Below are 115,343 nucleotides of genomic sequence, written 5' to 3'. Positions count from 1 at the left end.
CAAAATGGTTACAGCAGCCGGTGTCTCCTCTGGTATTGATATGGCACTCCAGTTAATAGCTTGGGAATTGGGAGAAGACATGAGTAAAGGAGTCCAGCTGATTTTGGAATACGATCCTCAGCCTCCGTTTGACACGGGTTCACCCAAGAAAGCTCCTGCTAAATTGGTAGAACAAATAAGAGGCATGTTACAGGAGTTTGCAAAACAGGAGCCCAATAGCTAGGCTTAATAGGTTTGTATTTTTATTTACAATGGCCCCTATTTCAACTAATATGGTTTACACATAGTAAAGGGTTACATAGTGTAAATGGTTGGAGGGGGTTACAAACATGAGCAGCTTACCTAAGTCTGCTACATTTCCACTTTTCATTCTGATGCTGAATTTGTTTATTGCATCATTACGGTTGGTGCAATTATAGGCATCGTTGTGCAGATATGGCTGCTCGATTATCTCATCAAGAGACTTGGAGAGATGAGGCTAATACGTCTCTCTTTGATCATGACAGCCATCGCTTTATTGTTAATGTTACTTAAGATCAATTTAGGTTATTTGCTGGCGGTATCGGCACTGTTTTTTGCTTTTAATGCCTTCCTAAGGCCAACTGTAAGTACAATGATCGCGAACTCAGCTGGTGATCGTCAAGGATATGCCGCCGGATTGAATACGACGTATACTAGCCTAGGCAATATATTGGGGCCTATTTTAGCGGGTTTGTTGTTTGACAAGCACATTCATATTCCTTATATTTTTGGTGCACTTATTCTTGCATCTGCCCTTTTCTTAACCTTACAAAAACCAAAAAATGAGAAACGGATGGTTGCTAATGACTGAGAACTGGCACCAGAATTTGAAAAACAAAAATCGGGAAGAGCTCATTGCTGCTGCGAAGGAACTTTTTATGAAGCAAAGCTTTCTCAAAGTTAATGTTAAGGATGTATGCAACGTGGCTGGTGTAAGTCGGGTCACATTCTATAAGCACTTTCAGTCCATGAACGAACTGATCTTTGAGGTTCAGATGGAAATCCTGGAGAGCATGACCGAATTTGTTAGAAGGGCGCCTTCAGCCGAAATGAGCGGTAAGAAGATGCTTACTTCGATGCTTGATGCATGGATTGATTACGCTTGGCAACATCCGGAATACATCAAGTTTATTCTTTTATTCGATCTGCATTACGAAGCTTATGGTTCAAATCAAGAACTCAAAGAACAGTACAAAAATTTTGTTAGCAGGGGAAAGGAACGACATTTCCTGATGGATGCTCTGGAAGCTGGATTCCAAGATGGATCATTGAAGTCTGATACGGAACCCTTAAAGACCGCTCATTTTATCTTCACGTCTATGATGGGTATACTCCAGAAAATGAGTCTGACGTCCAAGGACGATTGGAATAACGAACTTGAGGATATACAAATTGCTAACCGATTTGTGGGAATGTTGATTCAGTATTTAAGTCCAGAAAGCGGTAAATCCCCAACCTTTTAGGCAGAAGTCGCCTGTCATATTCCAGAGGATTTCAGATCGTCTGATGGAGTGAAATAGAAGTACATGGCTCAGTCTGTTAAACTGTGAAAATAGAGCGGTTGCAGATACGTTGTCGTGTTAGCCTTATCTATTTTGTGGAGGTGCGGGGATGAACGGAAGTCTGTTTGAGCCACGGCTGCGTGACGGGGATTATATTCCCCGTTTTTTTGCTTACTATTACAAGCAATGGCATGACTATACCATGTCTTACCACGATCATCATTCTACCGAAATTATGTACATGATTTCCGGCTTTTGCAGGGTGGATGTACAAACGGGAGAGAATGTGGAAGAAAGCATCACGCTGCGTAAAGGCGAGTTTATTATGCTAGACGCAGGTGTACCGCATCGACTGGTGGTGGAAGGAGAACAACCGTGCCGGATGCTAAATGTAGAGTTTGGTTTTTCGGAGGGAGTGAGGGTAGGGCCGTCTATCCGACAAATGGCAGCAGAGGAGCAGGAGGTCACGACGCTCATGTCACGTCCGTTCCCGTATTTGGTACTATCGGACCCGGAAGAAGTATATTATGCGCTGAAAAGTCTCGTGCTGGAGCTAGACCAACGAAAAGAACAGCCGGGTGCAATGGCAGAGATGCTTTTTATGCAATTGCTAGTACGAATTGCACGTCTACGGGAAGAGGCAGAGCGCAGCAACACGCAGCAAACGGATATGTACATCAAACGATGCATTGAATTTCTCCATCTGAACTATGATCGAGATATTGTGGTTAAGGACATGGCGGCAGCCGTGAATCTGCACCCAGGTTATTTGCACCGTATTTTCAAAAAACATACTGGGCTAACGCTCACCGCGTATTTAACGATGCTGCGAATGGACAAGGCCCGTATGCTTCTTCAGCAAACGGACATCCCCATTCAAGAAATTGCCGATTATGTAGGCGTGGCCAGCAGGCAGTATTTTCATATGTTGTTCAAAAAGCACACAGGCAAGACGCCTGTAGAATACCGCTCAGCTGTGGAGCGCAATGTGAGGAACTATGCGGAGGAGGATGGGAGCTGATAATAAGAAGCCTCTGAACCATTACCGATTTAAGGTCGGTGTGACTCAGAGGGCGTGGCTAAAGTTGGGTCATTTCCCAAGCCACATATTTTCCATCTGTTCAAGTGATCTCCCCTTGGTTTCGGGAACCTTGCGCCATAAAAAGACTACGACGAACAACGAGATGGCTCCGAATAACCAGAAAGTATTGGACGGGCCGGCTGAACTCAGCAGAGGAGGGAATGCCTGCGATACCAGATAATCGCCGGCCCACAATGCCATCGAAGCGATGGCTACCGCTTTGCCGCGAATGCGGTTCGGAAAGATTTCCGAGATCATAACCCATACGATCGGCCCAAGCGATATAGCATAGGAGGCCACGTAGATCAATATCATGATGAGTATGAGCGGTCCGGTGGTCAAACCCATTTTGAATGCGGCGCCAATAATAACCAAACAGCAGGTCATCAATGAGGTGCCGATGATCAGCAGGACTTTTCGTCCCGCTTTGTCGATCAGCCATACGGATACGATGGTGAACAACACATTGATCAACCCGATCCAAATGGTCTGGGTCAAAGAAGCGTCCGTACCGAGTCCCATTCCTTTAAAGATAACCGGCGCGTAATACAAAATGGCATTAATGCCGGTAATATGCTGCATAATGGCGAGCATAACACCGATAAAGAGAGCGACCCGAATACCGGGAGCGAACAATTGCTTCAATGAGTCGTTCTCATTTTTGAATGATTCCTTGATATCAAGCACTTCCTGCTTAGCGGCTTCTTCACCGTGAATTTTCAGCAAAATCGGCAGCGCTTCATAAGGCCGATTTTGTTTAATAAGCCATCGCGGGCTTTCGGGTATGAAGAGCATCAAGAGCATAAAGATCAGTCCGGGAACGGCTCCCACTCCGAACATCCAGCGCCAGGCTGTTGAGACACCCCAGGCTTCATCCCCCATGCTGACGATCCACGAATTCTGAAAATAAACCAGGAAAATCCCTGTTACGATCGCCAACTGATTTAAAGCAACCAAACGACCTCGGTATTTGGCGGGAGCGATCTCCGCGTTGTACACCGGACAAACGGTGGAAGTGATTCCTATGCCAATGCCGCCGATCATGCGAAAGATAACATACCCGGTGAACGTGTCTTGAAGCGCAGAGCAGATCGAGCCGACGACGAATAAAAATCCGGCGGCCAGTAATACCTTTTTTCTGCCGATCTTTTCACTCATGTAGCCGGAGAGAGCTGCTCCGGTGACACTCCCGACAATCAGACTTGAAACGGCCCAACCAACCTGAAATTCGCTCAGCGAAAAACGCTGCTGTAGGAATTCGACTGCTCCCGAAACAACCGCGATATCAAAACCGAACAGGATGCCTCCGAGCGCAGCTACGATGGATACCAACGTCACAAAAAGCATATTGGGTTTTTCTGATTGAAGCGCTTTCTGTTGAGCGCTTTCATTATTGATGATTACTGCCATATGATCATCTCCCCTCCAGATCTCTGGAACCTCATTCCGTTCTTCGAGGAGAAGTATAACATGCGCTTATAAAAGAAAGGCCGGTTATCGTCTTCAATAAACGGACCTTTTCATGCACGATTTTGGCTTCGGTTCCCGAATCGGAGATAGAGGGGCTGAACCTAGCATTACCTTGTCATTCGAGCTTAAAAAAATCCATGCCGATAGTCGGCATGGATGAATCTCACTATTTTTGGCCTTTAAACTCAGTGGGAGGAACGCCCGTTATCTTTTTAAAGACGCGGCTAAAATAGTTCGGGTCCTTATAACCCACTTCAAAGCTGATTTCCTTAAGAGTAAGGTTGCCAGCCTTAATCAGAGAGATGGCTTTATCAATCCGTAGCCGGGTTACAAAGTCGATAAATGTTTCTCCGTATTCCTGTTTGAAAATTTTGCTGAAGTAGTGAGGATTCAAATGGACAAAATCAGCCACTTCTTCCAGCGAAAGATCATCGTTGAACCGTTCCTCGATATACATTTTCGCCCTACCCAGCATAGTCAGTGTTTGAACCTCTCGCTGTTCGCGTATCCGTTGCAGTGCTGACATGACGTACGTCTGCTGAAGCATTCCATTCTCCGCTTTGACGGCAAGCAAAGAAGCGTTTCCAGCCTCTGATGACTTCAGTTCGTCAAAGTGGCAGTAACCTCCATCCCGTTTGCGTAGGGTGGAGGCAAAAACGGCTTCGAAATAGGACTTGCGAAGTCCTTCCTCGCCGCTATGCAGCGATCCGATTCCAATGGCTGTCTTTATACCAAGTTGCTGCTGGGCAAGCTCGGAAAGCTGCTGAACGAGGTGTTTAACCAACTGGCGCCAGTCGTTTTCGCTGGTGGCAGGCGGCTTGCGTAAAAAAGTGGCTACATGATGGTCGATCAAAGAGCTTACAATGGCATTCGGGCCATGCGTTTTTACATAGCTTCGGAAATGATCGTAAATTTTCTTTTTATCCTGCTCGTCCGTATATCCGTCAAAGGCGGCAATGATGGCGCTTCCCTGATCAAGAGGAAAGTCCAGCCATTCTGATAGCTGGGAAGCGCTCGAATCCACGGTCTGGTCGACCATAAGCATTAAAGCCAGCTCATTTTCTGCGAGCGGCATTAACTGTGAGATTTTATGCCTAAGCTCCAATTCTTCCGTACGTGCCCGCTTCTCGCACTCAATTTCTTCAATCAGTCGTTTCAAAGTGCCGATGATGAGTTCTCGCTTTGCCGGCTTCAGAATATATTCTTTTACGCCCAAAGAGAGCGCCTTCTGGGCATAGGCAAAATAATCGTAGGCAGTGACGAGCACGAATCGGGTATCGGAAAGCCGCTCCTTTAATTCACGAAGCGCTTCAAGCCCGTCAATTCCGGGCATATTGATATCCAGAATGGCAATATGGGGACGGTGCTCTTCCGCGCATTCAATCGCCATGCGGCCGTTGCCAGCATGAATAAACCGGAATATCCCCGGCATCGCCCGTTCCACTGTCAATTCCAGTCCTTCCCTCTCCAAAGCCTCGTCATCCGCGATCAACAACCGATACATCAGTTCGCTCACTCTCCTTCTTGACTGGAATTCGTATGGTTATGGTAGTACCTCGTCCGATATTGCTATTGATTTCAACCATTTCTTCTTCATTTCCGTAGAACAAGTGCAGCCGCCTAAACACATTTTGCATTCCAAGTCCTGTTGAACTGCCGCTTTCGGCTTCGCCTTTAAGACGGAGTACGGACAGTCGGGTTTCCTCCGTCATGCCCTTTCCGTTGTCCGAAATTTCAATTTGTACATCTTCGTTCGCTCTCGACAGCGTTAATACGATAATGGCTCCGCTTTCCATATCTTCCACACCATGAAGAAAAGCGTTTTCAATAAATGGCTGGATCGTCAGGGCCGGAATTTGCTGCTGAAGTACGGAAGCGTCAAAGTGAAGATCAAAGCGAATCCTGTCCCGGAAGCGCGCCTGCTGGATGGTTACGTATTCGCGGATATGATCCAGTTCCTCCTGGAGAGTTACGGGTTTGTCCAGCTTCTGCAGGCTGTACCGTAGCAGATTGGACAGCGAAACGATCAGGTCGCTGGTTTTCTCCGCCCCTTCCAGGATCGCCAGCTTGGAGAGCACATTTAAGGTATTAAATAAAAAGTGCGGGTTAATTTGATTTTGCAGAGCCAGAAGCTCCAGTTCCTTCACAAGCCGCCGCATTTCCAGGCTCTGTTTATCCTTCTCGATAAGGATGCTCAAATCGGTGGACATTTGCGAAATGGCGTCCGACAGTACGCCTAGCTCGTCATCCCGTCGCGGTTGGGGCCTAATATTCAGATCACCTGTGGCGATTCGTTTCGCCAGTCCGACAAGTCTGCCGACAGGGCCAGTAATACTGCGCGAGACCCAGATTGCAAGCAAAACCCCCATCAGCGCGTTCATGCCGAACAACGCCACTCCCCATCCGTTCATTCGCTCATTCTTGTTCCGGATGTTCTCAATGATTGGCCGGTAATAAGCCAGTTCAGCATCGATCAGTTGCTGACCCTCCTCATGAATATAGCTGACGGTTTTTTCCGCTTCAATATAATGTTCAAAAGCCGATTGAGGATCTTGTGCCTTTGCATCCAGAACTGCGGCTTGTTTCTGTTCAAGAAATGTGGCCAACAGATTCATGTAGTCCTCTTCGGCGAAAGAAGGGTCGGTCGAGTCGGAGACTTCCTGAATTCTGCCTTTTAACTGCATCAATTGGTATTCTGTCGGGCCCTGCACAGCCTTATCGCCTCTTGGATTAAGCAGATAGGCATATAGGAGCTTTAAGTTGCTCTCCGCCGATTCGGAGGTTTGCTCAATGAGGAGAATTCGGCCAAGCATTTCATCGTAGCTCTGTTGTACGACCTTTCCGCTTTGGAATACAAAATAAGCGATGATATTGGCGAACACAACTAGAAGAGGGATGAACAGAAGCAGCTTCGTTCTGATCGTCATCGTCTGTCATCTCCGGTCATGTTGTCGGGAGTGTCCGCATGCATCTCATATATCCTGGTGTATGTTAATTCCTGGGGGGCATTCCCCTTTAGATAATCATTCAGCAATTTTATGGCCTTAGCCCCCATTTCCTCTGGCTGTTGAACAATGGTCAGTTCAATTTTGCAATCTCTGATGGCTTCCAACGTCTCGGCCATATCGTCAAAAGCGAAAATCTGCAAACTCCGCGCGCCGCGCCGCTCCGAGGCTTCCAGAATGCCAAGGCCGTCCAGCGCACTGAATCCGACCATGTAGCGGATCTGAGGATACCGGGTGAGCATGTTCTGAGCTTGCTGTGCTGCCTGAAGCCGTGAAATATTTGAGGAGCGAATCTCCACAATGCGGAGCTTGGGATAGCGACCGATCACGGAACGAAATCCAGCAAGCCTGAGTCGCTGATTCTCGACACGCTCGCTACTGATCATAACTCCGATGTCGCCACGCTCTCTAGAGGCTTTCGCTAACAGCGCGCCCATCCGTTTTCCTGCTCCTTCGTTATCCGTTCCTACGTAAGCTAGTCTACGGGAGCCTGGTTCATCCGTATCGATCGTGATGACGGGGATGCCAAGTCCGGCTGCTTTGTCGATTAATCGGCGATACTCTGGATCATTTATCCCTTGAACCAGAATTGCATCCGCCTTACTGGCGATCGCTTTATCCAGCAGTTTGACCTGCTCGGACGGATTAATGCGGTCCGGCCCGATATAATCGAGCCGCATACCGTACTGTTCCGCTTCCTTTCGGGCTCCTTGTTCGATTGACCGCCAGTAATAATTATCCAACTCCTGTGATATCAGTACGACTTTTGTATCGGAAACCCCGTCTTTTGGAGAAACCGTCTTCAATAACTCTTCAAATTGGTGAATTTGAAAAGAAGACAGAGTGAACTGAAAGAGCAGCCAGGCAAATAGCAGGAAGACGGGGATAAGGATAAATGTCCATTTACGGTTTGACATGTATTGCTCCTTTGTCAATATTTAGAGACTTAACTCATTATACAGCAACAAAAGAAGCGTAGGCAGCTATCGTCAACGGCAAGCAGTATTTATTGATGCGAAAGTTAGGATTTTTGACACCTAAATACGAAACTGGTCATGATTTTGATAACGCTTTCTATGGGCCTATTGCTACAATGACGGTATATACCCATTCTAATTACCGGAGGTTGAATGCCGTGTCATTTAAAGTAGCGTTTATTGGAGCAGGAAGCATCGGTTTTACCCGTGGAATTTTACGAGATCTGTTATCGGTACCGGAATTTAACGATATTGAAGTGGCTTTTACGGACATCAGTCAGCACAATTTGGATATGGTCACTGAGCTGTGCCAACGGGATATTCGGGAGAACGGTTTATCGATACAAATACAGTCCTCTACGGACCGAAAGATAGCTTTAAAGGATGCCAAATACGTCATTTGTACGATCCGGGTTGGCGGTCTTGAAGCCTTTGCGACCGATGTGGATATTCCGCTGAAATATGGCGTGGATCAATGCGTGGGCGATACCCTGTGTGCAGGAGGGATTATGTACGGACAGCGTGGTATTGCTGAAATGCTGGCCATCTGCAAGGATATCCGCGAGCTAAGTGCACCGGATGTATTGCTGCTGAACTATTCGAACCCCATGGCGATGATGACGTGGGCCTGCAATAAATACAGCGGTGTGCGTACAATCGGTCTATGCCACGGCGTCCAGCATGGGCATCACCAAATTGCCGAGGTGTATGGTCTGGAGAAGCAGGATGTGGACATTGTGTGTGCCGGAATCAATCACCAGACGTGGTACATTCAGGCGTCACATGAAGGCAAGGATCTGACAGCTGGACTGCTGGAGGCTTTTGAAAAACATCCTGAATATAGCCGCACCGAAAAGGTACGCATCGACATGCTTCGTCGTTTTGGCTATTACAGCACAGAGTCGAATGGTCATCTAAGTGAATATGTACCTTGGTACCGGAAGCGTCCGAATGAAATTCTGGACTGGATTGATCTAGGCAGCTGGATCAACGGAGAAACAGGCGGTTATCTGCGTGTATGTACAGAAGGACGTAATTGGTTTGAAACAGATTTCCCTAACTGGATGAAAGAAGATCCATTGGAGTACAAGGCGGAAAATCGCGGTGAAGAGCATGGTTCATACATTATCGAAGGTCTGGAAACCGGACGTGTATACCGGGGGCATTTTAATGTCGTTAATAACGGTGTGATTTCCAATTTGCCGGACGATGCGATTATTGAAGCGCCTGGATACGTGGATCGGAATGGTATCTCCATGCCACATGTAGGAGACCTTCCGCTCGGTCTTGCTGCCGTCTGCAATGTAAGTATTTCCGTCCAGCGTTTGGCTGTTGAAGCGGCTGTACACGGAGATGATAAGCTGCTGCGGCAAGCGTTTATGATGGATCCGCTAGTGGGCGCGGTGTGTAATCCGAAAGAAATTTGGCAGATGGTTGATGAGATGCTGGTGGCGCAGGAAGCATGGTTGCCGCAATATGGAGCAGCGATTGCCGAGGCGCGTCAACGTCTGGCTGTAGATGATCTGATTCCAACCCGACCCTATGAGGGAGCAGCACGACTTAAGGTGAAGACGGTTGAAGAAATGCAACTGGATCGGGATGCCGCCAATAAAAATGCAGGGCAATCCGACAAAGGCAAGGATCGCGAAAAAGTGTAGAACAATAATAGCAGAGATTGACTTCACTACAATAAAAAGGTGTTTTCATGGTCATGAGGGCCTGAAAGCACCTTTTTGCTGTCGATAGATATGACGATTTGGCATAGTTGGCGTGCTGAAGTTTATCATTGTCGATTTAGGCTGACGGAAATTAAAGAATACGGTCTTACTTTTTATGAATTTGCTCTTTTGCCGTCGATCCTAAATCTCCCGAAAGCTTGTTATAGCAGGGATGTTCAACAAATGAAGAAACCGACTTCAGAAAAAGAGGGGCCGCGATGAACCACTAGGGTGGCAATTCATATGCCTAATTAATAATGTAGTCCTTAATTTATTCAATTTACAGCAGATTTCCAGCTCACTATAATCTAACATAGGAGGTGACAAAAAGGGGAAAATGTGAGCGCATGAACAAATAGAAAGCGTTTACCTTTTGCAACTATGAACGCCGCTTTTTTTGGAGAGAGTAGGCGTAACTCACAATTAATCATGTAACAATCAGGTGCCGACATAGGAAGATTCAACAAAATCTACGGAAAGATAGGTGAAGCAATTGAAAACAAAGCAAGTGCTTCGTAAAAGCATGAAGTATGCTTTTGCGCTATCACTCGTCGCAAGCAGCTTTCTACCAGGTGCAGGATTTACGGATAAAATACATGCAGAATCCCATGTGGACAATCCTTACCAAGGAGCGACAAAGTATATTAGCCCTGATTATGCGGCTAGTGTCGACACATCGATTGCCAAAATTACGGATGCCAATCTGAAAGCAAAAATGCAAACGGTCAAAACATTCCCGACAGCCGTATGGCTTGATCGTATCGCTGCTATTAACGGCGGTGGAGGCAAGCTTGGCCTGGAAGCGCATTTGGACCAAGTATTGGCGCAAAAGAAAGGCAGCACACCGATTACGGCGGAATTTATTGTGTATGATCTGCCCGGACGGGATTGTCACGCCTTGGCTTCCAATGGTGAATTGCCGCTGACCCAGGCAGGTCTGGAAACCTATAAAAAGGATTATATTGACAAAATTGCTTCTATTTTTGCAAATCCCAAATATAAGGATATTCGTATCGTAGCGATCATTGAACCAGACAGTTTGCCAAATCTGGTAACTAATCTGGATGATCCGAAATGTGCACAAGCCAAGTCTACAGGAATCTATGAAGCTGGCGTGAAGTACACAATGAATAAGCTGAACGAGATTCCGAATGTGTACAAATACGTAGATATCGGTCACTCTGGTTGGTTAGGTTGGGATAACAACCGTTCAGCAACGGTATCCCTGTTTACAACCATTTTCAAAGACACTAGCAAAGGTCTGTCCAGTGTAGATGGCTTTATCACGAATACAGCCAACACTTCACCGCTGACAGAACCTAATTTGCCTGATCCAAATCTGAATATCGGCGGACAACCGATCAAATCGTCCAAGTACTATGAATGGAATCCTAATTTCGATGAATCGGATTTCGCAGAGTCATTGCATAGAGATTTTGTCAGCGCAGGCTGGCCGAGCTCACTCGGTATGTTAATTGATACAGGCCGTAACGGATGGGGCGGACCTAACCGTCCGACTTCCGCAGTCGGCAATGATATTAACTCCTATGTAAACTCAGGCCGTGTTGACAAACGCTCGCACCGTGGTAACTGGTGTAATAACAGCGGAGCAGGTATGGGAACGCCGCCACAAACGGCTCCAGCTGGCCATATCGATGCCTATGTCTGGGCGAAACCTCCGGGTGATTCCGATGGTTCCAGCTCACTCATTCCGAACGATGAGGGTAAAGGCTTTGACCGTATGTGTGATCCTACCTATACAACCAAGGATGGCACATTAACAGATGCTTTGCCGAATGCACCTATTTCAGGAGCATGGTTCCATGATCAGTTTGTGATGCTGGTACAAAATGCGTACCCTGCAATCGTGCCTTCCACTGGTGGTGTGGACCCAGCGCCTACAGCTCCAGCTGTACCGTCAGGCTTAAAGGCTGTTGTGGGTAATGCTCAAGTAACGCTGACTTGGAATGCGTCTACGGGTGCCGATAGCTACACAGTCAAACGTGCCACTAGCGAAGCAGGCCCTTTTACAGCCGTTGCGCCTCTTGTAACGGAAAGAGAGTACACAGATAAGGGACTGACGAACGGAACAACTTACTTCTATGTTGTAAGTGCTACGAATGCGAAAGGAACAAGTAAGGATTCTGCAACGGTAAGTGCTGAACCAAAAGGTACACCGACAGATCCGACGGACCCTACAGATCCTACAGAACCAGCGGGAGATCTGGTTGTAATGTATCGGGCCGGGGACACTGATCCAGCGAATAACGCAGTCAAGCCTTTCTTTAACTTGAAAAATAAAGGAACAACACCTGTGAAGCTGAGTGAGCTGAAAATTCGTTACTATTTCACGAAAGATGGCAGCCAGGAGCTGCAATCTGCAGTAGACTATGCGCAAGTAGGTAATGATAACGTGCTGCGTACCTTTACTGACAACTATATTGAAATTGGTTTCAGTCCTGCTGCCGGTACGCTTGCTGCCGGAGCGCAAACAGGTGATATTCAGATCCGCATCAACAAAAGCGACTGGTCTAATCTGGACGAATCCAATGACTACTCCTTCGATCCAACCAAAACCTCTTATGCAGAATGGAACAAAGCAACGTTGTTCCACAATGATAAGCTGGTGTGGGGAATCGAGCCTTAGGATTTGGTCAGAACATGTGCCCTTGAATGATTGAAAAGTATTAAAAGAAGGTTACGGCATAACTGTCGTAGCCTTTTTTACGTCTTCGAATAAAGAATTTGATGACCAAGGGAATAAGCATTGAAATTGTGTATAATGAAAAAAAAGAATGCTGTTCTACTGTGGAGGGTCATCATGAGCAAAAAGTTAATCTTAGATGTAGATACTGGCATTGACGACGCGCTTGCTATTGCGTACGCGGTCCATTCGCCGGAATTGGAGCTACTCGGTATTACAACCACCTTTGGTAATATCTCGGTGGAGGAGGCAACACGTAACTCACTGATTCTGCTGGAAAAACTGGGGGAAGAGGCTCCGGTCGTGTCTGGCGCTCACAAGCCGTATACTCGTGAGCTGTTCAAACCTTATTCCCGGCATATTCACGGCGAAGACGGTATTGGCAATCAGTTGAAAGGAGCACCCTCCCGTCAGGCTGCGTCTGGGGATGCCGCTGATTTTATAATCGGACAGGCTCGTCGCTATGAAGGCAAACTTACCCTGGTAGCTGTGGGACCGCTGACCAATCTTGCGATTGCATTGGATCGCTGTCCCGAATTACCCCAATTGCTTGACCGCCTGATCATCATGGGCGGTGCGGTCACAGTGAAAGGGAATGTAACTCCGACGGCTGAAGCGAATATTTACGCCGATCCAGAAGCCGCAGCCTATGTGCTGGGAGCGGGCTTTCCGCTTACGCTCGTTGGGCTGGACGTCACGATGCAAACACTGCTTCCACAGCAGGATGTGGACAAATGGCGTGAGCAAGGGACCGAGCTGGGTGCGTTTATGGCAGATATGACAGACTTTTATATGGAAGCTTATCGCAACTTCAGACCTGGTATTGCAGGCTGTGCTTTGCATGATCCACTGGCTGTAGGATTAGCGATAGATTCCAGCTTTGTGGAGACGCGTCCAATGCACATTGCCGTTGAGGTGGGCGATTCCACCGAGGTTGGTCGCACCCGTGAGGTGCAAAATGAGAACGAAGCTCAAGCACTGACTACGGTTGACGTGGCACTTAAAGTCGATGCGGAGCGATTTTTGCGTCATTTTCTTAGCCGGGTGGTATAAATTAGCCGGGTGGTATAAAAAAATAATTCAAAGATTGCCGATGAATCTGCATCGGCAATCTTTTGTGCATACATGTTTTAAGGGCTTTCATCTAGAGGTGGACTCACCGCTATAAAAATACCATATAATGTTATAATAGAGTTAGATAAAACTGCCAGACTACAGAGGAGGAGATTGATTGTGTTTTCTGCTGCTCGACGACTACCTTTGCTGGAACATATGTATAATCATGCCCCGACAGGAATCGTGATTTTGTCGAGGGAAGGGAAGTGCCTGTACGTCAATCCCGCCTTTTGCAAAATGGTCGGATATGAGCAGGAGGAATTACTGGATATCCGATATTACCATCTCTTGTATAATGAGGCTCAGGATCAGCAAGGGCTGAGGGAGGCTTACGCAGGTTGGCTTAAGGCTACAGATCAAGTCTATAAGACAGAGCTGCGTTTGAAACATAAACGGGGAACAACCGTCTGGCTAGCGCTGGAATTAACCATATTTGACGATGAGGCTACCGAGCAATCTTATTTGATTGCGTATGCTATGGATATCACGGAGAAAAAGGACATGGCGCAGGTGCTTTCGGACAATGAGGATTTGTACATGTTGATTACCGAAAATACGCCGGATGTCATCTCTTACAGCACGGCAGACGGCATACTCCAATATATTTCTCCTTCGGTAGAAAAACTCCTTGGCTACACGAAGCAGGAAATGATTGGGAAAAAACGGCTGCAATTTTACCATGTCGAGGATGCCGATTACATGCGTGTACATGGAATGTTCAAGGAAACAGGCATCATGAAGCGGCGTGTCCGTCATAAGGACGGGCACTATTTGTGGCTGGAAGTATCATTCCGCGTTATTCGAGATGAACAGGGCAAAATCAAGCGGGTTCTGTCCATTGGTCGGAATATCACAGAGAGACAAAAGAGCGAGGAGAACCTGGCAAAAGCTCAACAGTTGGCGATGTTCGGCTCCTGGGACTGGGATCTGGTCAACAATGTTATGCATTTTTCTAAGGAATTTCGCAGCATTTTTGGCTATCTCGTCAAGCCGGTTGAAACAAGTATTGACGCCTTCATGAAGGCGGTTCATCCCGAAGATACAGAACGGATGAAACAGATTATCAACAATGTTATTTTAAAGGGAATTCACGAAGAAACCTTTTACCGGATTGTATTGCCCAATGGGGAACAGAAGGTACTGCGTTCGATCTGGGAAGCTGAGATGGACGAGCAGGCAGGCAAGCCTGTTCAAGTAGTCGGGATGATACAGGATGTTACAGAGCACCGGAAAATCGAGCAGCGTCTTCGTGAAAGTGAAAATCGTTATAAGTCACTATTCCAGCATAATCCGCTTGGGATATGCGCCATGGATATGGAAGGTCATATTTTGAGTGTGAATCCAAGTTTGGAGCAGCTTACGGGTTATACGAAGGATGAGCTGATCGGAGCTGAAATACTTGTAATGGCTTCCTCTGAGGAACAGGACAAAATCAAGCGTCATATGGAACTGGCCAGGCAGGGGGAGACACAAACCTATGAATCGGAATTCATACATAAGGAGGGGGAGCGTCTATTCATTAAGATGACGAATATCCCGATTTTCGTACAAGAGGAAATTGTAGGCTGCTACGGGATTATAGAAAACGTTACCCCTCTTAAAAACTACATTGCTCAAATTGAAAAGCTCAGCAACGAGCATTCGCTTATTTTGAATGCCGTATCCGAAGGAATTGTGGGTTTAAGTAACGAAGGACATGTCCGCTTTATGAACCCGGCAGCTATCGAGATGTTCGGCGTAGGATCGGCTAATCCGCTGAACGACGCATGCATAGATATCATTCGCCATGCAGACCAGATTGGCAGCCATTTTCCGGACGAACAGTCCTCTATTCTTCAAGCGATTCGAAGCGGAGCTTCTTATCAGGCAGAGGAAGCAGTATTTTGGAAAAAAGGCGGGTCCAGCTTTCTGGCCTCCTATCGAATCAGTCCTTTGATGGATAATGGCGAGCGAAAAGGGGCTGTGATGGTTTTTGTAGACAGGACGAATGAAAAGGAGATCATTCGGGCCAAGGAGTCTGCCGAACGCGCTGATCGGGCCAAGTCAGAGTTTCTCTCTGTGATGAGTCATGAGCTTCGTACACCGATGAACGGCATTATAGGCATGGCAGGGTTACTGGCAGATACTGAATTGGATGAGGAGCAGCGTAGCTATATAGACATTATTACCAGCAGCAGCGGTGCTTTAATGCAGATATTGAATGAGATACTGGATTTGAGCAAAATCGAAGCTGGCAAAATGTCTTTGCTGCACGAGTCCTTTGTGCTAGATGATGTGGTCGGCAGTGTGGCTGACCTATTCATGACGCAGGCTATGGAAAAAGGCATTGAGCTGGAATGGCATGTGGATCAGGAAATGCCGGGAATGCTGGTCGGTGATCATGTGCGTATTCGACAGGTGCTGGTGAATTTGGTGAGCAATGCGATCAAATTTACGGAGCGAGGGCGTGTAAATATCTTTGTGGAGAGAAAGGCTTACAGCCGTCGTAAAAATAGATGCCTGATTGAGTTCAGTGTAACGGATACTGGAATCGGTATTCCAGCAGACCGCCAGCATCTATTGTTTCAGCCTTTTTCCCAACTTCATCCGGCACTGAACCGAAAATATGGAGGGACAGGACTGGGATTGTCCATCTGTAAAAACTTGGTTAAGCTGATGGGGGGTTCCATTGGTGTGGATAGCGATGAGGCTAGAGGAGCGACGTTCCGGTTCCAGCTGGATCTTAAGCTGCCAGAAGGTTCAACGCTTGCGAATATAAGCCGTGATGAACCTTATGAGTCAAGGGAAGGCTAAAAAGCGATAACCGTGATGCATGATGCATCACGGTTATTTTTGTAAGGAATACCCAAAGAAAAGATTGACAAACTGTTCTAACTGTACTATTAATAATAGTACAGTTAGAACAGTTCAGTATATACAAGTGAATCAGAATAAGTCTTGAAAGGAGGAAGTCCATGTTCGAGCTGGATATCCGCAGCCGCAAGCCGATCTACGAACAGCTTATGGACAGGGTAAAGGAAATGATCGTGTACGGATCACTTCAGCCGGATGAGCAATTGCCTTCCGTACGGACATTGTCCGCTCAGCTAACGGTGAATCCGAATACGATTCAGAAGGCGTATCGAGAGTTGGAACGAGAAGGATACATTTATTCCGTTCAAGGTAAAGGCAGCTTTGTCACGCCTACCCAGCAGCAACCGCAACAAATAAAGCGGGATGAGATTCGGGCGGCGTTGTTAAAACAGATGATTGTAGCCGTCCATTTCGGTTTTACACAGCAGGAAGTGGACGACATATACGTGGAAGCTATGCAAACAAAGGAAAGGGGGATGTCCCTTGATTGAATTAAGGGAAGTCACAAAGACATTTACAGAAGAAAAAGCTGTTGATCAGCTAGCCCTTACGGTAAAGAAGGGCTCCATTTTTGGACTGCTGGGCTCGAACGGAGCTGGGAAAACGACCTTGCTCAAAATCATTGCCGGGATTTACCGACCCGATGCTGGCAAGGTGTTAATCGGTGGACAGCCGGTATATGAGCAGCCTGAAGTCAAGCAGCACATTCTGTTTTTGCCGGATGCCCCCTATTTCTTCCCACAAGCGACAATTCGTCAGATGGCCCGGTTTTACCGCTCTATTTATCCAAGTTGGAGTGAAGAACGCTACACACAGCTTACAGGTATTTTTAAGCTGGACCCGAAGCGCAAACTTCACCGATTTTCCAAAGGGATGAAGCGCCAAGCCGCTTTTTTGCTTGCCTTGAGCTGTATGCCTGAGCTGCTGGTTTTGGATGAACCCATTGATGGTCTGGACCCCGTGATGCGTAGAATGATCAAAAATCTCTTGTTCCAAGAAACCGCTGCACGTGAGATGACCGTCGTAATTTCATCTCATAATTTGCGTGAGATTGAAGACATGTGTGATCATGTGGGCATTATGCACCAAGGACGGATGCTGTTGGAAAAAGAGGTCGACGACCTCAAATCTGATACGCATAAGGTGCAGGTTGCTTTTCGGGACAGCATGCATGAGGAAGCTGTCTGTGGCCAACTTTCGGTCGTACATAAGGAGCGGAGGGGCAGTGTTCTGCTGCTTATTATCCGGGGTGAGCGAGAGCGGATTGCAGAGACAATTGAAGCGTATGAGCCGCATGTATTCGATTTGTTGCCGCTGACGCTTGAGGAAATTTTCATTTATGAAATGGAGGACGCAGGTTATGACATCCAACCGATTCTTCTGTAGCGGCGGCGTAATTCGCCAAAGCCTGAGACAGCATGGCTGGATCGGTCTATTGTACTTGGTAGGATTGCTGTTTACAGTACTGCTGCCATTGTTTATGAGCATTGGTGATGAACAACCACGAGTGGTTTTAAAAAGCTTGTTTGATAACACAAGCTCAGGTAATGAATTGCAAAAATTAATCTTAACGACCGTACCCGTGCTGGCAGGTGTGATGCTGCTTCGTTTTGTTCAGCGACAGGGGTCATCCGATTTGTATCACAGCCTACCTTTGCGTAGAGAGCATTTATTAACATCACATTTCATTAGCGGTCTTATTCTTTTACTTGTACCTGTATGGCTGACTGCGGGAGTAACTGCTTGGGTTAACACGTCAGTCGAACTGCCTTATATTTTTCATATCCATGATATTGGATCGTGGGCTCTGGTCGTATCCGTCCTTACGATTTTCCTGTTTACTTTTACTGTGTTTGTAGGGATTTGTGTGGGACAATCGTTGCTACAGATCGTAGTAGTGTATGTTTTGCTGCTATTGCCTCAGTTTCTATCCATGATGATAGGGCGTTTTCTGGAACGTAATTTATACGGTTATGTGCAAGTGCGAGAAACCATTGTTCAATATATTAACGGCTCGGAGTTTCGCAGCAGTAATAATGTCTGGGATAACTTATCGCCGTTTGTACGCATTATGGACAATTTGCCGCAGCGCGCCTTTTCCTACATGGAGCTACTTGCCTATTTAGGTATCTCTCTGTTGTTTGTTGCCTTGAGTTATGGTTTGTATCGTAAACGCTTGGTCGAGAAGGCGACTCAGGCCATGGCGTTTTCTTTCTTTCAACCTTTGTTCAAGGCAGGGGTTATACTATGCGCCATGCTTGTAATAGGCGATTATTTTTATAATGCAGGTACAAGAGGAGCAGCAAATTGGTCGATTTTTGGGTATGCACTTGGAGCTGTTCTAGGCTATATCGTTGTAGAGATGGTCGTCCGCAAGACGTGGCAAATTGTGCGTGTTCGAGCTTTGGTGGAAATGGTCGTGTACGGTGTGATCATGGGGCTGGTACTATATATCCCGATATCAGGTTGGTTGGGTTATGAGGGGCGGATTCCAACAGCACACTCCGTAGAAAAAGTTTATGTCGGGCAAGAGGAGCCTCTAGGGGGAAATGCAGAAAAAGAAGCTTATTACTCCCAAGACAGGGCCTATATCGCCTCTGTGCTGAATTTACATCGTGAACTCGTACGTGCACATGCAGCTGGCGAGAAAACATTGTCCAAAAACCTGGCCGTCGAAAGGGCAGTCATAATCTACCGCTTGGATGATGGTTCCACCATGACTCGCCGCTATACATTCCCGGAGAAGCCTTTCCGGACAGAACTGACTAAAGTGATGGAAGCAGAGCCTTATAAAACGGTAAGATACGAGCTGGATAAGCTGCAAGGAAAAGCAGAGACAATTAATATCCAATCCGTAGATGATAATGAAAGACGAGTGGTTTTAACCAATCCAAAAGAAACTCGTGAATTTGAAGATATACTCAGAGAAGAAGTATTAAATATGAGTTATAGCGAAATGCAATCAGAGGAATATCCATTGGGAAGTATCTCTATTATAAACAAAGAGTCATCCTTTACCAATAACGAACCGAGCTGGCATCGTGAATTTTCATTTGAATGGCCGGCTTCCTATCACAAGCTTACAGGTTGGCTAGAGCAAAAGGGGTATGCGGATAAGGTGATCATTGATTCCAAGGATATTTTTTCGATACGGGCTGTTCCTATTATTGCTGAAGAGCTTGAACCTTATCAACCCAATCAGTATATTGAAGACTATAAGCTATTTAAAAGCATCCAACAGAAGCATAAAGCAATAACGATTGAAGATCCGAAGCTCTGGAGCACTGTACTGGAAAAGCGCAGACCCTATAGCTATACTCCAAATATGGCGAAAGGCACTTACCTGGTTCAGGTCAAGATCAAACCTTTATTTAGTTCAGACCCCCATACACGCTATTGCTATTTTACTCCGAACGATATGACACCGGAGCTTGCAAAGGCTTTACCAGCAATTCCTTAAGCCCACGATATGGCTATACAGGATGACAATTCCCCTCCGTTTGGCGATGCCGGGTTCGATCTTGTGCTGAATAAGCATGAGTCATTTTCGCCAACGGAGGTACGACGTATTTTGCACTTGTTTACTATTTAAAAGCCATTGAATGGCAGATTGCAGACTTTCAGCCAGAGAAATATATAGAACAGCTGTATGGTCTGTATTTGGATATCCAACGTGATGGGTACTGGGACGTGAAGTAGCACCGTTTTTTGATCCATGCCAGAGCGATATAAAGAAGATTCGATACCAAAAAGGCCTTTCCCGTGGGGAGGCCTTTTTTGCCATACGCAGCTTGAGTGCCGCCTCCTCATTCGGGTGATCGGTTAAGGACATTTTTATCCTCCTCTCGTATACTAATCTTTACCATAATTGTACAATGAAGAAGCAATGGTTTACAGTCTCATTTCATTCATTAGATATAGGGGGATGTACATGTCTGATCCAAAGAGAGTTATAACCAAGCCGGAAAAGGATGAGTCTGTGCGGATAGCATGGTTTTGGCCATGGCTGGGCGGTACGTTTATGTTTGGATTGTTTTCAGTCATGTTTAATGTAGTTTGGAGTATGGTTGTGGCACCCCAAGTGCAGCTTCTGCTGAGGCATGAAGGTGTCACAGATACAACTGTGTTTGTAATACTACTTCTATATGCATGGATTATCGGTCTCATTTTTGCAGCTTATGGTGCCTTGAGTGCGCGTATGTCTAGCATGGGCAAGCTTTCGCTGATGCTGACTGGGCTATTGTCATTATTATGTGGGCTGTGGTTGTGGATTGTAGGAATACAAGGGTCTGGTGGCCAACCTGCTGAAGTGGGAGGGGCGTGGGAGCTCTTTTCACTCTATCACGCTTGGGCGGAGCCTGTGTTGGAGGTATTGGGGCCATATACACAGCATGGTGAAGTTTGGTTTCTACTGGCAGCATTGCTGCCGATAGCTGGCATGGTAGTAGGAGTTGGGGTGAATCGTTATCCAGCGCTAACCGACAAGAATGGTAAGGTGGATCATAGATGGCAATGGATTGTTGCCGCGATATCTGCTGCGCTCGTCATTGTGCTAACGATTACACTGATGCTTCCTCAACGCCCGTACATTGCAGAGAGGGATTTTCCGGTAGTAGACGGGGCTACGGCGGCCATTCCTTTTGCACAGGATATGCTGCATGAACTGACTGGAATGAGCAAGGCGCGAGCGGCGCACGAGCTGAGATTCAACACGACCCATCAGGCATATGTCAATTTGATCGAAAAGAAGGCGGATCTGATCCTGGTGGCCGGTCCTTCCGATGAGGAACTGCGTCTGGCAAAAAGCCGGGGAATTCAAATGAAGCTCACACCCATTGGGTGGGATGCATTTATTTTTCTCGTACATCAAGACAATCCAGTCAAGGGACTTTCTTCGGAGCAGGTTCGTCGTATATATGAAGGATCTATTCGTAACTGGAGTGAAGTAGGGGGAAAGCATCAGCCGATCGTTGCTTATCAGCGGGAGGAGAATTCAGGAAGTCAAACATATATGCAAAAGAAAGTGATGAAAGGTCATGACATGGCTGAACCTCCTCGGGAACTCCGAATTGGTATAATGGGTGAAATGATTAATGCAGTTGCTGATTTTAACAAGGATCACAATGCGCTCGGTTATTCATTTTATTATTTCGCAAATGTGATGCATAATCGTCAAGAGGTCAAATTTTTATCTATTGATGGAGTGAAGCCCGACAAAGAACACATTCGTTCGAAACAATATCCATTCACAGCTCAACTGTTCGTGGTCACACGGGAAGGCGAGAAACCAAGCCCTTCGATGCAACGATTACTCGAATGGCTGCAAAGCGAAGAAGGAACCCGGGCCATCGAAAAGGGTGGCTTTGTTCCTGTAAACTCGTAATCCTGTAACGATGATTTGCATACAGTCACCGTATATTCACCTTAAGAGTGAAACGAAGACAGCAGGGTAATACATAGAATATGCTTTGCTGTGAATACAATACCCGCACAGCATGTATATCACCAACATAAGGGGATGAACGAAAATGAAGAAAAAAACATCGGTCTGGGTGCTTTTGCTCGCCGTAGCCATAGTGACAGCGGGGTGTGAAACAGGCTCGCAAACAGGACAAACAGCTCAAAATGAGCAAAAGGGTGTCACCTCGGCACAAGCGAATGGTTCAGGAACCACTGTAGATACACCGAAAACAGGAGGACAAGCAACCACAGACACTACGATAGCGAAGGTCCGCATGGACAATATTACCGCGCTGCGTTTGATCGACGGCCAATCCGGCTGGATCGGCGGAAATGGCTGGATTGCCCGTACGGACGCGGTTGCATCCGGTTCAGTCGGATCGACGTGGAATGTGCAATATCAGGGTCAAGGTACGGTTCAGCAGATTTTTGCCTTGAACGGGCAGCAGGCTTGGGCTGTTATGGCAGACAGCGGATCGCTGCTGGCCACTCGCGATGGCGGCAAACGCTGGGAGGTTGTCGGGACTGTACCTGAGCAAGGGCAAGCGGGCTTTTTACACTTTGTATCATCCAAGGAAGGGTTCAGTGGCAACCAATATACGAAGGATGGCGGGCAAAGCTGGTCTTCGCTCCCCGTGCCTGGCCACTTGGTAGGACAGCCATATTACCATGATCAGCGAAACGGCTGGGCAGTTACGCAGGACACAGACCGTTCGTTTCAGATTTTACACACGGTTAACGGGGGCCAAAAGTGGACTACTGTCATGTCACGGACAACGGAGGCGCCTCTAAATGGAGCCATTATTCGTTCGGTAGAACGTGGCAACGCATGGATCGAGCTGGTTGGCGATACGGGGATGAATCAGACGTCGTATTCGCTTTGGCATACTGCCGATAGTGGACAAAGCTGGCGTGCTGTGTTGGCGAATGCCACCGCTGGCGGCGGTCCGGCACCAGGTATTAGCCAGCAAGACAACCAGGTTCCCAAAAATGAAGGGGCTGCACCAGGTATGCTCTATGCGGTTAATAGCAGTACCGCATGGATGGGCGGTTACTGCGCACCGTGCGACAAGCCCAATACCATCGGCTGGACGACTGACGGCGGCAAGACGTGGAACAATGGCAAGCAAGGCTTTGACGGTTATGGTGGTCAGCAAATCGGGATGGCAAATGCCAAGGAAGGCTGGGCTATTTTCTCGGATTCAGAGCAAGCCCCAGTCATGTATACCACCTCGGATGGTGGACAGCATTGGATGCAGAGCCATGTATTTGACAAGCCTGTGGCATCAGGTTCCTAAGGAGGGAATGCATATGAGCCAACATAAGAAAAGTGTGATTACCTGGACTGACGGTCGTGAAGTGCCGCTAATCGGGCAGGGCACGTGGCATATGGGTGAAAAAGCATCACTCCGCCAGAAAGAAGTGCGCGCGCTTCAACTTGGCTTAGAGCTGGGCATGACGCTGGTGGACACGGCTGAAATGTATGCGGAGGGCGGCGCAGAAGAGATCGTCGGAGAGGCCATTCGGGGTCGCCGGGATGATGTCTATCTTGTTAGCAAGGCGTATCCTCATCATGCGGACCGTCAAGGACTGGCTCAAGCGTGCGAGGCGAGCCTTACCCGAATGGGAACGGAGTACGTGGACATGTATTTGTTGCATTGGCGTGGGAATATTCCGCTGGAAGAGACGATACAAGGTATGGAAAAACTGCGTGAGCAGGGCAAAATCCGCAGCTGGGGAGTGTCCAATCTGGACAAGTCCGACATGGAGGAGCTATGGAGCCTAAGTGGAGGCGAAGCCTGCGCTGTCAACCAAGTGCTGTATCACGCAGCTTCGCGGGGCATCGAATATGATCTGCTACCTTGGAGCCGTACGCATGGGGTGCCTGTGATGGCCTATTGCCCGATTGCCCAAGGTGGCCGCCTGCGACGGGGGCTGTTGGAGCATCCTGTTATGGTAGACATTGCTGCCAGCCACGGGGTAACTCCATCCCAAGTTGCGCTCGCTTGGGTCATACGGGACGGTGATGTCTGGGCAATTCCGAAGGCGGTGCAGGAATCGCATGTACGAGAAAATGCAGCGGCAGCAAGTATTCGGCTCACTCCTGAACAACTTCAACAAATAGACGAAGTTTTTCCTCCGCCAACGCGGAAGCAGCCGCTGGATATGGTTTGAGGAAGGAGGAGCCCATGACAGAGCGAGAGACAGAACTGCATGAGGTAGATGATCATCTGGATTATGGATTATCCGTTGTATTCATCGGCTTTAATCCCAGCTTGAAATCAGGCGAGGTAGGACATCATTATGCGAATCCGCGCAACCGATTTTGGCGCATACTGGAGGGAGCAGGCTTGACACCTCGCTTGTACGATCCATCGGAAGATCGGGAGCTGCTGAAGCTGGGCTTCGGCTTTACGAACATTGTTTCCCGTCCCACGAGGGGAGTAGAGGATATTTCACGCGAGGAATACGCCGAAGGACGTCTGAAGCTATACGAGAAGCTAAAGGAATACCGCCCGAAGGTTGCTTGCTTTGTCGGCAAAGGCGTGTACACCGAATACAGTAAAAAATCCAAAGTAAATTGGGGATTTCAGCCTGAACCGCTCATTCCCGAGATGCATGAATTTGTGGCACCTTCGTCTAGCGGACTGGTGCGCATGTCGTTGGAAGAAATCACAGATATTTATCGCCATCTCCAAACGTTCCTTTCGTCAGAGATCGTCTGAAATGCAGTAAGTACGGTGGATACAGCTAGCACAAAAAGAACCACACGCTTCAGTCCCTGCTGGGAAGAGCGTGTGGTTCTTTGAGCTTATTGTAAGGCTTTTGCCTGCCATGCCTGTTCTACGGGAACATAAGGATATCCCAGATCACGTGCGACCGCTTCATAGGTAATATGTCCGTTCAGGACATTGGTGCCGCTAAGCAGTGGCTTGCTTCTGCGAAGCGCCTCCTGCACACCCAAATCTGCGAGCTGGAGAGCAAAGGGGAGCGTTGCGTTCGTCAGAGCGAGCGTCGAGGTTTGCGGTACCGCGCCCGGCATGTTTGCTACCGCATAGTGAATGACGCCATGCTTCACATAGGTAGGCTGATCGTGTGTCGTGATGTGGTCAATCGTCTCGACTATGCCGCCCTGGTCGATGGCCACATCCACAATCACAGAGCCGGGCTGCATCGTCTGTACCATGGCTTCCGTTACGAGCCGCGGAGCTTTGGCACCAGTGATCAGGACAGCACCGATCAGCAAATCACTTTGCGCCACGGCTTCAGCAATGTTGGACGGGGTGGACACCAGCGTATGGAGCTGATTGCCAAAAATATCGTCCAGTTGGCGCAGTCTTTGCAGGCTCAGGTCGATCAGTGTCACATCTGCCCCAAGACCGATGGCGACCTTGGCAGCATTGGTCCCGACCACCCCTCCGCCAATAATGGTCACTTTACCGCGTTTCACCCCCGGCACACCTGCCAGCAGAATGCCTTTGCCACCCTTTGGTTTTTCCAGCAGTTGTGCTCCAATTTGTACAGCCATTCGACCGGCAACCTCACTCATCGGAGTAAGCAGCGGGAGGCTGCCTTCAACATCTAGCGTCTCATAGGAAATGGCGGTTACGCCGTTGTCTGTTAAAGCGCGGGCCAGTGCTGGCTCGGCAGCCAAATGTAGATAGGTGAATAAAATCAATCCTGGTCGAAAATATACGTATTCAGAGGAGAGCGGCTCTTTTACCTTGATAATCAGATCCGCCTGGGACCACACGTCCGCAGCTTGCTGCACAAGAGTCGCACCCGCAGTGGCATATTCTCCATCCGTAAAGCCGCTTTCAACACCTGCATGGCTTTCCACAAATACGTGATGTCCGTGTTGAATCAATTGAGCTGCACCTGCTGGCGTTAGAGCGACACGATTTTCATTGTTTTTAATCTCTTTCGGAACCCCAATTTTCATTTCATTCACCTCTCCTAAAAATAATTGTTAAGAAAATTACACTATCATTTTTGCGCAGCCCTGCCGATTAGTTACATGGACCCAAGCCGATAAATGCAATTCATGTTAGATTAGGTACAGTTTACAAGGGGTGAAGCTCCTTGACATCATACATTTTGTCGGATTATCTGACTTAAAGGCTCGACTTTTTGATGAATATATGTCATATAAAATGACATAAAGACATAAGCATAAGGAGAATGCCGATGAACGGTAAAAAAACATTTACCATTGCGGATGTGCTGGAACGTCCCGTTTTCCGGCGGGCGAAGCTGGCGGCGGGGGAACAGGGCGTACATCGCCTTGTGGGTTGGGTCCATGTGCTAGAAATCACAAATGTTTCTCCGTTTGTGAGCCGTCATGACTTGATTTTGACGACCGGCCTGTGGCTCACCCGGAAGGGGGAAGAGCGTGCCGAGTATATGGAGCAACTGATCCGCTCGGAAGCCGCGGGATTGTGTGTGGAGCTGGGCACGAGCATTCATGAAATCCCCTCTGAAATTTTGGAGTTGGCGGAACGACAACACTTCCCGGTCATCGTATTTGAGCAGCCAGTACGTTTTGTTGAAATTACACAAGATATTCATTCCCTACTTATTAACCGACATCATGAACTTCTAAAAGATCTGGAGCGATTTTCACGTCAGCTTCAGCAGGAAACCCTGCGCAGCACTGATATGAACGCCCTCTTGCGTGTGCTTCATGACTATGCAGCCCGGCAGGTCATCTACATGTCTTCCATTGAAACCAATCGATTCGTACCTTCCGTCCAGCCGGATCTAGCGGACCGTATTGCAGGTTTTTATGCCAATGAAGTGGAATCTAGTATGACCGCCGATCGGGAGGGGCATCTGCTGTTTCACCTGAATGAGTCCACTGCCGTCTTGTTCCAGCCCGTTGTATGCTTCGGTCAGGTGTTTTCTGCAGTAGGTTTGGTACTGCATAGTGAAATGCCGACGGAAGAAATGTCGCTGCTACTCGATTACACTGCCAAGGCAGCCGCTACATTGGTGCTGAGAACACAGTTTCTTGAAGACAGATTGCTGCGTAATCAAAATGAATTGATTCAGGATGTGCTGAGCGGGCAGCTTCCCAGTGAAGAACAGGCTCAGACCCGGATGGGCCTGCGATTGTTATCGAAGGGGCAGTATTTATTTTGGGCAGGGGTCATTGAGGTAGAACATCAGGACAAGGATGCCAGTCAGGTACGCAAGGAATCCATCAATCAGGATGTGCTAGTGCTGCTTCGTTCATTGTTGAAAAAAGAAACGTTGCACAACCTGCTGATGATGAAGGGAAGTCAATGCTACATCCTTTGTGCCAAGGAGGAATTAACACTGCGTTCCGCAGCGCAAATGAAAAAAGTGCTTGCCCATACTGTTCAATATATTCAGAATTATGCCGCAGGACAGCTTGATAAGGTGCGCATTCATGCAGGCTTTGGTAAGGTAAGGCATCGCATGACGGGGACGGATCGCAGTTTTGAAGAGGCATATGAGGTCATTGAAGTGGCACGAAGCGTCCCAGTTATGAAGGATCGGTTGTTTTACGATAGCATCGGAATCTATCAGTTGTTGAAGGCGGTGCCCCGCATTCCTTTTCTACAAGAGTTCGTAGAGGACCATTTGGGCGAGCTGATTGCGCATGATCGTGAGCACCATATGCAGCTTCTGGATACACTGGATGCCTATTTTCAATCCCATGGCTCCAAGCGTGATACCGCCGGAATTTTGTACATTCACAGACAGACCCTTTATAATCGGCTGGATAAAATTAATGAAATCATAGAGGGAAATCTGGCAGACCCTGACAAACGTCGTTGCCTGGAGATGGCACTACTGGCTTACCGGATGCTTCAGGCTGAAAATTGATCCTAAATAACTAGTTCTATTTTCCATTCTACTCATTTACAATGCGTGTTAACACTGAGATAATAGAAGAGATTACGGAAATATATTGAAAGGGGATTAATATGAATATAAAAAAATGGATCGCCGTCCCTCTTATTTTGTTAATGGTAGCTTTGACAGGTTGCCAGGCAGTAGGCGGATTTGATGTAAGTAAAAATTTATTGGGAACACTTGATGTGAAATCCCAGCAGACAACGGAGAAAATCTCTCTTAAATTGACTCCAAAAGAAGGAATCACGCAAGGAGATAAAGAAATCGTAGATTTGATTAATTCGATTTCTGTCACTGTGGATGAAGCCAAGGTACAATCAGAGGAACTTGCTTCTGCCAAAGGTACATTGCACATCGATAAGTATAATTTGCCGTTTGAACTTGCATTAGACCGCCAAGGTTTGGCTATTCAACTGGAAGGTGCCAAAAAACCTTATTACATATCTTTGAACTCGCAAGAGAGTTTGAGCGGTCTGCCTGCTGGATTTGATCCATATGTATATTCCAAAGACGTGAGAGAACTGACGAAAACAGCCGCTGCACTTATGCTCAAGCATGCGCCTAACCCTTCGACCATTTCTGCAACGTCTGTAACCGAGGAAGTATACGGTGAAAAAGACAAAGTGAAACTGACCCATCTGCATGCTGAACTTCGTGGTGATGAGCTGGTAACATTGGTAAAACCGTTCCTGGCGAATCTGGCGAAGGACGAAGCAGGCTTGAAAGAGCTGATCGGGCAAGCCATTGATATGACTAAAACGATCGCTTCCGGCATGAATATTGAAGGTAGTGATAAAGTAACAGCAGAACTGAGTGCTAACAAAGAAAAAATGGTCAATGAGGCTTATACCGAAGTTAAAAAGTATTTGGACCTGGCCGTTGATCAGTATGATGTAGGAGTTAGCGCCATGTATGCACAGTCCCCTGAAATCAAAACGGTTCTGAGTGCTAACACGGTTCTGAAAAGCGACATGTATTTTGATGAAAAAGGAAATGTTCGCAAAGCGGCGACAGACCTGACGGTTGCTTTGCCAGATGTGGACGGTCTTCCGGTGAAGTCCTTCACAATTCTGACCGAAACTCAATCCTGGAACGTCAATGGTAGTGTGACGGCTGATAAAGTGGATATTTCTAACGGTGTTATTGATTTGAATAAACAAGCTGAATTAACTCCGGGAGCAACGCTGCGCAATTTTGAAGCGAATTCTCCGATCTACAACATTTTAAAAAATGATTTGGAAATTACAAAAGTAGAAACCATTTTCGATCCTAAAGACGATTACTACGTCTTGGAGAATCGTGGTGGTACTGCCTTTATTCCATTGCGTGAACTGACGAGCGAACTGAACTCCGAGTTAAAATGGGATGCAGCTGCCAAACAGACTACTGTAATTGATGATATTACAGGTAAGACGATTAAGCTGAAAAGTGGCTCCAAACAGGCTGTATTGGAAGGAAGCACATTGACGCTGCCACAAGCTCCATATACGGATGAATATGGTACATTGTATGTTCCTTTCAAATCAGTTGCCGAGGCGCTTGGCGCCACAGTAACTCGTAATAATGATGGGGAATATGTACTGAAACGCGACTAAAAAGAAATTCAAGGAACCGGCCCAATTAGGGGCTGGTTCTTTTTTTGTTATATTGGTAAAATGCTCAGTAAAGCGATTAAAATAAGCGCTTACAAATTTTAAAAGTGCCATACTTTCATACAGGGAAAATTGAGATAATGATAGTATCATTCCAGCATAGGAAAACACATACAATTAGGGGGATATACGATGAAAGATATGGAACTATTGAATTCCAGAGAGGGACAAATGGTGCTTGCCCGAATGTACGGTCAACAGCAAATCTCTGAGCAAACGACTCGATATGAATCCCTTATACAGGCGTATCGGGAGCATTTTGGTGTAGGGGATATTGAACTGTTTAGTGCTCCGGGGCGCTGCGAAATTGGTGGGAATCATACAGACCACAATCACGGGAAGGTGCTGGCAGGCAGTATTACACTCGATACCATCGCTGCAGCTTCTAAAGTGGAGGAGTCTGTAATTACATTCTTTTCTGAAGGCTACAAGACGAAGTACGTCATCGATTTAACCGACTTGTCGCCAAAACCGGAGGATGACAGTACGATGCTGCTGATCCGTGGCATTGCCGCTGGTCTACTTGAATTCGGATACCGTATCGGGGGATTCCAAGCTTATATATCAAGCAATGTGTTCTCTGCTTCAGGTTTAAGCTCTTCCGCTTCTTTTGAAATGTTGATATGTACGATATTAAATCATTTTTATAACGAGGGAGCGTTAGATGCTGTTGCTAAATCCAAAATTGGCCAGTATGCGGAAAATGGCTATTGGAACAAGCCGTCGGGGCTGCTCGATCAGATGGCTTGCGCGTATGGTGGCTTGATTTCCATTGACTTTGAAAATCCCAAGGAACCGATCATAAATCCTGTTCATTGGAATTTTGAACAAAACGGATATTCCCTCGTTATTGTAAATACAGGTGGAAATCATGCTGATTTAACGGACGATTATGCGGCGGTGCCCAACGAAATGTTTGCAGTGGCTCAGTCTTTAGACGCTTCGGTTTGCCGTGACTTATTGCCGGAGGATCTATATGCCAACCTTAAAATGGTCAGGGAAAAAGCAGGAGACCGTGCAGTACTGCGGGCGTTGCATTTTTTTGAAGAAAATAGACGCGTGGATGAACAGGTGAAATCACTGGAGGAGGGACGCTTTACTGATTTCCTGAGGCTCGTTACCGAATCTGGTAATTCCTCATGGAAATGGCTCCAAAACGTATATAGAAGTGGGATTGCGCGGGAACAAGACGTATCGGTTGCACTGGCTTTAACCGAAATGTATTTAAAGTCAATAGATAACAGCGCATGCAGAGTACATGGTGGTGGCTTTGCTGGTGTCATCTTGACGATTCTTCCGAATGATCATGTGGATGATTATAAGGAGTGGATCAGCGGAATGCTGGGAACTCCGGTACTTGTTGTCAACGTCCGTGAGGACGGTGCCGTTAATGTTAGTGATTTGATACATGTTGAACGGACTCATTGCGAGTCTACAAACTAGTCAGTCAGTAGAAGACTTTAACCCATGGGTTAAAGTCTTCGTCCTTTTTATCGCCGATACAGCTTAGGTTTGCGTTATAATAAAGAGATGATAGTTTTAATGAAGGAGGGCCTGTCATGGCTATATACCCGTCCTGGTCCTATTCGCAATCGAGGGCTCAAACGTTCGATGAATGCTTACGCAAATACTATTATCATTATTACGGCTCGCATAATGGCTGGAATTCGGCACAGGGCACTGAAGAGCAAGTTACGTTGTATCGGCTCAAGCAACTGAGCAACTTATATATTTTATTCGGGAATATCACGCATCAAATGTGTGAATCAGTCATACGTGGATGGATGGAAAAAGGGGCTATCCCGCGCACAGCATACCTCGAGACAGCTATGAAGAACATGTTGAATAACAGCTACAAGGAATCGCTACACCGTGAGCTATGGCTACAAGATCCGAAAAATCGCGTCATGCTGGCGGAGGTTTATTACGACGACGAGGTGCTTCCGGAACGGATCGCCCTTATTAAGGAGCGACAGCACGCGGTGATACACAATTTGTACCGTACTGCGGTTTGGCGTGAACTGCAACAGGGAAAGGCCCGAATTGTAGAAGTGGAGAAGTGGGATACGATGCTCCTTCATGAGACGAAAGTGTATGTCAAAATGGATTTGCTCTACCGTAGAGACAATGGAGACATGGTCATCGTGGATTGGAAAACAGGCAAGGAAGGCGATTTTTCCGACCAACTTTTTTTGTATGCTTCCTATGTGCAGGAGCACTATCAGCTTCCTTTAGAAAAGATTGAGGTACGTGTGGAGTATTTGATGACAGGAGAGCATGAGGTATATCGTCCCGCGCAAGAGGATATCGACAAGGTAGTTGGCAATGTCGGACGATACATCGAGGAAATGAAGTCCTGTCTCGATGACGATTACTATAATCGCCCCAAGCCCGAGTCTTTCTTCACTCCGATGCCTTCACGCAGAGCGTGCGGAGGCTGTAATTTTCGTGAGGTGTGTAAGTACCGAGCGGTGTGAGGGGAATAGAGTAAAAGAAAGACACTCCTTTTAATTAAAATGGGTGTCTTTCTTTTACTCTATTGAGTTAATGTCCAATTTATATTAAAAATCCTGCATATATTACAAATAGAATTAGTAGTCTTTTAAGACTGGAATTTAACTGTAATATCTGAATATAGGAGGTTTCATTTAAATGGCCATTCTGTCAACTGGACCTATTAATAATAGTGCTGTCAGTGGTATAAGACCCACTCAAGAGGTGACGATCAAAATCGAAAACCAGGATTCTGTCAATTTTTCGACTCTAATGATAGAAGGCTATATATTAAACGGATCGAGAACGTCATATGTACTTGAGTCTTTCTCAGTCGCTCCGAATCAAGTCATTACTAAAAATTATTTTGCAAATTTTGATGCATATTCATTCGTTTTTACAACGGGAAGTGTTGCCGCAAGTCAGACTGAAATTTCCGTTTGGGGAAAAAATGCAGCTGGAGAGTTGGTTACGGCTCATCGGCTTGTATCATCTGAGCTGTTAGGGGCTGGGGCAGAGTCCGGCCCCCTATCAATCAATCGCATTTTTGTAGCCAATTTTGATAGTAATGATGTTTCTGTGATTGATGGATCGACCAATGAGGTGATCGTGTCCATTCCTGTTGGCATTAATCCCGCGGGAGTAGGGGTTAATCCATTAATCAACCGAATCTATGTAGGAAATTTGAACAGTGATGACGTTTCCGTAATTGATGGATTAACCGATACGGTGATTGCTACCGTTCCTACTGGAGATGGAGCAAGCTCAATTGGGGTCAATACTGCAACCAATGCTATATATGTAGCAAATTTTAATGATAGCACAGTTTCCGTAATTAACGGTTTGACCAATACAGTAATTGCTACCATTATTCCTGTCGGAGGTCTGTCTCTTCCAACGGGGATAGGTGTCAATTCATTAACCAATCGCATTTATGTAGCAAATTTTAATTTTGATGTCGTTACGGTCATTGATGGAGCAACAAATACTGTGATTACCCAGATTCCAGTTGGGGTGAATCCATTTAGAATAGGTGTCAATTCACAAACTAATCGTATTTATGTGTCAAATTTCACGGGTAACAGCGTTTCTGTAATTGATGGAGTAACGAATACGGTGATTGCTACCGTACCAGTTGGGACGACTCCAGGTGAAGTGGGGATTAATCTCTCTACAAATGCTATATATGTAGCAAATCGCGATACGGATAATGTTTCCATAATTAGTGGGTTGACGAATACAGTGCTTGCTACGATCCCGGTCGGGAATAATCCGAATGGAGTAGGTGTCAATCCAATAACTAATCGTATCTATGTAACAAATCAGGATGATAACAACGTTTCCGTAATTGATGGAGTCACCCAAACTACGATTACTACCATCCCGGTGGGAGCTCGTCCATTCGCAGTAGGAGTAAATCCTTGAATTAGAAAGGGGTCTTGGGAAGAACTCAACCTAGGAGCCGAAGAAGGAGTATTAGTGATAGCCCGTGTGACGACGGGCTTTTTACTTGCGACTACAGATAGCAAGGTGAACAGAAATGTATATCATAATGCAAATCTGTAATTCTTCTATATTTTGAAACCGCTTTATAATTTAGAAGATGCGAGGTATGATAAGGGTATTATTGGAAAATGCGAAGGAGGAAGTTAGGAAGATGACGAGTACAGAACATGCACGTATTCTTTTTCAGGGAGATTCTATAACAGACGGAGGAAGGGGACGAAATGAGGACGCGAACCATTGGCTGGGTCAGAGCTATGTGTATCTGATCGCAGGTGCGTTGGGGAGCCGTTTGACTACCACGCAGCCAGAATTTGTGAACCGGGGAATTTCGGGGGATCGAGTTTCGGATTTGTATGCACGCTGGAATGAGGACACGTTTAGCCTGAAGCCGGACCTGCTCAGTATTCTAATCGGAGTGAACGACGCCTGGCGGATCGTGGAGCAGGAGCCGTCCGGGGTGACGGACCGATTTGAACGAGCCTATCGCCACCTTCTGGAAGAAACGCGTGAAGTGATGCCCGATATCGGGCTGGTGTTGTGTGAACCGTTTATTTTGAAAACGGGAGCTACCGAGGCGCGATGGGACATTTGGCAAGAAAAAATAACGGGATACCAGCGTATTGTATGTCAGCTTGCAGACGAATATGGGGCCGTATTTGTGCCGCTCCAGAGCATGTTGAACGAAGCCGCTACCCAGGCGGACGCCTCCTATTGGCTGCATGACGGGGTCCATCCGACAGCGGTTGGGCATCAGTTGATAGCTGATCAATGGATAGATATCGTGCAAAAGAGCCCGCTGGCGATTCGTTAACAGGGTCATACATAGTCTACTCCTTGTCATTTTTGGGTAATACACGATTATGGACATCATTACTTATGTTATGGTTCCATCCAAAAATGAACGTTAAAGGGGGTGCTTCTTGCTTCGTCATGAACGGAGCAAGAGAGGGCTATGGAAACGATAAATATCATTCTGGTTATATTGCTTATCGCATTAACTGCGTTTTTTGTGGCCTCGGAGTATTCCATTATTCGTGTGCGGGTATCTCGCATCAATCAATTGGCCTCTGAAGGCAACAAAAATGCGAAAGCCGTTAAAAACATTCTGTCTCGGCTGGACGAGTATTTATCTGCTTGTCAGCTCGGAACCACATTAACCTCAATGGCGCTAGGCTGGCTAGGGGAATCTACTGTTGAACATCTGCTACACCCCCTGTTTGTATTGGCTCATATTCCGGCAGGCCTGACGGGAGTGCTCTCCTTTTTGCTGGCTTTTTTGATCTTGACCTATTTTGAGGTGGTCATTGGGGAGCTGGTACCGAAAACATTCGCCATACAGATTGCTGAACCCATGGCATTGTTTTTTGCCCGTCCGATCACGATATTTTATAAAATGACCTATCCCCTGAATTGGGTGCTCAGTCGTTCATCGCGTGTCATTACGGGTCTCTTCGGGCTCAAAAAGGTATCTGAAGAAGATGCAGCACTCAGTGAAGCCGAGCTTCGTTTGGCGTTATCTGAAGGGTTTCGTAGTGGTGAAATTACACCGACAGAATATCGATATCTGAACAATGTATTTGATTTTGACGACCGTGCGGCGCAGGAAATTATGGTACCGCGCATCCATATCCGTTCCATCTCCCACCAGGCAACAGTGGCCGAGTTTATGGAGCTGATCGAGGACAAAGTTTATAATTTTCTACCTGTAGCTGAACATGGAGACCGGGATCGTATTATCGGGATGATTCGCGTCAAGGAAGCCCTGCATGATTTGGCACGTGGGCATAGCACAGGGAATACGACGATGGCTTCTTATATTCACCCGGTGCTTCAGGTTATCGAGACGGTTCAGGCTCGGGATCTGCTGATTCAGATGCAAAAACGACGCATTCCAGTAGCGGTGCTTGTGGACGAATATGGTGGAACATCTGGACTTGTCACACTGGAGGACATTATGGAGGAAATTGTTGGAGACATTCCTTCCTATACCGACACCGAAACCCCCGCAGCGTTAACTCCACTCCTTACAAAAACAGATGATCATCGTTACATACTCAAATCACAGGCGCTCATTCATGAGGTCAATCGGCGCTTGGAGACGGATATTGAGGCCGGGGACGTATATACGATTGGCGGATGGATGCTTTCAGAGCGTTTTGATATCCAGCAAGGAGAAAAGCTGACCATCGGTTTATGGGAGTTTACCGTACTGGAAAAAAACAGTCACCAAATAGACACAATTGAAGCGATTAAGAAAGCAGTTGTTGAACAGAAAAATGACAATGATTTTTAATAATGGAAATTGACTTTGTCGGTAACAGCTCGCTTAAGATGTGACGAATGGCCTGTAAAGCTTGTGATAGCGCGATTCGTCCGTTTTAAGATGCAAGCTGCTACCTGGTAACATATTGTTTTTTGTAATTAGGATAGGGGACTTAAGACTCTGTATCTTTATGCTCATAAATATATCTGTCTGTGAAAAATTCTACTAGAAATGTAGCAATTTTATGGTAAAATGGAATCAAATTTGAGTTTTTTGGGGTGGGCTACAGTACATGAAGATGTCACTAGGTACGAAAATGGTTACTGCATTTGTCTCAATTTCTGCAATAACCTATGGAACAAGCGCTTTTTTTATTTTTGTACTCAAGGACTGGCTTGCTCAAGGTACACAAGAATGGGTGTACACTTCGATCATTCTGTTATTGGGTGTCCTGTGGAGTGGCATTTTGGGCTGGTTGATCTCAAAATTACTCACACGGCCAATTGTTAGGTTGGCAAAGGCGGCAGAGGAAGCTTCGGCGGGGAATCTGTCTGTTGTAATTCCTGAACGTCGTTCGGAGGATGAAATCAAAGTTCTGTATGATGCATTTCGGCATATGATGCTGAACATTAAAGATATGTTCAATGAGATCTCGTACAGCACCAGAACAACTTCGCAAAGTGCGGAAAATCTGAGCTTGGCTATTGTGCAGGCTACCACACAAATTGAGTCCATGTCTTCGGTGGTAGAAGATATTTTGAATGGCGTGGAGCAGCAAAAGCAAGCATCTGCCCAATCTATTAAAACAGCAGACCGAATGCTGGGCGATTTTAAAATGATGCGTAGCAAATCGGGGCATATGCTGGAACTGTCAGGCCATATGGAGCATTCAGTAGATTCGACGCAGACTGTATTTTCATCCCTGATGGATGGAATGGGAGAGCTGACAGCATCACATGGTCGTTCGCAGCAGGTAATTGCACGACTGGAAAAAGAAGCTTCCCAAATTGAAGCGATTACAAGCACCGTGAAGGATATTGCTGAACAGACCCATCTGCTGGCGTTGAATGCTTCCATAGAAGCGGCGCGTGCGGGAGAAGAAGGGAACGGGTTTGCGGTAGTGGCTCACCAAATTCGCGCACTTGCCGCCCAAAGTACGGAGTCTGTGCAGCAAATAAATGCCATCGTTAGCCGTGTCCAGTCACAAATCGTAGAGACAGTGCAGTTGATGCATCAGCAAACGTCATTGGTCAGTGCTGAGGCAGAACGGACAAGCTCTGTGGATCAGACGCTGAACCGTTTGAACGCTATTGTACGTGAATTTGTCGAGAGCATCCGATTAATGGAAGAAGCCGTGACGGAGCAGACGAATCGGGTAGATCAAACCTTTGAGCAGATCCATCGTATTCAGCAAATGTCAGGGGCCTTCTCTGAAGGAGCTCATAAAATTTATAAGGCTGCTCATGAGGAGACAGCAATTATGCAGGAAATTTCGTCTTCTTCCGAGGATTTGAAAGTGCTTACGAATAAACTCATGATGAAAACACGTGGAATGCAACTATAACAGAAACCATCATGTGAGGCATGATATATACAAACAAAATATAGCCGCTATACACCGGAAAACGCAGCAAAATGGTTCCCCGGTGTGTAGTGGCTATTTTTTAATTTCAAAAAACTCACATTGTTTTCTGGGGTGGTAAGCCAGATCACTGACGCTGGATTGCACGACAATGGTTTGATCGTCAAAACGGATTATGATTCCGCCAGAGCCAATCAATTGGTCATCCTGAAATACCCGGACACGCAGATGACGTTCCAGTGCCTCGCTGAAATCCTGATCTGTAATTAATCGGCGATTAATGGCCATGAGGGTTCTCCTTTGAATATAATATCTTTTATCATAAAGGTAAGGTATGGAACAAGCAAGAAACACGGCTAGAACATAATCGGCTATTGGGTATAAAATAGAATGCAACGAAGAGAGAAAGAGATCAAAGGGGGCTAGCTATGGATAGGTCGTGGTCAGGGCCTTGGTTCGATGCCAACGCGCCAGAAGGGTTCGAGGCTTTTACTCCGTCACATGGGTTGGCTATATTGGGACTCATTGTATGCGCTTTGATGCTGTGGCTGACTCGGGGATGGATTCGGTCGAGCAAGCCTATAAGCGAGGGAATTCGCTGGTTGTTAATTACAGTCCTCATTCTGTCAGAGGTGACTCTGAATATTTGGTATGTGATGCAGCATATTTGGGATGTCCAGACCTCATTGCCATTAGAACTGTGCAGTGTGACACTGCTGCTGTCTATCCTGATGCTCATTTTTCGAAGCCGCTGGTTATATCCGATCATCCTTTTTGCCGGAATTGGAGGGGCGCTTCAAGCCGTACTCACGCCTAATTTGGCATACGCATTTCCGCATTATCGTTTTATCCATTTTTTCATAGCTCATAGTGCTATTATTTTGGCAGCCTTGTATATGACCTGGATAGAAGGACTCCGACCGACGTGGAAGAGTGTGGGAGGAGTGATGCTTTTTCTGAATGGCCTGGCGCTGAAGGTGTGGATCGTAGACGATGCTCTCGGAGCTAACTACATGTTTCTGACCGGAAAGCCGTCAACACCGTCGATATTAGATTTTTTAGGGCCATATCCTCTGTATATTGTGGCAGAAGAGGCCATTGCGCTCCTGTTCTTTTCTCTTCTGATGCTGTTGTTCGAGGTGCTTCCGGGAGGCAGGCTGTATGTCCGCTCACGTAAAGGAGCTGTGCATAGTGCTGACAGGTCGACATAAAGTCGTTGTAAAGCCATACAAAAGCAGCCTATTCCACAAGTATATGACTAGGGATAAGGCTGCTTAGAAGCCTAAACAGTTGTACGAATGGGTATAACGTTCCCCATTCTAATACTTAACGCAGTAGTGATTCTGCTCCGTCTACATAAATTTCCGTACCCGATACATGAGATGACTCGTCTGAGGCGAGAAACAGGACCAGATTGGCAACCTGCTCTGGCTCACCAGGGGCATCCTCTAGCGGATGCTCTCCGCCCTTCGGAAATTCGACTGGAATTTGTACCTTCTTCAAGTCTTCCGAAGGGTACGTGTTATCGTCAATTTGCGTGTCGATAGCTCCCGGGCATATCGCGTTGACCCGAATTTTGTAACGTGCCAGCTCCAGCGCTGCCATTTTCATAAAAGCAACCTGAGCTGCCTTGGTGGAGGCGTAGGCTGAGAATCCAATACCCGAAAAGGTTCGATTACCGTTGATGGAGCTGGTAATGATAATGCTGCCACCGCGTTCTTTCAGGTAAGGGACGGCATATTTAACGGTAGCAAAGGTGCCGCGAAGATTAATGTTCATCGTGCGGTCCCATTCCTCCAGTTCCAGTGTCTCGATAGGGGCCATGGTGCCGTTAATGCCTGCGTTGGCGAACACAATATCCAGCTTTCCGTACGTTTCCACGACTTTAGCGAACCCCTGCTGAATCATATCCGGCTTGGATATATCACATTCCAGTACAAGCGCCTCGCCGCCAGCCTGCTCGATGATTGCTTTGGTCTCCTCTGCATGCTTGGGTGTCCGATCCAGCATGACCACCTTGGCGCCTTGTTCTGCAAAACGGATCGCGGTCGCCTTGCCAATTCCTGAACCTCCACCACTGACCACTGCTATCTTTCCTTGCAATCTCTGCTCTGCCATTGACTATTCCTCCCATTCCGTTCATAAACTAAACCTGACTCGTTATTCCATACCTCTGGACGTTGATGGTGAAACAGTCACAGCTGGATTTTATCCCATTTGCGAAATATGGTAACATAGGCGAACCAGCAGGAACTTGTAGCAAAAATATATAGCAGGAACAAGTATGGAGAAGACCGAGTGACGGAGGTGGATCGAATTGAGCTATAACGCAAATGACCGACCCGAATCGACAGACGCTATAGCACTGACCGGAAAAATGAAACCGTGGGCACTGAGCGGCCCCAGTATTCAAATCGATCCGTTGTTTCCCTATTACGCCAACCGTTCGCGGGACAGTATAGCAGATGAGATCGCCCTTGCGGGCTACCAGACCGTTCATTATTTTGTCGTGCGTGAAAATGAAGTGGATGGAGCGCTTGTTGCTGCTTTTCAACGCAGAGGCATAGCGGTGTGGGCAATGGTGCTAGGTAACGGCTCTTTTGGCGTGTCCCAGCTACCGCCAGAGTGGAAAGAATGGCGTATGGAGCTGCTGCGCGAACCGAACGACGGATTTCAGCGGCTTTCGCATTTTGCCCAGGAGTATGTGGAATGGAAAAAGAACGCCGCTGCCCGGCTCGTCACCGACATTCCGTTCGACGGGTTCGAGGTGGCGGAGCCTTATTTCCCCGAATGGAACGGGCTGCGCAGTGGAGTGTACGGGGATATTGGACCGCATGCACAGCGTGTCTTTCGCGAGCGCAGTGGTGAGAACCTTCCGGATTTCCGCGACAAGCATGCGCGGAATTACTACCGGAAGGTTCCGAACCTGTACGCGCAGTGGGTTGATCTGCGTGTGGACGCCGTGAACGGCCTGATCAGCGAGCTGGTGAACGGCGCAGGCGGTGTGCGTGATGTCCGGCCGGACATCTGCGTGGCGACATGGTCGCTTGCTGTGAGCGGGCGCGGCGATGTTCCCGGCCAGCTGCGGGAATGGCAGGGTCTGGACGCGGTAGCCATGATCGGGTGCGTCGCCCCGGATATGCACGTAATCCAAACCCATTGGCCGGACTGGATGCGCCGCCGTCTGCCGCCACAGTATATTCGCGGCTACGCCCGCATCGCGCAGTCGATTCGCGCCGCTTATCCGGGCCTGCCCCTCGGGGTGCAGGCGGATATCGGTTCGCTCGCGCGGATGGTTCGAGACCGCGAATGGACGCGGCGGTTCGGGGCTACCGCCCTGGAGGGCGACTACGACGCCTGGACCGCCTATGAATACCATGTGGGTGGTTACATGTACGATGAGCCGCCCAAACCGCTTAGGGCGGAACGTTCAGCCGAAGATGAGGTGGTTATTTCTTTCAGCAAGCGAATTGCCACGCCGTCTGTAGATGAGCTGCGTATTTGGAGCCGGGAGGACAGAGCAGGTACAACATGCGACCTGAGCCGCCACCTAAGGGACGATTCACTAACGTTGCTGGAGCTTGTGGATGCCGTAGCAGACGGAAACCGTCTATTGCTGCGTGTACGCAATTTACCAGCGGGGGCGTTCAGCTTGCGCCTTGATGGTGTGCAGGATACACCGGAGCTATGGCTGCTCAAGGGAAGGAAGGCACATCGCAATCTGCCAGAGGATGAAGTGAGGGTTCCTTAAAATTTGGGTAATAACAAAATAACAGCTGTATAAATGGCTCATTTGCCGTAGTATTTTTAAATTGTATACTTTGAGGCAACATCTTTCAAAACATAAACTATAGTGGAGTGAAAAAAGTATGTGGGATTGGGATTATCTGATTCGGGTTATGTTTGCAGGATTATGCGGCGCGTTAATCGGCTATGAGCGCAAAAGTCGGATGAAGGAAGCGGGCATTCGCACGCATTTCATTGTCGGTATTGGCGCAGCGCTCATGATGGTGGTATCCAAATATGGTTTTCAGGATCAAGCCGTCTGGTCTAACCTGTCGCTGGACCCCTCCAGAATAGCAGCGCAGGTTATAAGTGGAGTGGGCTTTATCGGCGCAGGGATGATTTTTACACAAAAAAATAGAATTAAAGGACTGACCACTGCCGCAGGCATCTGGACTACCGCCGGAATCGGTATTGCCGTAGGTGCAGGGATGTATGGGCTTGGTGCAGGTGTAACGTTGTTTATTTTAGCGGCTCAGTCCTTGCTCCATAGTCGTTTTTATCAGATGGCTACCCCGTCCACGCAACAAGTAGTTGTTCAGGTCGACAATGAGCCGGGCGTACTGAATCGGATCAAAGAACTGCTGAAGCACAAGAAGCTGACGATTCACAGCTTTCACGTCGAGCGCATCAATAACGGCGAGCAGTTGGTTATTCATATGCTTTTAAAGCTGTCCCGGTCAGAGGGAGTGGAGGAACTGCTGTCACTGCTTCAAGAGATGGAAGGTATTCGTTCAGTCGAGACCAAGTCCAATTAGACGAATTTACTGCTCATACAGTAGCTTTTTTGTCGAACGCTGGCGGCTTTTATAACGAAAAAAAACTTTAGAAATAATGATTGAAAACGCTTCCTTTTGTGTATATACTCTTACTACATCACAGAGGCAGCAGCCAAACAAAGACCCCATGCATATGCACAGGGCCGTTGTTATCATCCAGATATTACTTTACTTTGACGGGAGCTGGATATTTTTTACCCAGCGTATCCACAGTGACTTTTTTCATCGTAGCCGGTTGGATCGGTTTGTCATTGCTATCCCGTTTGGAATTGACGATAGCATCGACCACATCCAACCCGGACGTTACTTTACCGAAAGCGGCATATTGACCGTCGAGGTAGTCCGCATCGGCAACCATGATGAAAAATTGCGATCCGGCCGAATCCAGATCCGCTGAGCGGGCCATGGATAATACGCCACGTGTATGTTTGAGTGTATTGTTAACACCATTGCTCTTGAATTCGCCTTTGATACTGTAGCCGGGGCCACCTGTACCGTTACCTTGCGGATCACCACCCTGAATCATAAAGCCTGGGATAACACGGTGAAAAATGGTACCGTTATAGGCTCCCTTTTGCACCAAAGAAATGAAATTGTTAACCGTGTTCGGTGCTACTTCCGGATACAGCTCAAGCTTAATTTTCTTGCCATCATTCATGACAATCGTGACAATCGGATGGGAAACAGTCTTGTTCTTGTCTTTAGTCGCAGCAGGAGTTGTAGTGCTTGTCCGGCTGGCAGCTTCCACATCGGCCGCTTTTGTACCGCATCCAGCAACCAGCACGAGCATGATGGCCAGTAGGCACAGCGTGTACCATGGGCGTATCGTTTTTCGGTTCATTGATATTCCTCCTGAAAGGTTGGATGGTGTAACATCCTAATTTTAAAGTTTGGGGGCAGCGCAGAACACTTTTCCATTTTCTATCATACCTTTTTTGCTGGGGATAAGGAAATACGGGTTTGAAAGCCGTATTCTTGACCCATACTGCTGCTATTCCCAAGGAAAGGGGCAGGATCATGATGGAGGTAGACAAAAAGCTGGCGAAAGGTCTCATATGGGGTATGGCGTTCAGTCTGCCGGTTTGGGTAGGGGTGCTGTACTCAGTACAACATATTCGTGACTGGCTATAACATAAAGCGTAAAGATAGGCCAAAACCGTTATGGTTTTGGCTTATTTGTATTTGTGCCAGTCCAAATTGCTGTTATTCAGCAGATGCTCAAAGTTGTTATCCAGCTTCTTCTGTTCAGCTTTTTTTGCTTCGACGGCACGCTGCCGTTCGTCTTCTTTACGCTTGTCCTGTTCTGCTTGGGCTTCATTGGCTTGAGCCTTAAGTTTATTCAGCACATCCTGACTCAACAGATCCTTTAACGTAGCAGGTTTGTCCTGAGCCGCAGGAGCAGGGGAAGACGAATTTCTCTTCTTAGCCATGTCATCAACTCCATTCCATTCGATTATATCAGCTTCTTCACGGTTGTTCCACGATTGAAGGATGAGGGGGCGGTAGACTTTTCTAATTTAGAGGGTAATAATGGAATGAGCAGAAGGGACGTGTGGCATCATGCATCTATATTGGAAGCGAAATCTGGTCATTTTGTGGATTGGAGTATTGTTTTGCAGCATGGCCTATTCCGTGTCTATTCCGTTTTTACCTATATTTCTGAATACGGAAATGGGTGTAAATGATCATCTGGAACTGTGGTCGGGGATTGCCTTTGGAGTCACTTTTTTAGCCAGCGCGCTGATTGCCCCATTTTGGGGTTCGCTTGCGGATAAGTATGGACGTAAGCCGATGCTGATTCGTTCAGGCTTTAGCCTGGCGGTGTTGTACCTGATATGTGCTTTGGTGACAGATCCATATGTGTTCGTAGGAGTACGGTTGTTTCAAGGCCTACTATCCGGGTTTATTCCTGCTGCGATTGCGCTGGTCGGAACAGGTTCGCCTGAGGAGAAAACCGGCTATGCACTCGGTATTATGGCGACCGCTGGGGCGACAGGCAGCATTATAGGTCCGTTAATTGGCGGTGTGGTGAGCCATTATTATGGCAATCGGAATGCCTTTTTTTTCTCAGCAGCTCTTGTACTGGTATCTGCGTTAATCGCGACCTTTGGCGCTAGAGAGGACAGCTTCAAGGGAACCAGTACCCGCTCGCATGTTCGTGATGATATCAAGGAGGCTATTGCTAATCGGCCTTTGTGCTTTTTGCTTATTCTGGCGGGATTAAGTACTTTTTCCGTCATGATATTGGAACCGTTAATTACGGTGTATGTGCTTGAAATGGGAGTTGACCGTAGCCAGGCGTCTTTAAGTTCCGGGATTGTATTCTCAGCCGTAGGCATCGCGGCGGTGCTGATGGCTCCCCGATGGGGACGGATTGGAGGACGGACCGGATTTGCACACGTGCTGCTGATTGGACTGATTGGTTCGGGAATCGGGAATATCCTACAATTTTTTATAACCAACTTTGTTGGTTTTGGTGCACTTCGGTTTGGATATGGATTGTTTTATGCGTCCGTCATGCCTGCTATCAACGCGATGACTGTGGAGGTCACCAAGCCGGAGTTTCGCGGACGAGCCTTTAGCTTGAGCCAATCAGCCACTCAACTCGCGACAATGGCAGGGCCGTTGATTGGCGGCATGCTTGGCAGCTGGATGCCGATCCGCTGGATCTTTGTGTTAAACGGTGGCATACTGCTGCTTGCAGCGTTGTTGCTATGGGCGAAGGGGGAAAACGTTTTCCCGGTTTCAGCCAAGAAGAACGTCACGGATCAGGATATTCATTCTGCCGGATAAGCGAATCACACAGGATCGTCGAAGAGGACAACCTTAGAGCTCATAGAGCAGGTCTTTTTTTGTGTTATTAGATAATTATCCCAAACCTTTACTTTTAGTATACTTATTCATAACCCTCTACACTGATAATATGACAAGGAGGGATATATTATGATAAGAGACGACATTTTGTGTCAACAGCTTGAGAAAGCTCGTCAAAAGCTGTATATTTTGCAAGCAAAACATGGTTTTAATCATGCCAGTGTGCTCAGACAGTCTGTAATTATGGATAACCTCATCAATCAATATAACCACCTTTTTTATATAAAAGAAAAAAAGCCAACTGCATAAATGGAACCGATGGGCGAGAAACTTTTGGTGAGGTCACTCGCCCTTATATTGTAGCGCTGATACTTATAACAACGAATGCTTGTCTTAACTTTTATAACTAGTGTGCAATCTTTCATTTTAGGTACGGTTTGTTTGATGTGCACTCAGTAAAACACCGATAATAACGACCAAACCGCCAATGATTTGGCGCCATGTAATCGTTTCTTGCAAAAGCAACACAGAAAATAAGACTCCAAATATCGGAACCAAATTCATCAGAGAAACGGAACTACTCGGTGACAGCTTGATTAATCCGTAATTGTAGAGCAAAAATGCGATAACGGAGCAGAATACACCCAGATATACTAACAACATAAACGATCCGGTTGTCGGAACCTGCCAACGATCCTTTTCTAATAGAGCCAACGGTATGAAAAAGATACTCCCTGCAACGGTTTGATAAAAAGATAACGTCACAGGCGGATATTTGTCCACAACCTTGCGCGTCATGAAAGTGTAAAACGCCCACGCAAAACCCGTCCCGATTAATATTAAATTTCCGATTAGTTGATTCTTACTATCCGAACTTTCGCCAACTGAAGCCAAGAAATATACCCCGATCATGGCCAGTGCTATGCCGCAAATTTTATATTTGGATATTTTCACTTTATACAAAATAAGTTCAAGCAGCGACGTAATTGCTGGATATGATGCAACAATTAATGCTGCGTTGGAAGCGGTAGTCAGGCTAACCCCTATATTCTCCATTGAAAAATAGAGAGTGATCCCCAAAACACCACTAAACGAAATCGTAGCCAAATCTTTTGGCTTTACTTTGACATGTTCTTTTTTAATCAGCAAAACGATACCTAGCACAACGGAAGCTATAATAAATCTGGATAGACCCAAGGTAAGAGGGGGGAACGTCGTGTAGGCTGCTTTGGTGGCAATAAACGATGTACTCCAGATCAATAGGGCCAGAATCGTAGAACCGTAGTAAATGCGGTTGCTTTCGCTGTGATGAGCTATGACTTTGTTCAAGTTAAATCCTCCCTGAGGTAATTCCCTGTGAAATATAATAGTTGCTACTATAGTGACTACTATAAAAACGTTACTAAAAAGATAGTGTGTATATCAGTTTTTGTCAAGGGGAAGTGATATAGTAAGGATGAACACGAATTGAGGAGAAGACGTCATGAAACCAAAACCAAATATATTAGAAATTCTACGAGATTTGAATTTTAGTGAATATGAAGCCAAGGCTTATGTGACCTTATTGGAAAGCTCTCCACTTTCGGGATACGCCGTTTCATTGAATTCCGGGGTACCGAGATCCAAAATTTACGAGGTTTTGTCTGGAATGGTTAACCGTGGGGATATCATGGTCAGTCAAGAAAATACGCCTCTGTATGTGCCGCTTCCTCCACATGAATTGATTGCCCAGAGAAAACGCAAAGCAGAGCAGATTTTCAATGTGGCGCAAGAGAGTTTGGAGCAGTACACAGCATCATTTCAAAATAGAGAGAATATTTGGAATATTTCGGGGTATGAAGCCATTATCAATCGCATAAATGAAGGGGTAAAGGGAGCAAAACACCGAATTTTATTGGAAATTTGGAAAGAGGATGCCGAGGTGTTCCGAGATGCCTTAGAGCAAGTCGCTCAACAAGGAATTGAAGTGATCATTGTAGCGTATGGGGAGCTTAACTTTGATTTCGCTACTGTTTACCGCCATGATATGAGTGAGGAGATTACGTCTGAAATTGGTGGTCGGTGGATTGTACTTAGCGTAGACGACCGGGAGGTCGTAGCTGGCATACTTTCACTTGGTGATGACAGCCGCGCTGCATGGACGTTGCATCCGGGGCTGGTGATGCCGATTACTGAAGTGATTATTCATGATATTTATATCATGGAAATCCTATATGAGTTCCGTGAACAATTAGAGGAGAAATTCGGCCCTAATCTAATTCATCTTCGCAATAAATTTGCTATGGGTCCGAATGGCAAAGGATATTATATTCCTTTGACTGAAAAAAGCATTAAACGTGTATAGAGATTGTCCGAGGTTCGATGTGCAAAAAATAAACAGGCCCATGGAGTGTTATTCCATGAGCCTAATTTTATTGATGTTGTGTTCTATTATTTTACGGTTATAATCACACGTTGATAATGCTTTAAAGGATGTTTACCATTGTCCTGTACCTCTGCAATGATATGAATCGTATTTCCAGACTTAGCATCTGCTGGAACTGTGAAACTTGCTGTATTTGTGTCACTTCCTTGCAAGTCAATCGTGTTTACTTTCTCGCCTTTAGCTACTTCTCGGTGAAGCCCGAGCTGCATATCACCCAGCATTTCAGGTTTAACTTGTGCCGGTTGGACTTTAGAATCTTCATACGTGTCGGCTTCAAAATATCTCCACCATTTGTAAGTCAATTGATCACCGTCTGGATCTGCACCTTCTGCATGCAGGGTTATTTTCTCCCCTGGACTAGCCGTTAGGTCTAATCCTTCTTTAATGGTCAATGTTGGATTATGGTTGGCATCTTTGTAGTCGGATGCAATAGCCCAATCTGCACGAGCAGCAAAGTCATTTTGAATATCATCAAACCAACGCATCAGAGAATATTCTGCTTCGAATTTTTTCGTATGCACATCATAATCTAACACAGTATTTCTAAATAATTTATCGTTAACGACACCGAAACGACCTCCCCAACCACCATAGGTTGGGTTTTCCATACTCCGCAATCCGTTATCAATTAAATAGAAGAAGGATGGAGAATCACCTTCAGAAATAAAGTCATACTTGTCGTATTGTGGATTTTTCTTTAAGTAGGCTTCACTGCCTCTTTGTTCTTCATCCAACTCGCCTTTGATGATATTGCCATCGCCCATCAAGGCATACATATTGAGCAACTTGCCATGACCCTCTTTAATATTTTTGAAATTCCATTCCCCGTGCAACTTGCTGTTTACTTCTTCTGTGTGCATTTTCCAAGCATAAGCGAAATGCCAGAAGTTAGATTGATCATTAATAATTCTGATGTCAGGCCAATTTTTAGCGATGTAATTATTGTAGCTATCGTCCTGGTCCAGAATGATGTACAGTACGAGTTTATCACTTACTTTTTTTCGAATCGTTTCCCATTGATCTGTATTTCTATATTCGTCTTCAATGGACTTTAGAGCTCTGGCCGTGGTATTGGTTCCACCCCAAGTTTGTACGTATAAATCTCTTTTGTCATCGTCCAGGAAAAGCGTTTTAAGGAAATTGGAGCCTTCCGTTTCTTTGTCCATTTCACCTTTATTTGAAATGTTACCTATTTTGGTAACGCTCTTGATATATTCAGGCTTTGGATATCCCTCGGCATGTTTAATTAAGTTGGGATAAATCTCTCCGTAGGCATCAATCATGTCCGTTACCCATTGTGTTCCGGTCCATCTAAATGGCTTGATACCAGCTTTTTCATCACCTGCATAATGATATACAGAGCTAGTCAGTACAATCCCGGACAAATCCATTTCATTGGAGTAAAGAAGGAAGCGAATGACAGAGTTCATATCATCTACTTCTCCATCGGTAGTGATCACCGTTCTGGCCTTGGTAGTTTTATTTTCTACTTTATTTTCCGTTTGTTTTTCTGTTGGAGCAGCGCTTTCATCTTTCACAACGGCGGGCGCCTTACCACTGCAACCACTGATGATCAGAATACATATCATGGCTAATAGAAAAATGCTTAACCCTTTTCTTTCTCTCATTTCTGTTCCCCTCTCTGAACGTTCCTATGATGTTTTTTGTGGATTATAACCATGTAGGTATTCTTTTTATTCAAGAATTAGGCATAAAAAAAACCTAAACATATATATGTCTCAACAAAAGTCGAGCATATATACATTTAGGTTTTGCCTGCATGATCAGTCACAATCCTGATCCAATTTTACATCATTATCTGAGAAAATGAAAGCGGTTTATGAATGCCGGCATAAAATTAGTTTTACGCTTTGAATAAACCGGATTCTTTGACTTCAGACAGGAAGTTGTGGAACTCAGGAATGTTCAGCTGTTGCTGAGCATCGGACAAAGCGACTGCTGGGTTCGGGTGAACTTCCACCATGATACCGTCAGCTCCAGCAGCTAGGGCAGCTTTGGCGCAAGGGGCCAGGATGTCCTTACGTCCTGTAGAGTGAGTCACGTCTACCAATACAGGCAGATGGCTTTCCTTTTTCAAAATCGGAACAGCGGAAATATCCAGCGTGTTACGCGTCCATTTTTCGTACGTACGAATACCGCGTTCAATCAGCATGACTTGCGTGTTACCACGGGAAACGATGTATTCAGCAGCATGAAGGAACTCTTCCATTGTGGCAGCCAGTCCGCGCTTGAGCAGAACCGGGGTTCTGGTTTCACCCGCAGCTTTGAGCAATTCAAAGTTGTGCATGTTGCGCGCACCAATTTGGATAATATCGATGTATTGGATCGCTTCCTCCAAATGTCTTGGATCGACGATTTCACTGATTGTAGCCAGCCCGAACTCGTCGCCTACACGTTTAAGAATTTGCAATCCTTCTACGCCCAGTCCTTGGAAATCATACGGGGACGTACGTGGTTTGAACGCACCACCACGTAGAATCGGCACACCGGCTTCCTTGAGAGCCGCACCTACTTCGCGAGTTTGCTGGTAGCTTTCCACCGAGCAGGGACCTGCGACCATAATGGAGGCTTTGCCGCCCACCAGCGTATCTTTAACCTTGATAACTGTGCTATCCGGTTGATTTTTGCGGCTGACGATCAGATGTTTTTTGTGTTCTTCTTTTTGATAGTTCAAAGAAGCCTTGAAAATATTTTTGAACAGCTGGCGAATCGTAGCATCGTCAAATGGTCCACGGTTAGCCGCGATCAGCTTGTCCAGCATTTGTTGCTCGCGTACCGGATCAAAGTCAGGTACCCCTTGAGCTTCCTTCAATTTTCCAAGTTGTCCCGCCAGTTCAGCGCGTTGGGACAGCAACTCCAGCAATTGCAAATTTGTAGCATCGAGCTGTTCACGCAGCAGCTCCAAAGAATTTTCATTTGTAGACATACAGTACACCCTCCCGAATTTAAATTTGTTTTTTCTGTTAGCCCATGGACTTTTTTTGCAGAAAATAACACAAAAAGGCACTCGTCGCAAGGGACGAATGCCGTGGTACCACCCTAATTACAGAAGTATACATACGAATCGTCAACGTCGTTCAGTCGACGGCAGTAACTTCTGAGCTTGATGCCCGTAACGGGGGCTTCCGGAAACCTCTACTGCGGACAAAGGAATGAATCCTTCTGTCGGTTCAAGGCTCGACTCGGGAGTGAATTTCAACGCGGGATTGCGGTACGCTCTCAGCAATTCGTACCTTTCTGTGGGAATCCGTTAGACGTCTACTTGTCTCCGTCGATGTCTTTGTTCATGGTATTCAAAAGATTTGACCTTATTTTAAACAAAGTAGGTGCAGAAGGCAAGCCCTGATTATCAGGTTCAAGTTTTTGCCCTTGAAATGCTGCCTTACAACATGTGAAGTTCAAAAGGGTGCACTCAAGCCATGTGTATCATTTGTGTGGCTTGGGTAGCACCCTTTTTGCATTCTCTATCTGTCCTTTCATTTTCCTTGATCCCTGGGTTCGGGCTTCGCAGATGCGACTCCTCGTGGGTTATCTTCGGCCGAGATATCATCTGTAGTTGTCTTGTCTGCAGACCTGCGGTCATCCTCTTCCACGGGATTCAAGGCTTTGTAGCGCTTATACTCCATATCGGCTTGAGACATCGGATCTTTATACATAGGAGATCAGTCAACTCCTTTCGGTTATACACTTCATTACCCGCATAGCAGAATAGGTAACCGTTTTCTTTCACCCGATAAAATGAAGTGCTTAATCCAGCATATCGTCGCTGTCCAGTTGCTCTTCTTCGTCCCCATCGGTACCATTCAGCAAATCGGTACCATGCAGGAATTCGGCAGGAGCAGAAGGGTCAACAGGACTGTTCGGTGTCAGTTCATCGGCATCTGGGACGTCTTCGAGAGGAGTATCTGGGCCCTCGGTTAGATTCTCCCAGTTGGTTTCTGCATTTTGCAGAGAAGGCTCAAAATCATTGTCATGTAGCTCATTAACTCGATCATCACGATTGGCCATGTTGCTCAGCTCCTTTACTTTTTGTTGCTTATTCCGACCTTACCCAAACAGTAGAACGGCTAAACCTTGAGTTAGTGTGTCTGTAGGAAGTTAAAATCATGCGAATAGGGATATGCCCATTCTCAATTAGCGTTTTTTTGGTAACTGCTGTGATATGATAAAGAGAATAGGGAGGGATATGAATTGGAATGGTACATGTTTGGTCCGATGATTAGTCGTATCCGAGTAGGTCAAAAGGCATCTACCCCGGGATTTTCCCGTACCCTCATTCGGCGCCCGGAAGGCTTATACTGGACAGATGGCGGACAGGCCGGAAAAATAGTAGAAATACGCGATTATTTATTTTCCGATATTAGGACGATCTATGAGGATGAAGATTGTGAACCATGGTTGGGGCTTAGAGAGCAGAAGGAGCGGCGTGAACAGGAAATGATCATTAATCAATATGAAGATTTTACAAAAAATGAGTAAAAAGAACATGATATCCTACTTATGAAGAAGGTATGCACATCATCGTATAGAATAATATAATTTCAGGACGTAAAAAATGTTAAAACGTATACAAACTTGTAAATCCTACTATGTAACTTTGAGGTGCTTAATATGAGGCATGTGCCCAAAGCTGTCGCCACCCTGCTAGCGGTCATTGTGTTGTTGTTGTCGCTGGGCTACTCCGCCTATGCGGCCAAAATGACCCCGGAAAGGGATTATAGAATACCCTCCTGGGATATGAGATGGGGAGCGGTAAACGAGGATGGCTCTTTAGATGAGGTAAAGGATTCCAGCAAGGCCTGGATGCATATTGAAAATGATACACAACTGCTTAGGCAGCCCGGTAATATAGGCTCTGCCTGGATTCGTATGAAGTTACCTTCGCTAAATGATGAAACGCCAGCGGTACTTTTTGAAAATATTTATGGCAGGCATATTACGCTGTATAAAGATGGGACCAATTTTTACGAATCCTATCGTGGGTACAATTATGAGAATAATCGTATTCTGATTCCGCTGAAGCCGGAAGACAGCGGTAAAACATTATACATATGGACGGAAAGCAGTAAGAATAGACTGGGCATTATCGGCAATGTGATGACCGGTGATTATCGTGATTTGTTGGGGACCTTGGTCAGAATGGATGTTTTAGATATTGTACTGGGCAGTACGTTTATCTTTATGGCACTAGTACTACTGATCTGCTCATTTTTCCTGTTCCGTCCGAGTATGGCTATGTGGCTGTCCCTAAGTGCAATAGTATTGTCTATTGGTCTGATGATCGTAACGTATTCACCATTCTTGTATACATTCTATCGCGGCTATGGCAAGCTGTACTTACAACTTTTTGATGTGGCACTATTTATTCTGCTGCCTTCATTAGCCTTCTTTTTTGAACAAAATATCAATTCGATTATACTGATTCGCAAATTCAGAAAGTTGTTAACCGCATACTCTTTGTTCTGCTTTACCATGATGATTGTGAATTTAGGAGCACAGGAGCGGCTGAACAATATATATTATTTTTTTAGTGTAGTCATCTTGGGTATATTACTCGTCGCCTTAATGATACTGCTGGTATTTGCTTCGGTTCGCATGGCACTTAAGGGTGATCACGAAGCGATCATTTTATCGACAGGCTTTGCATTTTTTGCAGTCATCTCTATCGGGGAACTGAGCTGGTTCTTCATTCTGGACGGACACTACAATATGTTTTTGTGGAAATGGGGCGTGTTCGGTTTTGTACTGGCGTTGATCGCGATATTGGGCAGAAGGCTGGCAGAAAAGCACAAGCAGGTGGTTCGGTACTCCAGAGAACTGGAAATGTTCAATAATGAGCTTCAACGTTCGGAGAAAATGGAGATTATTAGCGATCTGGCTGCATCTGTAGCTCATGAGGTACGTAATCCCCTTCAGGTTACACGTGGATTTCTTCAGTTGATGAGCAAGCAGGAGGATGGTAAAAATAAAGACTATCTACATATCGCTCTGGAGGAGCTGGATCGAGCTTCCGCGATTATTACTGATTTTCTGACTTTTGCCAAGCCAGAATTTGACCAAACCAAAACGTTGACCATATTGGACGAATTCAAACATATTGAAGGAATCATCAGTCCAATGGCTAATTTGCAAGGTGGGAAAATTTCGCTGGATATTCCCCAGGAAATCAAAGTGCGCGGGAATTCCTCCAAGTTTAAGCAAGCGTTCATCAATATCATCAAAAACAGCATTGAAGCGCTGCGAGATCAGGGTCATATTCATATATGGGCTTATGTGGACAACGGAGAAGCTGTCATTCATATTCGGGATAATGGTGAAGGGATGGATGCTCAGACTTTATCCAGACTAGGTGAGCCTTATTTTTCGAATAAGACAAAAGGCACGGGTTTGGGGATGATGGTGACTTTTCGGATTATTGAAACGATGAATGGCAAAATAACTTTTACAAGTGCAAAAGGGGTGGGAACAGAAGCGACCATCCGCTTCCCCGTAGCCGGATAATATCCGGCTTTTTTGCATTCGGAGAAAACGGAGGGAAGCTTGCTGAGCCCACCCACATGTGATTAAGGAATATAGATTAAATAAGCATTAACAACTAATTTACCACATCGAGCGAGGTTTCTGGGATGCAGCGAGCACGCCGGAGGGGTCTGGAGGAATTACCAGAAAAAACTGATCAGGCGTTTCCTCTAACGTTTTGATTTGGATATGATCGGGGATCACGACTCCTAACACATCACGAATTGCAGATTTGGGATCTGACATCAGTTTCTCTCTGAAACTGGCATCCTCCCAAGCTTTTTGAATGACTTGTGTTTGAAGAACTTCAGTAGCCATCAAAAATCACCCTCTCATTCAATTGGTTATATTTACCTAGTCAGTATACCACGAAAGACTCAGAAAAATCTAGCATTATTTCATATTTTTGGAGAGCCAGTAATCAAGTCCGCCTCTTCTCAAATGCGAGCGCCCGCCTTCAATTTCCGCCGCCACTTCGCCCAGTTCTGCTGCGATAGAATGTGCAAAGCTACGTAGGCCGTGGATAGAAGGCTTCAGGGTCTCTAACTGTTGGACTGCTTGATCGGCAATGTTCACATAGCTGGCGAGCGCACCGCGTACATAAATTGCTTCCTGAATCTGTTTGGGTCCCAATCCTTCACAGTAAGCTGTCTTTTGCTCGGCACTGATATGGGACAAAAGACAGTTATAGCTTTGTTCGACCAAATCTTCTGCCCAATCCGCCCAATCATCCGACATTTGAAGCACGAGTAGCGCCAAGTCTGTCATATTTGTAATAGTCTGGATCAGATCGGCACGGCCTGCGAGCAGTAAAGCACCCGTTCCGGCCATTTTTAATGGACTTGCTTTCAGTGCGACCTTATTTCTTTCTCCTTGAAAATAGTCCTCTGTTCCTTCGGATATCACACTAACGGCCCATTCATCAACATACGTTCGGGCATATGACCAAAAAGGAGAGGTTGCCGGAAAAAGGTCCCGATATACACTTATACACTCGGTATAGAAGAGCTGGCTTAAGGCGAGTTGCGTTTTACGGTTGTCTGCTGCTGTGTCCATCACATCATCTTGAATTAAATAGTGAGCCATGATAAACACGTTGCCAAGTGACAGCTTGCGGCATGTTTCGGGGGGGAGTCCGGTGAGTTCTTGCAGCCAAAATGGAAGCAAATAGCATATGTAATTACGCGTGCTGTCTTCCCGCAACGGATTAAAACGCGCCAGAAAGTCCAAACCCTCTTGCTGAAAGGGAGCTGGAAACGTGGACGTCCGTTCCTCTGCTTGACGAAATACTTTTTCCAATTCGTCTTTGTATGCAAAATACCATTCCATCGCCATCACCTGCATCTCTTATGAATATTTTTATAGCGATTTCTAGTTGTTACCGGCCATTATACAACAGATTGCAATTTTCAAGATTTTGTTATTTTTACATTGAGAATGTTGTGAAAAGGATATCGACAAAAATCCCGGCCGGGAAGATCCCGCCGGGATTTTGTTTTTTAAAATTAGATGATCTCTAAATAGTCAATATAAGCATCCCATGTCCCATCATCAGCTGTTACAACAAGCTCAATCTCTTGATTTCCGGTTCCATGGCTGACATTGTTTAAAGTATAGACCGCAGGACTGCTCCCACCGAAGTAGAAGGTACCCTTCGTTTGTCCACCAATTTTCAAGTCAACTTTGGCCATGTTGGAATTATTTGAAGCACCACGGAGTGAAAAACTATGGGTGCCACTGGTAAAATTCTGTGTGAATTTCACTGAATCATTGTTGGAGTATAAAGCCACTCCGTTGAACGGCGAGCTGATATTTGAAGTATACTGACCGCCTTTGGTCATATTTTCTGCTTCCACTTTTGTGCCTTTGTTTGGCGGCGTTTCGCCGTTTCCGCCATCAGGCGCTACCGCCCGGCCATTGCTTGGTGAGATCATACCAGAGCAAAGGTTACGGTTTTTGAGGTTCTGTGCAATTTGTGGAATAGCTTGGAGTGTAGTCTGGTACTGATCATGCATCAGGATCACATCGCCGTTTTTAAGTTTGCCCGCAGCAGCTACGATCTGTGCGGTGGAGGCGCCGTTCCAGTCTTGGGAGTCAACGTTCCACAATACTTCGGTAAGACCGTTTTGGGTCTCAATGGATTTGAGGGTTGCGTTGGTCTCGCCATACGGAGGACGGAACAACTTTGGTGCCGTGCCAGTAATGGACTGTATCGTTTGCTGCGTGCGTGTAATTTCCGATGACATCTGCGATGTGCTCAGTTGTGTCATATGAGGATGTGACCATGAATGATTACCGATCCACATGCCTGCTGCTTGCTGGTCACGTACAAGCGAAGGATTATTCTGCGCGTTTTGTCCAAGATTAAAGAGCGTCGCACGTAAACCGTTTTGCTTCAGAGCACTGAGCAGCGCTTTGGTGTTAGAGGGATTGGGACCATCGTCGAAGGTTAACGCTACATAACCGCTCGAGCAATCAGCCGCAAGCGCCTGGTTGCTCGAGATCACCAGCGAGCCTGTGAATAAAGACAAGGTGATTGCCATAATCGCCGTCCATTTTCCTGCTTTAGCTATAAACATGGGTCTACCTCCTAGCTATTTTAATATAGTATGGATGTTCCGATACTCCGAACCGATTCAACTCTTTACTAGATTTGAAATTTTAGTCGATCTCCAAATAGTCAATATAAGCATCCCATGTCCCGTCATCGGATGTTACAACGAGCTCGATCTCTTGGTTTCTGGTGCCATTATTGCCGCTAATCGTAATTGTATTACTAGTTACATTGGCACTCCGACTGCTTTGGTATCCCTCTACAGTAAGTGAAGCTTCATACATCTTGTCCATGTCTTCTCACTTTTTGAAGTGCTCGCTGACCGAAATGGTTTTGCTCGTGCGTTTGGATGTCCATAAAAATAACCTTATTTTTTTGTTTCATTGGACTTTCCTCCTGTAGCCTCACTATGATGCAGTGCATTCTGTAGTAGCTTGATGCAACATGTCTTTCAAAAATCAAATTGTAAACGTTTACAATTTGATTTTATCATATTTTCCTTAATATATAACTTGAGAAATTTCAAGTTATATTGTAGAAAGTACAGTTATTCATTCTTACTCACTCTACAGGATAGGGTTCCCAAGGAGCGCGTGTAGATCGAAGGTTGGGTGTAATTGTGATAGCAATGTTCATAATTTCTTTTTCCCGTCTTATGGTTACTTAACAGGCGAAAATATGAATAAAAATAGCGGGAAAAGAAAATATTATTTTAAAAAGGATGAAAGAAGGGTCTGCAACATGAAAAAACAATGGAAATTGACCGCTGCTATTCTGTATGGAGGAGTGATGATGTATGGCACTGCGGGTGCAGCTGGAGCTTCCGGGACGGAACCGAGTTATTCATTGCAAACTCTCACTCCCAACGACTTTATCCAAGGGGCAGCCCGCCAATGGAATGCTGAACCACAGGACGACCACGGGCATGGGCATGTTCACAGACATAGACACGGCAAACGGCCTGGCGGCTTGAATCACCATCTCAACGAGAAAGTAGCCAAGCTGCTGGGCATCACTCCTGTCCAATTAGAGAAAGAACTGGGACAAGGGAAGTCATTGGCCGAGGTTGCTAAAAGCAAAGGCATCCAAGAAGACCAGCTCATTGATAAATTGAAGAATGAAATGACCGTGGATCTGAAACGGCTTGTGAACCGTAAAGGCCCGATTACATTCGATCGTAAGTCCGGGGCTTCGAATGAAGCTCAATTAAAACATGAGGCAGGGACGCCCTCAACCTCGGCTAACGAAAACTAAATGTATCTTTTTGCACTAAAAAACCTTGAGAATGGCGGTCCTCAAGGTTTCCATATTCACCGGGCAGTACGCATCGGATTCCTGCTCTCGCAGGGTACCTTGGTCTGGCACAGTCCGCAGCCAGCACCCGATTTGGCCTCGCCGCCGTTTAGAACCGCAAAGTCCCGTGATGCCTGGCCGTACACAAAATTCATGCAGGCGATTTTGTCATGTCCGCCGTCCTTGCTGATGGCCTGCACAGGGCAGCGGGTAATGCACACACCGCAGATGCCCTTGCTGCACAGCAGGCAGTTACCGGTATGTCCTGTGGCTGAAGATACTCTGGCATCAGGCGGCACCTTGAGATCGGTCACCACGGACAGCAGGCGGATGGCAATTCCTTTTTCGGTGATGAAGCCGTCATTGATACTGAAGGTGCCGAGACCCGCAGCATATGCAATGTGGCGCTCCGACCAGTTGGAGATCGGCCCCCCCTCGGCGCCATGGATGCTGTACCAATCCGTATCCAGCGGTGCAACCGCACGGTAACCAAGGCCTGTTAAGTATCCCGCCAAATGCCGCCTTGCAGACTGTACAAAATATTCATCGCCAAAGGTCCGCAGCAGCGCCCATTCCCTTGAGGCTCTTTCTTTTTGCGCACGATTAGCCTTACGGATCGTCTCGCTGATCGGCAGCACAACGCTGATAACGGTGCCTCCATCAAAACTCTCCGTTCCAAAGGAACGTTCAAATGCTTCCTGCGGCGTGGCGTGATCGGGCCCCACTACTCTTTTGTACTCCTCAAACAAAGGATCATTAGCCGCAGCAAATTGGATAATCGGCTCCTCGTAATAAGGACTCCGCAGTTCTTCACAAACATTGCCTTTGTCTTCGCTCACATAGGTTTTCATCTCGGCTGCGATGTTTTCTCTCATATCCGGTACGGATTCAACCATCCTATCCACATCCCTCTCCGTGGTTATTGTTCACAGTAAAGCTTCCCTCGATACCGCAATAAACATTTCGATCTTTTTCGTGTATATACACGAATTGAGCACAACCCCACCTGGATGAGGAGCCGGCTAATATCCATCCAAATTTTCAATCTTGGATAAGAGTGTGTTGAGTATCTGTAACTGTCCGATTCCCAATGACTCCTGTAAAAAACGATTCGCCTCTTCCCAAAGCCCTGCTGCGTCATTGTATACCGTTCTTCCCCTCTCCGTCAGAGTAAGGCAGCGGTTGCGACTGCCCTCAGTAGATGTATCCTCCACATACCCATCATGCTCCAACGCTTTCAAATTGCGCACAATCGTCGTCCGGTCGAGCCGCATCTCCAGCGCCAATTCACTTACACTTGCGGGGCCCAGTGCAGTTAAGTGCTTGAGCAGCGAGAATTGGCTAATATTGAGTCCGCTCGGGGCCAGATACCGGTCATACAGTCCCGTAACAGCCATCGAGGAACGGCGCAGATTGATGCAGGTACAGACTGAGGCTGATCGCTTCTGCGAAGATTTCTTATTCTTTCCTGTCGTTTTCATAAGTTCTCCATTCGTGTACTGTTTCGTGTATCTACACCATCTCAAAAGTGGTAGGCTTTGTAAGCGATATTTGTCACAGCAGTCAGTTCTGTCGGTCTATCATGATTTATCCCCTGTAGTCCTTCCTACTAATGAAAAGTTGAAATAACCAGTCGCACGAAATCAACCAGCGACTGGTTATTTAGCTTTGCTAGAATGTGAGCCGACCGATACCTATAACAGCTTTTTAAGCTGGGAAATACGGCCTTGGGATACGCCGAGCCATTCAGCATATTCGCCTTGCTTGGCTGTTGGATGCTCGCGCATGAGTTTTCTTAGATTTTCAACTAATTGTTATGAAGACGACCGATGGTTACTTTTTTCCTTGTACGCAGGTTTCTTTACGACAGGAACAGGTAAAGGACTCACGCCTATATTTCCCTTCAGATCGTTTATGCATTTTTTACATAAAAATGAATCCCTGAAATAGCTTAAATCCTGAATCGAATAGCATAAGTGACAGCAGACTCCAATATACTTCCGCATACTCAATAAACCTGTTTCACAATCTAAATAAAATTCTAAGGACTCACCAGCTTGAATGCCCATAGAGGTTCGCATCTCTTTAGGAATAACAATTCGACCTAACGTATCCAATGGACGTGTCATACCTGTATTTTTCAAGTGATCTTCTCCTTCCATTGTCCAACATCCAATGATCTCCTAATAAAAATATAAAAATCAATAAAGTAAAAGCATTTATGTTTGTTCCAAAAGATGGTATTATCGTGAAAGAAAATCAATAATTATACTATTAGTTTCCAAACTATATTGTTTATTGAAATTGAAATTTTATGAAAATGCTGAAAGGGTGGTTTATCCATGGAAATCACACCTACGATACAGGCAGAAATTCAAACCTATTTGAAACGAAAAGGCTTAACGATGACCAAGTTTGGTCACACGATTGATTTAAATGTAGGTACAGTTAGTAGCATTGTGACCGGTAACCGATCTATTTCTGTTCACCAACTGGATAGCATTACTGCGGGAATGAATTTACCACCGGATTATTTTTACGAACGCTATATTGAAGAATGTATTGAAGAATCTCCGCTCAACTGGAAAAAAATCAGCCCTTTCTTATACCGATGTATTGAGCTAGGACGACTGGACTGCTTGCAGCGAGTTGTAATTCTGTTATTGGATAACCCTAATTATCCGCCATCGCTCTTTGAAGTTGCCGAAAATGTATACAAAGACGGTTACAATGAAGCAGCGGCTTACCTTTACAAAAAGGTGGCTGAAAGTGAGAAGCAGCAGCATTCAGAGCGATTGGCGATCTGCCAGTATCGTTTGTTCCAAATCAATATTGGACAAGATAGAGCTGTAAATCTCCAAGCTGCCATTGAATTTGCCCCTTTTGTTGATCGTTTAGACGAGATAGAGCAATTAGATGCTCTAAAAGATTTAGCAAACGTGTACAGATCATTAAGTATGTGGGACAAGGTGTATGAATTTGCACATCGAATGGGTCAAATGGGAAAGATCCAATATAATTTGGTTCATAACTCCAAGCGAAAAGGAACAGAGCCACGAAAAAAGCTAAGCAGGCCACTGTTTGTATACATAGTTTACTCCGAATTGCTGTGTGCTAATGCTTGCGATGCAAAAGGAGATCATGAACAGGCATTAGAACATATCCGAGGTTATGCCGATCTAAGTTGGGTAAAGGAGAAGGACCCTGATTCACTTTATTGGAAGAAACAATATCAGCAATGGGCGAAAATTAATACGTACGTCAACAGGCTTATGTCCGGGGATATTAGTGTTCTCCCCGATTACGTAGAACATATGGCTGCCGAAAATGAGATTTTTGCCGAGCTACTAAACGTTCTTGAAGTTGCTAATCGGTACAATGTAGATGTAGACCATATCCTTCAGCGTTTTGAATCCCAAATTGCAGCTTATCAGGAACCGTTGTCTTCTGACATGTATACACAACAAGTTTTACCGGAAGAGTACGTACGCTTCTGGTACAAAATGGCTAAGTACAGCCTAAATAAAGGCAGATACCTATATGGTTTCAAATGTTTAATAAACGCGTTTGAAAAAGCTGTTACAATTAATCATGTACTACTTATTGCCAATTGTTTTGGATTATTTTTTCACTTCAAAACACATGCGGCTCCCGAAACACAGACACAGTTCCAATCTATTTATGAGGAGGTGTGGGAGAAAAATGATCAAAAGGATGGCTTTCTTCTTGGCGGTAACTAGCTTTTTACTGGTATTCACAGTACCAGTCCAAGCTGGAAATCTAAGCCATGGCACGATCCAAACACAAGGACACGTTGGTGGATCTTGACCAAACACTAATTCATTACCATGGACCAGCTTATTGCTGGTCTTTTTTTGTATTATTTTGTAATTTTTCGACTCAAAAAAGATCATGACGTATTTGTACATCCCTCCTTAAAATGAGATTCATTAGGAGGTATGTAGGATGAACAGGTATGAAACGGTAACGTTAATTCAACAGATAGAACACGCCAGACAACATTTGCATGATCTTTACGAAGAGTATGGCTTCGGACATGCTTGTGTACTTGAGCAGTCTATGCTTTTGGATGAACTGATTAATCATTACAACCGTATGTATCAGACCAGAAAGCAGCCTCACCATGTTTTGGATCAGAACATTAACAACGACGATGTTATGTTCAGTACATCCTCCCCTTTCTCTTTATGCAAAACTGTGGCTTCTCCCACGTAACGTTTATTATTATTCTATATAATGACTTATTTTAAAATAAAATACATATTCATGTCATAAAATGTTAATCACTTTTTTGAGGGGACGGCATACTAAGGCACAGAAAAGCAGAGCTCAATAAGTGAGCCCTGCCAAAGTTCATTGGAATCATAACCCCATGCTGAAAAACAGACGCATAAGATTAGCCAAGCTCCTGCGTGCCTTTGGAAGCACGTTTGGAGGAAAAGAACTGGAAACGAAACGAATGCCAGTTCAACCGCTGTCTGCCTTTGGAACCAACAATCCAGTTGCCGCCGGGCAGATGGGCAAAAAGCCAGCTGATGCCCAGAGAAACACTTGCCACGACGATAAACGTAATGAGCGTAGCTGTAAAATGATGATCGCCCAGTGCAAGCGAGCGGGTGTAGTAGGATATGAAGGCCAGCACGAGCGCATGGGCCAGATATCCTCCAAAAGAATAACGCCCGATCCAGTTCAACATACGGCGAAACGGCTCGGATCGTGTATCTTTTTGCAAATGGAGCAGCAGTCCGTACAATAAAAGCAGCTGCGAGACAATGAGCACAAAGGTGCTTGGCTTCAAATAGGTGGAAATATTAAGATTGATCGTATCGCCCGACTGGATCAGCATCGTGTGACCCATGAGCATGAACAAACCAATAAACACAAATACATTCCACGGCAACGTCTGTTTGGCCAGTCCACGCCACGTGTCTGTCATGTAAGCACATACTGCGCCCAGCATAAAATAGAAAAAGTACATGACAAAGTTATAGGTGCGATAATCCAGCAGAGTCTGCCAAAAGGACGGCAACCCAGTGCTCCATGCAGACATGTCATAGTAGGACCATTGTAACAGCAAAGCATAAGCTGTAGCGGCAATCAGCATAATAGCCACAACAAGCTGTTTGCGTCTTTTCGTGCTGTAACGACGTAGAAACGCTTGAACCTGCCCGGCTGCTTTTGCAAATAAAGGAAACAAAATATAAAACTGAAAGATCATCACTACAAACCATAGATGATATCCGCTGACGGGGATGATCATTTCCTCGAACATACCTTTGTAAAAATAAATATTTCCCCACTGCGCCGTTGACCAGTTTTGAGTACATACCCAATAAATAACAGTCCAGCAAAGGAAAGGAACATAAATATCTCGAAACCGCCTGCCAATATAGCGAGGATAGCCAATCGGTTTGTTGCCGTTATAAAATAGCAGCGCCGCAGACAGGAAAACGAACGTCGGTGTGCCAAAACGTGTCAAATGATACAGCATCGCGAGCATAACAGAATCTGGCTGTTGGATGTCGCTGCGATAAATATATTCGCCAATGCAATGCTGAAGCACGACAGCGAGGTAGGCAAGGCCCCGTAGTTCTGTCCACTCCGCGATACGCGGCTTACTCATCCATATCACTCCTTTTCCGCAAGATACGCACATGTTTTTCCTAGCACAATTGTAGGTATTGTAACGTAGAAACATTAGTGCAGGATTAACGCCACCTGAAAGTAAGAAGAGTGAAGTAGTTCCAATTTAATATGATTGCGTTTACAATCTAACTAAAACCAGAATAAATTAAAGTGAATTTATAACTTAAGGATACACACAGGAAGAGGAGAGGAAGGATGAAAAAAACGCTGCTGGTATATATGTTGTTGATTGCGGCCTTTGCTCTCTATGTGTTCAGGTATGAACAATCTGGCCCGTTGAATGGCACTTGGGAAGATAAAGGGCTGCGAGGCAGTATCGGAGAGACCTATATAATGATTACGTTCCAGTCCGGTTTGGAGTATTGGAAAAGCGGGCTCAAGGGCTTCGAGGATGCGGGTGATGCTTTAGGGGTGACTGTGGAGTATCGGGGAGCTACCCGTTATGATGCGCAGGAGCAGACAACTGTTATTGAGCAAGCAATTGCTCGTAAACCCGCAGGGATTGCGATTTCCGCGATTGATCCTCACTCCCTGATTCCGGTGATTAATAAGGCGCTGGATGCGGGCATTCCTGTGGTATTGTTTGATGCCGAAGCGCCGGGGAGCCGGGCGTATTCCTTTTTGGGCACGGATAATTATAAGGCGGGCGTGACCGCTGCGGATAAAATGGCAGAGCTGTTGGGACGAGAAGGTCAGGTTGCTGTTCTGACGCTGCCTGGACAGCAAAATCATGAGGAACGCTCGCGTGGGTTTCGCGATACCATTCAACGGCAGTATCCTGCGATGAAGGTGGTGGAAGTCGCAGATGGCCGCGCAGACGCGATGATCTCCCGGGATGAGTCGCAGAGACTGATGAAAGCTTATCCGAAACTGGCGGGCATTTTTGTGACCGATGCAACGGGAGGAACAGGTGTGGGTGAAGCGGTACTGAGTCAAAAAAACAGCCATCCGCTGAAAATCATTTCTTTTGATACGAATAAAGCGACACTGGATATGATTCGTAGTGGGACAATTTCGGCAACGATTGCCCAGGGAACATGGAATATGGGTTATTGGTCGCTTCAATATCTGTTCCATCTGCACCATCATTTGACGATTCCTGCCCCTTCTTCCACTGGAGACAACACGCCGTTGCCCGTGCGGGTAGATACTGGGATTTCCGTGGTCACCCGGGCGAATGTAGATGATTATTATGCGAAATAAATTTTGGGAGCGTATCCAATTAGGGGTGCGCCAAACGATACCGCGGTTACGCTTGCGCAATATGCCTTTACGTTATCAGCTCATGCTGCTGTTCCTGTTGTTTGGCATTGTGCCTTCGCTGGGATTAGGTCTGCTGGTCAATTGGACGGTGGAACGGATTATTGAGCGGCAGGTGGAAGACCATACGATGCAATTGATTGGCAAGGTGAACGAAGCGCTGGACACCAAAATGGAAAATTTGCAAAACATGACGTATCTGATTGCTTTTAACCCCGATATCGGGGAGTTCTGGAAAGGAAAGACGCTGGCTGACGGCCACGCGGGTCATGCGAGTATCGTAACGCCGGAAAACCAGACTCTCACTTCCAAGCAGGCATTAAGTTCTGTACAGGAGCAGGATACGCTGTATAAAATGAAGCAATTTTTGCAGGGCTATACCACGTTATATCCTGAAATTGCAGGGATTCTGATCGTGAACGAAAAAGGCGACTATATCAGCAACGAAATGTACGCTCGAAGCACGCGTAGCCTGACGGAAGAAGGCTGGTACCAACAGGCGGCGCAGCATGCAGGCATATTCACTGTGCTAGGACAGCCGAGTCACCGTAATGTGACCACTCATGTCCAGTACAAGGACAGTGAAATTGTCTCCGTCGTTCGCTCGGTTACAGATCCGGAAACCGGACGCGTGCTAGGCGCGATTATGATTGACCTCAAGCTGCGGGCTGTATCGCAGGCTGCCAGAGATGTAACCCTGGGCAAAAGCGGGTATTTAATGGTGACAGATGCTGAGGGGCGCAGCGTGTACAGGCCGGATATGCCTTTGATTGAGCGTATCCCGCCGCAATGGTTCGGGGCAGGTGACAGCGGGATGTTTACCCGTGAAGCTGGGGGCAGGGAATTGCTGTTCATGTTCAGGGCTTCCGAATTCACGGGCTGGAGAACAGTGGGGGTATTCCCGGCACGCGAATCTACACTGGAAGTGCGGCAAATTCAGTTCTATGTCATCTGTTTTGTTTTCATTGTATGTCTATTTGGCTTAACGGCATCCTTGCGATTGTCGAGTTCCATTGCGCAGCCGATTTTCCGGCTGATGTCCTATATGCGGACGGCAGAGACAGGGGATCTTACAGTTCGCCAATGGAGTGACCGTGGGGATGAAGTTGGAATGCTGGGGCGGAGCTTTAACCGAATGCTGGAGCAAATTCGCCGTCTCATGTCACTTAGCGAACTGAGGGAACGGCAAAAACGGGATGCCGAGCTGCGCAGCCTTCAGGAGCATATTAAGCCCCATTTTCTATACAATACGCTAGATACGATTCATTGGATGGCCCGAAAAAATGGAGCAGACGACGTGTCCGATATGGTGGGAGCGCTATCGAGATTGTTCCGTCTCGGGCTGAGCAAGGGGGATGACTTTATTCCACTGCGCTCCGAGATTGAGCATATATCTAGCTATATGCAAATCCAGCAAACCCGCTATCGTGACCGACTTCGCTGGGAATTGAATCTACCTGACGAGCTAAAGGATCTGTTCGTGTTGAAGTTAATGCTTCAGCCTGTAGTGGAAAACGCGATTTATCACGGCATCAAGGCCAGACGTGGTCCAGGCACGATTTGGATAGAAGCTAAAGCTGAGGATGACAAGCTGCTGCTGACGGTACGTGACGATGGCGCAGGAATGACGGCGGACCGTCTGCGTGAATTGCGTGAATGGCTGGAAATACCCCTGGAGGCGATGGAAGTAAAGCAGAAGCAAAAGGGAGTTAGTACCCATGGCAGAAGCTATGGCATGCTGAATGTACAAGCGCGTATCCGGTTATCTTTTGGCGAGGAATATGGAATTGTACTGGAGAGCAAAGAAGGGACAGGTACCTGCGTGACGATTACTCATCCGTTGCTGCTGGATATGGCGCAACTGAAGAAGCCTTATGAAAAAGGAGAGGGTCAGGATGACGAAATCAAAGGCCACACACAACTCGACAACGGCGAGTCTGATTGACCAGGCCATAACAGAAGTGACCATAGGCCCAGCAAAACGTTACCAAGTATTGATCGCAGATGATGAGCCGATCATTCGTGAGGGGATACGAGATTGCATAGATTGGGCGGCACTAGGCATGGAGGTGGCAGCAGAGGCGGAGGACGGAGAAGAAGCGCTGGAGCTGGTGGGTCAGCTTCATATCGACATCGTGCTGGTTGATATGAATATGCCGTTCATGGACGGCATTGAACTGATTCGGCGGCTGCGGGAAGATCATCCGGAATGCCGCTGTCTGATCATTTCCGGGCATGATGAATTTGCTTATGCGCAGGAGGCTGTCCGACTTGGCGTAGAGGATTATATTTTGAAGCCGGTAAATGCGGATCAGCTTCATGCTGCACTGTTGCGGCTTCGTCAGCGAATGGACGAAGAGCATAAGCGTGCCGCCTATGTAGAACAAGCTGCCGGTCAGATTGAACGGAATATTCCGCTGCTGCGCCAGCGTTTTTGCCTGGAATGGATGGAAGGGCAACACATGGGAAAAGACATCATGGAGCAGTTGGCGTTTTTACGGCTTCCATCGCGGCCGCCTGCTCAGATCGGTGTGGTACGGTGGCCTGCAGCAGAGGCACGGCAGACGATTATGCGTGAGAATGACCGCCAGTTGTTTCTTTTTGCCGCTGAAAATATTATTGGCGAACTGCTGGAGGACCGACCGCATGTGTTGTTCCGCGATGCGAACGGGCTGATCGGCATATGCCTGTGGCAGGAGGCACCCGAGACGATAGGCGCTTCCATGGAGCAGGCGATTGGACGCTACCTGAATATAGCGGTTCATACGCATGTGGAGTCCAACGCGGGTGGACTAGAAGGTGCAATTGACGCGTACCGGGTGAGTCGTGATCGAGTGTATGGCGAATCGCAGCTGTCTCCCATCGTACGTCGGGCCCGGCAGCTCATTCAGGAAGGTTACGCCGATCGGGAATTAACGCTGGAAGCCCTTGCTTCGCGGCTACAAGTATCCGCCGTATATCTCAGCCGCGTGCTCAAAAAGGAGCTCAACGACAGCTTCGTGACCCTCGTCACCCGTGCCCGTATCCGTAAAGCAGTGCAGCTGCTGGATTCCACGACGTTGTCTATCTATGATATAGCAGAACGTACGGGTTACGATAGTCAGCACTATTTCAGCACCGCTTTTAAAAAGACTATGGGCGTGTCCCCTGTGCAGTACCGTAAAGGCGGGGGGATTCAAGAAAACACGGTGGAGTAGGAAGAATTGAAATGAGGGATGAGTCCCACACTGTCTAATAATAAACTTAAGAAAAAATGTGTGTGTAATCACACCTACGCATTCAGGGGTTTGTTACGCTGGGGATAACGAACAAATATCTATCAATATTTGGAGGAAAACGATATGTTTTGTTATCAGTGTGAACAGACGCCGAGTGGCGGGTGTAAAGTAGTTGGGGTGTGCGGGAAGGATGAGACGATAGCGAGCTTGCAGGATACGATGATTTTTGCATTAAAAGGGATCGCTGCCTATGCGACACATGCTCGTCAGTTGGGATATAGCGATCCTGAGGTGGATCGGATCACGCACGAAGCGTTATATATGACCTTAACCAATTCTAACTTTAATGTACAAGAGCATTTGGAAATGGCGATGAAGGTCGGAAATGCGGCTGTACGGATCATGGATGTGCTGGATCGTGCACATACGGATCGTTTTGGCATTCCGCAGCCGATTACCGTCAGCCAGAATAAAATCGAAGGCCAATGCATCGTCGTGACCGGGCATAATCTGTATGCGCTGGAGGAATTGTTGCGGCAGACGGAGGGTAAAGGCATCAACATCTATACCCACTCAGAAATGCTGCCTGCCCACGGTTATCCAGCATTGAAGAAATATGCACATCTCAAAGGGAATATCGGTAAGGCCTGGTACGATCAACGTAGACTGTTCGAAGAGTTCCCGGGCGCAATTCTAGCTACGACGAACTGTGTTATGCCGATTAAAGGCACGTATGCAGACCGCTTCTTCTCTTATGAAGTAGCCGGGCTGGAGGGAGTAGCCAAGATCATGGACGACGATTTCTCTCCATTGATCGAGCGTGCATTAGCCCTGCCAGCCGCAGATGTAGATTCGGAGCAGGTGCTTACAACAGGATATCATCACGAAACGGTTATCGGGCTGGCTCCTGAGATTATTCAGGCAGTTAAAGACGGGCATATCCGCCGTTTCTTTGTCATTGCAGGCTGCGACGCACCAGGCAAAGGCGGTAACTATTACCGCGAGCTAGCTACATCCTTGCCGAATGATACGGTTATTCTGACCACGTCCTGTGGTAAATTCCGTTTTAATGACGTGGATTATGGCACCGTTGGAGATACCGGCATTCCGCGTTATATTGATTTGGGGCAATGCAACAATTCGGGTTCTACTGTGAAAATCGCTCTGGCATTAGCGGATGCTTTCGGTTGTACGGTGAACGAGCTGCCTGTCAGCATTGTACTGTCCTGGTTTGAGCAAAAAGCGGTTGCCATCCTGCTGGGCTTGTTCAGCCTTGGCATCCAGGATATTCGCATTGGACCGAAGCCGCCTGAGTTTATTTCTTCTGGTGTACTGGATGTGCTGGTGGAGATGTTTGGCTTGAAGCTGATTACAACAGCAGAGGAAGATATGAAAGCGATGTTGGCATTGTCGTAAGGGATTGGTGGGGAACTGCAAAGTGCAGTTCCTTTTTTGTTTCATCGTTCATCGATTCTTATAAAGATGTCTGTAAGAATCTTTAATGCCAGCTCAGTATCTTTGGATTCACGAGTTCTTAGGAGAGTTAAAATGGTTTTTATACTCGAATCTTCTTCGGTAAGCTCATCATTGTCCTTTACATATGTAAGCAACTGATAGACGCCCACGTTCAATGCCTTCGCTATTTTCTCCAGATTTTTCAAAGATATATTTCTCTCCGCACGCTCAATGAAACCAATATAACTCGAATTGAATCCTGCTTTTTCGGCTAAAGCTTCTTGGGAAAGTCCTTTAGACTTTCGAATATCTCGAATACGCGTACCGACTAATTCTAAAAGTTCTGACATGATTACACCTCTCTATAGTAAGAATTTCACAAAATTCGATTCCAATCGCTCCGAAATGTAATATATAGACGAACGGGATCATCTCGACCTATATATTATTTATTGGAAGTCGCTTATTGGATTTTGCAAAATCCTCTAGTTAGAAGTGTAGAGAAAGAGTTACATCTAATTAATAAGTGTTAGTAAGTAAATTGAATTAAAAACTACTATATAGTAATATTTATTATGAAGCTTGTCCGATAGCTAGAAAATTATACATCTTGATGGTTACATAATTGTGCTACGTTGCTCACATTTGTTTCAGGATTTTGCAAAAATTCGATTCCAGTCGCTCCGAAGTGCAAGATATAGACGAACTAAACCATTTCGATCTATATTTTGTTCATTGGAAGTCGCTTATGGGATTTCTGCAAAATCCTCGTTTATGAAATTTTAATTCAGGAGTTGATTCCCCTTGAAACATTACTCCTTAAGTCCCCAACTACATAGTGTTTCCGATTTCAAACTGCCTAAGTACAGCGATACCTACATATTCAATTGCATGATGGATTTTCAAAAACTTGCCGAATACCAAATCAAGCTTGCACAAATGATGCGCGACCATCATCAGTTTCAAAACTGCCTCATTCTTTGTGATCGTGCGCTGTTTTCGATGGCTAAGGCTATTTATGTTCATCGAAACCAAATCATTCCATCGTACATTCGTTTATCCATGACTGACCTGTTCCCGTTAATTCACACAGATGCTGAGCCCAATTTAGATATGGTGCTGTTTATCGGCACGGTACATTATCTGGTTTCGGGAGAAGATGATGTATCTAAAGAGCCGATGAAGCTGGGGGAAGTAGACAAGTTGCTTTATAAAACGGACTCTATTCTAGAGTCTCTGTCACAACGGATCGTAGCTGATCCGTCTAAGCGGTATCCATCTATTTATAAAGAATTCTTTTGAGTGAATAGTATTAGGAAAAGTATATTATTTTACAATAGCTTTTTTTGTACTTTAATTTTTAAGTACTAGGGTATGACACATAACCAGGATAATGTTCGCTAAGGCACAGTTTCTATATGATTAATGGAGAAGTTTTTTAGTGTGCAACGATTATTTCAGTGAATCTTGATTACTCAGTTACTTTGTAGAAGGAAGCATTTTATAAGGGGAAAACGAAATTTCAAACATTTTAAAGAATACACCACGTATTTTCTATAAGACTAGTAATTGTGATTTTTATCGACTGTATTCGACAAGTTTTTCAAAAAAAATATTGTAATATTAAACTTAGTAGATTATTTGATTATCATAGCGATATAGGGGGAAGCAAGTTGAGAATTGTCCATATTTCAGATTTTCATATTTCAATTGAGAAATTAAGTGATGTTCAGCCAATATTAATGAGAGCTCTTGTAAAAGATTTAATTAATTATAACAAGGAGGAAAAAATTGATTTAATTGCATATACAGGAGACTTAATCGATAAAGGGGGAAAGGGGTTTAATAATATTAGTGAAGCATTTAATAAATTTGAAGAGATAGTTATAAATCCTTTATTATACAATCTCGGCCTACCAAAAAGTAATTTTATTTTTATTCCCGGTAACCATGATGTAGAAAGAAACGCAGATGATCCATATGAGGAATTTGGAATAAAGAAAAAGCTAATTAATAATCCGGAAATAAATGATTTTATAATTAGTAGACACAAGGAAACAGAAACAAAAGGAATAAAAAGAATAGTTCCATTTAAAAACTTTGAACGGAAATTTCATGAAGAAAATAATAAAGGGATAACCAATTTTCAATCCACTTATATTGTTAATATAGAAGGAAGAAAAATTGGTATCGCTGGTTTTAACACTGCATGGAGATGCTATCACGAAGACGAAAAGGTATTACTAGGTATTCAACAAATCTATAATGCAAAAAATGACCTTCAAGATTGTGACGTGAAGATAGCGCTAATGCACCACCAAATGGACTATTTAGAGCCATATGAAAGAGAGGTTGTTATTCCTTATATTTCAAGAGAATTTGATTTGCTTTTGTCTGGACATGTGCATAGTGGTAGTTCTTACAATTCAACTTCGATATATGGGGAGCTGTTTGTTTCAGTTGCTCCTTTAATTACTGCATCTAACATGTTGAATAACGATCAAAGATATATGAACGGATATTCTATAATAGATTATTCTCATAATGAAAACTCATTTAAGTTGATAAGTAGAAAATACGCTCATCTCCATGATATGTTCATTTCTAATATAGATATAGCACCATTAAATGGAGAATACACTTACTACAAAAATAAAAAAAATGGTGTGAACTCTAACTTAGACGCACAAAATGTTACAGAGTATTCTATTAAACAAAATGGAAATGATAAAATAGAGCTTCAGGCTTATAATGATCCAAATAATATTTTAATTAGTAACTTTTTTACAGATTCTATTCCTAAAAGTATCCAGATTAAAAATGATACCACTAATTATTTGTTGTCTAATTATATGGAATTACTCAGAAAAAGTTTAATTGAAATATTTAATTCAGATTCTTATACAAAAAAAATAATTAATAATTTAGATGTCACATTTTATGTAATAGATAGACTGCTAATTAAATTTAATGTGATAAATAATGATGAAATCTATGGGATTTTAAAACAATTTGAAAAGCATATATTAGAGGTTTTGAGTAAAGGTGAAAACAAAGAAGATAGTATTATTAAGCTATTTGCTATGGTTAATTGGTGGGTAAAAAAACTAATGCAAATTCTAAATATAAACAGCTCACAAGAAAATTTTGAAAAGGCACTAAATGAAATTTTCGGTATTTCTTTTTATGACTCTAATAGTTTAATTAGTGCGTTAATTGAAAATGTAAATGAGAGTTTTAAATTTATAGGTGAGAAAAATCTTTTAAAGATGTCACTGAAGGCAGAAACTACACTTATAAATGAAATTATTATAAGCCTATTTCTCCCTGTAAGTATTAGAATAGAAGTTTTTCAAGAATTATGTGTTGGTCTAGAATTAAAAAAAAAAGAATTTGAAGGGATCGACCTAATTATACAAGAAATTTACAATGAATTTTCTCAATTGAATAAACCATTTGTAGGTCTAAGAAAGGAATATTTAAGTAAAGTAAATAATGCTATTGATAATTATAATTTTACTATTATCAATGGAAATAAAAAGACAGGTAAAACAAGCTTAATAAGTGATTATTTAGGCAACTATGTGATAGCTGATTCAAAGCCACCTTTGTTTTTATTTTTCTCATTCAAAGTAACTATGAACCTTGTGGAAATGGTAAAGGTTATTATTGCTCTATGCAATGTAAATATAGTAAATCAAATAGATTTGTCGTACTTGGATGAAGAAATAATTAATGAAGATAAGATGGAACAAAATAACAATAATTTAGCCAAATATCAACTTATAAAACCATTTTTTTTAGAAGCATTAAATCGTCTAGTAAAAGAGTGTGGAAATATTGTACTTATACTTGACTCTTTAGAATTAATGGATTCACAAAGCGAAAAAGTAAAGTATATTATTCAAGATGTTCCAATCGGGTGCCATTATATATTGATTACAGGACCAGAAAATGAATGCGTTGATTGGATCATTTCAAATAATGAATTAAAAAAAGAAGTAATTAATTTAAAACCATTAATGAGAAGTGAAATTCCTTTTATAAGCAATTTACGTGATGAAAATCAAGAGAATATTAATAAAAATGATATTATATTTTCAAAAACTGAGGGGAATCTTCAACTTATAAGTAGACTTTTAGATTCGAGTTCCAGAGACGGAGTTTTGGATTTTGAAAAATTGGAAAATTTTGAAGAGGTGAACGATTATCAGAATGAATTAGACAAGTTTTGCTCAAGTCCTGTTCTAGAAGAAATATTGCTTTTAATATCACTATTTGAACCGATCCAACCTATACAACTAGAATATGTACAACTGTTTTTATTATCAAGAAATTTTCAATTAAGGATGCCTAAAATTAAAAATGAGTTGAGATTAGTTAATAACTACATTAGTGATTTAAGATTTAATCGGATTAAATTAGTTAACAAAAATCTTGCTTTGTTTACGCTAGGTAAATATTATAGTCAACGAGATGTTGAGGATTTTGTAGAAAGTGTATTTAATTGGTTTGTTAATGATGATATTATAAAAGTTGATTTCATTTGTCGATTTTTAATATATATAAAAGAAAATACTATTTTTTCTCATAAAAGGAAAGAAATATATTTATTGAACTTCTTAGAAAATTTGAACAGCGCATCAAAAATTTATGATTTAGGAGCTAACTTATATTACGAATCAGATTCTAACATCGAATTATCACTACAATTTTTAAATAAGGCTGTTGATTTAGGTGATAGTAACGCTAAAGTACTGTTAGGCTATATTTATTATGAAGGAGAGAAAATTAGTAAAAATAATGTAAAAGCTATAGAGCTTTTAAGAAGTGCTTCTGATGCAGGAAATGTTAAAGCTAAATTGACTTTAAGTAATTTATTGTTTGAAGGAAGAGATATTGAAAGAGACATGAAAACAGCTAAACTACTTCTTGAGGAAGCGGTCTCCCTAGGTAGTAAGCAAGCAAAATTTAGATTGGCTATAAGACTTTTATTAGGTAAACAAATAAAGATTGATATCGAAAGAGGGTATAGACTATTTGAAGAACTTATTGAAATAGATTACCTAGAGGCACAGAGAGTCATGGGTAATATTCTCTTAAGTAATAGCCAATCACCTAAAGCAAAAAAAGGCGAGTTATTGTTAAGAAAAGCTATTGAAAAAGGTAGTAAAATTGCAAAATTGGATTTAGCTAGATTCTATATTTCCAATTCTCAAGAAGACAGTATTATAGCAGAAGGAATTAAGTTACTGACAGAGCTAGAAAGTGATAACTATGTTGATTCTATAAGATATTATTCTTTTATATTAATAAATGGTATAGGTGTAAATAAAGATGTTTCCAAAGGTGTATCCTTATTGGAGAAATTAGTTAATGAGGGAGATGAAGACTCATTATTAGAATACTCAAAACTAATGATTAAAGGGAAAGTTATTCCTCAAAATATTGTGAAAGCAATCGAAAATTTAGAAAATTTGGCTGATAAAAATAATGAAAAAGCTATTTGTTATTTAGGGGACATATTTATAGAGGGTGAATATATAGAAAAAGATATTTCCAGAGGAGTGGATTTACTTGTAACATCCGGACGAAAAGGGGATATTATATCAAAAAGAAAGTTAGGGTATAGATATTTATATGGATTCGGGCTTGATAAAAATCCGGTTGAGGGAGAAAAGTATCTAAAGGAAGCAATTGATGCAGGAGATTTACATGCGAAATATTTATATGCTAATTCAATTATACATCAAAAAATTCAAACCCAAGTAGAAAAGGATCTCGCGTTAGAACTCTTAGAACAGTCGGAACAAGCAGGTAACACAGGAGCAATGTGTTCTTTAGGAGAATTGTATCTTGAAGGGGAATTTTTACCTAAGAATATCGAAAAAGGTCTTAAATATTTTAATGAGGCAATTGATAAAGGCGATCCTCGAGCAATGAGTGAACTTGGTCATAGGCTGATTTATGGAATAGATGTAGTTCAAGATATAATAAAAGGAGAAGGTCTATTAAGAAGAGCAATTCAATTAGGTGATAATTATGCAAAAACAATCTATAGTAGTGCTATTATATTTGAAGAAATAAATGGACATGAATTATCAGAAGGATTTGAACTTTTAGAAGAAGTAGCGGAAGAAGATCCTAGCGCAATGAGAATTTTAGGCAATGTCTTATTAAGAGGTATGCATGGAAGAAAAGATAAAACACGTGGTATATCGTTACTTTATGGTTCAATGAAAAAAAATGATGAAATTACCACACTACAATTATCTAGGATGTTATTTGAAGGAAACTATGTCGAAAAGGATGAGGAAAAAGGAGCCTCAATTCTATTGAGCTTGGTTAATAAGGGATATGAAGAAAGTACTTTAGAATATGCAAAACGTCTAATAGACGGAGCAGGATTTGATAAAAATATTAAAAAAGGTATAGAAGTTCTAGAAGAATTAGTACAAAAGAATAATCCAGACGCAAAATTTGAGTATGCAAAAGTATTAATTAACGGCGGAGAAGGTATTGTGAAAAATACGGAAAAAGGAGAGCGTATTCTAAGAGAGGCGGTAGAACAAAAACATAAGGAGTCAATAAGACTATTAGCCGAATACATTGTGGATAAAGTGGTAAATGAAAGCGAAGAGAACGAAGCCGTAAAATTGTTAAATGAATCTATTTTTACTGAAGATGGAGATCAACTTTCCGCAGAATATTTAGCAGATTTATTCTCTGAAGGAAAATATGTTGAAAAGGATGTTGATAGAGCAATTGAATTATATGAGAAATCAGTACACGGCAGGATATTGGAGTGTGGAGTAAGATATGGTTTAAAGTTACTGTCTGGCCTCGGAATTAATAAGGACACTCAAAAAGGGATTAATCTTATTAAACAAGCTTCTATTAGAGGTAGTTCACTTGCGAAATATGAATTATCTAGACTGTTGCTTGATGGATACTTCATTGATAAGGACGTAAATAAAGGATTAGATATACTTAATGAATTGGTGGAAGAGGGAGACATATCAGCAAAAATGTTTCTAGCTTCAATTCTAACATATGGTCATCGGACAAATAGAGATCCTGATGGGGCAATAATTCTATTCGAGGAGCTGGTTCAGGTAGAATATGGACCGGGAATAGAACTTTATGGAGAGCTCTTATTGGAAGGGAAATATCTACCTAGAGATGCTCATAAGGGCGAAAAATTATTAAAACAAGTAAGTCAACAAAGTGTAGATGTTTCTTATAATCTTGGTCTTAAATATCTAAATGGTGATGGTGTAAAAAAACATATTTCTAACGGAAGGGATAGAGTTTCACGAGCTGCCCATAGCGAGAATTTCAGAGCAATGTTTGAGTTAGGATTAAGGTTAAAACGAGGCGATAAGTTTCCTAAAAATACAAAGAAAGGTCAGGAGTATATTGATAAGTCATTAAAAGATGTGACTGGAGACAATTATCATGGTTTAGCTTTAATTGCCTATAGATTAAAGGATTATGAATTAGCCACAAAATTTTTTCTTATAGCATATGAAAATAGTAGTATTGATGCTGGAACTTCTTTGGCATACATGACAAGAAGAAAAGAGATTAGAGGAGAAGTAAAAAAGATTCCTTCCATTTTTATGCTACTAGAAAAGGCATTAGTCAATAATAGTGTAACTGCAATTTTGAATTTGGTTTTGTCGTATGTAATACTTGATGATGACCTGGATATATATTGGGAGATTGCAGATAATATTATTAGAAGACTTGATGACTGTAATATGGAAATTAAATGGTGGTATGATATTGCACAAGAAAATGATGTTGAAGGTCATCTTATTGTAGGGTGGTTAAGTAAATATAATCTAATTAACGATGTATTTGATATCTCCTATAGAGAAAGATTTAATCTAGTTAGAAAAAGTGGCGTCAAAGTCCCAGATTGGATGTACTGAGAATTTGCAAAAAGTTTATATCTAATAATTTATTCATCTAAATAATTTATTAGAGAAGTATTTATTAAGATAATTGAAATATATATTTAAAAATTTTTATTCAGACTTTGCCAGTTCACTATAAACTGGCAAAGTTTTTTGTGTTTTTTCAATCCAAACATCCCTCCCTCCCCCACAAAGGTTAAAATTTTATAAAAAAAGTTCAAAACCAGCAAAGACCTTTCCCGGCCTGGAATGATACCATGTGTTTGCACATAAAAAAAGGAGAGGTACTCGTTGCCTCACTTATGTAAGCGCTATCTCGTTTCAACTCTAATCAGCACTTACCTTCAAATTGACCCGCATCACATGAGGAAAGGGGAACTTCATATGAAAAAAGGAGCTGTTGTCGTATGGCTTCTGGTTTTGGCCCTGATGCTTTCGGCCTGTAATTTGGCGGAGAGTGGAACGGGCAGCAAGGAGAAAGGCTATGTGGGCATTTCCATGCCGACCAAATCGTCCGAGCGTTGGGTAGGGGACGGAGAAAATATGGTCCGGTTGTTTCAGGAGCAAGGCTATAAAACGGATTTACAGTACGCCGAGGACGTGGTGGAAAACCAAATCTCCCAAATCGAAAATATGATCACCAAGGGTGTCAATGTTATGGTGATCGCTTCGGTCGACGGAAACACGCTGACGGATGTAATTCAGAAGGCACACGACCGAGGCATTCAGGTCATTTCTTACGACCGGCTGATTCGCAACACACCGTATCTGACGTATTATGCGACCTTCGATAACTTTAAGGTGGGCGTGCTACAGGCGGCATATATTGAGAAAAAGTTAGGACTTAAGGAAGGCAAAGGCCCATTCAATATCGAGCTGTTTGGTGGTTCACCGGATGATAATAACGCCTATTTCTTCTTTAATGGTGCGATGTCCGTACTGAAACCTTATATTGATTCCGGCAAACTGGTCGTGCGCAGCAAGCAGATGACGATGGCGCAGATCGCTACACTGCGGTGGGATGGAGCATTGGCCCAGTCGCGAATGGATAACCTGCTGAGTGCGTACTATTCGGGGGCTAATCTGGACGCGGTACTATCCCCTTATGACGGAATCAGTATCGGTATCATTTCATCCCTGAAAGGGGTCGGATATGGATCAGCGAACAAGCCGCTGCCGATCATTACAGGGCAGGATGCGGAGCTGGCTTCCATCAAGTCGATTGTGGCTGGGGAGCAGACGCAAACTGTATTTAAGGATACTCGCAAGCTGGCTGAGCAAACGGTCGTGATGGCCAACAGCATTTTACAGGGCAAGCAAGCGGAAGTGAATGATGTTAAATCCTATAACAACGGTAAAAAGGTCATTCCTGCCTACTTGCTTGATCCAATCTCGGTGGATCGGACGAATGTGGAAAAGGATATTGTCGGCAGTCACTATTACACCAAAGAACAAATCGGACTGAAATAAGAGTAAGAATCCAAGCGAAAGGAGCATATCCCATGACTGGAATCATTTTGGAAATGAAGGGAATTACCAAAACCTTTCCCGGCGTGAAGGCATTGGAAAATGTAAATCTCAAGGTCAAGGAAGGCGAAATCCATTCCCTGTGCGGTGAGAACGGTGCGGGCAAATCGACGCTGATGAAGGTACTAAGCGGTGTATATCCGCATGGAACCTATGAAGGGGATATTGTTTTCCAGGGCAAAACGTGTGAGTTCAAGGATATCAAGCAGAGCGAGGAATTGGGCATTGTCATTATCCATCAGGAGCTGGCGCTGATTCCGTATCTCTCGATTGCTGAAAATATTTATCTGGGCAACGAACGCGCCAGTGGCGGTGTGATTGATTGGAAAGAGACTTTTGTGGGTACACGCGATCTGCTGTCCAAGGTCGGTTTGAGTGAGAATCCCAATACATTAGTTACGAACATCGGGGTCGGGAAGCAACAACTGGTCGAAATTGCGAAAGCGCTCTCTAAAAAGGTGAAGCTGCTTATTCTCGATGAACCGACAGCGGCGTTGAATGAGGATGATAGTGAAAATCTGCTTAATTTGATGCTGGAATTTAAAAAGCAGGGCATTTCCTGCATTCTCATCTCCCACAAGCTGAATGAAGTCGCAAAGGTGTCGGATTCAATTACGATTTTGCGGGATGGGAAGACGATTGAGACACTGGATATGAAAAAGGATGAGGTCACGGAGGATCGGATCATTAGCGGGATGGTTGGACGTGATCTGACCAGCCGTTATCCAGAGCGTCATGCCGAGATTGGCAAAGTCGTTTTGGAAGTGAAGGATTGGACGGTGTATCACGAGCATCATGCAGACCGCAAGGTGCTGGATCAGGTGAATTTGAACATTCGTCGCGGTGAAATTGTCGGTATTGCCGGGCTGATGGGGGCGGGACGGACCGAGCTGGCAATGAGCATTTTTGGCAAGTCGTACGGACGCAACATTTCCGGTCAGCTGATTAAAGACGGCAAGCCGATCCAGAACAACACGGTTACGGACGCGATCAACAACGGCTTTGCCTATGTAACGGAGGATCGCAAGGAGTATGGCCTCATTCTAATGGATGATATCAAGCGTAATATTTCGCTGACTGGCCTGAACAAGCTGACGAAGGGCGCTGTCGTCAATGAGCAGGAGGAAGTCGTCGTTGCAGAGGAAATGAAAAAAAGCATGAACATCAAAGCGCCGAGCATTTTACAGAAAACGGGTAATCTGAGTGGCGGCAATCAGCAGAAGGTGGTGCTGAGCAAATGGATTTTTGCCGGGCCGGATATTCTGATTCTGGATGAACCGACACGCGGCATTGATGTGGGCGCTAAATATGAAATTTACACGATTATTCATCGACTTGCCGCTGAAGGCAAGGGAGTGCTGGTCATTTCGTCCGAGCTGCCAGAGGTACTAGGTTTGTGTGACCGGATTTATGTCATGAATGCTGGGCGGATCACTGGAGAGGTTAGCCGTGAGGACGCGTCGCAGGAAACGTTGATGAGATATATGACCAAGTCAGGAGGCGTGAAGCATGGAAACCATAACTAAACTATTTAAAAATAACATCCGCCAATATGGCATGATGATTGCGCTGGTCGTCATTATGATTTTGTTCGAGGTGCTGACGGGCGGCCTGCTGTTGAAGCCGATTAATATTACCAATCTGATTCTGCAAAACAGCTATATTCTCGTGCTAGCCATCGGGATGGTGCTGGTTATCATCACTGGGCATATAGATTTGTCCGTCGGCTCCATAGCTGCTTTTGTCGGTGCGGTTGCCGCCATAATGATGGTCGATTGGCAGCTTCCAGCATGGATCGCTGTGATAGCATCTTTGCTGGTCGGGGCGTTAATCGGCGCATGGCAAGGGTTCTGGGTCGCTTATGTACGGATTCCGGCATTTATCGTTACATTGGCGGGAATGCTGCTCTTTCGGGGATTGACAATGATCGTGCTGGAAGGCCAATCTATCTCTCCATTTCCAGGGGGATTCCAGAAAATCAGTTCAGGCTTCCTACCGGATTTTTCATCTACCGGTTATAACCTGGTATCCATCATTGTCGGTATTGCACTCACGGTATGGTTTATCGTGAACGAACTTCGCGAACGCCGTTCTCAGCTTAAATATGGATTTGAGGTTCCGTCACAGACTTTATTTGTACTCAAGTTGATTGTGGTAGCTGCGGTTATCAATCTGTTCACCTTTATGCTCGCGAGCTACGCGGGGATACCTAACATTCTCGTGCTGCTGTTCATACTGATCGTTGTATACTCCTTCGTCATGAACCGCACGATTATGGGCCGTCATGTGTATGCGTTGGGTGGAAATGAAAAGGCAGCGGGTCTGTCCGGTGTTAAAACGAAAAAAGTAACGTTCTGGGTATTCGTCAATATGGGCGTGCTGGCCGCCATTTCCGGTCTGATCTTTGCTGCACGTCTGAACGCGGCTACGCCGAGAGCAGGTACGAACTTTGAGCTGGATGCCATCGCGGCTTGCTTTATCGGCGGTGCTTCGGCATCCGGCGGGATCGGAACCGTTTTTGGAGCCATTATCGGTGGTTTGGTCATGGGCGTACTGAATAACGGCATGTCTCTGATTGGTCTGGGTATTGACTGGCAGCAAGGCATCAAGGGCTTAGTACTTCTGCTGGCAGTTGCCTTCGATATTTACAACAAAAACAAAAGATCAGCTTAAGCTCAGATTTGATATCGTAAAACAAGACACCTCCAGTCCCACTTAAAATGTGGGTGCCGGAGGTGTCTTATTTATTAGGTCTTGTCAGCCAACGCAACTAATCCGTTACCATTTGTCCGCCATTGACATGCAGCGTTTGCCCTGTAATGTAGGAACCATCATCCGAAGCCAGCAGCACATAGGCGGGGGCCAATTCATAAGGCTGCCCGGCACGCTTCATCGGCGTATTGGTGCCAAAGGTGCGGATCGCTTCGGGCGACTGTGTCGCGGCATTCAGCGGAGTCCAGATCGGACCGGGAGCAATGGCGTTCACGCGGATGCACTGATCGACCAGATTATTAGCCAGAGCGCGGGTGAAGCTGACAATGGCTCCTTTGGTAGCTGAATAGTCGATCAGATTTTTTTGACCAACATAGGCTGTAACCGATGCCGTATTGACGATGCTGGCCCCAGCCCGCATATACGGCAGTGCTTCTGTAGTCATATGGAAGAAGGAAATAATATTCGTATCAAACGTATCACGAAGCTGCTGTTCGCTGATATCCAGATACGATTCGCGCACAAACTGAACACCCAGGTTGTTAATCAGAATGTCAATCCGACCGAAGGTTTCCATCGTTTTTTGAACAACCAGACAGCAGTTGCTTTTTAGCCTTAGATCGCCCGGAATTAACAAACAACGTCTGCCGAGCTTATGAATGACATCACGGGTTTCCATAGCATCTCGATGCTCATCGAGATAGGCAATGACCACATCGGCCCCTTCTTTGGCAAAAGCCACAGCAACCGCACGACCAATACCGCTGTCTCCGCCGCTAATAATAGCCACCCGATCCAGAAGCTTTCCGGTGCCGATATACTTTGGATTATCATAAATAGGGCGTGGAACCATCAGGTATTCCAACCCCGGCTGTCTATATTGATGCTGGGGAGGAAAAGCTATCGGAACTTCTTTACATTGGGTTTCTGTACCATAATAAGGATATTGCCAATTCATTGATAATCCCTTCTTTAGGCGTTTTGAAATCCAATATATTCAAAATGGGCGCAAGCGGTGACTCGGGATTATCGCCTTATGCCGAAACCGTTGCTCCATCTGCCGGAATATGGACACGTCCCTCCAAACCTTCACGGTTGATGTGTTCCGTAAGCTCGGAGCGAGTTAGTAGACAATGGTTGATTGCTTCCATATGGACAGCCACGATTTGTGTGTAAGAGGCATGCTGCGCAACAGCCGTTACATCTTGGGCAGTCATAATGATGGGATCACCAATCGTAAACCGAGCCCCTCCAGCGTTCACGATCGTCCAGTCAGGGCGGTATTTATCCAGTGTCTCCGCGACTTCACTGCACCAGATCGTATCCCCGGCCAAATAGACGACAGGTTCACCTGGTGCCTGAAACACAAAGCCGGATACGGGTCCCATCTGTTCCCCGATTTCTCCGGTGCCGTGATGCCCGGTAGTACGGATGATCTCAATTTCTCCCACGGAGCCAGCCACCGAAATCGGAGTAACCTGTGTAAAACCGTCAGCAGTAATTTGTTCTTCATTTCCGGGCTGGCAGAAGACGGGAAGTTGTTTGTCCAACCAGCGTACTGCTGCCGGGTCCCAATGATCGGGATGCAAATGTGTGACGATGACAACATCAGGCTGTCCGAGTGCCTGCCATTGCGGCGGCAAGGGAACCAGCGGATTACGGCGGGCATTTTCCGTATTGGGAACCGGCGGATTTGCGCCAGCATCACTCAACATCGGATCAATCAGAAATTTTACTCCAGCGTATTCGATCCATAAGGTTGCGTTGCGGATTAGTGTGATTTTCATCTATGGAAGCTCCTTTGGTTCATCATTTAATTGAAGACAGCTCTTTATCGCACAAGGAGATCGGTCAGCTTGTTCACTTGACGGGCCAAGCCGTAGGAGCGCGTGTTCGAAAAATGCAGGATGCGGGCATTATCGAGGGCTATACGCTGCGCTGGAACCCTGAGAAAATTGGACAGACGATTCATGCCTTTATTACGGTTTTTTTGAATTCAGGAACAACTCACAGTGCTTTCCAGGCTTTTGCACGGGAGCATCCCTATATTGTCGAAATCCATCGAGTGAGTGGGGAAGGCTGTTATTGGATGCGCTTGCGCATGTCATCACAGGCAGAGTTAAATACCATGCTGGATGAGCTTACGAAGTTTGGTAATTACAAATTGAGTTTTTCCATTGGTGAGATTTAACGATAAAAGCTTTCGGCGTTTGTGCCGAAAGCTTTTTTATTTGGGCGAGGGCTATGAGGTCAACGTTATAGGCTCATTTTTAAAATATGCTGCAATCCGTGTTGTCCCATTTTAGTGTTGCCTTCATCGATAAAGCCGCATTTGCGATACAGACTTTGGGCAGGCAGATTACGGGCATTGACGCCCAGTACAATCTCGTGAATATGTGGGAAGTGTCTGGCGATGAACTGTGGTAGTAGAAGCAGCCCTTTCTTAGCGAATCCTTGTCCCTGATCTGCGTAATGAATAGAGAACGCGCGCAGCAGCAGTGCCTCAGCAGTATTCGTATAGTCCGCTAATTCATCCCCATCGTATAAAATGAAAAATCCAACGGGTCTTCTAGTAGCCGTAATCACGACAGGATGGCGGTGCGGATCTTCCTTGGCCAGTGTCAGCATTTCATCCGGCATTCCAGTAAACTGCTTCTGCTCCTCAGGCAAGTGGAAGGTATGTAAAATGGCATCATGTTCACAATGGTAAGGGACAAGCTCTACATTAGCAGTTGAAGAAGACTGTGAGGCGAATGTGGGATTATTCATCTTTACACCCCGATCTGTATGGATTTTTAACTTTCTATATCATCTAGTTTGCTAAAAAAGAAACCTGAACTCGCCTTACTTACGTATTACTCATACATAAACTAGCATAGTCAAAAGGAGACGTCTACGGTTATGAAACAGCTTACAGAATATCGGGAAAGCCAGGACGTATTGCGTCATGAGCTGAAGAATATTGAAAAATGGGAAAAGGAACAGAAGGACATTTTTTTCTGGGAAAAAATCGGCAGATGGCCTTTTATGTTGCTGGATCGGCTGACGCCCAAAGTCATTAAAGACAAGCTAGAGCAACTGCTTAATGAGATGGGCAGTTTCATTCAGAACGGCGGTAAATATTTGGTGAAGGAAGAAACGGTTCTGAACAGGCTGAAAAAGACGGCCCATGAACATGTAATTCAGCAAAATGGCGCAGATTCCGTGTCGGATACGCAGGGCCTGCCTCGTGCCGGGGAAAACGCTGATTCGGAACATAGTGCCGAACCTAGGTGGGAGTTGAAGCAGGCGGCTGAGCTCCCGCTAACAATCATGGATCGGACTGCTGACGATATGACGTCGGCTCGCATTACCTTTGCTACCGCTCAGGGAGCAACAACGGGAATTGGCGGTGTGTTTACGATTGCGGCGGATATTCCTCTTTTGCTCGGCTTGTCACTCAAAGTGCTTCAGGAAATAGCCTTGTGTTATGGCTTTAATCCCCATGATAAGCAGGAACGCATTTTTATTATTAAATGTATGCAATTTGCTTCATCCGATATTGTGGGTAAGAAGGCCGTATTAGAGGAGCTGGCTTTGTTCGATGATCCTTCACGTCAGGCACAGGTTTTTTCCCAGATGCAGGGATGGAGAGAGGTCATTAACACTTATCGTGACCAGTTTGGATGGAAAAAGCTGCTTCAAATGGTCCCGATTGCGGGTATTTTGTTTGGCTCCATTGCGAACCGAAGCGCTATTAGTGACGTAGCTGAAGCAGGGAAAATGCTGTATCGGAAGCGTCGGATTTTAATGCGTTTGGCAGAAGTAGAGAATTGATTACAACTTTGGTGTAAGCGGGGATATTCTTTTTTGTGAGGAAATACGTTAGTTGGGTATAAAGGTGTGCAGCGGCCAAGATGGCCGCCACACGTTTGCCTGTTACACTTCGGCTCCATTTTCTTCCGCCCAGCGGTTCAGGGTTTTATCTGTAGGAAGCAGGAAGGTTAAGATGCCGAGCAGTGGCAAAAAGCCGCATAGAAACATGATGTGGGTGATGCCTACCTTGTCGATCCAGTTGCCGAGCACGAGTGCTCCCACACCACCAAGGCCAAAAGCGAGGCCCGTAATGAGACCGGACACCGTTCCGATTTTGCCGGGCACAAGCATCTGTGCATATACGACTGTGACCGAAAAGCTAGACAGCATAATAAATCCGATAATTGCCAGCAGGATCGCCGTCCAGAATTGGTTGGCATAAGGTAGTGCCAGCGCGAGTGGTGCAGCTAATACCATGGACAGAAATATCATATTGCGTTTACCAAAACGGTCCGCGAGCGGACCGCCAAAGAAGGTGCCCAGCGCTCCAGCCCCGAGGAACAGGAAAATGTAAAGCTGTGCATCAGCCAATGGCATTTTAAATACTTCCATCAGGTAAAACGAATAGTAGCTTCCGACCGAGGTCGAGTACCACGAACGGACGAATACCAGTAGAATGAGGACAATCATGGCAAACATAACGCGGTTACGCACTTCGGGCTTCATGCGGCGTGCCACCGCTTTTTTGCGTGCAACGCCTTCTGTACGCAGGACGTTACCGTACCAGCGGGCGATGAACGATTGCACCACAATTCCCGCTGCCGCAATACCTGTGAACCAGATCGCACCGAATTGTCCTAACGGGATAAAAATCCAGCTCGTGAGCATCGGCGCCAGCGATTGGCCCGCATTGCCGCCAACTTGAAAAATGGATTGTGCCAATCCCCGACGCGGCCCGGCCGCCATATGGGATACGCGTGAGCCTTCAGGGTGAAAGGCAGCCGAGCCCAGACCCACAAAGATGACTGCGATCAGCACCGCTTTATAATCGGCAGCATAGGCGAGCAACAGCATGCCAGTCAGCGTAAAGCCCATGCCGATGGGAAGGATAGCGGGCGTAGGCCGTTTGTCTGAAAACAAGCCAATCACAGGCTGCATGATTGAAGCTGTAAAATTGATCGCGAATGAAATCCAGCCGATTTGCGTGTAGTTCAGGCTCATAGATTCCTTTAAGATCGGAAAGATCGCTGGAATGACCGATTGAATCGAGTCATTGAACAGATGGACGAAACTGATCGCAATCAGTATCGCAAAAACGGTGCCTTTCGCTTGTGGACCCGGGAGGGGGAGCGATCGGCCCGTTTCAGTTTTTGTAGCAGATTTACTAGTCATGGCAACCTCCGGATATGTATGTATATTTTAAGATATAGGAAGCGATCCGTTTGCAGCAAATGGCTGAAAGTGGGATAAAGGCCGCCTTTACTCATTGCTGCTTGCCCATCCTGCTGGATACTCTTCATTACTCCATTTAGTTAGAATTTCTAAAATGACATATCCAAATTCAAACATTCACCATCCTCAAAACCGATATATATGTGAGTATTTTGCATAAGTCCCAAGAGCGCTTTTCAAATCAGAAATATAGAGATCGAAGTGATCTAGTTCGTCTATATAATGTATTTTTGAGCGTTGGGAATGGAATTATGCAAAATACTGATATGGAAATATAGATAGAAAAGGGGAACCACGATGAGAAAAGCAACGAAGATTTTGCTGGCAGTATCTATGGTATGTGGAGCGGTGGTGGGAACTGCGTTAAACACTGGAGAAACAGCAGTAGCGGCAAATGTAACGACGAACAACACTTGGAAAAACGCTAAAATTATAGACGTGATCGACCGGAATAACTACATACTGGATGACGGTTCTTTATGGAGAAAGAGTATAAATGGCCCGGTTATTGAGAAATTGAATTTGAAAGGCATTACAGGCAGCAAAAATGAGAGCCAAGGTTATTATGGCTGGACTGAGGACGGGAAGGTAGCCATCTGGGATGATAACTCCGACTCAAAAGTGACGGCTCAATCCTCAGGAGTTAAAGAAATTACAGGTGAGGGTTTGGCTATTAAAACCGATGGGACGATCTCCTGGGGAAGAGAACAGGTTGAGGGAATATCGGATGCTATAGATGGTGATAAGGTAAGTACCTACTTTACGGTTCTTACTCGATCCGGTGATGTATGGTATTCCACAGGGTACGCAGAATCTAAGCCCCGCAAGATAGGTCATGTAGATGGTGCGCTTGATATCAAAATGAGTACGGCGTATGCTGCAGTACTTAAGGAAGATGGCCATGTCACGATGCTGGATATGCTGACCAATGAACCACCGCGCGAAGTGGGAAGTGATATTGCTTCGATTTTATGGAAAAAAGGTACACATGTCTTGATTACTGTACATCATGACGGGACTGTATGGAGCTATGACCGAATGAAGAAATATCCAGCTGTGCAGCTTAGCGGGTTATCTAATGTTGCACGGTTGGTTGATTCGCCTGACGAGCTTTTTGCACAATTAAAGGATGGCTCTTGGGTCGGCTATAAGGACGGAATCACGACTGCGCTGAGCTTGCCTACATTAACGGGTATGTCCTTGTTGACGACCTCCAAAGAGGCTGCCATCGGCGATACAATTCAATTAAATGTACAAGAGACGTATTCGAACGGTTATCGACTAACACGTCATCCCGAAGCTAGTGAGATTGAAGTGGAGAAACCGCAGGTTGCCGAGCTACAGCAGAATGGTTCCGGTACACTCAAAGTAAGGGGCATTGGAAGCACATCCGTAGCTCTGCGGACCGAAGGAATACCCTCTTCTTTTACACTAAAGGTTTCGTCCGATCAAACCTTGACCGGGGCGGCTATACTGAACGGCAATGTGTATTTGCCTGTGCAGTCTGTGTTCAAGACGCTGGGTGGATCTGTTACCTTGGCAAACCAGACCTTTACGATCAAGCTAGGTAAAAACAATATCGTACTCCAAAAAGGGAGTTCCACCGCAATGGTGAATGGTAAACCTGTTGCACTGAAGGGCAAGGTTCAAACGGTTAACGGACAGGTTGTATTCCCGGGAACATTACTGACCGATCTGAAGTTGGGCGGATTCAAATGGAATCGTGACCGTCAGCAAGGAGAATTATCTGTGGGCGCTACCAAGCTGGTCATTGAGACGCCGGAAACGGCAAAAATTATCAGAGCCATTGATCTGGGCAGTCTGTCCAAATTAATTGGCAAAACCTATTGGGTCAATAACTTCTATAGCGCTGGAGAGCGATTTGGCAAGGTAACAGTTAAAGATATCGAAGTCAGCACGGACCCGAACGGTGTTAAATCTTACGAAGTTATTTTCCAGGGGGCCAATGGCGAAACTTATAACACGTTTTCCATCATCGGAGCTTCACGCATTCCACAAATGCTGTCTGATCCCGATCAATTTCTGACTTACGATCCGTACAAGAAATACCAATGGTCGCAAGCCATCTGGAACAAGATTAAAAATAATGAGGTGAGCTTGGGCATGAATACGACGCAGGTGCAGTTCGCATGGGGAAACCCAACGGTCAGAGAAAAGGGGGCTGCTTCAAACGGAACTCAAGTCGAAGCCTGGGTATACGGCAACCGTAGTCTTTATTTCAAGGCGGTAGCTTTCGTGAATGGTAAAGTCATAGAAGTATGGCTGTAGGGTAGCTGGTTTTTCTATAACGGTTTGAACGAGGTGTCTCCAGAGTCGTATATATGGCTCTTGGGATGCCTTTTTTTCATTTAACAAAACTAAGCTCTTGATTTAACAAACTTAAGATATGATTCTTTATGTCATACATCTTGTTATTTAGATAATAGCTCCGTAGAGAAAGCACGAAGAGCACAAGAGAAGAGAGGATCTGATTTGAGAATGAAATCGCTAAGGAAACCATTATCAGTTGCATTACTATCTTTACCATTACTTCTAGGTTCCCTGGGTGGAAGTTATGCGAGTGCGGCAACCCTACCAACAACGGTAACTCCAACAGAACCGTCATGGGGATACTTCGTAGATCATTATAAAAATAATAGTTCTGCAAATAAGACGGAAAGCTCTAATCCGACTCTCGGATTGCTCTCCGAATTTAATAAGCTTTGGACTCGCGGTGCTACTTGGGATACAGGTACCAAGCTAAACAGCAGCGTGCTGGACGCCAATATTCAAAAAGTGATTGATATAGCTGCCCGTCGCACTTCTAGTGAGGCTGATGCAGCTTATTTGGATGATCGCAGAAACCAGAGCTACAGTGTGATCGACGGTCTGGGTTCGCTCACTGATGTATATCGAAAGAATGCAGGTGCCACAACAACGATCAACGACATTCCGGCAGATGCTCTGACTAAGAAATACGAAGATGAGGGAACGAATGCTGGGAGTACAAGCTCCAATCTCGGTAACATCGTAAATCTGGTAAATACCTTGCGCGGGGAATACTCTACGACGAACCCGGCTAAGTCTTATTTTAGCTACCCTCGCCCGTTTCGCTGGAGCGATAACTCAGTAGTTGTTCCGAGCCTTATTCCCGCTCTCAAAGCTGATGCTACTAACGATGGCGGCTTTCCTAGCGGTCATACCAATGCTGCGTATCTCAGTTCTATTGCTATGGCCTACGCCGTGCCGGAGCGTTATCAAGAACTGCTGACGCGAGCTTCGGAGCTGGGCAATAACCGTGTTGTTGCTGGTATGCATTCCCCGCTTGATGTTATGGGAGGACGTGTCATGGCAACAGCGATGGCTGCTGCTATCCTGTCTGATCCAGCCAATAGCAGTTTGAAGAAAGCCGCTTATCAGGATGCTCGTAAACAACTGCTGTCTCAAAAAGGTACAGCTCCAGATCGGTTCAGCAATTATGCCACAAACAAAAAAAATTATGATCAACGATTAACATACGGATTTAGTCAGGTTAATCCAACTACGACGCCAATGACAGTGCCTAAGGGAGCTGAGGTACTATTGGAGACACGCTTGCCTTACCTGGATAGCACACAACGTCGTTGGGTTTTGGCTACCACGGGGATTCCTTCCGGCTATCCTGTACTTGATGATGCTGAGGGATGGGGACGATTGAACTTGTTTTCCGCTGCAGATGGCTACGGTGCTTTCGCCAATAATGTGACGGTGAATATGGACGCTTCCAAAGGCGGTTTCAATGCATTGGATCGCTGGCGCAATAATATCTCTGGTGTTGGAAAGCTGACTAAAAAGGGAACAGGTACGTTGAAGCTAATGGGTAACAATACGTATTCCGGCGGTACACAGATCGACCAAGGTACTTTGGAGGGAACTTCGGAAACGGCTTTCGGAAGTGGTGGAATTACGAATAACGGGGGAACTTTTCTTAAAAATGCTTCTGGAAAGCTGATTATTGGCGGAAATTACAGACAATCTGCCAAGGGAACACTTGAGCTTAACCTGCGCAGTAAAAATGATGTGCTCAAAATAAAAGGAACAGCTATACTCAACGGAAAATTACGTCTGAATTTTTCTAACAAATATGTACCGGCTAATGGTGCTACGATCTTAACTTATGCTAAACGAAATGGAGCATTTTCTTCCATTGAAACGGTAGGTTTACCAAGCAATTATAAAGTGAAGGTTATCTATACAGCTGACAGTGCTCAGTTGAAAGTCACTAAGTAAAACATAATTAGCTCGCTATATAACAATTGAAGTGCACCTTTAAAATACATGGGGATAAACCAGAAGGTATTCCAGTGTGTATTCTAGGGGTGCACTTTATTGTTTAAGGATAGGGAGTATTAGCTTAACGGTTATCAACCTTTTCCGGGTACATATCATGGTTCATCATACGGTGCTCCGCTATCTGTTCATACTTCGTTCCTGGCTTGCCGTAGTTGGTATACGGATCGATAGAGATGCCACCGCGTGGCGTGAATTTGCCCCATACTTCAATGTAGCGAGGGTCCATCAGCTTAATCAAGTCATTCATGATGATATTGACGCAGTCTTCATGGAAATCACCGTGGTTTCGGAAGCTGAACAGGTACAGCTTAAGGGATTTGCTTTCTACCATTTTAATATCAGGAATGTAGCTGATGTAGATGGTTGCAAAATCAGGCTGTCCTGTAATCGGGCACAGGCTGGTGAACTCCGGGCAATTGAACTTTACAAAATAATCCCGATACGGATGTTTATTATCAAAGCTTTCGAGAATGGCGGGATCATAGGCAAAAGTGTATTGTGTGCCTTGATTGCCAAGTAGGGTAACGTCGGTCATTTCTTCGGGTGTTCTTCCGGTCATATGGATGAGGCTCCTTAAGTTTAGTTTGGTAAAAGAGAGAGGGAGTTATGGTGATGGGGAGGTCGCTCCGCGAAGGATTTGAGCTTCCGATCGCTATCGCTTCTCCAGCTTCAATTCCTCCGCTTCGCTGCCGACCGCCGTCAACACCATAAAGTCCCTGCTCGTTTACCTGTAGGTTGGGGCAGAAGTGAATAATACTCGCTCCTATATAAAAGGAGCGTTGTGAGAAACCCCGTCCTCGGACGAGGGTTTCTCTTGTTTTGTAACTTGGATGTCGAAGGTGTACTTCGACTAACTTGTGTATCACATACAGCTCATACGGAATATATTACATATAAGTGTTATACGCCGCGTTTGTTGCCCCATACGAGGGTGTGGAGCTGTGGGAGTACTCTTACGTCGTTTAGTCGGGAATCGTCCATGACACGGTCGATAAGCCATTCATAACGATGGAGTAGGGACTCCGCAATCTGTCCGGTGTTCTCCGTGTTCACATCTGGATTACCCGTCTGGAGGAACAGCGGTACGTGTGGATAGCGCTCGTGAACGGTGCGGGCGTAGGCAAGATCGGTGTCATCGAAAATGACGACCTTCAAGCTGCAAGCTCCGGTATAGAGCCGCGCAGATTCATTAGCGGATTCCTTCAAGCCTGTTGCGGTTGGGATGTTGGACGTAGCTCGGGACTCGCCAGCCATCTTCCGGTTTGACAGACGGGCGACAATATCATCCAGCACGTCCCAGTTGGTCGTCATACCCGAGCTGGGCGGCTTCGGGGATAGGGTTACCTCATCGATATCGTACAGCCATTCCTGCCAGCGGGAGCCTTGTGTTTCGACAGCGGTGGCAATGCCTTGGCTGCGCAGCAGGGTGATTAGCTCCCCAAGCTGCGGTAGCAGGGCAGGATTGCCTCCAGAAAGGGTCACATGCGAAAACCGTTCGCCACCGATGGCCTTCAGCTCCTGCCAAATGTCAGTGGCACTCAGACGACGGATCTGATCCTTGGCGCTGCCGTCCCAGGTAAAGGCGGAGTCACACCACGAGCAATGGTAATCGCAGCCTGCGGTGCGAACAAACATCGTTTTACGACCAATGACCATCCCTTCGCCCTGAACGGTGGGACCAAACACCTCCAGTACGGGAATAGGGGCTATTTGGGTCCCGTGGGAGGCTATCATGGGTTGGTGAGTCGTCATGGTATTACTCATCGAGCATCCACTCCCGTCGGAATTCGGCGTAGCTGGTAGGTGTCTCGAACAACCGTACAAACTCGGTACGTCCACCTTCGACACGGTTGCAGTATGCATCCGAGGTCAAGGCTGACTCCATTTGTTCAAAGATCCAGACGACCATATTTTCCGCCGTTGTATTCATTGGAGGAAGCGTCTCATTCAAGTAACGATGGTCCAGAAAAGGTTCAATCCGCTCTTTCCAGATCGTTTTGATGTCACCAAAATCCAGCGTTAGACCCGTTTCGCCCGGTATACCGCTTATGCCAAAAACGACGATGTAGGTATGACCGTGCAGATTTTTGCATTTGCCTTCGTAGTAGTGCAAATGATGTGCTGCATCGAATGTAAATTGTTTGCTTACTAGTACACGTTTGCGGTGATAACGCAGCTGAGAGTGCTTAATGTCTGTCCCGAACTGCTGGAGCTTGTCGACAATGCGAAAGGTACCTGGCTCACGCATGACCTTCAACTCCTTGGGAGGAAGCTCCGCGCATCGCGAGATATTGCTCGAGTCCAGCACGGCGAAGTTTGCAAGCAGGGCATTCGCCACAGCCGTCGCCAATGACGCCGTTATAGCACGTTAGTGTACGTGTTCTTACAAATTCAAAAGCTTTCAGCTCATCGGCCATATGCCAGGTTTCGGCCTTGTTCAGCCACATGAGAGGGGTATGAATCACAAAGGGATAGTCCATCGAAAGGTTCAGTGTGACGTTCAGCGATTTGATAAAAGAATCCCGGCAATCGGGATAGCCGCTGAAATCCGTCTCACAAACGCCTGTAATCAAGTGGCGCGCTCCTTTTTGCTTGGCGAGAACTCCCGCGAAGCTCAGGAACAGAAGGTTGCGACCGTCTACAAAGGTGCTAGGCAGTTCGCCTTCCTGTTGTGTAATGTCAATGTCGGTGCGTGTGAGGGCATTAGGGGCTAGTTGATTAAGCAGGCTCATATCCAGTACCGTTTGCGGAACACCCAGCTCACGGGCGATTCCAGCGGCTACTTCGATTTCCTGCTTGTGGCGTTGACCGTAATCGAACGTCACGGTTTCTACTTCAGCAAAGTGTTTTTTTGCCCAAAATAAACAGGTTGTGCTGTCTTGGCCACCGCTGAATACGACGACTGCTTTTTCGTTTGCAAACATAAAAAAAACCTCTCGATCTTCTTGGAATGGTGCAAGACACGGAGTCTTGTCACTTGGAAGAAGGAGAGTTCTTGAACCGACTTCAACAAAAAACAGGCCTTGCCCCGCGAATTCATTTTTCTTGCGGAGGACAAAGCATCGTTAGTTTTTTATAGAGGGAGTTCGCGAACCTCTCCCATGCATGACGCATGGACTTTCTTCATTAGTATCTGCCACGAGGACAGACGGCTTTAGCATTGTCATTATAGCATGGCAGGGCTATTTGATAAACACTCCACCAAATGGAATGACTTCCCGTAAAAAGCGCTTGATCACGCCATCGTCGTTCATATCCTGTTGGAGCCGCCGATGATGTTCCCCGGCATGGAATAGTACGGTACCCTGTCCGGTCATTTTAAAATGATAGTTCATATGCTGGCTGGCCAGATGGTTGCCGTACACGGTCAACTCCAGTTTGGCGTTTTCGGGATAGGCAATGACGCTGCCCGCATCCACATATATCGGCTCTGTCGGATGAAGCTGTTCTTGACATACCAATCCCTGTGTCAAAAGACCGATTTGACCCACACCGTCAAATTTCATTTTTATAACATCGCGGCTAAACAACATGTTTTTCATGCTTAGCAGCTTGGTACGCATTTGAATACCGGAGCTGTACCAGAACAGGTTGCGAAAATCGTATAACAGATCATCGCTTCCTTCAAGCTTAATCATTTTTAGACTAAAGCCAGGTGGAAGTGCGGCAATTAGGCGACAAGCTCCTGTGAAATCGGCCTGAATCAGTTTGTGTTTGCGATACATGCCCTTAATATTCATCAGTTTATCACTACGGCCTGAGCTGGGTCCGCGGTATGCGATGATTTGCTGCGGATGCAGAACGTGCAGCTTTTCTCCTTCCGCCAGATCGAGCGTTACGACCGAACCGACGCTTTCATCATGGTGTTGTCCTGCTTGTATGTCCATTCAGACCTTTCATCCTTTCAGGCAGTTAGTATCTTCCCGAACGTCGACGCATCCCGTAACGCAACAGTCGGATACCGATAAAATAACCGGCCAGCAGAATTATAGCTGTGATGATGAGCATTTTATTTCGGTGTGAAGCCTGATCGCGCTGGGTTTGAAGATTTTTTAGTTCTGTGACAGTGTCAGTCAGCTTGCGGTTTTGCTCCAGTAATTGGGCGTTTTGCTCTTGATAGGCTTCTAAGCTGTTACGGGCCTTCTCCAGATCTTCCTGTGTTTGTCGGTAGCTTTCCTTGAGCTGATACACATCACCGGGCAACCGCGAAAATTGCTCGAAGCCTTGGTACACATCACCGGGCAACCGCGAAAATTGCTCGAAGCCTTGGTACACATCATCCCAATAAGCAGCATGTACTTCGGGTACACGAGTTATCCCAAAAATAAACAAAAGTGCTATAGCAGCGCAGACAATGCGGCGGTACAAAGCAAAACGACAAGTTGGTCGTGCCAAGAGATGTTCCCCCTTTTGATAAACCAAGATGTTAGATGATATAGATCATTACCCATATGACATGGTTACGTATAATATAACGATTCGGATGCAGATTTTAGAATAAACGGACGATAAATATAAAGAAAATGTTCTCAAAAAAAGTCGATATATTAGTTTAAGTGTACCTTAAAACGGGTATATCAAGGAAGCGGCAACATTCCGGCATTTTTCCCAGCATACGAGTAAAGAACGATCCGCACCTGATCAGGGGCTTAAGTTGAATAAATGAACTGAAATATATTAAAAATTGATATAAAAGGAGATTTTGCAAGATGAATGAGAGAGAACAAAACTATAAAACTTTAAAAATCACTGTAAATGGAAAGCCGTTATCAAAGGATCTCGTCGTAGATAGCACTACTTTTGCTCCTATATCTGATATTTGCACAAAAACGAATGTTTCTTTGACAGAAACTACAATCTCATAAGTTTAAATATAGAAGTAGACTATAATATAGCCCGGCATATGCCGGGCTATTTTTGCGCATTTATGTAATTGAAATGGTTTAAAATGTTATTTACCAAACTAGGTCCCCCTTCATAAAGATTCCCATGTATAATTTTCACAATCAAACATACGTTCCCTGACAATATAGTGTCAGATAACACTGTTAATTTAGAGTTACATGTTCTTTTAGGGGGAATTTACCAGTGGTGAAGTCAATGCTCAATGTAACGTGCACATGGGACAAAGAGTCCATATCTGCGAATGGGTCCAAACAAGTAAATCTACTGATAGAATGGGGCTATGGAGCTATACGTAAAAGAAAAGGAAATTTAATACCGAAAGCAGCGGGATGTGACCTTCAACTCCAGTTCATTCCAGAAAACGGGGTAAGTCTATTAAAAGCTGAAGGGGTAAGGCTCGGTTTTAAACGCTCGGAAAACGGAGATAGCATGTTTGTTCACTGTGGTGATGTACGGCGGGGAAAATATAGACAGGCTATTTTGACGTTTTCTATACCGGCTCACTCGTCCGGAAGACATACGATTGGAATGATGGAGTGGAGCTGGCGCAAGCCATCGCAGGAAAAGCGAACGCTGATCCGGACAGACCAGCTCTACATCCATTTTACGCATCATCTTGGTCTGCTGAGCATTCCATCCAACCCGAAGGTGGAAAAATACATAAAGCTGAATGAGACGTCCCCTATTGTAAAAAAGGCATTGCGTATGTACGAGAAAGGGGAATATGAGCAAGGGGCGTTCATCCTTACCAGACAAGCAGATGAATTACTTATACGTGCAGCAAGAAGCGATGATATGGACTACCTGCAGGAAGCCGAGTTGCTTCTGGCTATACGTAATAAATGGAGCGGTACTTTTGTATCATTTACAGCGTATAGTTCTAAAGTCTTTTTTAATAAGGCGATATCGCTAGAAGATGTTCGTTTTACTGAAAATGATACTTTGAGATAGGCAATTATGCTAGTTTATTTGTGTAATATAGTGAGTCTAATTTACTATCTTTTTGTAAAGGAGAGACTTCCTTGACTGATCGGTTGATACGTTTAATGCGGATTATTACTATTGTTCAGGCAAATCCAGGGATATTGGCAAGAGAGCTTGCCGAACGTTGTGAAACATCAGAACGTACCATATACCGAGATATGGAGGCGCTAAGCGCTATGCATATACCGATTACGAATATGGGGCATGGCAAGGGGTACATTTTTATTAGCAATTTTGCTTTGTATCCTTTGAATTGGACGGAAGAAGAGGCAGAGGCTTTTACTAAGCTGGGAGAGATTATGGAAACGGTAAAGCCTCTTTTACCGCCAGCTTTTGAAAGTGCTTATGAGAAAGTGATGGCCTCTAGTCAGAAAAAAAAGATGGACCAGACGAGCTTCGCGCAGGAAATGAAAAATATTGTCCGGCTCGGCTCGACACTTGATCGGGAAAACCAGCCCTATCTGCTCAGGCTGATTGTTTTAGCGAGTCTTACGCAGCAGACTATTGAAGCGGAATACAGCTCACCTCAAAATGAAGATGTATCACTCGTTCAGGTAGATCCTTATTGTTTGGTTCCGCAGGATCGGCGATTCTATATGCTTGGTTTTTGTCACAAGCAATCCGCGATGAGAACCTTTCGGATCAGTCGATTTCGGAACATGAGAATTTTGCCGTATACGTTTCAAAAAAATACAACTGAAATGGAAATGTTTTTTAAAGGGACTTGGTCGGTGACCAAAGGAAATCAGAATATCCGGTTTGTGGTACGTTTTTCTGCCGAGTCTGTATATCGGGTCAAAGAAGAGGAGTTGTTCATCAAGCCTTTTCTTAGGGATTTGCCGGATGGAAGTTTGTTGTTTGAGGTGACGGTCAATCATGACCGTGAATTTTTGGATTGGCTCACTTCCTATGGAGCTGAGGCCGAGATCCTGGAGCCTTTACGGTACCGCAAACGAATGCAAGAAATGCTGCGGACCTGGGGGACATTCTATTTCGATAAAAAGGCAGGAAATCAAGAATAACAGGGGGAGATCCCCCGGAACGGGCCGGGGAGCTATCCGCTTAACGGTCCTTAAACAGGTTGGCGAGATTGCCAAAAGGACTGTACTGCTCCTGTTCTTCTTCTGGTGAGGAGTAGACGAGCTTCGATCCACGGCTTTCCTCATCGTCAGCAGCATTATGAACTAATGTAATACGATCAAAATGGTACATGAAAACCTGAGCGGTGTTCACGGCATCATCCAGTGCCCGGTGTTGTTGACCGTCAAAGTCAATGTTGCACAATTCCAGCGCCTGAGACAAGCTCAACTGACGGTACTTTCCATTGGAACCAAACAGACGGGAAATCTGCTTCTGTATATCATTTGTATTATGAATCCATCCGAGATCTACATGATGGGTACGACAATGGGATACCAGCTTCTGACGGTCATCCGGGCCCCATGCGCATAAATAATAAGGGGAATCCGTACCGAGCCAGGCTATGAATTCCTTCACAGCTTCAGGAAATAGTGGAGCGGCATCAATATCTCGTTGAGTAATACCTGTGAACTGAACGGTATCTGTAGAGAGTACAGGCCGATTCGAGGGTCTTACAAAACTGTGAAACGTATCCGCAACGTATAGGCCATCGTCTCCCTGAACAACTTTGACGGCACCAATATCAATGATTTCGGAGGAATATCTGGCGTTACGACTAACGGTAAATTCAAGATCGTAAATAATGTATTGCATTTCTGGACTCCTTTCACACATATAACTGATCCCGATGGGTATCGGGACGAATGTTCTCTGCCCGAATGACTCTTCTCCATCATACCTCTCGGTTCACAACTTGTCAGCGGTTAAAAGGTTTGCTTTTAAAAAAAATATGCGATGTCCAAATGAGCTTGGACTATCGCATATCTAAAAACGCCTGACATACAGCAGCATCCGAAACCACTAGGATTCCGGACGCTGCTTTTGCTAGCTATTGAATTAGGCCGGGAGGTCTAACTTTTGTCCCGGATAAATGCGGTGAGGATTCTTCAACTTATTCAACTGCTGAAGCTGTTGCCAGGTGGTACCATGTTTGCGGGAAATGTCATACAGCGTATCCCCGGATTTCACAACATATACATGGTTATTTGTAACTTGTGCAGAATTTGATGTCTGCTGTGGCTTGGCTGTTTGAGACTTTGCCGGCGCCGGTTTTGCGGGTGCTGGTTTCGCAGCCGGTGTAGGAACGGGTTGCGGCTTTTCCTGCACAGGTGCAGGTGTTGAGGTTGAGGCAGACGGCCCAGCTTGTGTGGCAGGGACAGAAGTTTTACCGTCAGCCTTGGCTTCTTGAATGCGACCGTCCGCTTGTACTTGCAGGCTAGCGGAGCCGACCTTTTGCATATAGCGGATTAACGCCTCATCAAGCGAGCCGAACATACCTGCTTGTGGATATTTAGCGAACATCGTATATTGGTCACCACCTACGGCAGTAAAATCATTGGTGGCCAGTGTGTATGTTGCCTCAGGATCAAGTGTTTTTCCGCCGATCAGGATGGAATGAACACGGCTGCCTTTGGCTGCTGATGTGTCTATTTTGAACGTGATACCTGATACCTGTGGGAAACCTCCGCTTGGCTCTGGATAGGAGGCTGTACCATTTTCCAGTGCGGCCTGAATGTCAGAGCCCTTCACTTTCAGGGTAACGATCTGGTTGCCGAAGGGCAGTACAGTGATGATGTCTCCCTTGGTTACCGTCCCCGTCTTGATGGAAGCCCGGATGCCGCCACCATTCGTTAAAGCCACGTCTGCTCCCGAAACGTCACGCATAGCATCGGTGAGCAAGTCACCGAGATTGGTTTCACTTGCACGTACCTTTTCGCGTGCTCCTTCCAAATCCACACTCGTTTGCGTTACAACCTCTTTAAGAATAGGTTCCTGGTCCTTTTGAATGGAGGTGATCAATGCAGCAATCTCAGCGTTGGGCTGAACATCGACTGCTTGAGTCGAATCAATCAGCTTGGCTTGCTTTTGCGTAACCTTACCGCCGTCGACCCATAAGTCCACAACACCCAGATACTTGGTGTATTCACCTGCGCTAGCGATCAATGTACCATTGTCACCAACCAAGCCTTTTTCCAGTACGGTATGGCTGTGTCCATCGATGAAAATATCAATGCCAGGCACTTCCTTAACAACCTTGAGGCTGGTGTCCTTACTAGACGCATCTTGCCCCAAGTGACCAAGAACAACAACGACATCTACTTTGCTGCGGATTTCATCAACAGCCGCTTTGGCCTCAGCCGCAGGATCGGTGAATTGAATACCCTCAACATTTTTGGGATTCGTCTTATATGCCGTTTCTGGCGTAGTCAGACCGATAATACCGATTTTAACGCCATCCACTTCTTTAATAACATAGGGTTCGAACAAGCGTGTTCCGTCGGTTTGTTTAATATTGGCGCTAAGCACAGGGAACTGAATCTCCTTACTTAGCTCAACAAGATGCTTCCAACCATAATTAAACTCGTGGTTACCCGGAACCATAGCATCATAGCGCAGCTTGTTAATCACTTTCACAATACTTTCACCGTTAACCAAAGTAGCGAAGGTCGTTCCATGAACGGTATCCCCGTCATCTAGCAGCAGTGTATTGGGATTGGAAGCCCGGTACTGATCAATGATACCCGCCAGCTTGGCGAATCCCATTTCCTTGTCGTTCGCGACCACGTGGGCATGGGTATCGTTCGTATGTAGGATGGTGATGTGTTTACCGCTGACTGGAGTCGTTGCCGTTCCCACTGTTCCCACGTTGGTTGCTGGGTCTGCTGCTGCTGTACCGAGACACCCAAGTAAAAGCGCGACAGTCGTCAGAATTGACGAGAGTTTTTTCCATGAGTTCATGTTGTTCCTTCAACCTCCTATAAAATGAATGAATTAGAGAAACCGCTTACGACCACATTTTATCAGATGATTGTAAAAATAACTTCTATTTTATATCAAAGCATTAAAATTTTTTGATATATCGGTTGTTAAATCCATCGTCTAGTTACCTATATTGTAGAGGAAGTAATCAACAGCAGCTCATAGAATGAGAACTAATGTTCTAATTTATGGTTAAAAAAAAGGGCAGTCTCTTTGGGCAGCCCGATCCGGGGTAAATAGTGATCCAACGTTTCGTCAGCTAGTGGCGGTGTTCCTTCACTCAGCAAAAGCACGGCAAACCGATTGGCCTGCTGTTCAAATTTTCCTGGGGAAAAGTAGGAATGCTCCTCCATAAAAAAGCGGCTAATGCCTTTATGCAGTCGGTCATGTCCCAATTCATGCGCACAGACGAACCGTTCCCATTCGGGTGTGAGGCCATTGTGGATAACGATAAATCTTCTACGCAGCTTGTGGTAATACAGCCCTTTGGTTGTGGGGCCTAGATCGCAGTATCGGATATGGATACCCAGGGCTTTCGCAATATCGAAGGGGCAGTTGGTACGGTATTTTCGGACAAGTTTGTGAATGAGTTCGTTCATACGCTCACCTGCTATCCCTGATCTTTGCCCGCTTGGGGCTCTTTGGGCTTTTTATGTTTGTTCATCTGCTTGGCTTCCCAGAACAGACCTGTCAGCACGTCCTTGATCCGTTGACGATCTTTTTCATCCAGCGGAATGCCATCGAACATTAATTCGTCGTCTTCCTCCAGCATTTTTTTAAAATCCCGGCGGTCTTTATAGGTTGCCCATTCCGGCACAGTAGAAGGATAAAGTTCATGTGGACTTTGCTCCATTGAATCATCGTCTCCCCAATATCCGGCGGCCTTCATCATTTCGGTATAGGATACGCTAAGCGCGTCCGCTATTTTGCGGAGAGTGGAGGGTTTGGGGATTCCGCGCAGTCCATTTTCAATGCGGGAAATTTGTGAATTGCTAATACCTGCAGCATCTGCCAACTGGTTGATGCTCCATTGTTTGTACTCACGCTGCTGCTTTAAGTAAGTTCCGAATGCTGGCTGTTCCACAATGGGGGCTCCTTTCTGCAAGAGAATCATAGATATTAGTTTTATTATACCATTAGGTAAATAGTAAAAGCACGTAATATGCCAAAAGGCATAGGAAAATGAAGCGAATATCCTGTTTTTGGAGGTATACTGCTTTTTTTGACGATGGATACCTATCCTAAATAATGTTATGTTATACTCGAGATACGAACAAAAGGGGAACAAATTGTAAACACGAGCGTTTTTCTATTTCAGGATTTTGCAAAATTCGATCCCAGTCGCTTCGAAGTGCAAAATCCTCATTTAAAAATACATCATTGTCAAAAGGCATAAGATAAGGAGTGTTGCTTTACATGAGAAATAACTTACCCGAATTGGACCGTCGCAAAACGCAGAATGCATTGGAGGGTGTGTTTGAGAAATACCGGATTTATAAAACGATTACTTTTATGGATCGGGAGAGCTTTATTACTGCTGGCTATACGGATCGCCCGAACGGACCAACGAATGTGACAAGCGATCCAACGGCTCGGACAGCCGTATATAATGTAGATGCTCCTGCCGCCCGCTTGGCCTACTGCGAAATGGTGGATGCGGTAGTGAGTCGCTTGAATGAACGCGAACAGCTGCTCATCCGTGAACGTTATTTAAAGGATGACGATGTGTTTGATTACAAGGTTTACAATTATGTGTTAGACCCACCAGTCAGCAAGGATACGTATACGAAGCTTCGTACGCGTGCTTTTTACAAAATGGCGCTTGCGCTGGCGGACCAAGGCGTTTTGAATCTGGTAGGCTTGCAGAAGGGCGCGGATCGAAAATTGGGGTAATGTAATAATTATCCACTTGTTCTCATTTCTATTTCAAAATCGTTTCCTAAAAGGCTTTGATTTCCTGTAATAACAGGGATCAAGGCCTTTTTTCATGACAGGAACACATGTTCTCAAAAAACCTCCCAACTTCATCCCTAGTCTCTGCTTTTATCGTCCATTTCCCCGGCAACGCATTTGTTATTAGGGTGTAAGATTATATCATCGGGAATCAAGACAAGAGGACATACCGAAGACACACACAGTCAAACGTTAGCCGGCCATTAGGGCCGGTTTTTTCATGCGGTGATTGTCTCTGTCGGTTCCCGATGAATTCGTTGAATAGAAAGGAGGAGTCGTGTTGCCTAAGCAAGGGATGCTGCAATGCATGAGTACGAGGCTACGCCGGCTGAGAACACGGAAGTGGAAAAAAGCCTGGCTGAATAGCCACAACATGCGAACGCAGGGTACGCAAAGGTGGCATGCCGCAGGATGAGACAAGCCTTTAAGCAAAAGCTCATTGAAATTATTCCAGCGCTGCAAGGGCGTGTATACGATGTTCAGCCACCGTCGCAGACGGCAGAGGAGCCGTATGCTGTTATGGCGCTGGGCGAGGAAATCTGGAAGTCTTCCTGGGCCGGCTATCGGCAGGTTGTTCGCATCAAGCTGTACGCAGGACAAGCCGGACTGGCGCAGGCTGATGTATGGGCAAATGCCCTGATTGCCGGACTGCACCGGGAACCAGTGACAGGTGCAGGTGAGGACACATCGGCTTTTACCGCGCACTATTTGGGCGTGCGGGATGCAGAAAAGCTGGACACTGTTACGGGGAAGGCCTATAGAACGCTGCGTTTTGGCGTGTATGTGCCTGAAACGGAAAGTGGTTCGGCCACTACAGCAAGCGGTGCTGCACAGCCGGAAGAGTGGCTGGCCGAGCTGGTCCGCTGGACGCAGAAGCAACTGGGCGAAACGTGGTCGGTATACGCCGACGCATGGCCCGCACAGCCGGGGCGGCAAGCGGTACTATGGCGGATGAGCGGCTGCGAAACTAGGATGGCGGGAGCCTCCATGTATGAGCTGCGCAAACGGTTCATCGGGCATATTACCGCCCCGGACACCACCGAGGAAAACCGTGCAGCTTCCGCACTGATCGAGGGCTTTGCCGCTCAAATCCAACTTCCTCTGGATCAGGACAAGGGCCGTTATATGTCTACAGCTGAAGCTTCAGCCGATTTGCAGGCAGATGCCATTTTAGATGGTCAGCTTCGGCTGATGCTGGTACAGCGGCGTATGCGCCCAGCTGAGGAAGCGGCGTTGATTCGCAGAGTGGAAATTCATCCTATTTTGAAATGAGGTGGTCCGAGTGACCTTGGAAAACCATGAGAAGGCCCCGGTACATTCCGGGCAGGAAGCAAGTGGCCCTCGCTATACGCTGGAGGAGCTAAAGGAGCACGCAGAACAATTGTTTTCCGTGAAAGAAGAAGTGCTGGCAGGCGCCTTTTTTGGCACACAGGACAAGCTGTTTACGGTAGCAGAAGCACACACTAAAATCGAACAATTTATGAAAGCGAAGGTGGACTAATTATGGCAGGCGGAACATGGGAAAACACGAATAAACCGGTATTGCCGGGTTTGTATATGAATTTTCAGGCAGCAGCAGCTTCAGCGATTCAAGGTGGGTCGCGTGGTACGGTCGTTGTGCCCGTTAAGGCGAATTGGGGCCCTGTACGGGAGTTTGTAGAGATCGGCAGTGAAACGGCAATCAGCCAAATCTTTTCGGGTGACAGTCTGGACGGTGCGACCGCGTATTCGACTCTGTATCTGGCTTTGCTGGGCGGTCCGAAAAAGCTGTTAGCCTACCGTTTGGCAGATGATACAGCTGCTGAAGCATCTGTGACGCTGAAAAGCGGCGGTGAGACACCGGCGGATGTGCTGCGCCTGAAGGCTTTGTATACAGGTAGCCGCGGTAATGGTTTTGCTGTAACTGTACAGCCAACTTTGGGTGATGAGCAAGCACGTGAGGTGCGCCTTTATGAAGGAACCAAGCTGCTCGGTACGTACAAAGGCAGTGACGGTACGGCAGCCTCCATTGCCAAGGCCATGAACGAGAACAGCGAAAACGTATGGGTGAAGGCTGAGGTTGTCGGCGACGGTGGCATTCCGGTGGATGTCAGCGGCGTACACCTCACTGGCGGCAACAGCGGCAATAGCAAGCTGGTTAATGCGGATTACATCGCGATGCAGGAGGCACTTGAAGGACAGGAATTTAATGTCTTGGCCTTGGATTATGCAGCCGATCTGGCATTGCTGCAAAGCTTTGCAGCCTGGATCAAGCGTGTTCGCAACGAAGGTAAAGGCGTAATTGCTGTATTCGGCGGTTCTGCGGCAGATGATGTGTCCAAAACAGCCGTCAGCGTGACCTCTGCACGTTCCCTGGCACTGAACCATGAAGGCATCGTGAACGTCGGTACAGGCGTACGTCTGGCAGGTACGGACTACAGTTCTGCCCAAACGGCTGCTTTTGTAGCCGGACTGATCGCAGGCCAACGTCTGAATCAATCGGCAACATATGCGGTTACGCCATTTGAGGATGTAACCCGCCGCTGGACACGTTCCGAGCAGGAGCAGGCTGTCCGTAATGGTGTCTTCCTGCTGTTCTTCGACGGCCGTCAGGTCAAAGCGCTGCGTGGCATCAACAGCTTGGTAAACCCGTCTGCCGGACAAAACAACGCATGGAAGAAAATCCGTTCCATCCGCGTTATGGACGCTATTAACGCTGACTTGCAGCGTGCAGCCGAAGAGACATACATTGGCAAAATCAACAACACGGTGGAAGGTCGTCTGGCGCTTATCGGTGCAATCAAAGAATACCTGGCACAGCTGTCGCTGAGCAACGTCATCGAAGCAGACGGCTACGATGTCATTCTCGACCCGGCTTACTACGGCGATGCACCAGTCATCAAACCGGAGCCGGATCAAGTGTTCCTGCAATGGAACGTGAAGCTCACCGACGTGATGGAGCAGCTGTTCGGCACATTTTACGTGCAATAAATAAGGATTTTACGTGTATAAGTATTTCGCAGGCAATCGGCAGAAATAAAGTAGCTTGTTAACAACGAGGATTTTATGAAATCCCGAACTATATTATGGATTATTTTGAGGAGGAAAAAGAAATGTTGGATGCTTCAAGAGTCATTTTAGGTACGTATGGTCAGGCGCATGTGGACGGGGTGTGGCAGACGAATATCAATAAGCTGGAAGCCAGCGTGGAGATGGAAAAACGCGAGCTGAATCTCGTGGGCAACGAGTGGAAGGTGCACAAGCGCGGTATCAAAAAGGGAACGGGAACGATGAGTGGCTACAAGGTTACGTCCGATATGATTCGTCGCGGTTTTAACCGTTTTGAGATTATTACTAAATTGGATGATCCAGAAGCCTTCGGACATGAAAGTATTCGTCTCATTCGTTGCACTCCTGACAAAATCCAACTGGCCAACTGGACAGCAGGTGAAGAAGTACAGGAAGAAACGACCTTCACCTTTGAAGGCTATGAGCTGCTAGATCCGATTGTAGCAAACTAAATTGGAAAACGGGGGATGGGATGCTGTGAGGCGTTCCGTTCCCCAAATACAAATAAACAATAAGGGAGAATGACTTATGAGCTTGAATGAGAATATGACAGAAGAACAAATTTTGGACAGTCTGTTTGAGGCCGCTGAAAAACTACCGGAGGAAACGGTTCGTATCAAGCGCCTTGATATGAAAATTGTGCTGCACGGCCTGACCTCCAGCAAGGTGGACAGCATTCGTGAGCGCTGCACGATTCGCCGAACCGTGAAGGGTGCAGTGGATGAGAAGGTAGATACTGAAACGTTCAACGCCTTGTTGATTTCGGAAGCTACCGGCAAGCTGGAAGTGAAAGGCTTGTCCCTTAACGGTTGGGGCGATCCCCGGATTACAAGCCGTTTGAAGCTGTCCGGTGGCGAACAGTCTGTCCGCCGTATGCTGCTGGCGGGTGAACTGGATGCAGTAGGGGATAAGGTGCTGGAACTGTCCGGTTTTGGCGTTGAGATTGCCGACCTAAAAAACTAATCAGCTCCGGGGGAATGACGACGATGCTGTACCACTTGTGGGTTCGGCACCACCTACGCCCCGGAGATTTTTGGGAGCTTCCCCGCGGCGAGCGTATGCTGCTGCTGGCGTTTGCCGAACAGGAAATGGATAGCATAGCAGCTTCAAAAGCATAAACAAGGAGGTGAACATGATAGATGGCAGAAGCATTAAATTACCGCATGAACCTTGTGATCGATCCTAAAAACGTCATTAAGGCGAACAGAGAATTACGTGCAATGGAACGTTATTTTGAGCGGATTCAAGGACGTGTGTTGAAAATCGGCCGCACCCGCATGGCCCCGGAAATTGTGCTGAACGATATGGCTTCTAAAGGCTTGGATAATCTGTTGAACAAGATTAATCGGGTCAAATCCCAGATTATTAACGCCTCGGGGAATGTAAATGTGAAGGTGAATAGCGGCACTGCTAAAGTAGGTCCGGTTAAGTCTGATAACAACCTGAGTACGGTTTTGAAAGCAAATACTACTGCTGTAGAGGCCAATACGGCCGCTATTGCGGATTTAAGTACTAAGTTAGGCTCTCTGAAACTCGGTGGTGAGACGAAAGAAGAAGAGCCCAAGGGTTTTTTAGAAAATCTTAAAGACACCCTCGGGGGTGTCAAAAAGTTTGGCGAAGGCATGAAGGGATTTTCTGAATTAAAAACTAAAGCCAAAGATTTAAAAAAAGTGTGGACTGAAGCTGGACCAGTCGGGGGGACTACAAAAAGGCAAAAATTAGTAAATGGAGCAAAAAAAATATGGAATAATAAAGGTAGTCTAGGTAAGGCTGCTGGTGAAGTTCTTGAAAGTTTCGGCGGTACTGGAGATATGCTGGAAGGCGGAATGGATTTTTTTAAAGGCGGCGGTGGAATAATTGGGAATATTAAAAGCGGTGGCAGTACTGCTATAGATGCAGTTTCTAGCGCCGCTTCTAGCATTATAAACCCAAGCACTGCTGGTGCAGCTGAGGAAGCTGGATCAGGCCTATTTAAGAACTTTTTAAAAGGTGGAGCAAAAAAACTGTTGGGACCTTTAAGCTATGGAATGGATATTGTGAACATCGCCAAGGCTACCTCTGGTAAAGAACGTGCAGAAGCTATCGGCTCCACAGTTGGTGGGACTGCTGGTTCTGCATTAGGCGGAGCTATAGGTTCATTTTTGCTTCCGGGTATTGGTACTGTGGTTGGTTCTACACTTGGGGGTATGGCGGGAGACTTTGTTGGTGGGAAAATTGGGGGATTAGTCTCAGATTATGGTCCAGCCATGATGGACAAAGCGAAGTCCGCTGGTAAATTTCTTGGAGAAAAAGCTTCCCAGGTCACAGGTTGGCTTTCGGATAAGGCTGGAGACTTCGGTAAAGGCTTTTCTGATTTCTTCTCTTTTGGTAAAAAGGATGAGCCTAAGAAAGCCCCGGCTAAGCCACCTGAAGTTCCTAAGCCTACCGTACCACCTCAACCAGCTGTAGCCGTGGCTACCAAACCGTTAACACCTATGCCACCTTTTCCAGGGTTACCACCCGGCGCTCAAGTGATGTATGGACCTCAGCAGCTAGGTGCAAAAGGTGTTCCTAATCCTTATGGACCGATGGCTATAGCTAACCAGGGAGTCAATCCAAACCCACTACTGAATACTGCGGTTCATGCGAATAATGGAGCCAAAGCTAAAGGCAAAGGTAATGGTAATCCGACACCTCAAGTAGTTCAGATCAGTCCTGAACAAATGGGAACACTGTCTGGCTTTTTGAAGGATTTTAAAACGGAAACCACCAACCAATTCAATCTTCCTGCGGGGGCTGTACAGGTCACTGTACATGAGAACAAGCTGGATGTGGACGGGCTTATTACGCAAATTGGCTACCGTCTCAAAGCTGAAATTTTGCGTGCAACGCAGAATACCAAGCCAGCAGGCGCTGGAGCTATGTAATGGAGTAGATGGTAGCAATGGGGAAGGAGGAAAGAGATGGAATTTAGTTTGACGGATGGTAAGGGGAAAAAGTTTCAGTTTCCAGTAAACCCTGAGGAAGTGACGATCTCACGGCAAAAGGGATTTGATACAACGACAATTTTATCCTATGGGGAGTTTGACTTCCCACAAGGGGAGAAGGTGAAGGAAATCTCCTTCTCTTCTTTTTTTCCGAAAGAATACAATCCAGCGTATTGCACATATGAAGATATCCCTGATCCGCAGGAGGCCATGAACACGTTGAATGGCTTTTTGTTATCCAAGAACCCGCTACGTTTTATTATTACGGAGACAGCCGTGAATGTGCCAGTAATTGTGGCATCTCATAATTCGATCTTTCGCGGCGGCGAGTATGGTGATGTGAATTTTGATCTGTCACTGCGGACCTGGAGTGATATGAAAGTTGCCAAAAAAGCTGGCGTCACGGGAAGTAAGGCGGCTGCGGTCAACAAAAAGCCCCGCACAGATATGAAAGAAAAGAAAAAAACATATACGGTTAAGTCTGGGGATTCCTTGTCCAAAATTGCCAAGCTGGAGTTGGGGGACAGTTCGCAATGGAGTCGTATTTATCAGCTTAATAAAAAGGTCATTGGACAAAATCCGAATGCGATTAAACCGGGGCAAAAGCTGGTGCTGTCATGAGCTATAAAGTCATTTTACAAGATAAATATGATTTGTCGCCGCTTGTGGAGAACATTAATTTGAGGGATTCGCTGGAGCAAATCGCCTATCAGGGAACGGTCAATCTGGTCGTTACGTCGGATATGCCGCCCATTTCTCCAGGGATGTCGATCCGGGTTAGTGGGATTCCTTATGGCAAAAAGGATTATGTCCCCTTGCTGTCCCCTGCAGTGATCTGGGAAGTAGAAACCTCTAACAACGGGCTCAAACGTATGACGCTGACGTTATATGACCGTACGGTGTATTTGGACAAGTCCGAGGATGAATATTTACTCCCTGCTAAGCAGACGGCTACTCAGCGTTTTCAGAAGTATGCTAGGGACTGGAAGCTGAAAATCGCTTCATTGCCAGATACAAAAAAATCGCTGGGACGCGCCGTATACCGCACACAGTCTATCTATTCTATGATGCTGGGAGATCTGCGCGAAACGGCAAAGGCGGGGGGAAAGCTGTATCATCCACGGATGATTTCTTCCGGGTTGGAGCTGTACGAGCTGGGAACGAACAAAGATGTGTATGTTTTGGAGAGAGTGACTGATACGACACAGTCCCGTACGCTGGAAGGTGCGGCCACGAGGGTGAAGGTGTTGGCTACGGCGGCTAGTGAATCAGGCAATGAGGTACCGTCCAAGGTGATGGCGCTTGAGGAGAAGGACATTGCCAAATATGGGACACTTCAGGTCATCGTTCAGGATGACGAGGTCAAGTCTGGTGCAGCAGCACGTGAGTTGGCCAAAAGTAAGCTGAGAGGCATACAACAAACGATATCGGTAAATGCACCGGACATGAACACGATCCGAGCAGGAGACGCGGTAATGTTAGGCTCCATAAAGTTGTTGGTCATTTCAGTGAGCAGGGAATTAGGCAACCCTGGCAGTATGTCGCTGGAGCTCGGAACGTATGACGATGTAAAAAGGAGGTTTTACCTTGAATAAGGACCCCTACGGGCATTTGGCTACTGCGCTGCAATCTTCATTTCATAAGCATACCAAGCAAGCACTGAGTGGGGTAGGCGCGGTACTAGGCACGATCACCTCGACGGGACTCAAGCTGGACGATTTTAAACATGAGCTTCAGGATTATCTGGTCGCCGAGCTGCCGGGGCTGCTGTCTGTACCACGTCATATGTATAAAGGCACCTCAACCGCAGTGGAATCGGAAAATTGGGAAGGCAAGGAGCTGAAAACTTCCTTTTATATTGGGGAGGACGAGCTGGAGGATGTGAATCTTAGCTTGAACGAAGGACTCAAGCCCGGAGATCGTGTACTTGCGGTTCGGGTGAATAGCGGCAATGATGTGGTGGTCGTGTGCAAGGTGGTGAGTGGACGTGGCTAATTTATTTCCCGAAACAGATGATATGATCTGGACAGACATGGATATGACCGACCCGGATGTACTGGAGGATAACCGTGCAGTATTTGGTCGAAGCTGGCGGTTTGATTTTGAAGCTGGTGAGTTTGTTATGAGCCCTAGCCGTAAAATCGTGACTACAGGCGAGAAAGAAGCCTGGGTACAGTGGTGTGAAAAAGCGATTCGCACTCCTCGCTACCGGCATGTGATCTATTCACCTGACTATGGGAGCGAGCTGGAGGAGCTGATTGGTAGCAGCTATGGGCACGGTGTGCAGGAAAGTGAAATTAAACGCATGGTCACGGAGGCGTTACTAGCAGATGCACGTACGGCTAGTGTGGATCAATTCACGTTTCGCTGGGAAGGTGAGGCGTGCCATTTTAGCTGTCAGATTACGAACGTGCGAGATGAAACGGAAATTGTGGAAAGTGTGGTGATCTAATGGCAGACTTGCCGGAATATTTGGTAGACCAGACGGAAGAGGGAATTTTAAATCGGATGTTGGAAAAAGTGCCTTCGGACATGGATAAGTCCGAGGGCTCTTTTATTTGGGATGCGCAGGCGCCGGTAGCGTTTATGCTATCCGAAGCGGCAATTTGGGCGCAGGAGCTGCTGCGACGTGGCTTTGCCAGCACGGCAGCCAGCGATAATCCGGATTTTCGCTCGCCGGAGCTGGATTTGCGGACAGCAGAGCATGGGGTGACACGGCGAGAAGCGGTTGCCGCTTCAGGTATGGTCACGTTCACGGGCACAGCGGGAACGACTGTCCCGGCGGGAACGTTGGTGGCGACCCCGGCAGATGATGTATCCGGGGAAGCTTCCATTGAATATGCGACCACGGCATCGGTCACGCTGGATGAACAAGGTGCCGGGGAAGCAGCTATTCGGGCGGTCAATCCCGGGCGTAGCGGCAATGTGCCTGCGGGTGTCATCCAAGTGATGGCAACTCCGGTTAGCGGGGTTGCCTCTGTGATCAATACGGAGGAAACAAAAAGTGGTACAGACGTTGAGAGCGACCAGCTGTTGCTGGAGCGTTTTTATGCCAAGGTGCGGAACCAAGGCACAAGCGGCAACAAGGCGCAGTATACCCAGTGGGCGAATGAAATTGCTGGAGTGGGTGGCGTAGAAGTTGTTCCGCTCTGGAAAGGGCCAGGAACCGTAGGGTTATATGTACTGGATACGGACAAACGAGCAGCCAGCCCGGATATCGTGGCTGCGGTGCAAAAGTATATTGATCCGACGCAGGATGGGCAAGGAGAAGGGCTGGCACCAGCGGGTCCTGTGGTGACGATCATGCCAGCGGCAGAAGTGGAGATTAACATCTCAGTCAAGGTACAGCGTACCAAAGAGAAGCCGTCCACATTGGATGAAATCAAAAAGCTGATCGAAAGCGGTGTGCGGACGTATTTGAAGCAGCTTGCTTTTTACAAGGAAGACCCGTTGGTACGGTATACCCGGATTTCTGCTGTTTTGCTCGACATTCCAATTATTATTGATTTCTCTGAACTGAAAATCAATGGACAGAGCAATCAGAATATTGAGATTGGCTCAGGTCAGGTGGCAGTGCTGGGGACGGTGAGCGTCAGTGAGTAACAATGGAACGAACAGCTTTGAAGATTTATTGAATAACCCAGACCAGGGAAAACGTGCAAACCGTAGTGATACTTTTGTTAATCGAGTAACTATAGCGGGAGATACATTGAGCCAAATGAGCAGCGAGCGGGGACGCGAGCTGCTTTCCTATTTGCCTGTCTATTATGAAACCTCACGTGTGATGCGTTCTGATATGGATGCTAAAGGAAGCGAATTGGACGCTTTGTATCTTGCAATGGATGCAACGGTGGGACAGTTTTTCGTACGTACCGCCACATGGGGGTTGGAACGCTGGGAAATGGAGCTGGGGATCGAAACCGACCTGGCGAAGCCATTGGACCAACGGCGTGCTGTGGTGGAATCGAAGCTGCGAGGGGCAGGAACCTTTTCCGGCCGGCTTGTCAAAAATGTAGCGGAGGCGTATGACGGAGGCACGGTAGATGTCACTTTTCATCCCGCCGAATGGGGATTTACGGTCAAATTTATGGATACCATCGGGATTCCGCCCAACGTGGAGGATCTTAAAGCAGCCATTGAGGAGATCAAGCCCGCTCATATGGCGGTGGAGTACAAATTACGCTACCTGACCATTGCTGAAGTTGAGTCTATGACCCTCTATGAAAATGAACATACAACACAGGATAGATATTTAGGAGGTGGCGCATAACATGGCAAGCGAAAAAACACCAAATCTTGGCTTAAATCAAATTGACCGCACATCGCCCAAAACCACGTATTTTGATCTGGAGAAGTATTTGGACCAAAACTGGCGCGCTGTAGACGATTTCGCAGGTGATGTGAATGATGGTGTAAATGAGATCAAGAAGCGTCTGGATACGACGGAGCGTAAGGCAGTGACTCTCGAACCCGGGGGGCAAATTGTTCATGCGGAAAAGGCTGCGCCATTTTCATTGACGGGGCTGAGCGGGCGTACGTTGGTGAATTTGTTGGGACGCATGGGTAGTTGCGAGACAGTAAGCGAATGGTCCTCAAACGTAGCTATTGCAATTGATAATAATAACAAGACCAATGGTAGTAGCTCGTTTAAAATTACTCTGGGTAGTGTACCGGCAACCGCGTCTGCAAGTTTTTTGACCACTCCTGGTCGAAAATATATCGCAATAGCAGACGTGAAAAGGGGTAATACCAGCAAGGTGGCTATATCAATAAATGGTATTGCCAGTGTTGTGGGTAACGAGGTATCTTCTGGCTCTGTTTTTGCGCCGTCTGTTGTACGGTTCACGGCGAAGGAATATTTTCACATTGTTACCATCACAGGCACGGGTGCGGCTGATAATATATTTAATATGGACAGTGTACGCGTTTATGAGATCAGTGAGGCAGACTATGCAGACGCCGCAAGCCTTACGCCAGCACAGGCCGCAGCTAAGTATCCATATGTTGATAGTGTAATGCCTGTACGTAATCCTTATGCGATTCGGTACGGGGAAAATCTATTGCCGAACTTTTATGAATGGACAAAAACAGGGCATACAGTATTTATTTCTGATGCATACACTACGAGTGGGACACTTGTTTCAGGAGATATAGGAACGGATGCCTACATGGTTTACTACCTCGATGCTGTTCCGAACTTAGAATACACCTTGACAAATCCAGCGGATAGCAATGGCTTTATGCGGATATCAACATTCGATAAAAATGCGGTTCGACTACAGGGGATGTTTGTAAAGCCTGGAGAGTCCAAAACTATTAAGTTAAGCCCCTCAGCGGTACGCATGGGTATAAATATATCAGGGGTCACCTCCTATACTGATGAATTTGATACAAACCAATGGATATGGTCTGCCGGAACTGTACGCAATTTTAAAAAACCTATGCTCAACATCGGCAGCACAGCCAAACCATTCAAACCACGCGAGGATTCCATGCTGGCGCTGCAAACAGACCTATACGCCGATCCAGTTACGGGGGCTAATGCGGATACTGTATTCGAGCGTGACGGGCAATACTTCAAGTCCAAGAAGTGGCAAGGGCTGACGCTTGATGGTAATTTAGCGTGGATTTACTTCGAGTCAGGAACGGGCTACAAAGTCGTGAGGATTCCTGTTACTAATGGAGTGGTTGATAGTGAGAGGATAACAAAGTTTGATGGTAAGTTGGTTCAGCATGTTTTCCCGTTAAGCGGGCCGGATCAATCTCACCTTAGCCCTGAATCCGGCATTGTGGGCTTATCAATCTCTGTTGCAGACAGTGGATGGGCTGACAGCTACACGCCGACGTTAGACGACATCAAAGCCTACTTTTTCGGGTATAAGGCGTATGACGCCAACACCATTACTCCTGCAAATGCTCAAGCCATGACTACGGCTACATGGTCAGGTACAGGTACTAAGTATTGGGTACAACGTGTCGGTGCAGCTAATTTCACACAATCAGTACCCACAACGTCATATACAGGGTATACGTCTTACCAACTTGTATATCAACTCGCAACGCCTACGGTAGAGCCTATTGTATCAGAGGGCCAACTTACGTTTAACGAGGGAGATAATCAGGTTGAAGTAGGTACGGGGTTGATAGTTAGGGAGAGCGTTAAACCCTCACAATCCAGTGTTCAATACTGGGTTAATGGAAATTTGGACGGACTTGGTAAACTTCGTGAAAGGACAAGTAAGATTGTCGCCGTTTATAGAAACGGGAAGAACGATAGTTGGGGAATAATTGGACATGCCGAGGATGCTAAAAGCATATATGGGCTTTATCAGGCATATGCACCATCCAATAGGTTCGACCAAACAGCATTGTATAGTGCCACGTATCTGATTTTTGAAACCTCGCCTGTTGCTCCGTTCTTGGGTACGTATGCAGCGAACGAAAAGACGCTGCTGGCAGACTTGATGGACAGCGTTCAGAAAAACACGGCGCGGGTGTCAGTGCTGGAGAACAAGAAGGCTGACAAAGACAATCCCGCAGTTCTTACGCCTACTTTGCTTAATGGTGTAACTTTGGAGTACCCAACTTCACCTGTAGAGTATCGTAAATCATCGGATGGTCTTGTAACAATTCAAGGTTCAGTTAAGCCATCTTCCACTGGGGATGTTGTAGCTTTTATGCTACCTGTTGGATATAGGCCTAAACAAACTGTAGCCGTAGCACTCGCAGGGAATACAGGGACATCCGACATTATGGTAAGGGGAGTAGTGTTG

General features: G+C 45.7%; 99 protein-coding genes, 3 pseudogenes, 1 riboswitch and 1 other annotated feature (2 of these 104 cut by a window edge). Of the genes and pseudogenes, 65 read left to right on the top strand and 37 right to left on the bottom strand.

Going from position 1 to position 115,343, the window contains the following annotated elements; genetic code table 11:
* The 4 genes and pseudogenes from NLX73_RS15625 to NLX73_RS15610 form a co-directional block, all read left to right on the top strand.
* Window positions 1-223: the end of a DJ-1/PfpI family protein gene (locus NLX73_RS15625; protein ID WP_250259225.1), read on the top strand. It extends 434 nt beyond the left edge of the window; only the last 223 of its 657 coding nucleotides appear in the window; its start codon lies off the left edge, out of view; its stop codon occupies window positions 221-223.
* Window positions 224-391: 168 nt separating this feature from the next.
* Window positions 392-832 (top strand): annotated as a pseudogene (locus NLX73_RS15620) (MFS transporter); the annotation flags it as partial.
* Complete coding sequence (locus NLX73_RS15615) at window positions 825-1,484, top strand: TetR/AcrR family transcriptional regulator (RefSeq protein ID WP_254326617.1); 660 nt, start codon at window positions 825-827, stop codon at window positions 1,482-1,484. The pseudogene NLX73_RS15620 and the gene NLX73_RS15615, both read left to right, overlap by 8 nt.
* Before the next feature lie 148 nt (window positions 1,485-1,632).
* Window positions 1,633-2,544, top strand: a complete 912-nt coding sequence (locus NLX73_RS15610) for an AraC family transcriptional regulator (protein ID WP_165176618.1) — start codon at window positions 1,633-1,635, stop codon at window positions 2,542-2,544.
* A 69-nt stretch (window positions 2,545-2,613) separates the two neighbouring features.
* Here the strand turns inward: NLX73_RS15610 and NLX73_RS15605 are convergent, their stop codons facing one another.
* The 4 genes from NLX73_RS15605 to NLX73_RS15590 form a co-directional block, all read right to left on the bottom strand.
* On the bottom strand, window positions 2,614-4,014 hold the full coding sequence (locus NLX73_RS15605) for a sugar porter family MFS transporter (protein WP_165176616.1): 1,401 nt from the start codon (window positions 4,012-4,014) through the stop codon (window positions 2,614-2,616).
* Between the two features lie 226 nt (window positions 4,015-4,240).
* On the bottom strand, window positions 4,241-5,578 hold the full coding sequence (locus NLX73_RS15600) for a response regulator transcription factor (RefSeq protein ID WP_165176614.1): 1,338 nt from the start codon (window positions 5,576-5,578) through the stop codon (window positions 4,241-4,243).
* Window positions 5,553-7,001, bottom strand: a complete 1,449-nt coding sequence (locus NLX73_RS15595) for a sensor histidine kinase (RefSeq protein ID WP_254326616.1) — start codon at window positions 6,999-7,001, stop codon at window positions 5,553-5,555. The genes NLX73_RS15600 and NLX73_RS15595 overlap by 26 nt, the downstream gene beginning before the upstream one ends.
* The gene (locus NLX73_RS15590; RefSeq protein WP_254326615.1) at window positions 6,998-7,996 is read right to left on the bottom strand and encodes a sugar-binding protein; all 999 of its coding nucleotides are present in this window, start codon (window positions 7,994-7,996) and stop codon (window positions 6,998-7,000) included. Before NLX73_RS15590 ends, NLX73_RS15595 begins: the two co-directional genes overlap by 4 nt.
* 218 nt (window positions 7,997-8,214) lie before the next feature.
* Here NLX73_RS15590 and melA point away from each other — a divergent pair, with 218 nt between their 5' ends.
* From melA to NLX73_RS15555, 7 genes are all read left to right on the top strand, one after another.
* On the top strand, window positions 8,215-9,714 hold the full coding sequence (gene melA, locus NLX73_RS15585; RefSeq protein ID WP_254326614.1) for an alpha-glucosidase/alpha-galactosidase: 1,500 nt from the start codon (window positions 8,215-8,217) through the stop codon (window positions 9,712-9,714).
* Between the two features lie 544 nt (window positions 9,715-10,258).
* Window positions 10,259-12,421 carry a glycoside hydrolase family 6 protein gene (locus tag NLX73_RS15580; RefSeq protein WP_254326613.1) on the top strand — a complete coding sequence of 721 codons (2,163 nt, stop codon included), beginning with the start codon at window positions 10,259-10,261 and terminating at the stop codon, window positions 12,419-12,421.
* A gap of 174 nt (window positions 12,422-12,595) precedes the next feature.
* On the top strand, window positions 12,596-13,531 hold the full coding sequence (locus tag NLX73_RS15575) for a nucleoside hydrolase (protein WP_254326612.1): 936 nt from the start codon (window positions 12,596-12,598) through the stop codon (window positions 13,529-13,531).
* Window positions 13,532-13,711: 180 nt separating this feature from the next.
* Entirely contained in the window at window positions 13,712-16,387 is a 2,676-nt protein-coding gene (locus NLX73_RS15570) for a PAS domain S-box protein (protein WP_254326611.1), read from the top strand.
* A 161-nt stretch (window positions 16,388-16,548) separates the two neighbouring features.
* Window positions 16,549-16,938 (top strand): GntR family transcriptional regulator, encoded by a 390-nt coding sequence (locus tag NLX73_RS15565; protein WP_254326610.1) that lies wholly within the window; start codon window positions 16,549-16,551, stop codon window positions 16,936-16,938.
* On the top strand, window positions 16,931-17,833 hold the full coding sequence (locus tag NLX73_RS15560; RefSeq protein ID WP_254326609.1) for an ABC transporter ATP-binding protein: 903 nt from the start codon (window positions 16,931-16,933) through the stop codon (window positions 17,831-17,833). The genes NLX73_RS15565 and NLX73_RS15560 overlap by 8 nt, the downstream gene beginning before the upstream one ends.
* Window positions 17,808-19,907 (top strand): DUF6449 domain-containing protein, encoded by a 2,100-nt coding sequence (locus tag NLX73_RS15555; RefSeq protein WP_254326608.1) that lies wholly within the window; start codon window positions 17,808-17,810, stop codon window positions 19,905-19,907. Before NLX73_RS15560 ends, NLX73_RS15555 begins: the two co-directional genes overlap by 26 nt.
* Before the next feature lie 81 nt (window positions 19,908-19,988).
* Here the strand turns inward: NLX73_RS15555 and NLX73_RS15550 are convergent, their stop codons facing one another.
* Window positions 19,989-20,279 carry a hypothetical protein gene (locus NLX73_RS15550; protein ID WP_254326607.1) on the bottom strand — a complete coding sequence of 97 codons (291 nt, stop codon included), beginning with the start codon at window positions 20,277-20,279 and terminating at the stop codon, window positions 19,989-19,991.
* A gap of 99 nt (window positions 20,280-20,378) precedes the next feature.
* Between NLX73_RS15550 and NLX73_RS15545 the strand changes: the two genes are divergently transcribed.
* The 4 genes from NLX73_RS15545 to NLX73_RS15530 all read left to right on the top strand — a co-directional run bounded on the left by NLX73_RS15545 (window position 20,379) and on the right by NLX73_RS15530 (window position 24,633).
* Window positions 20,379-21,830 (top strand): PstS family phosphate ABC transporter substrate-binding protein, encoded by a 1,452-nt coding sequence (locus NLX73_RS15545; RefSeq protein WP_254326606.1) that lies wholly within the window; start codon window positions 20,379-20,381, stop codon window positions 21,828-21,830.
* A 145-nt stretch (window positions 21,831-21,975) separates the two neighbouring features.
* The gene (locus NLX73_RS15540; RefSeq protein ID WP_254326605.1) at window positions 21,976-23,205 is read left to right on the top strand and encodes a beta propeller repeat protein; all 1,230 of its coding nucleotides are present in this window, start codon (window positions 21,976-21,978) and stop codon (window positions 23,203-23,205) included.
* 13 nt (window positions 23,206-23,218) lie between these two features.
* Complete coding sequence (locus NLX73_RS15535) at window positions 23,219-24,082, top strand: aldo/keto reductase (protein WP_254326604.1); 864 nt, start codon at window positions 23,219-23,221, stop codon at window positions 24,080-24,082.
* A 14-nt stretch (window positions 24,083-24,096) separates the two neighbouring features.
* Window positions 24,097-24,633, top strand: a complete 537-nt coding sequence (locus tag NLX73_RS15530) for a mismatch-specific DNA-glycosylase (protein ID WP_254326603.1) — start codon at window positions 24,097-24,099, stop codon at window positions 24,631-24,633.
* Between the two features lie 86 nt (window positions 24,634-24,719).
* On the opposite strand, the gene ald is transcribed toward NLX73_RS15530, so the two are convergent.
* Entirely contained in the window at window positions 24,720-25,850 is a 1,131-nt protein-coding gene (gene ald / locus NLX73_RS15525; protein WP_254326602.1) for an alanine dehydrogenase, read from the bottom strand.
* A gap of 245 nt (window positions 25,851-26,095) precedes the next feature.
* Between ald and NLX73_RS15520 the strand changes: the two genes are divergently transcribed.
* From NLX73_RS15520 to NLX73_RS15485, 8 genes are all read left to right on the top strand, one after another.
* A complete protein-coding gene (locus NLX73_RS15520; protein WP_254326601.1) occupies window positions 26,096-27,760 on the top strand; it encodes a PucR family transcriptional regulator in 1,665 nt (554 codons plus the stop codon).
* A 101-nt stretch (window positions 27,761-27,861) separates the two neighbouring features.
* Window positions 27,862-29,385, top strand: coding sequence for a copper amine oxidase N-terminal domain-containing protein (locus tag NLX73_RS15515; protein ID WP_254326600.1), 1,524 nt, complete (start codon window positions 27,862-27,864; stop codon window positions 29,383-29,385).
* 189 nt (window positions 29,386-29,574) lie between these two features.
* On the top strand, window positions 29,575-30,885 hold the full coding sequence (locus NLX73_RS15510; protein ID WP_250267601.1) for a galactokinase: 1,311 nt from the start codon (window positions 29,575-29,577) through the stop codon (window positions 30,883-30,885).
* Window positions 30,886-31,001: 116 nt separating this feature from the next.
* Window positions 31,002-31,919: a PD-(D/E)XK nuclease family protein gene (locus NLX73_RS15505; RefSeq protein WP_061831068.1), complete on the top strand. Its 918-nt coding sequence runs from the start codon at window positions 31,002-31,004 to the stop codon at window positions 31,917-31,919.
* Window positions 31,920-32,094: 175 nt separating this feature from the next.
* Window positions 32,095-33,360: a YncE family protein gene (locus NLX73_RS15500; RefSeq protein WP_254326599.1), complete on the top strand. Its 1,266-nt coding sequence runs from the start codon at window positions 32,095-32,097 to the stop codon at window positions 33,358-33,360.
* 232 nt (window positions 33,361-33,592) lie between these two features.
* Entirely contained in the window at window positions 33,593-34,252 is a 660-nt protein-coding gene (locus NLX73_RS15495; protein ID WP_254326598.1) for an SGNH/GDSL hydrolase family protein, read from the top strand.
* A 141-nt stretch (window positions 34,253-34,393) separates the two neighbouring features.
* Window positions 34,394-35,734 (top strand): hemolysin family protein, encoded by a 1,341-nt coding sequence (locus tag NLX73_RS15490; protein WP_254326597.1) that lies wholly within the window; start codon window positions 34,394-34,396, stop codon window positions 35,732-35,734.
* 262 nt (window positions 35,735-35,996) lie between these two features.
* Window positions 35,997-37,268 carry a methyl-accepting chemotaxis protein gene (locus NLX73_RS15485; RefSeq protein WP_061831071.1) on the top strand — a complete coding sequence of 424 codons (1,272 nt, stop codon included), beginning with the start codon at window positions 35,997-35,999 and terminating at the stop codon, window positions 37,266-37,268.
* A gap of 93 nt (window positions 37,269-37,361) precedes the next feature.
* On the opposite strand, the gene NLX73_RS15480 is transcribed toward NLX73_RS15485, so the two are convergent.
* Window positions 37,362-37,574, bottom strand: a complete 213-nt coding sequence (locus NLX73_RS15480) for a hypothetical protein (RefSeq protein ID WP_025723740.1) — start codon at window positions 37,572-37,574, stop codon at window positions 37,362-37,364.
* Between the two features lie 140 nt (window positions 37,575-37,714).
* Between NLX73_RS15480 and NLX73_RS15475 the strand changes: the two genes are divergently transcribed.
* A complete protein-coding gene (locus tag NLX73_RS15475) occupies window positions 37,715-38,497 on the top strand; it encodes a YwaF family protein (RefSeq protein ID WP_254326596.1) in 783 nt (260 codons plus the stop codon).
* Between the two features lie 115 nt (window positions 38,498-38,612).
* Here NLX73_RS15475 and NLX73_RS15470 read toward each other — a convergent pair whose 3' ends face one another.
* The gene (locus NLX73_RS15470; protein WP_061831073.1) at window positions 38,613-39,404 is read right to left on the bottom strand and encodes an SDR family oxidoreductase; all 792 of its coding nucleotides are present in this window, start codon (window positions 39,402-39,404) and stop codon (window positions 38,613-38,615) included.
* 259 nt (window positions 39,405-39,663) lie between these two features.
* On the opposite strand from NLX73_RS15470, the gene NLX73_RS15465 reads away from it, so the two are divergent.
* A complete protein-coding gene (locus NLX73_RS15465) occupies window positions 39,664-41,037 on the top strand; it encodes an N-acyl-D-glucosamine 2-epimerase (RefSeq protein WP_254326661.1) in 1,374 nt (457 codons plus the stop codon).
* Between the two features lie 118 nt (window positions 41,038-41,155).
* Window positions 41,156-41,827: an MgtC/SapB family protein gene (locus NLX73_RS15460; protein ID WP_061831224.1), complete on the top strand. Its 672-nt coding sequence runs from the start codon at window positions 41,156-41,158 to the stop codon at window positions 41,825-41,827.
* Between the two features lie 184 nt (window positions 41,828-42,011).
* Here NLX73_RS15460 and NLX73_RS15455 read toward each other — a convergent pair whose 3' ends face one another.
* Both NLX73_RS15455 and NLX73_RS15450 read right to left on the bottom strand, forming a co-directional pair.
* Window positions 42,012-42,689 carry a peptidylprolyl isomerase gene (locus NLX73_RS15455; RefSeq protein WP_254326595.1) on the bottom strand — a complete coding sequence of 226 codons (678 nt, stop codon included), beginning with the start codon at window positions 42,687-42,689 and terminating at the stop codon, window positions 42,012-42,014.
* Window positions 42,690-43,020: 331 nt separating this feature from the next.
* Window positions 43,021-43,278: a YqkE family protein gene (locus tag NLX73_RS15450; RefSeq protein ID WP_023987317.1), complete on the bottom strand. Its 258-nt coding sequence runs from the start codon at window positions 43,276-43,278 to the stop codon at window positions 43,021-43,023.
* A 130-nt stretch (window positions 43,279-43,408) separates the two neighbouring features.
* On the opposite strand from NLX73_RS15450, the gene NLX73_RS15445 reads away from it, so the two are divergent.
* Together NLX73_RS15445 and NLX73_RS15440 are read left to right on the top strand one after the other, a co-directional pair.
* Window positions 43,409-44,641: an MFS transporter gene (locus NLX73_RS15445; protein ID WP_254326594.1), complete on the top strand. Its 1,233-nt coding sequence runs from the start codon at window positions 43,409-43,411 to the stop codon at window positions 44,639-44,641.
* 150 nt (window positions 44,642-44,791) lie between these two features.
* A complete protein-coding gene (locus NLX73_RS15440) occupies window positions 44,792-44,971 on the top strand; it encodes an aspartyl-phosphate phosphatase Spo0E family protein (protein ID WP_061831220.1) in 180 nt (59 codons plus the stop codon).
* Window positions 44,972-45,088: 117 nt separating this feature from the next.
* Here NLX73_RS15440 and NLX73_RS15435 read toward each other — a convergent pair whose 3' ends face one another.
* Window positions 45,089-45,991 (bottom strand): DMT family transporter, encoded by a 903-nt coding sequence (locus tag NLX73_RS15435; protein ID WP_254326593.1) that lies wholly within the window; start codon window positions 45,989-45,991, stop codon window positions 45,089-45,091.
* A gap of 154 nt (window positions 45,992-46,145) precedes the next feature.
* Here NLX73_RS15435 and NLX73_RS15430 point away from each other — a divergent pair, with 154 nt between their 5' ends.
* A complete protein-coding gene (locus tag NLX73_RS15430) occupies window positions 46,146-47,006 on the top strand; it encodes a TrmB family transcriptional regulator (protein ID WP_254326592.1) in 861 nt (286 codons plus the stop codon).
* A gap of 86 nt (window positions 47,007-47,092) precedes the next feature.
* Here the strand turns inward: NLX73_RS15430 and NLX73_RS15425 are convergent, their stop codons facing one another.
* From NLX73_RS15425 to NLX73_RS15415, 3 genes are all read right to left on the bottom strand, one after another.
* Window positions 47,093-48,715 (bottom strand): DUF1593 domain-containing protein, encoded by a 1,623-nt coding sequence (locus NLX73_RS15425; RefSeq protein ID WP_254326591.1) that lies wholly within the window; start codon window positions 48,713-48,715, stop codon window positions 47,093-47,095.
* A gap of 236 nt (window positions 48,716-48,951) precedes the next feature.
* Window positions 48,952-50,034, bottom strand: a complete 1,083-nt coding sequence (locus NLX73_RS15420; protein WP_013309063.1) for a bifunctional 3-deoxy-7-phosphoheptulonate synthase/chorismate mutase — start codon at window positions 50,032-50,034, stop codon at window positions 48,952-48,954.
* An 86-nt stretch (window positions 50,035-50,120) separates the two neighbouring features.
* Window positions 50,121-50,392: a binding site (T-box leader), on the bottom strand.
* Between the two features lie 463 nt (window positions 50,393-50,855).
* A complete protein-coding gene (locus tag NLX73_RS15415) occupies window positions 50,856-51,116 on the bottom strand; it encodes a hypothetical protein (protein WP_061831212.1) in 261 nt (86 codons plus the stop codon).
* A 183-nt stretch (window positions 51,117-51,299) separates the two neighbouring features.
* On the opposite strand from NLX73_RS15415, the gene NLX73_RS15410 reads away from it, so the two are divergent.
* A complete protein-coding gene (locus NLX73_RS15410) occupies window positions 51,300-51,587 on the top strand; it encodes a hypothetical protein (RefSeq protein WP_254326590.1) in 288 nt (95 codons plus the stop codon).
* Window positions 51,588-51,719: 132 nt separating this feature from the next.
* Window positions 51,720-53,609, top strand: coding sequence for a sensor histidine kinase (locus NLX73_RS15405; protein WP_254326589.1), 1,890 nt, complete (start codon window positions 51,720-51,722; stop codon window positions 53,607-53,609).
* A gap of 99 nt (window positions 53,610-53,708) precedes the next feature.
* Here NLX73_RS15405 and NLX73_RS15400 read toward each other — a convergent pair whose 3' ends face one another.
* The 4 genes and pseudogenes from NLX73_RS15400 to NLX73_RS25235 all read right to left on the bottom strand — a co-directional run.
* Window positions 53,709-53,945 (bottom strand): NHLP leader peptide family RiPP precursor, encoded by a 237-nt coding sequence (locus NLX73_RS15400; protein ID WP_061831210.1) that lies wholly within the window; start codon window positions 53,943-53,945, stop codon window positions 53,709-53,711.
* Between the two features lie 75 nt (window positions 53,946-54,020).
* Complete coding sequence (locus tag NLX73_RS15395; protein WP_367997108.1) at window positions 54,021-54,956, bottom strand: hypothetical protein; 936 nt, start codon at window positions 54,954-54,956, stop codon at window positions 54,021-54,023.
* A gap of 176 nt (window positions 54,957-55,132) precedes the next feature.
* Entirely contained in the window at window positions 55,133-56,206 is a 1,074-nt protein-coding gene (locus NLX73_RS15390) for a polysaccharide deacetylase family protein (RefSeq protein ID WP_069291273.1), read from the bottom strand.
* 169 nt (window positions 56,207-56,375) lie between these two features.
* Window positions 56,376-56,531 (bottom strand): annotated as a pseudogene (locus tag NLX73_RS25235) (glycoside hydrolase family 11 protein); the annotation flags it as partial.
* Between the two features lie 391 nt (window positions 56,532-56,922).
* On the opposite strand from NLX73_RS25235, the gene NLX73_RS15380 reads away from it, so the two are divergent.
* Window positions 56,923-57,435: a hypothetical protein gene (locus NLX73_RS15380; RefSeq protein ID WP_254326587.1), complete on the top strand. Its 513-nt coding sequence runs from the start codon at window positions 56,923-56,925 to the stop codon at window positions 57,433-57,435.
* 56 nt (window positions 57,436-57,491) lie between these two features.
* On the opposite strand, the gene NLX73_RS15375 is transcribed toward NLX73_RS15380, so the two are convergent.
* From NLX73_RS15375 to NLX73_RS15365, 3 genes and pseudogenes are all read right to left on the bottom strand, one after another.
* Window positions 57,492-58,370, bottom strand: a complete 879-nt coding sequence (locus NLX73_RS15375; RefSeq protein ID WP_254326660.1) for a (Fe-S)-binding protein — start codon at window positions 58,368-58,370, stop codon at window positions 57,492-57,494.
* A 126-nt stretch (window positions 58,371-58,496) separates the two neighbouring features.
* Complete coding sequence (locus tag NLX73_RS15370; RefSeq protein WP_254326586.1) at window positions 58,497-58,955, bottom strand: MarR family winged helix-turn-helix transcriptional regulator; 459 nt, start codon at window positions 58,953-58,955, stop codon at window positions 58,497-58,499.
* A gap of 213 nt (window positions 58,956-59,168) precedes the next feature.
* Window positions 59,169-59,618 (bottom strand): annotated as a pseudogene (locus NLX73_RS15365) (AbrB/MazE/SpoVT family DNA-binding domain-containing protein).
* A gap of 198 nt (window positions 59,619-59,816) precedes the next feature.
* Between NLX73_RS15365 and NLX73_RS15360 the strand changes: the two are divergent.
* Complete coding sequence (locus NLX73_RS15360; RefSeq protein WP_254326585.1) at window positions 59,817-61,214, top strand: helix-turn-helix domain-containing protein; 1,398 nt, start codon at window positions 59,817-59,819, stop codon at window positions 61,212-61,214.
* A 226-nt stretch (window positions 61,215-61,440) separates the two neighbouring features.
* A complete protein-coding gene (locus tag NLX73_RS15355; RefSeq protein WP_254326584.1) occupies window positions 61,441-61,710 on the top strand; it encodes an aspartyl-phosphate phosphatase Spo0E family protein in 270 nt (89 codons plus the stop codon).
* A gap of 181 nt (window positions 61,711-61,891) precedes the next feature.
* Here the strand turns inward: NLX73_RS15355 and NLX73_RS15350 are convergent, their stop codons facing one another.
* The gene (locus NLX73_RS15350) at window positions 61,892-63,118 is read right to left on the bottom strand and encodes an acyltransferase (RefSeq protein ID WP_254326583.1); all 1,227 of its coding nucleotides are present in this window, start codon (window positions 63,116-63,118) and stop codon (window positions 61,892-61,894) included.
* Window positions 63,119-63,336: 218 nt separating this feature from the next.
* Here NLX73_RS15350 and NLX73_RS15345 point away from each other — a divergent pair, with 218 nt between their 5' ends.
* The 4 genes from NLX73_RS15345 to hcp all read left to right on the top strand — a co-directional run bounded on the left by NLX73_RS15345 (window position 63,337) and on the right by hcp (window position 69,035).
* The gene (locus NLX73_RS15345; protein ID WP_254326582.1) at window positions 63,337-64,344 is read left to right on the top strand and encodes a substrate-binding domain-containing protein; all 1,008 of its coding nucleotides are present in this window, start codon (window positions 63,337-63,339) and stop codon (window positions 64,342-64,344) included.
* On the top strand, window positions 64,325-66,346 hold the full coding sequence (locus NLX73_RS15340; protein ID WP_254326581.1) for a cache domain-containing sensor histidine kinase: 2,022 nt from the start codon (window positions 64,325-64,327) through the stop codon (window positions 66,344-66,346). Before NLX73_RS15345 ends, NLX73_RS15340 begins: the two co-directional genes overlap by 20 nt.
* A complete protein-coding gene (locus NLX73_RS15335; protein ID WP_254326580.1) occupies window positions 66,297-67,598 on the top strand; it encodes a response regulator in 1,302 nt (433 codons plus the stop codon). Before NLX73_RS15340 ends, NLX73_RS15335 begins: the two co-directional genes overlap by 50 nt.
* Before the next feature lie 144 nt (window positions 67,599-67,742).
* The gene (gene hcp / locus NLX73_RS15330) at window positions 67,743-69,035 is read left to right on the top strand and encodes a hydroxylamine reductase (RefSeq protein WP_013309082.1); all 1,293 of its coding nucleotides are present in this window, start codon (window positions 67,743-67,745) and stop codon (window positions 69,033-69,035) included.
* 41 nt (window positions 69,036-69,076) lie between these two features.
* Here hcp and NLX73_RS15325 read toward each other — a convergent pair whose 3' ends face one another.
* Entirely contained in the window at window positions 69,077-69,424 is a 348-nt protein-coding gene (locus tag NLX73_RS15325; protein WP_023987345.1) for a helix-turn-helix domain-containing protein, read from the bottom strand.
* Window positions 69,425-69,878: 454 nt separating this feature from the next.
* On the opposite strand from NLX73_RS15325, the gene NLX73_RS15320 reads away from it, so the two are divergent.
* The 5 genes from NLX73_RS15320 to mmsB all read left to right on the top strand — a co-directional run bounded on the left by NLX73_RS15320 (window position 69,879) and on the right by mmsB (window position 81,196).
* Window positions 69,879-70,376, top strand: a complete 498-nt coding sequence (locus NLX73_RS15320) for a hypothetical protein (RefSeq protein ID WP_254326579.1) — start codon at window positions 69,879-69,881, stop codon at window positions 70,374-70,376.
* A gap of 371 nt (window positions 70,377-70,747) precedes the next feature.
* The gene (locus NLX73_RS15315) at window positions 70,748-77,011 is read left to right on the top strand and encodes a metallophosphoesterase (RefSeq protein ID WP_254326578.1); all 6,264 of its coding nucleotides are present in this window, start codon (window positions 70,748-70,750) and stop codon (window positions 77,009-77,011) included.
* Window positions 77,012-77,380: 369 nt separating this feature from the next.
* On the top strand, window positions 77,381-78,466 hold the full coding sequence (chvE, locus tag NLX73_RS15310; RefSeq protein WP_069011527.1) for a multiple monosaccharide ABC transporter substrate-binding protein: 1,086 nt from the start codon (window positions 77,381-77,383) through the stop codon (window positions 78,464-78,466).
* Window positions 78,467-78,498: 32 nt separating this feature from the next.
* Window positions 78,499-80,049: a multiple monosaccharide ABC transporter ATP-binding protein gene (gene mmsA / locus NLX73_RS15305; protein WP_254326577.1), complete on the top strand. Its 1,551-nt coding sequence runs from the start codon at window positions 78,499-78,501 to the stop codon at window positions 80,047-80,049.
* The gene (gene mmsB, locus NLX73_RS15300; RefSeq protein ID WP_023987351.1) at window positions 80,033-81,196 is read left to right on the top strand and encodes a multiple monosaccharide ABC transporter permease; all 1,164 of its coding nucleotides are present in this window, start codon (window positions 80,033-80,035) and stop codon (window positions 81,194-81,196) included. The genes mmsA and mmsB overlap by 17 nt, the downstream gene beginning before the upstream one ends.
* Window positions 81,197-81,293: 97 nt before the next feature.
* Here the strand turns inward: mmsB and NLX73_RS15295 are convergent, their stop codons facing one another.
* Window positions 81,294-82,193, bottom strand: coding sequence for an SDR family oxidoreductase (locus tag NLX73_RS15295; protein WP_254326576.1), 900 nt, complete (start codon window positions 82,191-82,193; stop codon window positions 81,294-81,296).
* Window positions 82,194-82,269: 76 nt separating this feature from the next.
* Complete coding sequence (locus NLX73_RS15290; protein ID WP_254326575.1) at window positions 82,270-83,022, bottom strand: MBL fold metallo-hydrolase; 753 nt, start codon at window positions 83,020-83,022, stop codon at window positions 82,270-82,272.
* Window positions 83,023-83,024: 2 nt separating this feature from the next.
* Between NLX73_RS15290 and NLX73_RS15285 the strand changes: the two genes are divergently transcribed.
* Window positions 83,025-83,426 (top strand): Lrp/AsnC family transcriptional regulator, encoded by a 402-nt coding sequence (locus NLX73_RS15285; RefSeq protein ID WP_254326574.1) that lies wholly within the window; start codon window positions 83,025-83,027, stop codon window positions 83,424-83,426.
* Between the two features lie 65 nt (window positions 83,427-83,491).
* Here NLX73_RS15285 and NLX73_RS15280 read toward each other — a convergent pair whose 3' ends face one another.
* On the bottom strand, window positions 83,492-84,004 hold the full coding sequence (locus NLX73_RS15280; RefSeq protein ID WP_254326573.1) for a GNAT family N-acetyltransferase: 513 nt from the start codon (window positions 84,002-84,004) through the stop codon (window positions 83,492-83,494).
* 132 nt (window positions 84,005-84,136) lie between these two features.
* Between NLX73_RS15280 and NLX73_RS15275 the strand changes: the two genes are divergently transcribed.
* Window positions 84,137-85,051 carry an EcsC family protein gene (locus NLX73_RS15275; protein WP_254326572.1) on the top strand — a complete coding sequence of 305 codons (915 nt, stop codon included), beginning with the start codon at window positions 84,137-84,139 and terminating at the stop codon, window positions 85,049-85,051.
* A gap of 102 nt (window positions 85,052-85,153) precedes the next feature.
* Here the strand turns inward: NLX73_RS15275 and NLX73_RS15270 are convergent, their stop codons facing one another.
* A complete protein-coding gene (locus NLX73_RS15270; RefSeq protein WP_250267629.1) occupies window positions 85,154-86,422 on the bottom strand; it encodes an MFS transporter in 1,269 nt (422 codons plus the stop codon).
* A 357-nt stretch (window positions 86,423-86,779) separates the two neighbouring features.
* Between NLX73_RS15270 and NLX73_RS15265 the strand changes: the two genes are divergently transcribed.
* Window positions 86,780-88,771 carry a stalk domain-containing protein gene (locus NLX73_RS15265; RefSeq protein WP_254326571.1) on the top strand — a complete coding sequence of 664 codons (1,992 nt, stop codon included), beginning with the start codon at window positions 86,780-86,782 and terminating at the stop codon, window positions 88,769-88,771.
* A 210-nt stretch (window positions 88,772-88,981) separates the two neighbouring features.
* Complete coding sequence (locus NLX73_RS15260; protein ID WP_254326659.1) at window positions 88,982-90,751, top strand: acid phosphatase; 1,770 nt, start codon at window positions 88,982-88,984, stop codon at window positions 90,749-90,751.
* Between the two features lie 124 nt (window positions 90,752-90,875).
* Here the strand turns inward: NLX73_RS15260 and queF are convergent, their stop codons facing one another.
* From queF to NLX73_RS15230, 6 genes are all read right to left on the bottom strand, one after another.
* Entirely contained in the window at window positions 90,876-91,373 is a 498-nt protein-coding gene (queF, locus tag NLX73_RS15255; protein ID WP_029516147.1) for a preQ(1) synthase, read from the bottom strand.
* 341 nt (window positions 91,374-91,714) lie between these two features.
* Window positions 91,715-92,578, bottom strand: a complete 864-nt coding sequence (queE, locus tag NLX73_RS15250) for a 7-carboxy-7-deazaguanine synthase QueE (protein ID WP_254326570.1) — start codon at window positions 92,576-92,578, stop codon at window positions 91,715-91,717.
* Entirely contained in the window at window positions 92,571-93,062 is a 492-nt protein-coding gene (gene queD / locus NLX73_RS15245) for a 6-carboxytetrahydropterin synthase QueD (RefSeq protein ID WP_254326569.1), read from the bottom strand. Before queD ends, queE begins: the two co-directional genes overlap by 8 nt.
* A complete protein-coding gene (gene queC / locus NLX73_RS15240; protein WP_254326568.1) occupies window positions 93,055-93,738 on the bottom strand; it encodes a 7-cyano-7-deazaguanine synthase QueC in 684 nt (227 codons plus the stop codon). Before queC ends, queD begins: the two co-directional genes overlap by 8 nt.
* 135 nt (window positions 93,739-93,873) lie before the next feature.
* Window positions 93,874-93,917: riboswitch (PreQ1 riboswitch) on the bottom strand.
* Window positions 93,918-93,996: 79 nt separating this feature from the next.
* On the bottom strand, window positions 93,997-94,701 hold the full coding sequence (locus NLX73_RS15235) for an AIM24 family protein (RefSeq protein ID WP_254326567.1): 705 nt from the start codon (window positions 94,699-94,701) through the stop codon (window positions 93,997-93,999).
* A 25-nt stretch (window positions 94,702-94,726) separates the two neighbouring features.
* Window positions 94,727-95,209: an SH3 domain-containing protein gene (locus tag NLX73_RS15230; RefSeq protein ID WP_254326566.1), complete on the bottom strand. Its 483-nt coding sequence runs from the start codon at window positions 95,207-95,209 to the stop codon at window positions 94,727-94,729.
* Window positions 95,210-95,523: 314 nt separating this feature from the next.
* Between NLX73_RS15230 and NLX73_RS15225 the strand changes: the two genes are divergently transcribed.
* The 3 genes from NLX73_RS15225 (at window position 95,524) to NLX73_RS15215 (ending at window position 97,725) form a co-directional block, all read left to right on the top strand.
* On the top strand, window positions 95,524-95,679 hold the full coding sequence (locus tag NLX73_RS15225; protein WP_165176511.1) for a hypothetical protein: 156 nt from the start codon (window positions 95,524-95,526) through the stop codon (window positions 95,677-95,679).
* 223 nt (window positions 95,680-95,902) lie between these two features.
* Complete coding sequence (locus tag NLX73_RS15220) at window positions 95,903-96,670, top strand: hypothetical protein (RefSeq protein WP_254326565.1); 768 nt, start codon at window positions 95,903-95,905, stop codon at window positions 96,668-96,670.
* Window positions 96,671-96,741: 71 nt separating this feature from the next.
* Window positions 96,742-97,725, top strand: a complete 984-nt coding sequence (locus tag NLX73_RS15215) for a helix-turn-helix transcriptional regulator (protein WP_061831176.1) — start codon at window positions 96,742-96,744, stop codon at window positions 97,723-97,725.
* A gap of 40 nt (window positions 97,726-97,765) precedes the next feature.
* Here NLX73_RS15215 and NLX73_RS15210 read toward each other — a convergent pair whose 3' ends face one another.
* The 4 genes from NLX73_RS15210 to NLX73_RS15195 form a co-directional block, all read right to left on the bottom strand.
* Window positions 97,766-98,437, bottom strand: coding sequence for a 3'-5' exonuclease (locus NLX73_RS15210; protein WP_061831175.1), 672 nt, complete (start codon window positions 98,435-98,437; stop codon window positions 97,766-97,768).
* A 243-nt stretch (window positions 98,438-98,680) separates the two neighbouring features.
* Window positions 98,681-100,582 (bottom strand): 5'-nucleotidase C-terminal domain-containing protein, encoded by a 1,902-nt coding sequence (locus tag NLX73_RS15205; protein ID WP_254326564.1) that lies wholly within the window; start codon window positions 100,580-100,582, stop codon window positions 98,681-98,683.
* A 194-nt stretch (window positions 100,583-100,776) separates the two neighbouring features.
* Window positions 100,777-101,202, bottom strand: a complete 426-nt coding sequence (locus NLX73_RS15200; RefSeq protein WP_254326563.1) for an ImmA/IrrE family metallo-endopeptidase — start codon at window positions 101,200-101,202, stop codon at window positions 100,777-100,779.
* A gap of 11 nt (window positions 101,203-101,213) precedes the next feature.
* The gene (locus NLX73_RS15195) at window positions 101,214-101,687 is read right to left on the bottom strand and encodes a helix-turn-helix domain-containing protein (RefSeq protein ID WP_254326562.1); all 474 of its coding nucleotides are present in this window, start codon (window positions 101,685-101,687) and stop codon (window positions 101,214-101,216) included.
* Between the two features lie 332 nt (window positions 101,688-102,019).
* Between NLX73_RS15195 and NLX73_RS15190 the strand changes: the two genes are divergently transcribed.
* From NLX73_RS15190 to NLX73_RS15125, 15 genes are all read left to right on the top strand, one after another.
* The gene (locus NLX73_RS15190; protein ID WP_254326561.1) at window positions 102,020-102,496 is read left to right on the top strand and encodes an ArpU family phage packaging/lysis transcriptional regulator; all 477 of its coding nucleotides are present in this window, start codon (window positions 102,020-102,022) and stop codon (window positions 102,494-102,496) included.
* Between the two features lie 471 nt (window positions 102,497-102,967).
* Complete coding sequence (locus tag NLX73_RS15185) at window positions 102,968-103,828, top strand: hypothetical protein (protein WP_254326560.1); 861 nt, start codon at window positions 102,968-102,970, stop codon at window positions 103,826-103,828.
* 10 nt (window positions 103,829-103,838) lie between these two features.
* Window positions 103,839-104,057, top strand: coding sequence for a YqzN/YkzM domain-containing protein (locus tag NLX73_RS15180; RefSeq protein WP_028543149.1), 219 nt, complete (start codon window positions 103,839-103,841; stop codon window positions 104,055-104,057).
* A gap of 2 nt (window positions 104,058-104,059) precedes the next feature.
* On the top strand, window positions 104,060-105,526 hold the full coding sequence (locus tag NLX73_RS15175) for a phage tail sheath family protein (RefSeq protein WP_254326559.1): 1,467 nt from the start codon (window positions 104,060-104,062) through the stop codon (window positions 105,524-105,526).
* A 122-nt stretch (window positions 105,527-105,648) separates the two neighbouring features.
* Entirely contained in the window at window positions 105,649-106,056 is a 408-nt protein-coding gene (locus NLX73_RS15170; protein WP_007429163.1) for a phage tail tube protein, read from the top strand.
* A 76-nt stretch (window positions 106,057-106,132) separates the two neighbouring features.
* Window positions 106,133-106,567 (top strand): phage tail assembly chaperone, encoded by a 435-nt coding sequence (locus NLX73_RS15165; protein ID WP_007429164.1) that lies wholly within the window; start codon window positions 106,133-106,135, stop codon window positions 106,565-106,567.
* Between the two features lie 23 nt (window positions 106,568-106,590).
* A complete protein-coding gene (locus NLX73_RS24980) occupies window positions 106,591-106,722 on the top strand; it encodes a hypothetical protein (protein WP_302055420.1) in 132 nt (43 codons plus the stop codon).
* 21 nt (window positions 106,723-106,743) lie between these two features.
* On the top strand, window positions 106,744-108,510 hold the full coding sequence (locus NLX73_RS15160; RefSeq protein WP_254326558.1) for a hypothetical protein: 1,767 nt from the start codon (window positions 106,744-106,746) through the stop codon (window positions 108,508-108,510).
* Window positions 108,511-108,546: 36 nt separating this feature from the next.
* Window positions 108,547-109,191, top strand: a complete 645-nt coding sequence (locus NLX73_RS15155) for a LysM peptidoglycan-binding domain-containing protein (RefSeq protein WP_023987378.1) — start codon at window positions 108,547-108,549, stop codon at window positions 109,189-109,191.
* Window positions 109,188-110,165 carry an XkdQ/YqbQ family protein gene (locus NLX73_RS15150; RefSeq protein WP_076292306.1) on the top strand — a complete coding sequence of 326 codons (978 nt, stop codon included), beginning with the start codon at window positions 109,188-109,190 and terminating at the stop codon, window positions 110,163-110,165. The genes NLX73_RS15155 and NLX73_RS15150 overlap by 4 nt, the downstream gene beginning before the upstream one ends.
* Entirely contained in the window at window positions 110,158-110,565 is a 408-nt protein-coding gene (locus tag NLX73_RS15145) for a hypothetical protein (protein WP_014280222.1), read from the top strand. Before NLX73_RS15150 ends, NLX73_RS15145 begins: the two co-directional genes overlap by 8 nt.
* Entirely contained in the window at window positions 110,558-111,022 is a 465-nt protein-coding gene (locus tag NLX73_RS15140; protein WP_254326557.1) for a contractile injection system sheath initiator, read from the top strand. The genes NLX73_RS15145 and NLX73_RS15140 overlap by 8 nt, the downstream gene beginning before the upstream one ends.
* A complete protein-coding gene (locus tag NLX73_RS15135; protein ID WP_071559062.1) occupies window positions 111,022-112,173 on the top strand; it encodes a baseplate J/gp47 family protein in 1,152 nt (383 codons plus the stop codon). Before NLX73_RS15140 ends, NLX73_RS15135 begins: the two co-directional genes overlap by 1 nt.
* Window positions 112,166-112,840 (top strand): YmfQ family protein, encoded by a 675-nt coding sequence (locus NLX73_RS15130; RefSeq protein WP_254326556.1) that lies wholly within the window; start codon window positions 112,166-112,168, stop codon window positions 112,838-112,840. The genes NLX73_RS15135 and NLX73_RS15130 overlap by 8 nt, the downstream gene beginning before the upstream one ends.
* A 1-nt stretch (window position 112,841) precedes the next feature.
* Window positions 112,842-115,343, top strand: partial view of a hypothetical protein gene (locus tag NLX73_RS15125; RefSeq protein WP_254326555.1) — the 5' portion only. Its footprint extends 84 nt past the window's final position; only the first 2,502 of its 2,586 coding nucleotides appear in the window; the start codon lies at window positions 112,842-112,844; the stop codon falls past the right edge of the window.

This window comes from Paenibacillus sp. CH40 (assembly GCF_024213605.1).
In the GTDB taxonomy this organism is placed as follows: Bacteria; Bacillota; Bacilli; order Paenibacillales; family Paenibacillaceae; genus Paenibacillus; species Paenibacillus polymyxa_B.
Note: the sequence above shows the minus strand (reverse complement) of the source record. Positions and strands in the feature narration are given on the sequence as shown.

What these genes read in the sequence shown, in the direction of transcription:
- NLX73_RS15565 (WP_254326610.1), top strand. Translation starts at nt 16,549, where the DNA reads ATGTTCGAGCTGGATATCCGCAGCCGCAAGCCGATCTACGAACAGCTT.
- NLX73_RS15450 (WP_023987317.1), bottom strand. Translation starts at nt 43,278, where the DNA reads ATGGCTAAGAAGAGAAATTCGTCTTCCCCTGCTCCTGCGGCTCAGGAC.
- queE (WP_254326570.1), bottom strand. Translation starts at nt 92,578, where the DNA reads ATGAGTAATACCATGACGACTCACCAACCCATGATAGCCTCCCACGGG.
- NLX73_RS15495 (WP_254326598.1), top strand. Translation starts at nt 33,593, where the DNA reads ATGACGAGTACAGAACATGCACGTATTCTTTTTCAGGGAGATTCTATA.
- NLX73_RS15545 (WP_254326606.1), top strand. Translation starts at nt 20,379, where the DNA reads ATGTCTGATCCAAAGAGAGTTATAACCAAGCCGGAAAAGGATGAGTCT.
- NLX73_RS15505 (WP_061831068.1), top strand. Translation starts at nt 31,002, where the DNA reads ATGGCTATATACCCGTCCTGGTCCTATTCGCAATCGAGGGCTCAAACG.
- NLX73_RS15235 (WP_254326567.1), bottom strand. Translation starts at nt 94,701, where the DNA reads ATGGACATACAAGCAGGACAACACCATGATGAAAGCGTCGGTTCGGTC.
- NLX73_RS15510 (WP_250267601.1), top strand. Translation starts at nt 29,575, where the DNA reads ATGAAAGATATGGAACTATTGAATTCCAGAGAGGGACAAATGGTGCTT.
- NLX73_RS15590 (WP_254326615.1), bottom strand. Translation starts at nt 7,996, where the DNA reads ATGTCAAACCGTAAATGGACATTTATCCTTATCCCCGTCTTCCTGCTA.
- NLX73_RS15370 (WP_254326586.1), bottom strand. Translation starts at nt 58,955, where the DNA reads ATGAAAACGACAGGAAAGAATAAGAAATCTTCGCAGAAGCGATCAGCC.
- NLX73_RS15325 (WP_023987345.1), bottom strand. Translation starts at nt 69,424, where the DNA reads ATGTCAGAACTTTTAGAATTAGTCGGTACGCGTATTCGAGATATTCGA.
- NLX73_RS15160 (WP_254326558.1), top strand. Translation starts at nt 106,744, where the DNA reads ATGGCAGAAGCATTAAATTACCGCATGAACCTTGTGATCGATCCTAAA.
- queD (WP_254326569.1), bottom strand. Translation starts at nt 93,062, where the DNA reads ATGCGTGAGCCAGGTACCTTTCGCATTGTCGACAAGCTCCAGCAGTTC.
- NLX73_RS15165 (WP_007429164.1), top strand. Translation starts at nt 106,133, where the DNA reads ATGAGCTTGAATGAGAATATGACAGAAGAACAAATTTTGGACAGTCTG.
- NLX73_RS15190 (WP_254326561.1), top strand. Translation starts at nt 102,020, where the DNA reads ATGAGAAATAACTTACCCGAATTGGACCGTCGCAAAACGCAGAATGCA.
- NLX73_RS15380 (WP_254326587.1), top strand. Translation starts at nt 56,923, where the DNA reads ATGAAAAAACAATGGAAATTGACCGCTGCTATTCTGTATGGAGGAGTG.
- NLX73_RS15265 (WP_254326571.1), top strand. Translation starts at nt 86,780, where the DNA reads ATGAGAAAAGCAACGAAGATTTTGCTGGCAGTATCTATGGTATGTGGA.
- NLX73_RS15275 (WP_254326572.1), top strand. Translation starts at nt 84,137, where the DNA reads ATGAAACAGCTTACAGAATATCGGGAAAGCCAGGACGTATTGCGTCAT.
- NLX73_RS15535 (WP_254326604.1), top strand. Translation starts at nt 23,219, where the DNA reads ATGAGCCAACATAAGAAAAGTGTGATTACCTGGACTGACGGTCGTGAA.
- NLX73_RS15270 (WP_250267629.1), bottom strand. Translation starts at nt 86,422, where the DNA reads ATGACTAGTAAATCTGCTACAAAAACTGAAACGGGCCGATCGCTCCCC.
- NLX73_RS15605 (WP_165176616.1), bottom strand. Translation starts at nt 4,014, where the DNA reads ATGGCAGTAATCATCAATAATGAAAGCGCTCAACAGAAAGCGCTTCAA.
- NLX73_RS15420 (WP_013309063.1), bottom strand. Translation starts at nt 50,034, where the DNA reads ATGTCTACAAATGAAAATTCTTTGGAGCTGCTGCGTGAACAGCTCGAT.
- NLX73_RS15375 (WP_254326660.1), bottom strand. Translation starts at nt 58,370, where the DNA reads ATGGTTGAATCCGTACCGGATATGAGAGAAAACATCGCAGCCGAGATG.
- NLX73_RS15150 (WP_076292306.1), top strand. Translation starts at nt 109,188, where the DNA reads ATGAGCTATAAAGTCATTTTACAAGATAAATATGATTTGTCGCCGCTT.
- NLX73_RS15615 (WP_254326617.1), top strand. Translation starts at nt 825, where the DNA reads ATGACTGAGAACTGGCACCAGAATTTGAAAAACAAAAATCGGGAAGAG.
- NLX73_RS15205 (WP_254326564.1), bottom strand. Translation starts at nt 100,582, where the DNA reads ATGAACTCATGGAAAAAACTCTCGTCAATTCTGACGACTGTCGCGCTT.
- NLX73_RS15295 (WP_254326576.1), bottom strand. Translation starts at nt 82,193, where the DNA reads ATGAATTGGCAATATCCTTATTATGGTACAGAAACCCAATGTAAAGAA.
- NLX73_RS15340 (WP_254326581.1), top strand. Translation starts at nt 64,325, where the DNA reads ATGATTATTATGCGAAATAAATTTTGGGAGCGTATCCAATTAGGGGTG.
- NLX73_RS15475 (WP_254326596.1), top strand. Translation starts at nt 37,715, where the DNA reads ATGGATAGGTCGTGGTCAGGGCCTTGGTTCGATGCCAACGCGCCAGAA.
- NLX73_RS15485 (WP_061831071.1), top strand. Translation starts at nt 35,997, where the DNA reads ATGAAGATGTCACTAGGTACGAAAATGGTTACTGCATTTGTCTCAATT.
- NLX73_RS15155 (WP_023987378.1), top strand. Translation starts at nt 108,547, where the DNA reads ATGGAATTTAGTTTGACGGATGGTAAGGGGAAAAAGTTTCAGTTTCCA.
- mmsB (WP_023987351.1), top strand. Translation starts at nt 80,033, where the DNA reads ATGGAAACCATAACTAAACTATTTAAAAATAACATCCGCCAATATGGC.
- NLX73_RS15350 (WP_254326583.1), bottom strand. Translation starts at nt 63,118, where the DNA reads ATGAGTAAGCCGCGTATCGCGGAGTGGACAGAACTACGGGGCCTTGCC.
- NLX73_RS15555 (WP_254326608.1), top strand. Translation starts at nt 17,808, where the DNA reads ATGACATCCAACCGATTCTTCTGTAGCGGCGGCGTAATTCGCCAAAGC.
- NLX73_RS15200 (WP_254326563.1), bottom strand. Translation starts at nt 101,202, where the DNA reads ATGAACGAACTCATTCACAAACTTGTCCGAAAATACCGTACCAACTGC.
- NLX73_RS15405 (WP_254326589.1), top strand. Translation starts at nt 51,720, where the DNA reads ATGAGGCATGTGCCCAAAGCTGTCGCCACCCTGCTAGCGGTCATTGTG.
- NLX73_RS15595 (WP_254326616.1), bottom strand. Translation starts at nt 7,001, where the DNA reads ATGACGATCAGAACGAAGCTGCTTCTGTTCATCCCTCTTCTAGTTGTG.
- NLX73_RS15175 (WP_254326559.1), top strand. Translation starts at nt 104,060, where the DNA reads ATGGCAGGCGGAACATGGGAAAACACGAATAAACCGGTATTGCCGGGT.
- NLX73_RS15415 (WP_061831212.1), bottom strand. Translation starts at nt 51,116, where the DNA reads ATGGCCAATCGTGATGATCGAGTTAATGAGCTACATGACAATGATTTT.
- NLX73_RS15550 (WP_254326607.1), bottom strand. Translation starts at nt 20,279, where the DNA reads ATGTCCTTAACCGATCACCCGAATGAGGAGGCGGCACTCAAGCTGCGT.
- NLX73_RS15290 (WP_254326575.1), bottom strand. Translation starts at nt 83,022, where the DNA reads ATGAAAATCACACTAATCCGCAACGCAACCTTATGGATCGAATACGCT.
- NLX73_RS15210 (WP_061831175.1), bottom strand. Translation starts at nt 98,437, where the DNA reads ATGCAATACATTATTTACGATCTTGAATTTACCGTTAGTCGTAACGCC.
- chvE (WP_069011527.1), top strand. Translation starts at nt 77,381, where the DNA reads ATGAAAAAAGGAGCTGTTGTCGTATGGCTTCTGGTTTTGGCCCTGATG.
- NLX73_RS15285 (WP_254326574.1), top strand. Translation starts at nt 83,025, where the DNA reads ATGGAAGCTCCTTTGGTTCATCATTTAATTGAAGACAGCTCTTTATCG.
- NLX73_RS15460 (WP_061831224.1), top strand. Translation starts at nt 41,156, where the DNA reads ATGTGGGATTGGGATTATCTGATTCGGGTTATGTTTGCAGGATTATGC.
- NLX73_RS15440 (WP_061831220.1), top strand. Translation starts at nt 44,792, where the DNA reads ATGATAAGAGACGACATTTTGTGTCAACAGCTTGAGAAAGCTCGTCAA.
- NLX73_RS15530 (WP_254326603.1), top strand. Translation starts at nt 24,097, where the DNA reads ATGACAGAGCGAGAGACAGAACTGCATGAGGTAGATGATCATCTGGAT.
- mmsA (WP_254326577.1), top strand. Translation starts at nt 78,499, where the DNA reads ATGACTGGAATCATTTTGGAAATGAAGGGAATTACCAAAACCTTTCCC.
- NLX73_RS15170 (WP_007429163.1), top strand. Translation starts at nt 105,649, where the DNA reads ATGTTGGATGCTTCAAGAGTCATTTTAGGTACGTATGGTCAGGCGCAT.
- NLX73_RS15610 (WP_165176618.1), top strand. Translation starts at nt 1,633, where the DNA reads ATGAACGGAAGTCTGTTTGAGCCACGGCTGCGTGACGGGGATTATATT.
- NLX73_RS15465 (WP_254326661.1), top strand. Translation starts at nt 39,664, where the DNA reads ATGAAACCGTGGGCACTGAGCGGCCCCAGTATTCAAATCGATCCGTTG.
- NLX73_RS15425 (WP_254326591.1), bottom strand. Translation starts at nt 48,715, where the DNA reads ATGAGAGAAAGAAAAGGGTTAAGCATTTTTCTATTAGCCATGATATGT.
- hcp (WP_013309082.1), top strand. Translation starts at nt 67,743, where the DNA reads ATGTTTTGTTATCAGTGTGAACAGACGCCGAGTGGCGGGTGTAAAGTA.
- NLX73_RS15575 (WP_254326612.1), top strand. Translation starts at nt 12,596, where the DNA reads ATGAGCAAAAAGTTAATCTTAGATGTAGATACTGGCATTGACGACGCG.
- NLX73_RS15390 (WP_069291273.1), bottom strand. Translation starts at nt 56,206, where the DNA reads ATGTTTATAGCTAAAGCAGGAAAATGGACGGCGATTATGGCAATCACC.
- NLX73_RS15360 (WP_254326585.1), top strand. Translation starts at nt 59,817, where the DNA reads ATGGAAATCACACCTACGATACAGGCAGAAATTCAAACCTATTTGAAA.
- NLX73_RS15430 (WP_254326592.1), top strand. Translation starts at nt 46,146, where the DNA reads ATGAAACCAAAACCAAATATATTAGAAATTCTACGAGATTTGAATTTT.
- NLX73_RS15400 (WP_061831210.1), bottom strand. Translation starts at nt 53,945, where the DNA reads ATGGCTACTGAAGTTCTTCAAACACAAGTCATTCAAAAAGCTTGGGAG.
- NLX73_RS15520 (WP_254326601.1), top strand. Translation starts at nt 26,096, where the DNA reads ATGAACGGTAAAAAAACATTTACCATTGCGGATGTGCTGGAACGTCCC.
- NLX73_RS15260 (WP_254326659.1), top strand. Translation starts at nt 88,982, where the DNA reads ATGAAATCGCTAAGGAAACCATTATCAGTTGCATTACTATCTTTACCA.
- NLX73_RS15515 (WP_254326600.1), top strand. Translation starts at nt 27,862, where the DNA reads ATGAATATAAAAAAATGGATCGCCGTCCCTCTTATTTTGTTAATGGTA.
- NLX73_RS15470 (WP_061831073.1), bottom strand. Translation starts at nt 39,404, where the DNA reads ATGGCAGAGCAGAGATTGCAAGGAAAGATAGCAGTGGTCAGTGGTGGA.
- NLX73_RS15135 (WP_071559062.1), top strand. Translation starts at nt 111,022, where the DNA reads ATGGCAGACTTGCCGGAATATTTGGTAGACCAGACGGAAGAGGGAATT.
- NLX73_RS15445 (WP_254326594.1), top strand. Translation starts at nt 43,409, where the DNA reads ATGCATCTATATTGGAAGCGAAATCTGGTCATTTTGTGGATTGGAGTA.
- NLX73_RS15280 (WP_254326573.1), bottom strand. Translation starts at nt 84,004, where the DNA reads ATGAATAATCCCACATTCGCCTCACAGTCTTCTTCAACTGCTAATGTA.
- NLX73_RS15345 (WP_254326582.1), top strand. Translation starts at nt 63,337, where the DNA reads ATGAAAAAAACGCTGCTGGTATATATGTTGTTGATTGCGGCCTTTGCT.
- NLX73_RS24980 (WP_302055420.1), top strand. Translation starts at nt 106,591, where the DNA reads ATGCTGTACCACTTGTGGGTTCGGCACCACCTACGCCCCGGAGATTTT.
- NLX73_RS15490 (WP_254326597.1), top strand. Translation starts at nt 34,394, where the DNA reads ATGGAAACGATAAATATCATTCTGGTTATATTGCTTATCGCATTAACT.
- NLX73_RS15225 (WP_165176511.1), top strand. Translation starts at nt 95,524, where the DNA reads ATGAATGAGAGAGAACAAAACTATAAAACTTTAAAAATCACTGTAAAT.
- NLX73_RS15335 (WP_254326580.1), top strand. Translation starts at nt 66,297, where the DNA reads ATGACGAAATCAAAGGCCACACACAACTCGACAACGGCGAGTCTGATT.
- NLX73_RS15185 (WP_254326560.1), top strand. Translation starts at nt 102,968, where the DNA reads ATGAGACAAGCCTTTAAGCAAAAGCTCATTGAAATTATTCCAGCGCTG.
- NLX73_RS15355 (WP_254326584.1), top strand. Translation starts at nt 61,441, where the DNA reads ATGAACAGGTATGAAACGGTAACGTTAATTCAACAGATAGAACACGCC.
- NLX73_RS15480 (WP_025723740.1), bottom strand. Translation starts at nt 37,574, where the DNA reads ATGGCCATTAATCGCCGATTAATTACAGATCAGGATTTCAGCGAGGCA.
- NLX73_RS15500 (WP_254326599.1), top strand. Translation starts at nt 32,095, where the DNA reads ATGGCCATTCTGTCAACTGGACCTATTAATAATAGTGCTGTCAGTGGT.
- NLX73_RS15540 (WP_254326605.1), top strand. Translation starts at nt 21,976, where the DNA reads ATGAAGAAAAAAACATCGGTCTGGGTGCTTTTGCTCGCCGTAGCCATA.
- queC (WP_254326568.1), bottom strand. Translation starts at nt 93,738, where the DNA reads ATGTTTGCAAACGAAAAAGCAGTCGTCGTATTCAGCGGTGGCCAAGAC.
- NLX73_RS15455 (WP_254326595.1), bottom strand. Translation starts at nt 42,689, where the DNA reads ATGAACCGAAAAACGATACGCCCATGGTACACGCTGTGCCTACTGGCC.
- NLX73_RS15600 (WP_165176614.1), bottom strand. Translation starts at nt 5,578, where the DNA reads ATGTATCGGTTGTTGATCGCGGATGACGAGGCTTTGGAGAGGGAAGGA.
- NLX73_RS15395 (WP_367997108.1), bottom strand. Translation starts at nt 54,956, where the DNA reads ATGGAATGGTATTTTGCATACAAAGACGAATTGGAAAAAGTATTTCGT.
- ald (WP_254326602.1), bottom strand. Translation starts at nt 25,850, where the DNA reads ATGAAAATTGGGGTTCCGAAAGAGATTAAAAACAATGAAAATCGTGTC.
- queF (WP_029516147.1), bottom strand. Translation starts at nt 91,373, where the DNA reads ATGACCGGAAGAACACCCGAAGAAATGACCGACGTTACCCTACTTGGC.